Source organism: Kitasatospora sp. NPDC001119 (assembly GCF_053598475.1).
Genome location: NZ_JBSFKI010000036.1, coordinates 1 through 101427 on the forward strand (window position 1 = coordinate 1; position 101427 = coordinate 101427).

Here is a 101427-nt window from a genome sequence, read left to right on the forward strand (position 1 = left end):
CCGCAGCTGGGTGCTCACCGCCGCCTCCTGCTTCTCCGACGACCCGGCGCAGCCGCAGGCCCTGGCGGCCGGCAAGCCGAAGTGGAAGACCACCGCGACCATCGGCCGCACCGACCTGACCACCGGCGCCGGCAAGACCGCCGAGATCGCCGAGCTGGTGCCGCGCGCCGACCGTGACCTGGTGATGGCCCGTCTGGCCACGCCCGTCGACGGCATAGCCCCGCTGCGGGTCGCCACCGCCGCGCCCGCCGCCGGGCAGTCGCTGCGCGTGCCCGGGTACGGGCGCACCAAGGACGAGTGGGCGCCGCTGAAGCTCCACACCGGCGCGTTCACCCTCGACACCGTGAGCGCGACCGGCATCGGCACCACCGGTACCGGCGGTGCGGCGGTCTGCAAGGGCGACACCGGCGCCCCCGTGGTCCGTACGACCAACGGCAAGGCCGAGCTGCTCGCGGTCGCCTCCCGCTCCTGGCAGGGCGGCTGCCTGGGCGTGCCCGCCACCGAGACCCGCACCGGCGCGTTCAGCTCCCGGGTCGACGACATCGCCGGCTGGGTGCAGCAGACCCGCGCCAAGGCCATCGGCTGGAAGACCCAGGCCCTGGTGCGCAGCGACACCAACCTCTACGCCGCGACCCGCCTGTACGACGGTTCGTGGACCCCGTACCAGGACGTCCAGGCCGCGGCCGGGAACATCGGCGGCGTCCGCGCCGTCACCTCGGCCGGCATCGACACCAACACCCACGTCCTGGCCCTGGGCGGCGACGGGCACCTGCACCACGCCATCCGCAGCCTCGACGGCAGCTGGGGCCAGAAGTTCATCGACGTCAACGCCAACGTCGCCGACCTCGGCAACATCACCCAGATCGCCGCCACCCCGGTCGGCGCCGATCTGCACATCGTGGTCGTCGCGAACGGCACCCTGTTCCACACCGCCCGCTACGGCAACGGCCAGTGGAGCGGGTTCAAGGTGGTCACCGACAACACCGGGCCGCTCAACGGCATCACCGCCATCTCCGCCGGCGGAACCGCCTCCGGGGACCTGCACATCGCCGCCGTGTCGGGCGGGAAGGTCTACCACACCCGGCGCAACGTCAGTGGCGACTGGTCCCTCTGGGGATCGGTCTCCGACGTCGCCGGCGCCACCGGGCCGGTGACCTCCGTCGCCGTCACCCGCCAGAACAACGACCTCGACCTCGCCACCGTCGCGAGCGACGGCCAGTACCACACCCTGCGCTACGCCGCCGGCGGCTGGTCGCCGATGACCTCCCTCGTCGACGTCATCGGGAAGGTCACGGGCACCGGCATCAGCGCCGCCACCGTCGACACCGACGCCCAGTTCGCCGTCACCACCAACGACAACAAGGTCATCCTGACCGCCCGCCACCTCGATGGCACCTGGGCCGACCCCGAGTACCTCGACCTCACCTCGATCCCCGGCAACCACACCGGCACCGTGATCACCAGCTCCATCTGATCCACGGCCCGCCGGCGGGCGTCCTGGCGCGGGAGCGGACCACCGTCCCGCACCGGGGCGCCCGCGCGCCGGTGTCCGACGGACCGTCACACCTCGGTCCGCTGAGGGTGGTCGGGCAGTCCGATTTCCGGACAATCCTCCTCGGCCCGTTCACGTGCGGACTTCTTCGAGTACGGTGGCATCCCGGCAGCTCGGCGGCCGAATGCTCCGGCGGCGCCGGCGCGCGGGCGGCGCCGTGACCACTTCCGGGCGCCACCCCGCCGTCGGTGTGCGGCAGTTCGCGTCCGGGACCGGCCGTCTCCGCCGGAGTCCGACAGGGCAGCGCCGCCAGGACGTCGTCCCGGGGCCCGGCGAACCTGCCCAAGGACGGAGCGCGATGACCGACGGACCGGACCTGCCCACGGGTACCCGCCGGGTCCCGTACACCGACCCCGGAACGCCCGACCACCGGAGCCCGCTGCGGTACCTCTGGTGGCTCGTGTCGATGCAGCGCAGGCGGGTGCTGCTCGGCGCGACCTGGGGGAGCCTGTGGATGTGCGCGCTGATGCTGCCGCCGTACCTGATGTCGCGGACGATCGACGACGGGCTGCGCGCGCGGGACACCGGGGCGCTGGTCGGCTGGGTGGCGGTGGTCCTCGCCGTCGGGGCGCTGATCGCGGTCCTCGGCATGCTGCGGCACCGCACGATGACGTTCATCCGGGCCGACGCCGCCTTCCGGACGGTCCAGGCCGTCACCCGCCATGTGAACCGGCTGGGGACGACGCTGCCGCGCCAGGTGTCGGCCGGCGAGCTGACGCACCTGCAGGCCGGTGACACCGGCCGGATCGCCCAGACGCTGACCATCACCGGGCCCGGCGTCGGAGCGGTGCTCGCGTACCTCGCCGCCGCCGTCCTGCTGGTCCGGATCTCCCCCGTCCTGGCCGCGGTGGTCCTGCTCGGCGTCCCGCTGCTGGCCGTGGTCATCGGTCCGCTGATGGGGAGGCTGCACGGCGCCGAGGGCCGCTACCGCGAGGAGCAGGGGGCGCTGACCGCCCTGGCCGGCGACCTGGTGGCCGGGCTCGGGGTGCTGAACGGCATCGGCGGCAAGCCGATGTTCGCCGGGCGCTACCGGCAGCGCTCCCGGGCGCTGGTGCCGCTCGGCTACCGGGTGGCCTCGCTCACCAGCTGGGTGCAGGCGGTGGGCGCCTGCCTGCCCGTCGTCTTCCTGGCCGTGGTGACCTGGCTCGGCGCGCGGATGGCGGCGGCCGGCGACATCACGGTCGGCGAACTGGTCGCCGTCTACGGGTACGTGGCGGCCCTCCTGGCACCCGTCTCGTTCTTCGTCGAGGGCGCCGACGACCTCCCGCGCGGCCTCGTCGCCGCCCGCCGCGTCATCGACATCCTGGCGCTGCGGCCCGAGTCCTCCGGCGAGCGCACCCGCACGGCGCCGCCCGACGGTCCGGCGGAGCTGCACGACCCGGAGTCGGGCCTGCTGCTGCGCCCCGGGCAGGTCACGGCCCTGGTCTCCGCACGGGCCGACGAGGCCCGCGCCGTGGTGGACCGGCTGGCCGGCTACACCCCGTCCGGCGCCACCTGGGGTGGTGTCGAGGTCTCCGCGTGGGAGACGGCCGCGCTGCGCCGGCACGTCCTGGTGTCCGACAACGAGTCCTACGTGTTCGGCGGCACCCTGGGCTCCGCGGTGGCGGTCCACGGCGGGCGCACGGCCGCGGAGATCGGGCGCGCGCTGCACGCGGCGGCGGCCGAGGACCTCGTCGGCCTCCTGCCCGGCGGCCTGGACGCACCGCTCCAGGACCGCGGCCGCAACGTCTCGGGCGGCCAGCTCCAGCGGCTGCGGCTGGCCCGGGCCCTGCTCGCCGACCCCGAGGTGCTGCTGCTCGTCGAGCCCACCTCGGCCCTGGACGCGCTCACCGAGGCCGCCGTCGCCGCCCGGCTCGGCGCCTTCCGCACCGGCCGCACCACCCTGGTCGTCGGCACCTCCCCGCTGGTCCTCGGCCGGGCCGACCGGGTCTGCCACCTCGTGGACGGCAGGGTCCGTGCCACGGGCACCCACGGCGAACTGCTCGCCACCGAGCCCGCCTACGCGGCGCTGGTCCTCCGCGGCGACCCCGACGCCCGCCCGGACCCCGACGCCCGCCCCGACGCCGAAGCCCGCCCCGAGGCCGACGCCACCGCAGAGCCCCGGGAAGGAGCATCCCGATGAGCCACGACCACGACGACCCCCACCGGCTCCCCGTCGCCGACCGGGCGACCGTACGGCGGGCCGTCCGGCGCCTGCTCGTCGACGACGGCCGGGCGATGTGCGGGGTCCTCCTCCTCACCTGCCTCGCCGCCCTGGCCGGGGTCGCCGCGCCGTGGTACCTCGGCCGCATCGTCACCCGGGTCGAGAACGGCGAGCTGACGGTCGGCCAGGTCGACGTGCTGGCGGCGGCAGTGCTCGGCTTCGCCCTCGCCCAGCTGCTGCTGACCCGCTTCGCGCGCTACTTCTCGCACCGGTTCGGGGAGCGCGCCCTGGCCCGGCTGCGGGAGGAGGTCGTCGACCGGACGCTGGCGCTGCCCGGCCGGTACGCGGAGCGGGTGGGCACCGGCGACCTGGTGACCCGCTCCTCCCTCGACGTGGGCACGGTGGCCGCCACCCTGCGCAACGCGGCCCCGGACGTCTTCATCGCCGCGGTCCAGGTGCTGTTCGTCCTCGGCGCCGCGTTCCTGCTCGACCCGCTGATCGGGCTGTGCGCGCTGGTGAGCCTGCCGGTCGTCTGGGCGGTGGGCCGCTGGTACCTGCGCCGGGCCCGGGACGCCTACCTCGCCGAGGGCGCCGCCTACGGCGGTGTCGCCGAAACACTCAACGCGACCGCCCACGGCGCCCGCACCGTCGAGGCGTTCGGGCTCGGCGCCCGCCAGGACCTCGCCGTGGACCGGGCGGTCGACACCGCCTACCGGGCCGGCGTGCGCACCCTGTTCCTGCGCACCGTGCTGTTCCCCGTCACCGAGTTCGCCCACGCGCTGCCCACGGCGCTCGTCCTGCTGGTCGGCGGCCTCGGCTACCTCGACGGCGCGGTGGGCCTGGGCACGGTGGTGGCTGGCAGCCTGTACATGTGGCAGCTGGTCGACCCGCTCGACCGCGCCCTCAACTGGATGGAGCAACTGCAGCGCAGCGGCGCCTCGTTCGCCCGCATCAAGGGCGTCGGCCTGGTGTCGGAGGATCCTCCGGTGCTCGACCGGCGGCCGTCCGACGACCGGATCGAGGTCCGCGGCGTCCGGTACGCCTACCCGGGCTCGCCGGACGTGCTCAAGGGCATCGACCTGGTGGTCCGCCCGGGCGAGCGGCTCGCGGTCGTCGGCCCGTCCGGCGCGGGGAAGTCCACCCTCGGCAGGCTGCTGTCCGGGGTCGACGCCCCGGACGCGGGACACGTCCGGGTCGGCGGCGTGCCGGTCGCCGACCTGGCGGCGGCGGGCGGCCTGGGCGACCGCATCGTCCTCATCACCCAGCAGCACCACGTGTTCATGGGCACCCTCCGGGACAACATGACCATGGCGGCCCCGGACGCCGGTGACGAGGAGATCCTCGCCGCGCTCGCCCTGGTCGAGGCCGGCTGGGTGCACGACCTGCCGGGCCGGCTGGACTGCGCGCTCGGGGCCGGCGGGGTCGAACTCGACGCGGCGCAGGCCCAGCAGCTCACCCTCGCCCGGGTCCACCTGGCCGACCCCCACACCCTGATCCTCGACGAGGCGACCTCCCTGCTGGACCCGACCACGGCGCGGCAGGCCGAGCGGGCGATGGCCGCCGTGCGCTCGGACCGGACGGTCGTCTCCATCGCCCACCGGCTGCAGACCGCCCACGACGCGGACCGCGTCGCCGTCATGGAGTCCGGCCGCATCGTCGAGCTGGGCACCCATGACGAACTGGTCGCCGCCGGCGGGTCCTACGCGGCGCTGTGGCGGTCGTGGAACGGCGAGGGCTGAACTCCCTCCGGCGGTAACAGGAGGACGGTTCACGGGGGTTCCGCCGGACCGGCCCGCGTGGCACCCTGGAGGATCCGGCGGCCGGGCCCGCTGAGCAGCAGCGGGCCCCGCCTCAGGCCCCGCTGAGCAGCCATCAACCGATCGGTTGATGCCGGGCATCCACCGCCGCCCGCCCCAGGTCTGGCCGTCCAGTCGATCCGGCGGACCGGGGCCGACTGCCAGGCTGATGCCATGGCAATCATCGAGGTGGACAGCCTCGTCAAGCGCTACGGCGACAACTCCGTGCTGAACGGGGTCAGCTTCGCCGTCGAGCAGGGCGAGATCTTCGGCATCCTGGGGCCCAACGGGGCCGGCAAGACCACGACCGTCGAGTGCATCGAGGGGCTGCGCACCCCGGACGGCGGCACCATCAGCGTCTGCGGCATCGACCCGCAGCGCGACACCGGCGAGCTGCGGCAGCTGCTCGGCGCGCAGCTGCAGGAGAGCGAGCTGCCCGACAAGCTCAAGGTCGGCGAGGCGCTGGAGCTGTACAGCTCCTTCTACCGCCAGCCGGCCGACTGGCGCGAGCTGGCCGAGATCCTGAACCTCACCGGCAAGCTCGGCACCCAGTTCCGGCGGCTGTCCGGCGGGCAGAAGCAGCGGCTGTCGATCGCGCTCGCGCTGCTCGGCACCCCGAAGGTGGCGGTGCTCGACGAGCTCACCACCGGCCTCGACCCGCAGGCGCGCCGCGACGTGTGGGGCCTGATCGAGCGCATCCGCGACCGGGGCGTGACGATCCTGCTGGTCACGCACTTCATGGAGGAGGCGGAGCGGCTCTGCGACCGGCTCGCCGTGATCGACACCGGGCGGGTCATCGCGATCGACACCCCGGGCGGCCTGGTGTCGCGGGTCGACAAGGGCCAGCGGATCCGGTTCCGGCCGTCCGGGCCGCTGGACGAGACCCGGCTGACCGCCCTGGACGAGGTCACCTCCGTCGAATGGGCCGGCCCGCAGATCGTCGTGACCGGCAGGGGGGACCTGCTGCTCGCGGTGACCACCCTGCTCGCCGGCCAGCGGATCACCGCACTCGACCTGCGGGTCGAGCAGAACTCGCTGGAGGACGCGTTCGTCGCGCTCACCGGCCGCCCCGTCGAATCCTGAGGAGTCCCACCGTGTCCCCCCTGCTCCGGCTCACCGCCACCGAGACCAAGCTGTTCCTCCGCGAGCCGATCGTCGTGTTCTTCGCGCTCGCGTTCGCCCCGATCCTGCTCGTCGTGCTCGGCCTGATCCCCTCGATGCGGGCGAACAGCCCCGAGCTCGGCAACGTGCGGCCGATCACCCTGTACCTGCCGATCGTCGTGTCGATGGGCATCGCCCTGTTCGCGCTCAGCGGCCTGTCCCAACTGTTCGCCTCGTACCGGGAGAAGGGTGTGCTGCGGCGCATGCGGACCACCCCGGTCAAGCCGGGTGTGATGCTCGGCGCGCAGCTGCTGATGGCCACCGTGCTGTCCGTGGTGACGATGCTGGTCATGCTGACCATCGGCAAGCTGGCGTTCGACGTCGACCTGCCCCGCAAGCTCCCCGCCTACCTGCTCAGCTACCTGCTGGTGGCGCTGGCGATGTTCGCGGTCGGCCTGCTCGTCGCCGCGCTCGCGCCGACCGGCCGGAGCGCCAGCGCGATGGGTTCGCTGGTCTTCTTCCCGCTGGTGTTCTTCGCCGGCCTGTGGCTGCCGCGCGCCAAGATGAACGATGTCCTGCTGACCATCAGCGACTTGACTCCGCTCGGCGCCGGCGTGCAATCATTGCAGGACACCACCGCCGGGCACTGGCCGCAGCTGATCCACCTCGCCGCCATGCTGGGGTGGACGATCGTGGCCGGCGGACTGGCCGCGCGATACTTCCGCTGGGAGTAGAGGGTTGAGCATCGAGGCCGAGCTGCGCGCCGAGTTCGATCACTGGGAGCGTACGGAGACCGCGGCCTTCAAGGCGCTCCCGTACGTCCTCCTGGCGATCAGCACCGTGATCACGCTGCTGCAGCTGGTCTGGCGGGTGCCGATGCACTTCACGCTGGTGCTCGGGCTCTCCGCCGCCGCCGCGCTCTGGATGCTCTGCTTCCGCACGCTGCGCCCGGAACGGCGGCAGAACCGCCGGCTGATGGGCGTGTACTACACCGGGCTGATGCTGCTGGCCGCCGCCCTGGTGGGCGTCGCGCCCTGGTACGGGCTCTTCACCTTCGTCGGCTACCCCCAGGCCTTCAAGTACCTGCGGGGTCGCCGGCGGTACGTCGGCGCCGCCGTCACCGCGATGATCTCGGCGGCGGCGTTCATGGGGGGCGTGGCCGGCATCAACGACGCCCACATGTGGTGGGCGTGGCTGGCCGTCGGCCTGATCTCCGCGGTGCTGGCCGGGGCGCTGTTCTACTTCGTCGAGATGGCCGACCACCGCAACGACAAGCAGAAGCAGGCCCTCGTCGAACTGCACGAGGCCAACGCCAAGCTGGAGGCCGCGCTGGCGGAGAACGCCGCCCTCCACGCCCGGCTGATGGTCCAGGCCCGCGAGGCGGGCGTCCTGGACGAACGCCAGCGGATGGCGCGGGAGATCCACGACACCCTGGCCCAGGGGCTGGCCGGCATACTGACCCAGCTCCAGGCCGCCGAGCAGACCCTGGACGAGCCCCCGACGCTGCGCCAGCACCTGGCGAACGCGACGAACCTGGCCCGCGAGAGCCTCGTCGAGGCCCGCCGGACGGTCCACGCGGTGGAGCCGGCGGTGCTCGCCGAGGCCCGGCTCCCGGACGCGATCGGCGACGTGGCCCGGCGCTGGTCGGAGATCAACCACATCGACGCGGTGCTGACCACCACCGGCGACGCCCGGCCGATGCACACCGAGGTCGAGGTGACGCTGCTGCGCACCGCGCAGGAGGCGCTGGCCAACGTGGCCAAGCACGCGCGGGCCGGCCGGGTCGGCCTGACCCTGTCGTACATGGAGGACCTGGTCACCCTCGACGTGCGGGACGACGGCGTGGGCTTCGATCCGAGCGCCAAGCGGGTCAACGGGTCCGCCAGCGGCGGGTTCGGGCTCCTCGGCATGCGCCAGCGGGTGCAGCGGCTCGCCGGGCGGCTGGCCATCGAGTCGGAACCGGGGGGCGGGACGGCGATCTCGGCGGCCGTCCCCGCCATCCCCGCGGGAGGTGCGGAATGATCACCCTGCTGATCGTCGACGATCATCCGGTGGTGCGGGACGGGCTGCGGGGCATGTTCCGGGCCGATCCCCGCTTCGAGGTGCTCGGCGAGGCCGGTGACGGCGCGGAGGCCATCGCCGCCGCGGAGGAGCTGCGGCCCGACGTGGTCCTGATGGACCTGCGGATGCCGAGGACCGACGGGGTCACCGCCATCAAGGAGCTGACCAAGCGCGGCGTGCCCTCGCGGGTGCTGGTGCTCACCACGTACGACACGGACAGCGACGTGGTGCCCGCCATCGAGGCCGGCGCCACCGGCTACCTGCTGAAGGACGCGCCGCGGGAGGAGCTGTTCCGCGCGGTGGAGGCGGCCGCGCAGGGGCAGGCGGTGCTCTCCCCCTCGATCGCGACCCGGCTCATGGGCCAGGTCCGACGGCCGGCGCCCGCGCCGCTGTCGGCGCGCGAGTTGGAGATCCTCGAACTGGTCGCCCAGGGGACGACGAACCGCGAGGCCGCGCGGAAGCTCTTCATCAGCGAGGCGACGGTCAAGACCCACCTCCTGCACATGTACGCCAAGCTCGGGGTCAGCGACCGGGCGGCGGCGGTGGCCGCCGGGTTCTCGCACGGCTACCTGACGCCCTGACGACCTGACCGGCGCTCCCACCGGAGTGCTCCGCGGGTGCCGCCCGGACGGTTCGACCCGTCCGGGCGGCACCCGCGCCCGTGTCACCGTCCGCCGGAGGACGCGCGCGGCGCGTCGACGGCCTCGGCCAGGTGGCCGTCCAGCAGGCCGATGACCCGCGGCATCTCCTCGGTGAGGAAGAAGTGCCCGCCGGGGAAGACCTGGAGGTCGAACCCGCCGGTGGTGTGGGCCCGCCAGTCCTCCGCCTCGGCGACCGAGGTCTTGGGGTCGCGGTCGCCCGTCAGGGAGGTGATCGGGCAGCTGACGACGGCGTCCGCGCCGGCCCGGTAGGTCTCGATGGCGCGGTAGTCGGCGCGCAGCGCCGGCATCGCGGCCGCCATCAGGTCCGGGTCGTCGAGGACGACGGACGAGGACCCGTCCAGGCGGCGGATCTCGTCGGTGATCGCGTCGTCGCCGAGCAGGTGCACCCCCTCGGCCGGGCCCAGCCCGATCGCCGGGCCGCGCCGGCCGGAGACGACCAGGCGGGCGGCGGGCCGGCCGGCGGCCTCGCAGCGGCGGGCCACCTGGAAGGCGACGACGGCGCCCATGCTGTGGCCGAACAGCACCAGGGGCAGCTCGGGCTGCCGGGCCAGCACCTCGTGGATCCGGTCGGCCAGGACGTTCAGGTCGGCGATCGGCTCCTCCCGGCGGCGGTCCTGACGGCCCGGGTACTGGACGGCCAGGACCTCGACGCGGTCGGCGGCGGCCAGCGCGTACGGCACCGGGCGGTAGAACGGGGCGGTGCCCCCCGCGTGCGGGAAGCACACCAGGCGGGCGGCGGGCGCCTCCGTCTTCCGGTAGCAGCGCAGCCAGAGGTCGTCGTCGGCGGTGGGGTCGGGTCGGGCGGACATGGTTCTCCGTTCAGTGATCACGGTCGGGGCCGAGCTCGGCCTCGATGAGGGCGAGGAGTTCGTCGTCGGTGGTGTCGGACAGCGCGTCCGCGCCGGTCCCCCGGCCGGGCCCGGCAGCGGACCCGCCGCCGGTCCGGCCGACCAGCGACTCCAGCCGGGCCAGCGCCCGCGCCCGGGCCGCCGGGTCCTCGGCGGCGGCGAGCAGTGCTTCGAGGGCGTCGAGCGCGGCGGGCAGCGGATCGGGGTTCAGGGCGGTGTGCAGGTGGGACGCCAGGACGGCGGGTGACGGGTGGTCGTACACCAGGCCCGGCGGGAGCGCGAGGCCGGTGGCGGACGCGAGGCGGTTGCGCAGCTCGACGGCCAGGACGGAACCGAGGCCCTGGGACTTGAAGGTGCGGGTCGGGTGCACGCCCCCGGCACCGTCGTGGCCGAGGACGGCCGCGGCGTGGGCGCGGACCAGGTCCAGTACGGCGCGTTCGGTGCCCAGGGCCGCGGGGGTCACGGCGGCCGGGGCCGGAGCGCCGGTGTCCGGGTCGGGACGTGCCGGGGCCTGCTGCCCGGCGGCCAGCCAGTGGCGGGTGCGCTGGAAGGCGTACGTCGGCAGGTCCACGGTGCGGCCGGCCGCCGGCAGCACCGTGTCCCAGTCGACGGGCACCCCCCGGACGTGGGCCTCGGCCAGCGAGGCCAGCAGGCGGTCCGGGCCGCCGTCCTCGCGCCGCAGGGTGCCGACGGCCGCCTCGGCGGCGATGCCGCCGACCAGCAGCGGGTGCGGGGACACCTCGACGAAGGCGCCGTGGCCGGCGGCGGTGAGCACCCCGACGGCCCGGTCGAACTCGACGGTCTCGCGCAGGCTCGCGTACCAGTACTCCGGGCCCGCCTCGGGGCCGGCCAGCCACTCCCCGGTCAGCGCGGAGACCATCGGGACCAGGGCCGGGCCCGGCTCGATCCCCTTCAGGACGGCGAGCACCTCCTCGCGCAGCTCGTCCACGTGGGCGCTGTGCGAGGCGTAGTCGACGGGGATCAGCCGGGTGCGCACCGCCTCACCGTACGCGTCCGCCAACTCCCGCAGGGCGTCGGGCTCACCGGAGACCACCGTCGCCGAGGGGCCGTTGACGGCCGCGACCGACAGCCGCTCCCCGAACGGCGCGATCCGCTCCCGGACGGCGTCCACCGCGTCGGCGACGGAGAGCATCCCGCCGCGCCCGGCCAGCGCCGTCAGCGCCCGGCTGCGCAGGGCCACCACCTGGGCGGCGTCGTCGAGGGAGAGGATTCCCGCGACGGCGGCCGCCGCGATCTCGCCCTGGGAGTGGCCCACCACCGCGTCGGGAGCGACACCGGCCGCCTGCCACACGGCGGCCAGCGAGACCATCACCGCCCAGAGCGCCGGCTGCACGACGTCGGCGGCCTCGAAACCGTGAAGGCCCGCCAGCACATCGTCCAACTGCCAGTCCACGTACGGCGCGAGGGCCTCGGCGCACTCCGCCAGCCGCGCCGCGAACACCGGCGAGGCCTCCGCCAGCTCACGGCCCATCCCCACCCACTGGCCGCCCTGGCCGGGGAAGACGAACACCGTCCGCCCGGGGCCCTCGGGGCCGACCGCTCCGGTGACGACGGCGGCGGAGGGGCGGCCGGCCGCGAGGTCCGCCAGGGCGTCCAGCGGCCGCGGGCCGAGCAGGACGGCGCGGTGGTCGAGCGCCGCCCGCGTCGTGGCGAGGGACCGGGCGACCTCCCCGGCCGACGCCTCCGGCCGGGCCGCCAGGTGCTCCCGCAACCGCTCGGCCTGCGCGGCCAGCGCGGCGGGCGTCCGGGCGGAGAGCAGCCAGACGGGGTCGGCGCCCTCCCTCACGGGCGCCACGGGCGCGGCGGTTGTGGCGGGGGCCGGTTCGGCGGGGGCGGCCTCCAGGACGACATGGGCGTTGGTGCCGCCGATGCCGAAGCCCGACACGCCCGCGCGGGGCGGGTGCGCGGTCTCCGGCCACGGGGTCGGCTCCGTCAGCAGCCGCACCGCGCCGTCCCCCCAGTCGACGGCCGGCGTGGGCTCGGTGATGTGCAGCGACTCGGGGAGCGTGCGGTGCCGCAGGGCGAGGACCGTCTTGATGACACCCGCGACGCCCGCCGCAGCAAGGGTGTGGCCGAGGTTGGACTTCACCGAGCCGACCAGCAGCGGGCGCCCGTGCGCCCGGTCCGCGCCGTAGGCGGCGAGCAGGGCCCCCGCCTCGACCCGGTCGCCCAGCCGGGTGCCGGTGCCGTGCGCCTCGACGGCGTCGATCTCCGCGGGGGCCAGCTCCGCGTCGGCGAGCGCGGCGTGGATGACCGCGCGCTGGGCCTCGCCGTTCGGGGCCGTCAGGCTGTGGCTGGCGCCGTCGGAGTTGACGGCCGAGCCGCGGACCACCGCCAGCACCCGGTGGCCCAGGCGCCGCGCCCGCTCCAGCCGTTCCAGCACGAGCACGCCGGCCCCCTCGGACCAGGCCACGCCGTCCGCGTCCGCGGAGAAGGGCTTGCAGCGGGCGTCCGGGGCCAGACCGCCCAGCGCGCTGAACGCGACGTGGTAGCCGGGCGTCGTCATCACCGTCACCCCGCCGGCCAGCGCGAGTTCGCACTCACCGCCGCGCAGCCCCTCGACGGCGAGGTGCAGCGCCACCAGCGAGCTGGAGGCCGAGGTGTCGACGGTGAGGACGGGGCCGTTGAGGCCGAGGGTGTGGGCCAGCCGCCCGCTGATGACGCTCGGGGCGGTGCCGGTGAACAGCACGCCGGCGAGGTCGGCGGGCGCCTCGTGCAGCGGGGGCCCGTACGGCCGGGCCTCGGCGCCGAGGAACACCCCGGTGCGGGAGCCCCGCAGGGTGGTCGGGTCGATGCGGGCGTGCTCCAGGGCCTCCCAGCCCACCTCCAGGGCGAGCCGCTGCTGCGGGTCCATGGCGTCGGCCTCGCGCGGGGAGAGGTCGAAGAACGCGGCGTCGAAGCGGGTCGCACTGTCGAGGAACCCGCCGCGGTCGGTGGCGCAGCGCCCGTCGCGGCGCAGCGCGTCGAGGTCCCAGCCGCGGTCGGTGGGGAACGGGCCCGCGACGGTGCGGCGGGCGACGAGGGCCTGCCACAGGTCCTCGGGCGAGTCGATGCCGCCGGGGTAGCGGCAGGCCATGCCGATGACGGCCAGGGGCTCGGCGGTCATGCGCCGGCTCCGCCCGTGGAACCCGCGGAACCCGTGGAGGCCACGGGGCCGAGGGCGGGGGCCTCGACGCGCACGGTGGTGGGGGCCGGGCGGCGGTCCGCCACCAGGTGCCGGAACTCGATGCCCGCACGCCCGGAGCCGGCCGCCCCGGCGTCGGCCTCGGCATCGGCATCGGCATCGGCAGAGCGCAGTTCGGCGAGGCAGTCGCACGCCGCGTCGGTGAAGCCGGCGAACCGGTAGGCGATCTCCATCATCCGGTTGCGGTCGGTGCGGCGGAAGTCGGCGGCCAGGTGGACCCCGGCCGCCGCCGCCTCGCCGATCAGCCAGTCCAGCAGGACGGCGCCCGCGCCGAAGGACACCACCCGGCAGGAGGTGGCCAGCAGCTTCAGGTGCCAGACCCGCTCGTGGTAGCCGACGAGCAGCACGCCGACGGCGCCGTGCGGGCCGAAGCGGTCGGTGAGGGAGACGGTGAGGACCTCGTGCTCCGGATCGGCGATCAGGGCCCGCAGGTCGGCGTCGGAGTAGTAGACGCCGGTGGCGTTCATCTGGCTGGTGCGGAGGGTGAGTTCCTCGACCCGGGAGAGGTCGGCGTCGTCGGCCCGCTTGATCTCCATGACCAGGTCCAGCGAGCGGAGGAAGGCCTCGTCGGGGCCGGTGAACTCCTCGCGCTCGGCGGTCCGGCGGAAGCCCGCCTGGTACATGCTGCGGCGGCGGGCGGCGTCGACGGTGACGACGGCCGGGCTGAACTCGGGGAGGCCGGTCAGCTCCGCGGCCAGCGCCGCGTCGAAGCAGCGGACCTCGGGGTGGTGGTGGGCGACCTCGGCGCGCTCGGCCGGCTGGTCGTCGATGAAGGCGACCGTCTTCAGGGCGAAGTTCAGCCCGTCCGCGATCTCCTTGACCGACCGGGACTTGGGGTGCCAGCCGATCCGCGGCAGGACGAAGTACTCGGCGACGCCGAGGGCCTCCAGCTGCTGCCAGGCGTGGTCGTGGTCGTTCTTGCTGGCCACGGCCTGGAGGATGCCCCGGGCGTCGAGTTCGACGATGGTGCGGCGGATCTCCTCGGGCAGCACCACCTCGTGGTCCTCCAGGAGGGTGCCCCGCCACAGGGTGTTGTCCAGGTCCCAGACCAGGCACTTGACGAGGGTGGGTGCGTCGGACACGGGGCGCTCCTTCGATTTCCGTTCGTTGCCGTGTTCGTGGTGCGTGTGGTGCGTGTGGTGCGTGTCGTGCGTGTCGTGCGTGTCGTGCTGACGGTGCGTCGTGCCCGTGCGGGGCGGCGGGCGGCTCAGAGCCGGTCGAGGGCGTGCCGGGCGAGGATCAACTGCGAGATCTCGGTGCTGCCTTCGATCAGTTCCATCGCCTTGGCGTCCCGGTAGGCCCGGGCCACCACGTGGCCGTCGGTGAAGCCCCGCGAGGCGAGCACCTGGACGGCCGTCGCGGCGCCGCGGGTCGCGTGGGTGGCGGCGACCTGCTTGGCCAGCACCGCCGTCACCGCCGCGTCCGGGGCGGTGCGGTCCCACTGCTCGGCGGCGTGCCGGCAGACCTGGGTGGCGATCCGCTCCGAGGTGTAGAGCTCGGCGATGTGCCGGGCCACCAGCTGGTGCTCGCCGATCGGGCCGCCGCCCTGCTCGCGGGTGCGGGCGTCCCCGACGGCGGCCGTGAGGCAGGCGCGCAGGATGCCGACGCAGCCCCAGGCCACCGACATCCGGCCGTAGGACAGGCCGACCGTGAACAGCAGCGCGAGCGGCTGGCGCCCGCCGCCGAGCACGGCGTCGGCCGGGATCCGGACGTCGTCGAGCACGATGCGGCAGTGCGTGGCGGCGCGGCAGCCGAGCGGGGCCGCGACGGGCTCGATGCGGACGCCGGGCGCGTCCGTCGGCACCATCGCGGCGGCGCCGTCCGGACCGTCGCCGTAGCGGCCGACGACCATGACGAGGTCGGCGTAGGCGGCCCCGGTGATCCACATCTTCTCGCCGGAGACGATCAGGTCGCCGCTGCCGTCCTCGGCCGGACGGATGCGGGTGGTCATGCCGCTGAGGTCGGAGCCCGCGCCCGGCTCGCTGAAGCCCACGCAGGCGAGCCGGCCGCTCGTCAGCTGCCCGAGGTAGCGCCGGCGCTGCTCGCGGTCGCCGAAGCGGCGGACGACCGCCGCGGCGATCCCCTGGACCGTCATCACGCTGCGCAGCGAGCTGCACAGGGCGCCGACGTGGGCGGTGAGTTCGCCGTTCTCCTGGCCGGTGCGGCCGGGCCCGCCGAAGCGGGCCGGCACCTCGGCGCACAGCACGCCCATCGCGCCGAGCTCGCGCAGCAGCTCGACGGGGATCCGGCCGGCCGCGTCCCAGGCGGCCGGCCCGTCGCCGACCAGGGCGTCGATCGCGGCGGTGTCGAATCCCGTCCCGCCCGTACCCGTGGCGGCCGTACCCGTCACGCCCGTACCCGTGGCGCCCGCACCGGCCGTACCCGTGGCCCCGCCGCTCATGCGGCCCCGGTCTCGCGCAGGCGCAGCACCATGGCCGCCATGGCGCGGATGCTGCGGAAGTTGTCCCGGTTCAGCTCGGCGCCGACGATCTCGATGTCGTACTCGTCCTCCAGGAACACCACCAGTTCCATGGCGAACATCGAGGAGATCGCGCCGGTGGCGAAGAGGTCCTGCTCGACCTCGGGTTCGGCGCCGGTGTGTCCGACGAGGAAGGCGCTCAGCGCCTGCTCGACGGCGGTCGTCCCGGCAGCGGCGTTCGCGGTGGTCATGTGTCCGTACCTTTCGTTGTTCGGTGCTGGCCGTTCGGGGCCGGCCGTTTCGGGGAGGGCCGGTGCTCAGCCGTACGTGTAGAAGCCCCGGCCGGACTTGCGGCCGTGGTGCCCGTCGCGGACCTTCCGGAGCATCAGCTCGCAGGGGTCGCACTCGGGGTCGCCGGTGCGCTCGTGCAGGACCCGCAGGGAGTCGACGAGGTTGTCGATGCCGATCAGGTCGGCGGTGCGCAGCGGTCCGGTGGTGTGGCCGAGGCAGCCTTCCAGCAGCCCGTCCACCGTCTCGGCGGAGGCGACGCCCTCCTGGACGAGCATCGCCGCCCGGTTGATCAGCGGGTGCAGCAGCCGGTTGACGACGAAGCCCGGTGCGTCGTTGACCACCAGCGCCGTGCGGCCGAGCGCGGTCAGCAGCGAGGTGACGGCGGTCATCGTGGCGTCGCCGGTGGCCCGGCCGCGGATCACCTCGACCATGGTGATCAGGTAGGCGGGGTTCATGAAGTGCACGCCGACGAGTTCGTCGCCGCGCGCCACCCAGCCCGCCATCTCGTCGATGGGGATGCACGAGGTGTTGGAGATCAGCAGGGTGCCGGGGGCGACCAGCCCGGAGACCTCGGTCAGCACCTCGCGCTTGACCTCGGCGACCTCCACGACGGCCTCGACGACGGCGGTCGCGTCCGCGATGTCGGCCGGCGAGGTGGTGGTGGCCAGCGTGCCGTGGGTGCGGCCCGCGGGGAGGGCCTCCAGCAGCTGGGCGTGCTTCAGCTTGCGGCGGATCGCCGTCCGGGCCGTGGCCAGGGTCGGCTCGTCGACGTCGACGAGGGTGACGTCGACGCCGTGGCCGAGGGCGAGGGCGGCGATGTTGGTGCCCATGACGCCGCCGCCGATGACGGCGAGGCGGTGCTGTTCGTGACGGTCAGTCATCGTGTCCCTCCCGGGTGGTGGTGAAGTGCTCGTCGAGCCAGGAGTCGACGGCCCGCGCGGTGGTCCCGGCATGGGTGCCGATCATGGTGAAGTGGTCGCCCGGAACGGTCACCGGGGTGAGGTCGCCGGAGAGGTCCCACGGGAGGCGGACGGCGCCGTCCCCGCCCTCGGGGCCGCCCGGCTCGCCGCCGTGGCGGAGCAGCAGGGTCGGCAGGTCCGCGGTGTACGGGACGTGGCCGCGCCAGTCCTGGACGTAGTAGTGGGCGAGCGCGGTCAGCCAGTCGTCCCCGCCGATGCCGCCCGCGTCGACGCCCCCGGGGTTGCCCAGGAGCACGGCGGCCGGCAGGGTGCCGATGATCTCGTCGGGGGCACCGGCCGACTGCGGGGCGAAGCTGTCCAGCAGCACCAGCGCGGCGGGGCCCCGGCCCAGTTCGGCGAGGCGGGCGGCGAGGGCCTGTGCGACCAGCCCGCCGGAGGAGTAGCCGACGAGGACGAACGGGCCGGCCTCCGGGGCGGTCTCCGGGGCGGCGAGCACCGTCCGGACGCACAGGTCGAGCAGCGCGTCCGGGTCGGCGGCCAGCGGCTCCCCCGCCGTGTAGCCGGGGATCACCGCGGAGAGGACGTGCCGGGGGCGGCGGAGGCCCTGCACCACCCGGACGAACTCCTGGGCGTCGCCCGCGCCGAACGACGGCAGGCAGACGAGCGTCGGCCCGACCGTGTCCGCGGACCGGCGGGTGAGCGGGACCAGGGGCGGGACGCCCGCCAGCTCGTCCGCACCGGCGAAGCGGGGCCGGAACCGGGCCAGCCCGGCGATCATCCGTACGGCGTCGGCCCCCTGGCCGAGGCTGTTCGCCCGCAGGTACAGGGCGGCCAGCGTCTCGGCGGCCGGCGTCCCGGCGGCTCCGGCCCGCTCCGTGCCGTCCGTGGATTCCGGCGCGGCGGCCAGCGCGAAGCGGGGCGCGGCCCGCTGCGGTCCGCCGTCCTGGCGCACCGGTCCGTCGGCGAGCCGCTCCCGCAGGTACGCGGCCGTCAGGGCGGGGGTCGGGTGGTCGAAGACCAGCGGACCGCTCAGCCGCAGACCGGTGGCCCCGGCGAGCCGCTTGCGCAGCTCCAGCGCGCTCAGCGAGGTGAACCCCTGCTCCAGGAACGTGGCGTCCGGGTCGACGGCCGCCGCGTCCGGGTGGCCGAGCGCGGCGGCGGCGTGCTCCCGGACCAGCTCCAGCAGGACCGCCTCCCGCTCCCGCGCCGACCGCGCCCCGCCGAGCCGGGCGGACAGCCGGGCGGCGGCGGACGACCGCAGCGCACCGGCGCCCTCGTCGCCTGTGAACCCGTCCCCTTCCTCGTCCCCCTGCTCCAGGACCCGGAGGGCGTCGGGAAGCGCGGACAGCAGCGGGCTCGGCCGGTGCAGCGTGTACAGCGGCACGAACCGCGCCCAGTCGACGTCGGCGACGACGAGCAGCGTCTCGTCGTCGTCCAGCGCCTGGGCGAGGCCCTCGATGCCGCGCTCGGGAGCCATCGTCCGCAGCCCGTACGCGCTCAGCTGCTCACCCGCCTCCCCCGCGCCCATGCCGCCGCCGCCCCACAGGCCCCAGGCCACCGAGGTGGCCGCCAGCCCGGCCGCGCGCCGCCGCTCGGCCAGGGCGTCCAGCGCCGCGTTGGCGGCGCCGTACCCGGCCAGCAGCCCGCTGCCCCAGGTGGCGGCGCCGGAGGAGAACAGCACGAAGGCGTCCAGCTCCAGTCCGCGCTCGGCCGACAGCTCGTGCAGGTGCAGGGCGCCACCGACCTTCACCTCGGAGACCTCCTGCAGCCCGGCGTCGGTCAGCGCGGCGACCGGCGCCCCGTGGCCGGTGCCCGCCGAGTGCACCACCGCCGACAGCGCGGGGCCGGTGGCGGCGACGCGGTCCAGCAGCGCGCCGACCGCGGGCCGCTCGGCGACGTCACAGGCGACCACCTCGACGGCGCTGCCGAGGGCCGCCAGTCCGGCCGCCAGCTCGGGCACCCCGGGCGCGGCCGGGCCGGAGCGGCCGGCCAGCACCACGCGCGGGGTGCCGCGCTCGGCCAGCAGCCGCGCCGTCCGACCGCCGATCAGGCCCGTACCGCCGGTGACCAGCGCCGTCCCGGCGGTCCGCCACGGCTCGGCGGGTCCAGCTTCCGGGCGCGGGGCGCGCACCAGGCGGCGCGCGAACGCCCCCGTGCCGCGCAACGCGACCTGGTCCTCGCCCTCCGGCCCCGCGGCGAGCAGCCCGGCCAGGCGGTCCCCGACCGAGGCGTCGAACCCGGCCGACGCGTCGGACCCGGCCGGGAGGTCGACCAGGCCGCCCCACTGCTTGGCCTGCTCCAGACCCGCCGTCTGCCCCCACGCCCACACCTGGGCCTGCGCCAGACCGGGCACCTCGCCCGGCAGCGCCGCCACCGCGCCGCGGGTCAGCACCCACAGCGGCACCACCGACCCCGCGTCGAGCAGCGCCTGCAGCAGCGCGCTGGAGGCCGCCAGACCGGCGGGCACCCGGGGCCGACCGGGCAGCGGCGTCTCGTCCAGCGCCAGCAGGGACACCACACCCGCGAACTCGCCGACGCCGCGCAGGACATCACCGAGGGTCCCGCGATCGGCGGCGCCGGTCTCCAGTACCCGGACCTCGACGCCGCCGGCCCGCAGCGCGCCGGCCACCTCGGCGGCCGTCCCGGCCCCGGCCGGGCCGGCGACCACGAGCCACGTGCCGGACGGCACCGAGGCCGCCGGTGCCGCACCCGACGGCCCGTCGAGGGGCTGCCACTCGACGCGGTACCGCCAGCCGGCCACCGCGTCCCGGGCCACCGGCTCCGGGAACACCGGCCAGTAGCGGCGGTACTGGAAGGCGTAGGTCGGCAGGTCGACGGCGCCGCTCCCGGTCCCGGCGGGCAGCAGGGCGGTCCAGTCCACCGGCAGGCCGCGGACGTACGCCTGGGCCAGCGAGAGCAGGAGGCGCCCGGCGCCGCCGTCGTCGCGGCGCAGGGTGTCGGCCACGACCGGGCCGTACGACTCCAGGCTGTCCGCGATGGCCGGGGCCAGCACCGGGTGCGGGGACACCTCGACGAAGGCGCCGTGGCCGGTTCCGGCGAGGGTGTGCACGGCCCGGTCGAACTCGACGGTCTCGCGCAGGCTGGCGTACCAGTAGTCCGGCACCAGTTCCGGCCCGGAGACCGTGGCGCCGGTGCTGGAGGAGACCATCGGAATCCGCCCCTCGCGGGGGGCGATGCCCTGGAGGGCGGCGAGGATCTCCTCGCGCAGCTCGTCCACGTGGGCGCTGTGCGAGGCGTAGTCCACCGGAATCATCCGGGCACGCGGCGAATCCCCGCAGGCGTCGGCCAGTTCGCGCAGCGCGTCCGCGTCACCGGAAACCACCGTCGCCGACGGGCCGTTCACCGCCGCGACGGAAAGGCGGGAACCGTACGGAGCGATCCGCACCCGCACACCCGCCACCGGCTCGGCGATCGACAGCATCCCGCCACGACCGGCAAGGGCCTTCAGGGTCCGGCTGCGCAGAGCGACCACCTTCGCCGCGTCCTCCAGCGAGAGGATCCCGGCCACGGCCGCCGCCGCGATCTCGCCCTGGGAGTGGCCCACCACGGCGTCGGGAACGACACCGGCCGCCTCCCAGACCGCCGCGAGCGAGACCATCACCGCCCACAGCGCCGGCTGCACGACGTCGGCAGCCTCGAAACCGTGCCGACCGGCCAGCACCTCGTCCAACTGCCAGTCCACATACGGCGCGAGAGCCTCGGCACACTCGGCCAGCCGCGCCGCGAACACCGGCGAAACCTCCGCCAGCTCGCGCCCCATCCCGACCCACTGGCTCCCCTGCCCCGGGAAGACGAACACCGTCCGCCCCACCCCGGCCGACGGCACCTCGCCCGTCAGCACCCCGGCCCCGGGCCGGTCCGCGGCCACGGCCTCCAGTTTCGCCGCCAGCTCGGCACGGTCGGTGCCCAGCACCACCGCGCGCCGCTTGAACGCCGTCCGCGTGGTGGCGAGCGACCGGGCCACCTCCGGCAGCGGCAGCTCGGGGCGCGCCAGGAGGTGGTCCCGCAGCCGCCGTGCCTGGTCCGCCAGGGCCTCCTCGGACCGTCCGGAGACGGTGACCGGGAGCACGGCGGGCTCCGCGACCAGCACCGGCGGCGCGGCGGGCGCCGACACCGCGGCCGGCTCCGGCGCGGCCGGCCCTCCGGCGGGCGCCTCCTCCAGGATCACGTGCGCGTTGGTGCCGCTGATCCCGAAGGCCGAGACGCCCGCCCGACGCGGCTGTTCGCCCGCCGGCCACGCCACGCGCTCCTGGAGCAGGCTCACGTGCCCCGCCGACCAGTCGACGTGCGGGGTCGGCTCCGCCGCGTGCAGCGTCGCCGGCAGCTCCTCGTGCCGCAGCGCCAGCACCATCTTGATCACACCGGCGATGCCGGCCGCCTGCTGGGCGTGCCCGATGTTCGACTTCACCGACCCCAGCCAGAGCGGCCGTTCGGCCGGATGCCCCTGCCCGTACGTCGCCAGCAGCGCCTGCGCCTCGATCGGGTCGCCCAGCGTGGTGCCGGTGCCGTGCGCCTCGACGACGTCCACGTCCCCCGTCGCCAGCCGGGCGTTGGCCAGCGCCGCGCGGATCACCCGCTGCTGAGCGGGGCCGTTGGGCGCGGACAGTCCGTTGGAGGCGCCGTCCTGGTTGACGGCGCTCCCCCGGACCACGGCCAGCACCCGGTGCCCGTTGCGCCGGGCGTCCGACAGCCGCTCCAGCACCACCACGCCCGCGCCCTCGGCGAGGCCCATGCCGTCCGCGCCCGCCCCGAAGGCCTTGCAACGGCCGTCCCGGGCAAGGGCGTTCTGCTGCGAGAAGCCCACGAACTCGCCCGGGCTGACGATCACGGTCACCCCGCCGGCCAGCGCCAGCGTGCACTCCCCCGCCCGCAGCGACTGCACGGCGAGGTGCAGCGCGACCAGCGAGGAGGAGCAGGCGGTGTCCACCGACACCGCCGGCCCGGTCAGGCCCAGCGTGTACGACACCCGGCCGGACAGCACGCTCATCGCCGTACCGGTGATCAGGTGCGCCTCCGAGCCCGAGAGGTCGCCGCCGGCGGTCGCGTACCCGGAGGGCGCGGCGCCCGCGAACACGCCGGTGGCCGACTCGCGCAGGCTCGCCGGGTCGATCCCGGCCCGCTCGACCGCCTCCCAGGCCGTCTCCAGCAGCAGCCGCTGCTGCGGGTCCATCGCCAGGGCCTCGCGCGGACTGATCCCGAAGAACCCGCCGTCGAAGTCCGCGGCCCCGGAGACGAACCCGGCCTGGACGGTGCTGCTCGTGCCGTCCGCGCCCGGGGTGGCGTCGAAGAGCGCGCCGAGGTCCCAGCCACGGTCGGTGGGGAACCCGCCGACCGCGTCCCCGCCCGCCACCAGGAGGTCCCACAGGTCCTCGGGGGTGCGCACACCGCCCGGGTAGCGGCAGGCCATCCCGACGATCGCGATCGGCTCCCGCTCCCGCTCGGTCACCTCGCGCAGCCGGGCCCGCGTGGTGCGGAGCTTGGCGGTGGTCTGCTTGAGGAAATCGAGCAGTTTCTCTTCGTTCTGCATGGTGCTGTCGCTCACATTCGACCTCGTTCGGGAGGAGTTGGCGCCGACGGTCCCGGCATGGTCAGTCGAAGTCCGGGTCGTCGAGCTCGTCCTCCAGGAGGGCGAACAGCTCGTCGGCGGTGGCCTCCTGCAGAGCGCGCTCGTCGGCCTCGCCCGTCCCGTCCGCCCCGGTCTCGCGGACGGCGCGGAAGCGCTGGGTCAGCGCCTCCAGGCGGGCGACGATCTCCGCGCGGGTCTCGTCGTCCGACGGGGTGAGCCCGGCGGCCAGCCGCTCGAACTCGTCCAGCACGGCCGTGTGGCCGACCAGTTCCCTCCCGGTCAGCTCGGTGATCAGGAAGTCCGCCACCGCCTCCGGGGTCGGGTGGTCGAAGACCAGCGTGGACGGCACCCGCACCCCGCACGCGCTGTTCAGGCGGTTGCGGAGCTCGACGGCGGTCAGCGAGTCGAAGCCCAGCTCGCGGAAGGCCCGGCTCGCCATGATCTCGTCCGCCGAGTCGTGGCCGAGGACCGCGGCGGCGTGCGTCCGCACCAGCTCCACCACGGTCCGGCGCCGCTCGGCGGCCGACAGGCCCGCCAGGCGGGCGGCGAACTCGTTGCGCTGGTCGTCCTCCGGACGGCCGGAGGAGGTGTCCTCCTGCGCCTCCGGAATGGTGTCCAGCAGCGGGCGCGGGCGGGCGGCCGTGAAGACCGGCGCGAACTTCTCCCACTCGACGTCCGCCAGGGCGATGAACGTCTCGTCGTCGGCCAGGATCTCGCCGAGCGCCGTCAGGGCCCGGTCGGTGTCCAGGAAGTTCATGCCCTGCCGCAGCAGCCGGTGCGGGGTCACCCGGCCGGGCGCCTGGTCCATCGCCGCGTCGACCGCGTTCCAGTCACGGGTGTTCCAGACACCCCAGGCGATCGACGTCCCGGGCAGGCCCCGGCCGCGACGGTCCTCGGCGAGGCCGTCCAGGAAGGAGTTGCCCGCCGCGTAGGCGCCGTGGTCGTTGCTGCCCCAGGTCGCCGAGATCGACGAGAACATCACGAACTCGTCGATGCCCAGGTGCGCCGTCGCCTCGTCCAGGTGGACGGCGCCGGCCGCCTTCGCGCCCAGTGCCGCCGCCAGACCCTCCCGGCTGGTGTCCTCGAGTCGGGCCAGGTACGGCGTGTTCGCCGAGTGCAGGACGGTGGACAGGCCGGGGCCGGAGTCCTCGATCCACGCGACCATGGCCGTGACCTGCGCACGCTCCGTCAGGTCGCACGACACGACCTCGACGGCGGTACCCGCAGCCGCGACAGTGGCGGCCAGCGCCGCCACCCCGGGCGCCGCCGGACCCGAACGGGAGGTCAGAACCACCCTCGGCGTGCCGTGCTCGGCAAGCCACGGGCCGACACAGACACCGATCGAGCCCGTACCGCCGGTCAGCAGGACCGTCCCCTTCGGGCTCCAGGCCCCGGCCTTGGGCCGGTGCTCCTCGGCGCGCACCAGGCGGCGCAGGAACACACCCGACGGACGCAGCGCGACCTGGTCCTCCCGGCCGTGCGCGAGCACGCCGGCCAGCCGGGCCGCCGCCTCGACGTCCACCACCGGCGGCAGGTCGACCAGACCACCCCAGCGGTCCGCGTGCTCCAGGCCCACGGCCCGGCCCAGACCCCAGACCTGGGTCTGGATCGGGCTGGTCGTCACCTCGTCGGCGGCCACCTGCACCGCGCCACGGGTCAGCACCCAGAGAGGAGCGGCGATCCCGGCCCGGCCCAGCCTCTGCACCAGGTCGAGGGTGTCGGCGCTGCCGCGCGGGACCCACCCGAACTCGGCGTCCGGCGTCTCGTCCAGGGCCAGGAGGGACACCACGCCCTGGACATCCGCACCGGCACCGGCGATGGCCGCGTCGAGGCCCGCGAGCGTCGTCCGCACGACCTCGGCGCCACGACCGGCCAGCCCGTCGGCCACCGCACCGGCATCCGGCGCGTCCCCGACCAGCAGCCAGGGCCCGGACAGGACCGCCGAGCCGCTGATGGCGGACGGCTGCCAGGTGATCCGGTAGCGCCAGTCGTCCACCGACAGCTTCGTACGCTCCACCGCCGGGGCCTCGGGCCAGTAGCGGCGCCGCTGGAAGGCGTAGGTCGGCAGTGCGACCGCCGTGCCGGCGCCGAGCACCGCCGCCCAGTCGACGGGGGCGCCCTGGACGTACGCCTCGGCGAGCGAGGTCAGCAGGCGCTCGGCGCCGCCCTCGTCGCGTCGCAGGGTGCCTGCGACCACCGGGGAGCGGTCCTCCAGGCTGTCACCGATCGCCGGGGTCAGCACCGGGTGCGGCGAGACCTCCAGGAACACGCCGTGGCCCGCGTCACCGAGGATCCGTACGGCGCGGTCGAACTCCACCGTCTCGCGGAGCGACGCGTACCAGTAGGCGGGGTCCAGCTCGGGGCCGGACAGCCACGCGCCGGTCAGCGCCGACACCATCGGGATACGAGCCTCGGTCGGCACGATGCCCTGGAGAACCGAGAGGATCTCCTCGCGCAGCTCGTCCACGTGCGCGCTGTGCGAGGCGTAGTCCACCGGGATCATCCGGGCGCGCGGCGAATCCCCGCACGCCTCGGCGAGTTCGCGCAGCGCGTCGGCGTCACCGGAGACGACCGTCGCCGACGGGCCGTTCACCGCCGCGATGGAAAGGCGGGTGCCGTACGGGGCGATCCGCACCCGGACGCCCTCCACCGGCTCGGCGATCGACAGCATCCCACCACGACCAGCAAGGGCCTTCAGGGTCTTGCTCCGCAGAGCGACGACCTTCGCGGCATCGCCGAGGGAGAGAATCCCCGCGACGGCGGCCGCCGCGATCTCGCCCTGCGAGTGACCGACCACCGCGTCCGGAGCGACGCCCGCCGCCTCCCAGACGGCGGCGAGCGAGACCATCACGGCCCACAGCGCCGGCTGCACCACATCGGCGGCCTCGAAACCGTGAAGGCCCGCCAGAACGTCGTCCAACTGCCAGTCCACGTACGGAGCGAGAGCCTCGGCACACTCCGCCAGCTTGGCCGCGAACACCGGGGACGACTCGGCCAGCTCACGCCCCATGCCGACCCACTGGCTCCCCTGGCCGGGGAAGACGAACACCGTCCGCCCCACCCCGCCAGGAGCCACCGACCCGGTCACCACACCGGACGCCGGCTGCTTCGTCGCCACCGCCGCCAGACGCTCAGCGAGCTCGCCCCGCTCGCCGCCGAGCACGACGGCCCGGTGCTCCAGCGCCGCACGCGTCGTCGCCAGCGACCACGCGACGTCGCCGACCGGCAACTCCGGCCGCGCCAGCACGTGTTCACGCAGTCGACCCGCCTGACCCGCAAGCGCCGCAGCGCTCTGGCCGGAGACCGGCCAGGCCGACGTCCCACCCGCGAGCACCGGAAGCACCTCGGCTTCCAGCTCCTCGGCTTCGGCGTCGGGCGCCTCCTCCAGGATGAGGTGGACGTTGGTGCCGCTCACACCGAAGGCCGACACACCCGCCCGGCGCGGCCGCTCGCCCGCCGGCCACTCCACCTGCTCCTGGAGCAGCCGGACGTTGCCCGTCTCCCAGTCCACGTGGGTCGACGGCTGGTCCGCGTGCAGGGTCTTCGGCAGCATGCCGTTTCGCAGCGCCATCACCATCTTGATCACGCCGGTGACGCCGGCGGCGCACTGGGTGTGGCCGATGTTGGACTTCACCGATCCCAGCCACAACGGCCGGTCCTCGTAACGCTCCTGGCCGTACGTCGCCAGCAGCGCGCCCGCCTCGATCGGGTCGCCGAGCGAGGTGCCGGTGCCGTGGGCCTCGACCGCGTCGACGTCGGAGGGCGACAGCTGGGCGTTGGCCAGCGCCGCGCGGATCACCCGCCGCTGCGAGGGGCCGTTGGGCGCCGCCAGGCCGTTGGACGCACCGTCCTGGTTGGCCGCGCTCCCGCGGATCACCGCCAGCACCTGGTGGCCGTTGCGCCGGGCGTCCGAGAGACGCTCCAGCAGCACCATGCCCGCGCCCTCGCCCCAGCCGATGCCGTCGGCCTCGTCCGAGAACGCCTTCGACCGGCCGCTGGAGGCCATGCCGCCCTGGCTGCCGAACTCCATGAACGCGCCGGGCGAGACCATCACCGCGACACCGCCGGCCAGCGCCATCGAGCACTCGCCCGAGCGCAGGGCGAGCATCGCCTGGTGCATCGCCACCAGGGAGGACGAGCAGGCCGTGTCCACCGTGATGGCGGGGCCGGTCAGGCCCAGGCAGTACGAGATCCGGCCCGAGGCGACGGCGGACACCGTGCCGATCAGCCGGTAGCCGTCCAGGCTCCGGTCGTCGGCCGGCAGGCTCGCGTCGTAGCCGGCGTGGCTCGCACCGACGAAGACGCCGGTCGCCGAGCCGTGCAGCGACTTCGGGTCGATCCCCGCGCGCTCGATCGCCTCCCAGGACGTCTCCAGCAGCAGCCGCTGCTGCGGGTCCATCGCCAACGCCTCACGCGGACTGATCCCGAAGAACCCCGCGTCGAAGTCGGCCACGTCGTAGATGAATCCGCCCTGTCGGCGGTACGCCTGCCGCTGGCCGAAGCCCTCCTCGACGGCTTCCCAGCCGCGGTCGGTCGGGAATTCGCTGATCGTGTCGGTCCCCGCGACGAGCAGGTCCCAGAACTGGTCGGGCCCCGTCACACCGCCCGGGTACCGGCACCCCATGCCGACGATCGCGATCGGCTCGCCGATCGCCGCGGCCACGACCTGGACCGCGCCGTCGGCCTGGGCCGTCTGGCCGCCGGTGCCGACGAGTTCGCCCCGCAGGTAGTCCGCGAGGGCGGTGGCGTTCGGGTGGTCGAAGACCATCGTGGAGGCCAGCTTGACACCGACCTCCTTGGAGAGGCGGTTCCGCAGCTCGACGGCTCCGACGGAGTCGAAACCCAGCTCCTTGAAGGCGCGTTGCGGCAGTACGTCGTCCGCCGACTCGTGGCCGAGGACCGCGGCCGCGTGGCCCCGGACCAGGTCGGTCAGGACCTGGCGCTGCTCAGCGGCCGGCATCCCGGCCAACCGGCCCGCCCACGCGCCGACTTCCTCGGTGGTGGACTCGACGGCGGCCTCGGCGGCCAGGACCGCACGGACCTCGGGGAGGTCCGCCAGCAGCCGGCTCGGCCGGTGCAGGGTGTAGGTCGGCACGAACTGCGGCCAGTCGAAGCCGGCCACCACCATCGCGCCCTCACCGGCGTCCAGGACCTGGCCCAGCGCCAGCATGCCCCGACGCCCGTCGATGCCCTCCATGCCGAACTCGCGCAACCGCTCGCCACCCGAACCGGCCGCCATGCCGACGCCGGCCCACAGGCCCCACGCGACCGACGAGGCCACCAGACCACGGGAACGGCGCTCCTCCACCAACGCGTCCAGGTGCGCGTTCGCCGCCGCATAGCCGCCCAGGCCACCGCTTCCCCACACACCCGCGCCCGACGAGAACAGCACGAACGCGTCGAGGTCGCGGCCGGCCGTCAACTCGTCCAGCACCATGGCACCGCCGACCTTCGCCGACAGCAGCCGCGACAGCTCGGCCACCGACAGCTGCTCCACCGGTGTCCGCCCGCCCGTTCCGGCCGAGTGGACCACCGACGACAGCGCCGGACCCGTCGCGTCGATACGGTCCAGGATCTCCGCCACGGAGGCGCGGTCGGCGATGTCACACGTCACCACGTCAACTGCCGCACCGCGAGCTGCGATCGAGGCCGCCAACTCCGCCACACCGGCGGCACCCGGACCCGAACGGGACGTCAGCACGACCCGCGCCGCGCCACGATCCGCCACCCACTGGGCGGTGATCGCACCCACGCCGCTCGTGCCACCCGTCACCAGCACCGAACCACGCGGCGACCACGCCTCGCGGACGGCCGGACGGCCTGCGCGCACCAACCGCCGCGCCACCACACCGCCCGCACGCACCGCGACCTGGTCCTCATCCCCGACCAGGACCGACGCCAGCCGCGCACCGACGCGGGCATCCACGGCAGCCGGAAGGTCGATCAACCCGCCCCAGCGGCCCGCCAACTCCAGCGCCGCGACGGCACCCAGACCCCACAGCTGCGCCTGCACCGGCCGCACCGCATCACCCGCGACGGCCCGCACCGCACCCTGCGTGACCACCCACAGCGGGGCAGACACACCGAGCCGGCCAAGCTCCTGGATCAGCGCGAGTGTGTCAGCGCCACCACGCGACACCCACGGACCCGCCTCCTCCGGCGACTCGTCCAGCGCCAGCAGCGACACCACACCCCGCAGGTCGGAGCACGCGGCCACCGCAGCGGCGACGCCGTCCGGAGCCGAGCGGACCACGGTTGCCCCGTGGTGCTCCAGCGACTCCGCGACGGCAGCGGCATCCGGGGACTCCCCCACCAGCAGCCACGTCCCGGCCAGGACCCCGTTGGACTCGCTCACCGGCGCCCACGACACCCGGTACCGCCAATCGGCAACCGCCGAGCCGGCCCGCTCACGGCGCCGCCAGTCGGTCAGCGCACCCAGCGCGGCATCCGCCGGGTCCACCCCGAGCAGATCGGCGAGCGCGGTGACATCACCACTCTCCACGGCGGTCCAGAAACCCGCCTCCGCACCGGTGGCCTCGCCCGCTTCGGAACGGCGGCCGTCCAAGGCGGGCCAGTAGTGGCGGTGCTGGAACGCGTAAGTCGGCAGCGCGACGGTCGTACCGCCGGCCGTCACCGCCGCCCAGTCGACGGGGGCGCCCTGGACATAGGCCTCGGCGAGCGAGGTCAACAGGCGCTGCGCGCCGCCCTCGTCGCGTCGCAGCGTGCCGACCACGACCGGGGACAGCGCCTCCAGGGCGTCGCCGATCGCCGGGGTCAGCACCGGGTGCGGCGACACCTCCAGGAACACACCGTGACCCGCGTCGCCGAGGATCCGCACGGCGCGGTCGAACTCCACCGTCTCGCGCAGGGACGCGTACCAGTAGGCGGGGTCCAGCTCGGGGCCGGACAGCCACGCGCCGGTCAGCGCCGACACCATGGGGATACGAGCCTCGGTCGGAGCGATGCCCTGGAGAACCGAGAGGATCTCCTCCCGTAGCTCGTCCACATGGGCGCTGTGCGAGGCGTAGTCCACCGGAATCATCCGGGCACGCGGCGACTCCCCACAGGAGTCCGCCAGTTCACGCAGAGCATCCGCGTCACCGGAGACGACCGTCGCCGACGGACCATTCACCGCCGCCACCGACAGGCGAGAGCCGTACGAAGCGATCCGCGCCCGGACACCCGCCACCGGCTCGGCGATCGACAGCATCCCACCGCGACCGGCCAGCGCCTTCAGGGTCTTGCTCCGCAGAGCGACGACCTTCGCCGCGTCCTCCAGCGACAGGATCCCGGCCACCGCAGCGGCAGCGATCTCACCCTGCGAGTGACCCACCACCGCATCGGGAGCGACACCCGCCGCCTCCCAGACCGCGGCGAGCGAGACCATCACCGCCCACAGCGCCGGCTGCACCACGTCGGCGCCCTCGAAGCCGTGCCGGCCCGCCAGAACGTCATCCAACTGCCAGTCCACGTACGGCGCGAGAGCCGCAGCACACTCGGCCAGCCGCGCCGCAAACACCGGCGAAGACTCCGCCAGCTCACGCCCCATCCCGACCCACTGACTGCCCTGGCCGGGGAAGACGAACACCGTCCGCCCCACGCCCGAGGCCGCCACCGACCCGGTCACCACACCCGCCGCCGGCTGCCCCGTGGCCACCGCCGCGAGTCCCGCCGCCAGCTCGCCCCGCTCGCCGCCCAGCACGACCGCACGCTGCTCGAACACCGATCGCGTCGTGGCCAGCGACCACGCGACGTCGCCCACCGGCAGCTCCGGCCGCGCCAGCACGTACTCGCGCAGCCGACCCGCCTGGCCCGCCAGCGCGGTCGCGCCACGACCGGAGACCGGCCAGGCCACGCCTGCCGCCCCGGTGAGTACCGGGTTCTCCTGGCCCGCCGGCTCAGCCGCCGCCTCGACGGCCGCCGGGGCCTCCTCCACGATCAGGTGGACGTTGGTGCCGCTGATGCCGAAGGCGGACACACCCGCCCGGCGCGGCCGCTCGCCCGCCGGCCACTGCACCGCGTCCTGGAGTAGACGGACGTTGCCCGTCTCCCAATCGACGTGCGAGGAGGGCTCATCCGCGTGCAGGGTCTTCGGCAGCACCCCGGCCCGCAGTGCCAGCACCATCTTGATCACACCGGCCACACCGGCAGCCTGCTGCGCGTGCCCGATGTTGGACTTCACCGACCCCAGCCACAACGGCCGGTCCTCGAACCGCTCCTGGCCGTACGTCGCCAGCAGCGCACCGGCCTCGATCGGGTCACCCAGCTCCGTGCCCGTCCCGTGCGCCTCGACCACGTCGACATCCGCGGCCGACAGCTGCGCACTCGCCAACGCCGCCCGGATGACCCGCCGTTGGGCCGGGCCGTTGGGGGCGGACAGGCCGTTGGAGGCGCCGTCCTGGTTGACGGCGCTCCCCCGGAGCACGCCGAGCACCTGGTGCCCGTTGCGGCGGGCGTCCGAGAGTCGCTCCAGCACGAGCATGCCCGCGCCCTCGCCGATGCCCATGCCGTCGGCGCCCTCGCCGAAGGCCTTGCAGCGGCCGTCGGAGGCGAGCGCCCGCAGGCGCGAGAAGCCGACGAACTCGGCCGGGTCGGCGATCACCGTCACGCCGCCCGCCAGCGCCATCGAGCACTCGCCCGACCGCAGGGCCTGGCCCGCCTGGTGCAGCGCGACCAGGGACGACGAGCATGCCGTGTCGACGGTCACCGCGGGCCCGTTCAGGCCCAGCGTGTACGACACCCGGCCGGAGAGCACGCTCAGCGCGTTTCCGGTGATCAGGTGCGCCTCGGCGCCCGGGACGGTGGCGCCCGTCGCGATGTAGCCCGACGACGCCGCGCCGATGAACACGCCGGTCGCGGAGCCGTGCAGCGACTTCGGGTCGATGCCGGCCCGCTCGACGGCCTCCCAGGAGGTCTCCAGCAGGAGGCGCTGCTGCGGGTCCATGGCCATCGCCTCGCGCGGGCTGATCCCGAAGAACCCGGCGTCGAACTCCGCTGCCCCGCTGAGGAATCCGCCCTCCACGACGTAGGTCGAGCCCTCGGCGTCGGGGTCGGGGTCGAACAGCGCCTCGATGTCCCAGCCGCGGTCCGCCGGGAACGCGCCGATCGCGTCCCCGCCCGCGACCAGGAGGTCCCACAGCTCCTCCGGCGTCCGGACGCCGCCCGGGTAACGGCAGGCCATGCCGACGATCGCGATCGGATCGGTCGACACCGCCACCGCCGTCACGGCCTGGCCCTCGTCCGCGTCCGTGCCGAACAGCGCGGCCAGGATCTCGTCCGCCAGCGCCGAGGCACTCGGGTGGTCGAAGATCACCGTGGACGGCAGCCGCAGGCCGCACGCGGTGTTCAGGCGGTTGCGGAGCTCGACGGCGGTCAGCGAGTCGAAGCCCAGCTCCCGGAACGCCCGGCTGGCCACGATCTCGTCCACCGACTCGTGGCCCAGCACCGCGGCCGCGTGCGTCCGCACCAGTTCGGTGACCGTCCGGCGCCGCTCGGCCGCCGACAGGCCGGCCAGCTGGAGCTCGAAGTCACCGCGCCCGTCCTCGTCACGACGGACCGTCGTGTCCTCCTGGGCCTCCGGAATGGTGTCCAGCAGCGGGCGAGGCCGCGCGGCCGTGAAGACCGGTGCGAACTTCTCCCACTCGACGTCCGCGAGGGCGATGAACGTCTCGTCGTCGGCCAGGATCTCGCCGAGCGCGGTCAGCGCCCGCTGGGTGTCGAGGAAGTTCATGCCCTGCCGCAGCAGCCGGTGCGGGGTGACGCGACCGGGCGCCTGGTCCATCGCCGCGTCGACGGCGTCCCAGTCACGGGTGTTCCACACGCCCCACGCGATCGAGGTGCCCGGCAGGCCGCGGGCCCGACGGTCCTCCGCCAGGCCGTCCAGGAAGGAGTTGCCGGCGGCGTAGGCGGCGTGGTCGTTGCTGCCCCAGGTCGCCGAGATCGACGAGAAGAGGACGAACTCGTCGATGCCCAGGTCGGCCGTCGCCTCGTCCAGGTGGACGGCGCCGGCCGCCTTCGCGCCGACCGCGACGGCCAGCTCCTCCCGGCTGGTGTCCTCCACCCGGGCCAGGATCGGCGCGTTGGCGGAGTGCAGGACGGTGGAGAGGCCGGGGCCGGTGTTCTCGATCCACGCCACCATCGCCGTGACCTGCGCACGCTCCGTCAGGTCGCAGCTGACGACCTCGACGGCCGAACCGCCGTGCGCCACGGCGGCGGCCAGCGCCGCCACACCGTGCGCCGACGGGCCGGACCGGGAGGTCAGAACCACCCTCGGCGCGCGGTGCTCAGCAAGCCAGGGGCCGATGCAGACGCCGATCGAGCCGGTGCCACCGGTCAGCAGGACGGTGCCGCGCGGCGACCAGTCCTCCGACTCGACGCGACGGGCCTCCGCCCGCACCAGACGGCGCAGGAACACACCCGACGGCCGCACCGCGACCTGGTCCTCACTGCCGTCCGTGAGGACGCCGACCAGACGAGCCGCGGCCTCGGCGTCCACCACCGGCGGCAGGTCGAGCAGGCCGCCCCAGCGGTCCGCGTGCTCCAGGCCGACCGTACGGCCGAGACCCCAGACCTGCGTCTGCACCGGGCTGGTCGTCACCTCGTCGGCGGCGACCTGCACCGCGCCACGGGTCAGCACCCAGAGCGGAGCGGTGGTCCCGGCCCGGCCCAACCTCTGGACCAGGTCGAGGGTGTCCGCGCTGCCCCGGGACAGCCACGCGAACTCGGCGTCCGGCGACTCGTCGAGCGCCAGGAGCGACACCACACCGCGCACGTCCCCGCCCGCTCCTGCGATGGCCTCGTCGAGGCCCGCGAGCGTCGTCCGCACCGCCTCGGCGCCACGCGCCGTCAGCGTCTCGGCGATCGTGGCCGCGTCGGGGGCGTCGCCGACGACCAGCCAGGTGCCGGACAGGTCCGCCGGGCCGCTCGCGGCAGAGGGCTGCCAGGTGATGCGGTAGCGCCAGTCGTCCACCGACAGCTTCGCGCGCTCCACCGCCGGGGCCTCGGGCCAGTAGCGCCGCCGCTGGAAGGCGTAGGTCGGCAGCGCGACGGCCGTCCCGTCGCCGAGCACCGACGCCCAGTCGACGGGGGCGCCCTGGACGTACGCCTCGGCGAGCGAGGTCAGCAGGCGCTGAGAACCGCCCTCGTCGCGGCGCAGGGTGCCCACGACCACCGGAGAGCGGTCCTCCAGGCTGTCGCCGATCGCCGGGGTCAGCACCGGGTGCGGGGAGACCTCCAGGAACACGCCGTGGCCCGCGTCGCCGAGGATGCGCACGGCGCGGTCGAACTCGACGGTCTCCCGGAGGGACGCGTACCAGTAGGCCGGGTCCAGCTCGGGGCCCGCGAGCCATGCACCGGTCAGCGCGGAGATCATCGGGACCTGCGCCTCACGAGGCCGGATCCCGTCGAGGACGGTCAGGATCTCCTCGCGCAGCTCGTCCACGTGGGCGCTGTGGGACGCGTAGTCCACCGGGATCATCCGGGCACGCGGCGAATCCCCGCACGCCTCGGCGAGTTCACGCAGCGCGTCGGCGTCACCGGAGACGACCGTCGCCGACGGACCGTTCACGGCCGCGACGGAAAGGCGGGTGCCGTACGACGCGATCCGCGCGCGGACACCGTCCACCGGCTCGGCGATCGACAGCATCCCGCCACGACCGGCCAGCACCTTCAGGGTCTTGCTCCGCAGAGCCACCACCTTGGCGGCGTCATCGAGGGAGAGAATCCCCGCGACGGCGGCAGCGGCGATCTCGCCCTGCGAGTGGCCCAGCACCGCGTCCGGAGCGACGCCCGCCGCCTGCCACACGGCCGCGAGCGAGACCATCACGGCCCACAGCGCCGGCTGCACCACATCAGCGGCTTCGAAACCGTGCCGGCCCGCCAGGACATCGTCCAACTGCCAGTCCACGTACGGCGCGAGAGCCTCGGCACACTCCGCCAGCCGGGCCGCGAACACCGGCGAGGCCTCCGCCAGCTCACGCCCCATGCCGACCCACTGGCTGCCCTGACCGGGGAAGACGAACACCGTCCGCCCCACCCCGGCGGCAGCCACCGACCCCGTGACCACACCCGCCGCCGGCTGCCCGGTGGCGACAGCCGTCAGCCCCGCCGCCAGCTCATCCCGGTCCGCGCCGAGCACGACCGCCCGGTGCTCCAGTGCCGCACGCGTCGTCGCGAGCGACCACGCCACATCGCGGACCGACAACTCCGGCCGCTCCGCGACGTGTTCACGCAGCCGACCCGCCTGACCGGCCAGCGCCGCCACGCTGCGACCGGAGACCGGCCAGGCTACACCCGCCGCCCCGGTGAGCACCGGGCTCTCCTGGCCCGCCGGCTCAGCCGCCGCCTCGGTGGCCGCCGGGGCCTCCTCCACGATCAGGTGGACGTTCGTCCCGCTCACGCCGAACGCGGACACACCCGCCCGACGCGGCCGCTCGCCCGCCGGCCATGCCACCGGTTCCTGGAGCAGCCGCACGTTCCCGGACGTCCAGTCCACGTGCGAGGACGGCTCCTCGGCGAACAGCGTCTTCGGCAGCACCTCGTGCCGCAGCGCCATCACCATCTTGATCACACCCGCCACACCGGCCGCGCACTGCGAGTGCCCGATGTTGGACTTCACCGAGCCCAGCCACAACGGCCGGTCCTCGAACCGCTCCTGACCGTACGTCGCCAGCAGCGCGCCGGCCTCGATCGGGTCACCGAGCGTCGTACCCGTGCCGTGGGCCTCCACCGCGTCCACGTCGGAGGGCGACAGCTGGGCGTTGGCCAACGCCGCGCGGATCACCCGCCGCTGCGAGGGGCCGTTCGGCGCGGACAGGCCGTTCGACGCGCCGTCCTGGTTGGCCGCGCTGCCACGGATCACGGCCAGCACCTGGTGCCCGTTGCGCCGGGCGTCCGACAGGCGCTCCAACAGCACCATGCCCGCACCCTCGCCCCAGCCGATCCCGTCGGCCTCCTCCGAGAACGCCTTCGACCGACCGCTCGACGCCATACCGCCCTGACGCCCGAACTCCATGAACGCACCCGGCGACACCATCACCGCGACACCGCCGGCCAGCGCCATCGAGCACTCGCCCGACCGCAGCGCCAGGATCGCCTGGTGCATCGCCACCAGCGAGGACGAGCACGCCGTGTCCACCGTCACCGCCGGACCGGTCAGACCCAGGCAGTACGAGATCCGGCCCGACGCCACGGACGACACCGTACCGATCAGCCGGTAGCCGTCCAGGCTGGCGTCCTCGACGGGCAGGCTGGCCTCGTAACCGGCGTGGCTCGCACCGACGAAGACGCCGGTCGCCGAGCCGTGCAGCGACCGCGGGTCGATCCCCGCGCGCTCGATCGCCTCCCACGAGGTCTCCAGCAGCAGCCGCTGCTGCGGGTCCATCGCCAGCGCCTCACGCGGACTGATCCCGAAGAACCCCGCGTCGAACTCGGCCACGTCGTAGACGAATCCGCCCTGCCGGCGGTATCCGCCCTGGTTGTCGAACGCCTCCCAGCCGCGGTCGGACGGGAACCCGCCCACCGCGTCGACGCCGTCGGCCACCAGGTTCCAGAACTCCTCGGGACCGACCGCCCCGCCCGGGTACCGGCACCCCATGCCCACGATCGCGATCGGCTCGCGGGCGCCGGACTCCAGCTCCTTGACCCGCTCACGGGTTTCGAAGTGCTCGGCGGCCAGCTTCCTCAAAGCGTCGAGCAGCTGCTTCTCATCGGCCATCGTGGGTCCTCCTCGACGTCGTCTTGATCTGAGCACCGGAGATCATCACGACGCCCCCAGTTCCTTGTTGATGAAGTCCAGAACCTCGTCGGCCGAGGCTTCGTTGAGCTGTCCGGCCACGGTCTGCCGGGTGACCGCGGCGCCACCGTCCTCCGCGCCGGCGCCGGGGGCGCCGCGCCGCATCCACCGGGACAGCAGGGTCTGCATGCGCTCGGTGATGTCCTGGCGCGCGTCGGCTCCCCCGTCGACGGAGTCCAGTTCGGCGGCCAGCCGCTCCAGGGTCTCCAGCACCGGGTCGCCGTCGTCCGCTCCGCCGGTGCCGACCAGCTCACCTCGTACGTAGTCCGCGAGGGCGGTGGCGTTCGGGTGGTCGAAGACCATCGTGGAGGCCAGCTTGACACCGACCTCCTTGGAGAGGCGGTTCCGCAGCTCGACGGCTCCGACGGAGTCGAAGCCCAGCTCCTTGAACGCGCGTTGCGGCAGCACGTCGTCCGCCGAGTCATGGCCGAGGACCGCGGCCGCGTGGCCCCGCACCAGGTCGGTCAGGACCTGGCGCTGCTCCGCGACCGGCATCCCGGCCAACCGGCCCGCCCACGCGCCGACTTCCTCGGTCGTCGTGGTGACGGCGGCCTCGGCGGCCAGGACCGCACGGACCTCGGGAAGGTCCGCCAGCAGCCGGCTCGGCCGGTGCAGGGTGTAGGTCGGCACGAACTGCGGCCAGTCGAAGCCGGCCACCACCATCGCACCCTCACCGGCGTCCAGGACCTGGCCCAAGGCCAGCATGCCCCGACGCCCGTCGATGCCCTCCATACCGAACTCGCGCAACCGGTCGCCACCCGAGCCAGCCGCCATGCCGACGCCGGCCCACAGGCCCCACGCGACGGAGGAGGCCACCAGGCCCCGGGAGCGGCGGTCCTCGACCAACGCGTCCAGGTGCGCGTTCGCCGCCGCATAGCCAGCCAGAGCGCCGCTGCCCCAGACACCCGCGCCCGACGAGAAGAGCACGAACGCGTCGAGGTCCCGAGCCGCCGTCAACTCGTCCAGCACCGTGGCGCCGCCGACCTTCGCCGACAGCAGCCGCGACAGCTCGGCCACCGACAGCTGCTCCACCGGTGTCCTCCCGCCCGTCCCGGCCGAGTGGACCACCGACGACAGCGCCGGACCGGTCCCGTCGATCGAGTCGAGCAGGCTTGCCACGGAGGCGCGGTCGGCGACGTCGCATGCCACCACCTGCACCGCCGTCCCGCGAGCCGCGATCGACGCCGCCAGCTCCGCCACACCGGCGGCACCCGGACCCGAACGGGACGTCAGGACGACCCGCGCCGCGCCACGATCCGCCACCCACTGGGCGGTGATCGCACCCACGCCGCTCGTGCCACCCGTCACCAGCACCGAACCGCCCGGCGACCACGCCTCGCGCACGACCGGACGGCCTGCGCGCACCAACCGCCGCGCCACCACACCGCCCGCACGCACCGCCACCTGGTCCTCATCCCCGACCAGGACCGACGCCAGCCGCGCACCGACGCGGGCGTCCACGGCAGCCGGAAGGTCGATCAGCCCGCCCCAGCGGCCCGCCAACTCCAGCCCCGCCACGGCACCCAGACCCCAGACCTGCGCCTGCACCGGCCGCACCACATCACCCGCGACCGCACGCACCGCACCCCGCGTGACCACCCACAGCGGGGCGGACACACCGAGCCGCCCAAGCTCCTGAACCAGCGCGAGCGTGTCAGCACCACCACGCGACACCCACGGGAACGCCGCCTGCGGCGACTCGTCCAGCGCCAGCAGCGACACCACACCCCGCAGATCACCGAGCGCGGACACGGTCTGACCGATCCGGTCAGGACGGTCCGCAGTGACGACATCGGCACCGTGATCCGCCAACGCCTGCGCCACGACGCCCGCGTCGGTGCCGTCCCCGACCAGCAGCCACGTCCCGGTCAGCACCCCGCCGGACTCGCCCACCGGCGCCCACGACACCCGGTACCGCCAGTCCGCGACCGCCGACCCGGCCAGGCCACGGCGCCGGTAGTCGGCCAGCGCCGGCAGCACCTCACCCAGCCGGTCACCGTCGATGTTCAACGCCGCCGCAAGGCCGTCGGCGTCCCCGCCCTCGACCGCCGCCCAGAACTCGGCGTCGACGACGGAGCCCTCGGCAACCTCGGCCACCGCCTCGGGCCAGTAGTGACGGTGCTGGAACGCGTACGTCGGCAGGTCCACCGTCGAACCACCGCCCAGGAGCCCGGCCCAGTCGACGGGGAGCCCCCGCACATAGGCCTCGGCGAGCGAGGTCAGCAGGCGCTGCGCGCCGCCCTCGTCGCGTCGCAGGGTGCCCACCACGACCGGGGAGCGCTCCTCCAGGCTGTCACCGATCGCCGGGGTCAGCACCGGGTGCGGCGAGACCTCCAGGAACACACCGTGTCCCGCGTCGCCGAGGATACGCACGGCGCGGTCGAACTCCACGGTCTCGCGGAGCGACGCGTACCAGTAGGCGGGGTCCAGTTCGGGGCCGGACAGCCACGCGCCGGTCAGCGCCGACACCATGGGGATACGAGCCTCGGTCGGAACGATGCCCTGGAGAACCGAGAGGATCTCCTCCCGCAGCTCGTCCACATGGGCGCTGTGCGAGGCGTAATCGACCGGGATCATCCGGGCACGCGGCGAATCCCCGCACGCCTCGGCGAGTTCACGCAGCGCATCGGCGTCACCGGAGACGACCGTCGCCGACGGGCCGTTCACGGCCGCGACGGAAAGGCGGGTGCCGTACGACGCGATCCGGGTACGGACGCCGTCCACCGGCTCGGCGATCGACAGCATCCCACCGCGACCCGCCAGCGCCTTCAGGGTCTTGCTCCGCAGAGCGACGACCTTGGCGGCATCGTCCAGGGAGAGAATCCCCGCGACGGCAGCCGCCGCGATCTCGCCCTGCGAGTGACCGACCACGGCATCGGGAGCGACACCGGCCGCCTCCCAGACGGCGGCGAGCGAGACCATCACCGCCCACAGCGCCGGCTGCACCACATCGGCAGCCTCGAAACCGTGAAGCCCGGCCAGAACATCGTCCAACTGCCAGTCCACGTACGGCGCCAGGGCCGCAGCACACTCGGCCAGCCGCGCCGCAAACACCGGCGACGACTCCGCCAACTCGCGACCCATGCCGACCCACTGGCTCCCCTGGCCGGGGAAGACGAACACCGTCCGGTCCACCCCCGTGGCAGCCACCGACCCGGTCACCACACCCGCCGCCGGCTGCCCGGTGGCCACCGCCGCGAGACCCGCCGCCAGCTCGACCCGCTCGCCGCCCAGCACGACGGCCCGGTGCTCCAGCGCCGCACGCGTCGTCGCCAACGACCACGCGATGTCGCCCACCGACAACTCCGGCCGCGCCAGCACGTGTTCACGCAGCCGACCCGCCTGACCCGCCAGCGCCGCGGCGCTCTGACCGGAGACCGGCCACGCCTGGGCCCCGCTCTCCACCGCCGGGGCGGGAGCCGGGGCGCTCGCGTCGATCGCGGCCGGGGCCTCTTCGATGATCACGTGCGCGTTGGTGCCGCTGATGCCGAACGCCGAGACACCCGCCCGACGCGGCCGCTCGCCCGCCGGCCACGCCACCGCGTCCTGGAGCAGCCGGACGTTGCCCGTCTCCCAATCGACGTGCGAAGAAGGCTCATCGGCGTGCAGGGTCTTCGGCAGCACACCAGCTTGCAGCGCCAGCACCATCTTGATCACACCGGCCACACCGGCGGCCTGCTGGGCGTGCCCGATGTTGGACTTCACCGACCCCAGCCACAACGGCCGGTCCTCGAACCGCTCCTGGCCGTACGTCGCCAGCAGCGCACCGGCCTCGATCGGGTCGCCCAGCTCCGTACCCGTCCCGTGCGCCTCGACCACGTCGACATCCGCCGCCGAGATCCGGGCGTTGGCCAACGCCGCCCGGATGACCCGCCGTTGAGCAGGACCGTTCGGCGCCGTGAGACCGTTCGACGCACCGTCCTGGTTGATCGCGCAGCCGCGCACCAGGCCCAGGACCCGACGGCCCTTGCGCTGCGCCTCGGAGAGCCGCTCCAGCACGAGCATGCCGGCGCCCTCGCCGATGCCCATGCCGTCCGCGCCCTCGCCGAAGGCCTTGCAGCGGCCGTCGGAGGCGAGCGCCCGCAGGCGCGAGAAGCCGACGAACTCGCCGGGGTCGGCCATCACCGTCACACCGCCGGCGAGGGCGACGTCGCACTCGCCCGACCGCAGCGCCTGCACCGCCTGGTGCAGCGCGACCAGGGACGAGGAGCACGCCGTGTCGACCGTCACCGCCGGGCCCACCAGGCCCAAGGAGTACGAGATCCGGCCGGAGAGCACGCTCAGCGCGTTGCCGGTGATCAGGTGGGCCTGGGCTCCCGCCTCGCCGCTCGCGGCGCCGATGTAGCCGGAGGAAGCCGCGCCGACGAAGACGCCGGTCGCGGAGCCGTGCAGCGACTTCGGGTCGATGCCGGCCCGCTCGACGGCCTCCCAGGAGGTCTCCAGCAGGAGGCGCTGCTGCGGGTCCATGGCGAGGGCCTCGCGCGGGCTGATGCCGAAGAACCCGGCGTCGAACTCCGCGGCCCCGCTGAGGAATCCGCCCTCGACCACGTAGGTCGAGCCCTCGGCGTCCGGGTCCGGGTCGAAGAGCGCGTCGACGTCCCAGCCGCGGTCGGCCGGGAAGGCGCCGATCGCGTCCCCGCCCGCCGCCAGGAGGTCCCACAGCTCCTCCGGAGTCCGGACGCCACCGGGGTAGCGGCAGGCCATACCGACGATCGCGATCGGATCGGTCGACACCGCCGCCGCCGTCACGGTCTGGTCCTCGTCCGCGTCCGTACCGAACAGTGCGGCCAGGATCTCGTCCGCCAGCGCCGAGGCGCTCGGGTGGTCGAAGATCACCGTGGACGGCAGCCGGACGCCCACGGCCGCGTTGAGACGGTTGCGGAGCTCGACGGCGGTCAGCGAGTCGAAGCCCAGCTCCCGGAACGCCCGGCTGGCCACGATCTCGTCCACGGAGTCGTGCCCCAGCACCGCGGCGGCCTGGGCCCGGACCAGTTCCACGACGGTCCGGCGCCGCTCGGCCACCGACAGGCCCGCCAGGCGCGCGGCGAACTCGCCGCGCTGCTCGTCGACCGTACGAGGGGCGGTGTCCTCCTGGGCCTCGGGGATGGTGTCCAGCAGCGGGCGCGGGCGGGCGGCCGTGAACACCGGCGCGAACTTCTCCCACTCGACGTCCGCGACCGCGATGAAGGTCTCGTCGTCCGCGAGGACCTCGGCGAGCGCGGTCAGCGCCCGCTGGGTGTCGAGGAAGTTCATGCCCTGCCGCAGCAGGCGGTGCGGGGTGACGCGGCCGGGAGCCTGGTCCATCGCCGCGTCCACGGCGTCCCAGTCGCGGGTGTTCCAGACACCCCAGGCGATCGAGGTCCCGGGCAGGCCACGGGCCCGACGGTCCTCGGCGAGCCCGTCCAGGAAGGAGTTCCCGGCGGCGTACGCGGCGTGGTCGTTGCTGCCCCACGTCGCCGAGATCGACGAGAACATCACGAACTCGTCGATGTCCAGGTCCGCCGTCGCCTCGTCCAGGTGGACGGCGCCGGCCGCCTTCGCACCGACCGCCAGGGCGAGCCCGTCGCGGTCGGTGTCCTCCAGCCGTGCGAGGAACGGGGTGTTCGCCGAGTGCAGGACGGTCGACAGGCCGGGGCCGGAGGCCTCGATCCACGTCACCATGCCGGTCACCTGCTCGCGCACCGACAGGTCGCACGACACGACCTCGACGGCCGAACCAGCCTGTGCCAGCGTGGCCGCGAGCGCCGCCACCCCGGGCGCCGACGGGCCGGAGCGGGAGGTCAGAACGACCCTCGGCGCACCGTGCTCGGCCAGCCACGGACCGAGGACCACGCCGATCGCACCCGAGCCGCCGGTCAGCAGGACGGTGCCGCGCGGCGACCAGTCCTCCGACTCGACGCGCCGGGCCTCCGCCCGTACCAGCCGGCGCAGGAACACCCCGGACGGCCGCACCGCGACCTGGTCCTCACTGCCGTCGGCGAAGACGCCGACCAGACGAGCGGCCGCATCGGCGTCCACCACCGGCGGCAGGTCGACCAGACCGCCCCAACGGTCCGCGTGCTCCAGACCGACCGTACGGCCGAGACCCCAGACCTGCGTCTGCACCGGGCTCGTCGTCACCTCGTCCGGGCCGACGGCCACCGCGCCACGGGTCAGCACCCACAGCGGAGCCGTGACCCCGGCCCGGCCCAACGCCTGCACCAGCTCGACGGTCTCCGCCAGCCCGCGCTGAACCAACGGGTGCTCGGCGAGCGGCGTCTCGTCCAGGGCCAGCAGCGACACCACACCGGCCACGCCCTCGGCCGGCACCGCGCCAAGCTGCTCCGGGCCAACGGCCGTCACGACCTCGGCACCCTGACCGGCCAACGCCTCGGCGACCGTCGCCGCCTCGGGGCCGTCGCCGACGACCAGCCAGGTGCCGGACAGGTCCGCCGGGCCACGAGCGGTGGAGGGCTGCCAGGTGATGCGGTAGCGCCAGTCGTCCACCGACAGCTTCGCGCGCTCCACCGCCGGGGCCTCGGGCCAGTAGCGGCGCCGCTGGAAGGCGTAGGTCGGCAGCGCGACGGTCGTGCCGTCGCCGAGCACCGCCGCCCAGTCGACGGGGGCGCCCTGGACATAGGCCTCGGCGAGCGAGGTCAGCAGGCGCTGAGCGCCGCCCTCCTCGCGCCGCAGGGTGCCCACGACCACCGGGGAGCGGTCCTCCAGGCTGTCGCCGATCGCCGGGGTCAGCACCGGGTGCGGCGACACCTCCAGGAACACACCGTGGCCCGCGTCGCCGAGGATGCGCACGGCACGGTCGAACTCGACGGTCTCGCGGAGCGACGCGTACCAGTAGGCGGGGTCCAGCTCGGGGCCGGACAGCCACGCGCCGGTCAGCGCGGACACCATGGGGATGCGGGCCTCGGTCGGAGCGATGCCCTGGAGAACCGAGAGGATCTCCTCGCGCAGCTCGTCCACGTGGGCGCTGTGGGACGCGTAGTCCACCGGGATCATCCGGGCACGCGGCGAATCCCCGCACGCGTCGGCGAGTTCACGCAGCGCGTCGGCGTCACCGGAGACGACCGTCGCCGACGGACCGTTCACGGCCGCGACGGAAAGGCGGGTGCCGTACGAGGCGATCCGGGCGCGGACACCGTCCACCGGCTCCGCGATCGACAGCATCCCGCCACGACCGGCCAGCACCTTCAGGGTCTTGCTCCGCAGAGCGACGACCTTCGCGGCATCGCCGAGGGAGAGAATCCCGGCCACAGCGGCGGCAGCGATCTCGCCCTGCGAGTGACCGACCACCGCGTCCGGAGCGACACCGGCCGCCTCCCACACAGCGGCGAGCGAGACCATCACGGCCCACAGCGCCGGCTGCACCACATCAGCGGCCTCGAAACCGTGCCGGCCCGCCAGAACGTCGTCCAACTGCCAGTCCACGTACGGCGCGAGAGCCTCGGCACACTCCGCCAGCCGCGCCGCGAACACCGGCGACGACTCCGCCAGCTCGCGACCCATCCCGACCCACTGGCTCCCCTGCCCCGGGAAGACGAACACCGTCCGCCCCACACCAGCGGCAGCCACCGACCCCGTGACCACACCCGCCGCCGGCTGCCCGGTGGCAACGGCCGTCAGCCCCGCCGCCAGTTCATCCCGGTTCGCGCCGAGCACGACGGCCCGGCGCTCCAGCGCCGCACGCGTCGTCGCCAGCGACCACGCCACATCACCGACCGACAACTCCGGTCGCTCCGCGACGTGTTCACGCAGTCGACCCGCCTGACCGGCCAGCGCCGCAGCGCTCTGACCGGAGACCGGCCAGGCCGACGCCCCACCGGCGAGCACCGGAAGCACCCGGGCCTCCCGCGCCTCGGGTTCGACGGCCGCCGGAGCCTCCTCCACGATCAGGTGGACGTTCGTCCCGCTCACACCGAACGCCGACACACCCGCGCGACGCGGCCGCTCGCCCGCCGGCCACGCCACCGGTTCCTGAAGCAGCCGCACGTTCCCGGACGTCCAGTCCACGTGCGAGGACGGCTCCTCGGCGAACAGCGTCCTCGGCAGCACCTCGTGCCGCAGCGCCATCACCATCTTGATCACCCCGGCCACACCGGCCGCGCACTGCGAGTGCCCGATGTTGGACTTCACCGACCCCAGCCAGAGCGGCCGGTCGGCGGCGCGGTCCTCGGCCTGCCCATAGGTGGCCAGCAGCGCCTGCGCCTCGATCGGGTCACCGAGCGTCGTGCCGGTGCCGTGCGCCTCGACCACGTCCACGTCCGCCGCCGACAGCTGCGCGTTGGCCAGCGCCGCACGGATCACCCGCCGCTGCGAGGGACCGTTCGGCGCCGCCAGACCGTTGGACGCACCGTCCTGGTTCGCCGCACTGCCGCGGATCACCGCCAGCACCTGGTGCCCGTTGCGCCGGGCATCGGACAGGCGCTCCAGCAGCACCATGCCCGCGCCCTCGCCCCAACCGATGCCGTCGGCCTCCTCCGAGAACGCCTTCGACCGGCCGCTCGACGCCATACCGCCCTGACGCCCGAACTCCATGAACGCACCCGGCGACACCATCACCGCCACGCCACCGGCCAACGCCATCGAGCACTCACCCGACCGCAGCGCCAGGATCGCCTGGTGCATCGCCACCAGCGAGGACGAGCACGCCGTGTCCACCGTCACCGCCGGACCGGTCAGACCCAGGCAGTACGAGATCCGGCCCGAGGCGACCGCCGACACCGCGCCGATCAGCCGGTAGCCGTCCAGGCTCTCGTCCTCGACGGGCAGAACCGAGCTGTACCCCGACGTGTTCGCTCCGATGAACACACCGGTCATCGACCCGTGCAGCGACTTCGGGTCGATCCCGCCGTGCTCGATGGCCTCCCAGGAGGTCTCCAGCAGCAGCCGCTGCTGCGGGTCCATGGCCAGCGCCTCGCGCGGGCTGATCCCGAAGAACCCCGCGTCGAACTCGGTCGCGTCGTAGACGAATCCGCCCTGTCGCCGGTACGTCTGCCCTCGGCCGAACGCCTCCTCGAAGGCCTCCCAGCCGCGATCGGCGGGGAAGGCGCCCACCGCGTCGACACCGCCGGCCACCAGGTCCCAGAACTCCTCGGGACCCGTCACACCGCCCGGGAACCGGCAGCCCGCACCCACGATCGCGATCGGCTCGCTCGACGCCGCAAGGAGCGCGCTGTTCTGCTGCCGGAGCCGCTCGGCTTCCTTGAGGGAGGTGCGAAGTGCTTCGACGAGCCTGTCGTTGGTCGTTTCCATGATCATGTGCTCCGAATCAACGAGGGCGTCAGGAGTCTTTGCCATCGAGGGCTATGCGAATGAGGTCTTCGGCGTCCATGCCGTCGATGGACTCCGTATCCGTTCGACTGTCCGCGCCGTTGTCCTGGGCCGGGTCGGCGAGTTGCAGCAGCAGGTCCAGCAGGCCGGCCTGCCGGATGCGGGCCAGCGGGATCGCCGAGATGGCCTCCCTGAGGGCCAGCTCGTCCGCGTCACCCTCCGGAGCGGCCTGCTCCGGCATGAACTCGCGCAGGATCTGCTCCGCGAGGGCGGTGGCGTTCGGGTGGTCGAAGACCATCGTGGAGGCCAGCCGGATACCGAGCGCCTTCGAGAGGCGGTTCCGCAGCTCGACCGCTCCGACGGAGTCGAAGCCCAGCTCCTTGAAGGCGCGTTGCGGCAGCACGTCGTCCGCCGAGTCGTAGCCGAGGACGACGGCCGCGTGACCGCGCACCAGGTCGGTCAGGACCTGGCGCTGTTCAGCGGCCGGCATTCCGGCCAACCGGCCCGCCCACTCGCTGACTTCCTCGGTCGTGGTGGTGCCGGCCTCGGCGGCCAGCACCTCCCGAACCTCGGGGAGGTCCGTCAGCAGACGGCTGGCCCGGTGAAGGGTATAGGTCGGCACGAACTGCGGCCAGTCGAAGCCGGCCACCACCATCGCACCCTCGCCCGCGTCCAGGACCTGGCCCAGCGCCAGCATGCCCCGGCGCCCGTCGATGCCCTCCATGCCGAACTCGCGCAACCGCTCACCACCGGAGCTCGCGGCCATGCCGACGCCGGCCCACAGGCCCCACGCGACCGAGGAGGCCACCAGGCCCCGGGAGCGGCGGTCCTCGACCAACGCGTCCAGGTGCGCGTTCGCCGCCGCGTAACCGCCCAGGCCACCGCTGCCCCACACACCCGCACCCGACGAGAACAGCACGAACGCGTCGAGATCCCGACCCGCCGTCAACTCGTCCAGCACCATGGCACCGCCGACCTTCGCCGACAGCAGCCAGGACAGGTCCGAAGGCTCGACCTCCTCGACCGGCCTACGGTCACCGACACCCGCCGAGTGGACCACCGACGACAACACCGGGCCCGCCGCATCGATACGGTCCAGGACCTCCGCCACAGAAGCGCGGTCGGCGATGTCACACGCCACCACGTCGACTGCTGATCCACGAGCCGCGATCGACGCCGCCAACTCCGCCACACCGGCAGCACCCGGACCCGAACGGGACGTCAGCACGACCCGCGAAGCACCACGATCCGCCACCCACTGGGCGGTGATCGCACCCACGCCACTCGTACCACCCGTCACCAGCACCGAGCCACACGGCGACCACGCCTCACGCACGACCGGACGGCCTGCGCGCACCAACCGCCGCGCCAGCACACCGCCCGCACGCACCGCCACCTGGTCCTCATCCCCGACCAGGACGGACGCCAGCCGCGCACCGACGCGGGCGTCCACGGCAGCCGGCAAGTCGATCAGCCCGCCCCAGCGGCCCGCCAACTCCAGTGCCGCCACGGCTCCCAGGCCCCAGACCTGCGCCTGGACCGGCCGCACCACATCACCCGCGACCGCACCCACCGCACCCCGCGTGACCACCCACAGCGGAGCGGACACACCGAGCCGGCCAAGCTCCTGAACCAGCGCGACCGTCGCGGCCAGACCGCCCGGAACCAGCGGGAACGCCTCCTCCGGCGACTCGTCCAGCGCCAGCAGCGAGACCACACCCCGCAGGTCGGAGTGCGCGGCCGCCGCAGCCGCGACACCGTCCGGAGTCGAGCGGACGACCCGCGCACCCGGAAGGTCCAGCGCCTCCGCGACCGCAGCCGCGTCGGCGCCGTCCCCGACCAGCAGCCAGGTCCCGGTCAACACCCCGCCGGACTCGCCCACCGGCGCCCACGACACCCGGTACCGCCAGTCCGCGACCGCCGAGCCGGCCCGCTCACGGCGCCGCCAGTCGGTCAGCGCACCCAGCGCGGCATCCGCCGGGTCCACCCCGAGCAGACCGGCGAGCGCGGTGACATCACCGCTCTCCACGGCGGTCCAGAAGCCCGCCTCCGCACCGGTGGCCACCGTGACGTCCGCGCGCTTACGGTCCGCCTCCGGCCAGTAGTGGCGGTGCCGGAAGGCGTAGGTGGGCAGGTCCACCGTCGAACCGCGGCCGAGTACGGCGGCCCAGTCGACCGGGAGACCCTGCGCGTACACCTCGGCGAACGAGGTCAGCAGACGCTGCGCGCCGCCTTCCTCCCGTCGCAGCGTGCCCGCGACGACCGGGGACAGCGCCTCCAGGGCGTCACCGATCGCCGGGGTCAGCACCGGATGCGGCGACACCTCCAGGAACACACCGTGCCCGGACTCACCCAGCAGACGAACCGCCCGCTCGAACTCGACGGTCTCCCGGAGCGACGCGTACCAGTAGGCCGGGTCCAGCTCGGAGCCCGACAGCCACTCGCCCGTCAGCGCGGAAACCATGGGGATCCGGGCTTCGGTCGGCGCGATGCCCTGGAGAACCGAGAGGATCTCCTCGCGCAGCTCGTCCACGTGGGCGCTGTGCGACGCGTAGTCCACCGGGATCATCCGAGCGCGCGGCGAATCCCCACAGGAGTCAGCCAGTTCACGCAGCGCGTCCGCGTCGCCGGAGACGACCGTCGCCGACGGGCCGTTCACCGCCGCCACCGACAACCGGGCACCGTACGGGGCGATCCGCGCCCGCACACCCGCCACCGGCTCGGCGATCGACAGCATTCCACCGCGACCAGCAAGGGCCTTCAGGGTCTTGCTCCGCAGAGCCACGACCTTCGCCGCATCCTCCAGCGACAGGATCCCGGCCACCGCAGCCGCAGCGATCTCACCCTGCGAGTGACCCACCACCGCGTCCGGAGCGACACCCGCCGCCTCCCAGACCGCAGCCAGCGAGACCATCACCGCCCACAGCGCCGGCTGCACCACATCAGCGGCCTCGAAACCGTGAAGCCCGGCCAGAACGTCGTCCAACTGCCAGTCCACGTACGGCGCCAGAGCCTCGGCACACTCCGCCAACTTCGCTGCGAACACCGGCGACGAAGCGGCCAGCTCGCGACCCATCCCGACCCACTGGCTGCCCTGCCCCGGGAAGACGAACACCGTCCGCCCCACCCCGGCAGCAGCCACCGAACCGGTCACCACGCCCGCCGCCGGCTGCCCCGTGGCCACCGCCGCCAGACGCTCCGCGAACTCGCTCCGCTCGCCGCCGAGCACGACGGCCCGGTGCTCCAGCGCCGCACGCGTCGTCGCCAGCGACCACGCCACATCGCCGACCGACAACTCCGGCCGCGCCAGCACGTGTTCACGCAGTCGACCGGCCTGACCGGCCAGCGCCTCGGTGTCCCGTCCGGACAGCACCCACGCCGGGACACCGCCCGACAGCACCGGCACCACGCTCCCGCCGTCACTGTCGACGGGCGTCTCCGCCTCGGCCGGCGCCTCTTCGATGATCACGTGGGCGTTGGTGCCGCTGATCCCGAAGGCGGACACGCCCGCCCGGCGCGGCCGCTCGCCCGCCGGCCACGCCACCTCGTCCTGCAACAGACGAACGTTGCCCGTCTCCCAATCGACGTGCGAGGACGGCTCATCGGCGTGCAGCGTCTTCGGCAGCACACCGGCCCGCAGCGCCAGCACCATCTTGATCACACCGGCCACACCCGCGGCCTGCTGGGCGTGCCCGATGTTCGACTTCACCGACCCCAGCCACAACGGCCGGTCCTCGAACCGCTCCTGGCCATAGGTCGCCAGCAGCGCGCCCGCCTCGATCGGGTCACCCAGCTCCGTACCCGTCCCGTGCGCCTCGACCACGTCCACGTCCGCGGCCGACAGCTGCGCACTCGCCAACGCCGCCCGGATGACCCGCCGTTGAGCAGGACCGTTCGGCGCCGTGAGACCGTTCGACGCACCGTCCTGGTTGATCGCGCTGCCGCGTACGACACCGAGCACCCGGTGCCCGTTGCGGCGGGCGTCCGACAGCCGCTCCAGTACCAGCATGCCGACGCCCTCGCCCATGCCCATGCCGTCGGCGCCCTCACCGAAGGCCTTGCAGCGGCCGTCGGCCGACAGCGCGCGCAGCCGCGAGAAGCTCACGAACTCGCCGGGGTCGGCCATCACCGTCACACCGCCGGCCAGCGCCACCGTGCACTCGCCCGACCGCAGCGCCTGCACCGCCTGGTGCATCGCCACCAGCGAGGAGGAGCACGCCGTGTCGACGGTCACCGCGGGCCCGTTCAGGCCCAGCGTGTACGACACCCGGCCGGACAGGACGCTGAGCGCGTTCCCGGTGATCAGGTGCGCCTGGGCCTCCGCTTCGTCGCCCAGCACCCCGATGTAGCCGGAGGCGGCCGCACCGATGAACACGCCGGTCGCGGAGCCGTGCAGCGACTTCGGGTCGATACCGGCCCGCTCGACGGCCTCCCAGGAGGTCTCCAGCAGCAGCCGCTGCTGCGGGTCCATGGCCATCGCCTCGCGCGGGCTGATGCCGAAGAACCCGGCGTCGAACTCCCCGGCGCCGCCGAGGAATCCGCCCTCGATCACATAGGTCGAGCCCTCGGCGTCCGGGTCCGGGTCGAACAGGCCGTCGACGTCCCAGCCGCGGTCGGCCGGGAAACCGCTGATCGCGTCGCCGCCCGCCGCCAGGAGGTCCCACAGCTCCTCGGGAGTCCGGACACCACCGGGGTAGCGGCAGGCCATGCCGACGATCGCGATCGGATCGGTCGAGGCCGGTTGCACCACCACCGGGGCGGTCTCCTCCGAGACGCTCCCGAACAGCGCGGCCAGGATCTCGTCCGCCAGCGCGGACGCGCTCGGGTGGTCGAAGATCACCGTGGACGGCAGCCGGACGCCCACGGCCGCGTTCAGGCGGTTGCGCAGGTCCACGGCGGTCAGCGAGTCGAAGCCCAGCTCCCGGAACGCCCTGCTGGCGACGATCTCGTCCGCCGACTCGTGGCCCAGCACCGCGGCCGCCTGCGTCCGCACCAGCTCCACGACGGTCCGGCGCCGCTCGGCGACCGACAGGCCCGCCAGGCGCGCGGCGAACTCGCTGCGCTGGTCGTCGACCGGACGGCCGGGGGCGGTGTCCTCCTGCGCCTCCGGAATGGTGTCCAGCAGCGGACGGGGACGCGCGGCCGTGAACACCGGCGCGAACTTCTCCCACTCGACGTCCGCGACCGCGATGAAGGTCTCGTCGTCGGCCAGGACCTCACCCAGCGCGGTCAACGCCCGCTGGGTGTCCAGGAAGTTCATGCCCTGCCGCAGCAGCCGGTGCGGGGTCACCCGGCCCGGCGCCTGGTCCATCACCGCGTCCACGGCGTCCCAGTCGCGGGTGTTCCACACACCCCACGCGATCGAGGTCCCCGGCAGGCCCCGACCGCGCCGGTCCTCCGCGAGCCCGTCCAGGAAGGAGTTCCCGGCGGCGTACGCGGCGTGGTCGTTGCTGCCCCAGGTCGCCGAGATCGACGAGAACATCACGAACTCGTCGATGCCCAGGTCGGCCGTGGCCTCGTCCAGATAGGTGGCGCCGGCCGCCTTCGCGCCCAGTGCCGCCGCCAGGCCTTCGTGATCCGTGTGCTCGACCCGCGAGAGGTACGGGGTGTTCGCCGAGTGCAGGACGGTCGACAGGCCGGGACCGGTGTTCTCGATCCACGCCACCATCGCCGCAACCTGCGCACGCTCCGTCAGGTCGCAGCTGACGACCTCGACGGCCGAACCGCCGTTCGCCACGGCGGCGGCCAGCGCCGCCACACCGTGCGCCGACGGGCCGGAGCGGGAGGTCAGAACCACCCTCGGCGCGCGGTGCTCGGCAAGCCAGGGGCCGATGCAGACGCCGATCGAGCCGGTGCCACCGGTCAGCAGGACGGTGCCGCGCGGCGACCAGCCCGCCGACTCGACGCGCCGGGCCTCGGCCCGCACCAGACGGCGCAGGAACACACCCGACGGCCGCACCGCGACCTGGTCCTCACTGCCATCGGCGAACACGCCGACCAGCCGGGCCGCGGCATCGGCGTCCACCACCGGCGGCAGGTCGACCAGACCGCCCCAACGGTCCGCATGCTCCAGGCCGACGGCCCGACCCAGACCCCAGACCTGGGTCTGGATCGGGTTGGTCGTCACCTCGCCGGCCGCGGCCTGCACCGCGCCGCGGGTCAGCACCCACAGCGGAGCGGTGACCCCGGCCCGGCCCAGCGCCTGCACCAGATCGAGGGTGTCGGCGCTGCCGCGCGGGACCCACCCGAACTCGGCGTCCAGCGACTCGTCCAGCGCCAGCAGCGACACCACGCCCTGGACATCCGCACCGGCGACGGCCTCGTCGAGGCCCGCCACCGTCGTCCGCACGACCTCGGCGCCACAACTCGCCAGCGCCTCGGCCATCACACCGGCGTCCGCCGCGTCCCCGACCAGCAGCCAGGTACCGGACAGGACCGCCGGGCCGCTCCCTGTCGCCGGCTGCCAGGTGATCCGGTAACGCCAGTCGTCCACCGACGCCCTGGCCCGCTGCGGGGTGCGCGGCTCCGGCCAGAACCGCTGGCGCTGGAAGGCGTACGTCGGCAGGCCGACGCTCTCACCACTACCGAGCACCCTCGCCCAGTCCACCGGAGCGCCCTGGACGTAGGCCTCGGCGAAGGACGACAGCAGGCGCTCGGCCCCGCCGTCCTCGCGGCGCAGGGTGCCGACCACCACCGAGCCGTCGACGTCCTCGACCACGTCGCCCACCGCGCCGGTCAGCACCGCGTGCGGGGACACCTCCACGAACACCCCGTGCCCGGAGGCGCCCAGGATCCGGACCGCCCGCTCGAACTCGACGGTCTCGCGGAGCGAGGCGTACCAGTACGCCGGGTCCAGCTCCGGGCCCGACAGCCACTCGCCGGTCAGCGCGGAGACCATGGGGATGCGGGCCTCGGTCGGCGTGATGCCCTGGAGAACCGAGAGGATCTCCTCGCGCAGCTCGTCCACGTGCGCGCTGTGCGAGGCGTAGTCCACCGGAATCATCCGGGCACGCGGGGACTCCCCACAGGAGTCGGCGAGTTCGCGCAGCGCGTCCGCGTCACCGGAAACCACCGTCGCCGAAGGACCGTTCACGGCCGCCACCGACAACCGGGAACCGTACGGAGCGATCCGCGCGCGGACACCCGCCACCGGCTCCGCGATCGACAGCATCCCGCCACGACCCGCAAGGGCCTTCAGGGTCTTGCTCCGCAGAGCCACGACCTTCGCGGCATCGTCGAGGGAGAGAATCCCGGCCACAGCGGCGGCGGCAATCTCGCCCTGCGAGTGGCCGACCACGGCGTCAGGAGCGACACCCGCCGCCTCCCAGACGGCGGCGAGCGACACCATCACCGCCCACAGCGCCGGCTGCACCACATCAGCAGCCTCGAAACCGTGAAGGCCCGCCAGCACATCGTCCAACTGCCACTCCACGTACGGAGCGAGAGCCGCAGCGCACTCCGCCAACTTCGCGGCGAAGACCGGCGAGGCCTCCGCCAGCTCGCGCCCCATGCCGACCCACTGGCTGCCCTGACCGGGGAAGACGAACACCGTCCGCCCCACCCCGCCAGGAGCCACCGACCCGGTCACCACACCCGCCGCCGGCTGCCCCGTGGCCACCGCCACGAGACCCGCCGCGAGCTCACTCCGCTCGCCACCGAGCACGACCGCCCGGTGCTCCAGCGCCGCACGCGCCGTCGCCAGCGACCACGCCACATCGCCGACCGACAACTCCGGCCGCGCCAGCACGTGTTCACGCAGCCGACCGGCCTGACCGGCCAGCGCCGCGACGCTCTGGCCCGACACCGTCCACACCGAAGGCGCGGTCCCGAGGACCTCCGGCGCCGGCTGCTCCGCCGGGCGCTCGGCCTCGACCGCCGCGACCGGTGCTTCCTCGACGATCAGGTGGACGTTCGTACCACTCACACCGAACGCCGACACACCCGCCCGACGCGGGCGCCCACCCGCCGGCCACTCCACCGCCTCCTGGAGCAGACGGACGTTGCCCGTCTCCCAGTCCACGTGCGAGGACGGCTCGTCCGCATGCAGCGTCTTCGGCAGCACCTCGTGCCGCAGCGCCATCACCATCTTGATCACACCGGCCACACCGGCGGCGCACTGCGAGTGCCCGATGTTGGACTTCACCGACCCCAGCCAGAGCGGCCGGTCGGCGGCGCGGTCCTCGGCCTGCCCGTAGGTGGCCAGCAGCGCCTGCGCCTCGATCGGGTCACCGAGCGTCGTGCCGGTGCCGTGCGCCTCGACCACGTCCACGTCCGCCGCCGACAGCTGCGCGTTCGCCAGCGCCGCACGGATCACCCGCCGCTGCGACGGACCGTTCGGCGCCGCCAGACCGTTGGACGCACCGTCCTGGTTCGCCGCACTGCCACGGATCACCGCCAGCACCTGGTGCCCGTTGCGCCGGGCGTCCGAGAGACGCTCCAGCAGCACCATGCCCGCGCCCTCGCCCCAGCCGATGCCGTCGGCCTCGTCCGAGAACGCCTTCGACCGGCCGCTGGACGCCATACCACCCTGCTGGGCGAACTCCATGAAGGCGGCCGGGGAGACCATCACCGCCACGCCGCCGGCCAGCGCCATCGAGCACTCGCCGGCCCGCAGCGCCTGCACCGCCTGGTGCATCGCCACCAGCGAGGACGAGCAGGCCGTGTCCACCGTCAGAGCAGGACCGGTCAGGCCCAGGCAGTACGAGATCCGGCCGGAGTGGACAGCGGTCACGTTCCCGATCAGCCGGTAGCCGTCCAGGCTGGTGTCCTCGACGGGCAGGACCGAGCTGTACCCCGAGAAGTTGGCGCCGACGAAGACGCCGGTCGCCGAGCCGTGCAGCGACTTCGGGTCGATCCCGCCGTGCTCGATGGCCTCCCAGGAGGTCTCCAGCAGCAGCCGCTGCTGCGGGTCCATCGACAGGGCCTCGCGCGGGCTGATCCCGAAGAACCCGGCGTCGAACTCGGCCGCGTCATGGACGAATCCGCCCTGTCGCCGGTACTCCTGGCCCTTGCCGAACTCCTCCTCGTAGGCGTCCCACCCACGGTCGGTCGGGAAGCCGCCGATGGTGTCGGTGCCGGAGGCCACCATGCTCCAGAACTGCTCGGGGCCGACCGCCCCGCCCGGGTACCGGCATCCCATGCCGACGATCGCGATCGGCTCGCCGATCGCCGCGGCCACGACCTGGACCGCGCCGTCCCGCTGGACCGTCTGCTCGTCCGCGCCGACGAGTTCGCCGCGTACGTAGTCCGCGACGGCGGCGGCGTTCGGGTGGTCGAAGACCATCGTGGAGACGAGCCGGACGCCGACCTCCTTGGAGAGGCGGTTCCGCAGCTCGACCGCTCCGACGGAGTCGAAACCCAGCTCCTTGAACGCCCGTTGCGGCAGCACGTCGTCCGCCGACTCGTGACCGAGGACTGCGGCCGCGTGGCCCCTGACCAGGTCGGTCAGGACCTGGCGCTGCTCCGCGACCGGCATCCCGGCCAACCGGCCCGCCCACGCGCCGACTTCCTCGGTCGTCGTGGCGACGGCGGCCTCGGCAGCCAGGACCGCACGGACCTCGGGCAGATCCGCCAGCAGGCGGCTCGGCCGGTGCAGGGTGTAGGTCGGCACGAACTGCGGCCAGTCGAAGCCGGCCACCACCATCGCACCCTCACCGGCGTCCAGGACCTGGCCCAACGCCAGCATGCCCCGACGCCCGTCGATGCCCTCCATACCGAACTCGCGCAACCGCTCACCACCGGAGCTCGCGGCCATGCCGACGCCGGCCCACAGGCCCCACGCGACCGAAGAAGCCACCAGACCACGGGAACGACGGTCCTCCACCAACGCGTCCAGGTGCGCGTTCGCCGCCGCGTAACCGCCCAGGCCACCGCTGCCCCACACACCCGCGCCCGACGAGAACAGCACGAACGCGTCCAGATCCCGACCCGCCGTCAACTCGTCCAGCACCATGGCACCGCCGACCTTCGCCGACAGCAGCCAGGACAGGTCCGAAGGCTCGATCTCCTCGACCGGCCTACGGTCACCGACACCCGCCGAGTGGACCACCGACGACAACACCGGACCGGTCGCGTCGATCGAGTCGAGCAGGCCCTTGACGGAGGCGCGGTCGGCGACGTCACACGCCACCACCTCAACTGCCGCGCCGCGAGACGCGATCGAGGCCGCCAGCTCCGCCACACCGGCGGCACCCGGACCCGAACGGGACGTCAGCACGACCCGCGCCGCGCCACGATCCGCCACCCACTGGGCGGTGATCGCACCCACGCCGCTCGTACCACCCGTCACCAGGACCGAACCACGCGGCGACCACACCTCGCGCACGTTCGGACGGCCTGCGCGCACCAACCGCCGCGCCACCACACCGCCCGCACGCACCGCCACCTGGTCCTCATCGCCGACCAGGACGGACGCCAGCCGCGCACCGACGCGGGCATCCACGGCAGCCGGAAGGTCGATCAACCCGCCCCAGCGGCCCGCCAACTCCAGCCCCGCCACGGCGCCCAGACCCCACACCTGCGCCTGGACCGGCCGCACCACATCACCCGCGACCGCACCCTGCGTGACCACCCACAGCGGGGCCACAACCCCGGCACGATCGAGCGTCCGGATCAGCGCGAGCGTGTCAGCACCACCACGCGACACCCACGGGAACGCCTCCTCCGGCGACTCGTCCAGCGCCAGCAGCGACAGCACTCCGCTCAGGTCGGAGCACGCGGCCACCGCCTCACCCACGGCATCCACCGCAGTACGGACCACGGTTGCCCCGTGGGACTCCAGCGCCTCCGCGACCGCAGCGGCATCCGGGGACTCCCCCACCAGCAGCCACGTCCCGGTCAGCACCCCGCCGGACTCGCTCACCGGCGCCCACGACACCCGGTACCGCCAGTCCGCGACCGCCGCATCGGCCTGGCCCCGGCGCCGGTAGTCGGCCAGCGCCGGCAACACCTCGCCCAGCCGGTCGCCGTCGATGTTCAACGCCGCCGCCAGGCCGTCGGCGTCCCCGCCCTCGACCGCCGCCCAGAACTCGGCATCGATGACGGAGCCCTCGGCAACCTCGGCCACCGCCTCGGGCCAGTAGTGACGGTGCTGGAACGCGTACGTCGGCAGGTCCACCGTCGAACCACCGGCGAGGACCGACACCCAGTCCACCGTGGCGCCCTGGACGTAGGCCTCGGCGAACGACGTCAGCAGGCGCTGCGCGCCGCCCTCGTCGCGCCGCAACGTGCCCACCACGACCGGGGACAACGCCTCCAGGGCGTCACCGATCGCCGGGGTCAGCACCGGGTGCGGCGACACCTCCAGGAACACCCCGTGCCCGGACTCACCCAGCAGACGAACCGCCCGCTCGAACTCGACGGTCTCCCGGAGCGACGCGTACCAGTACGCCGGGTCCAGCTCGGAGCCGGCCAGCCACTCGCCCGTCAGCGCGGAGATCATCGGGACCTGCGCCTCACGAGGCCGGATCCCCTCAAGGACGGAGAGGATCTCCTCGCGCAGCTCGTCCACATGGGCGCTGTGCGAGGCGTAGTCCACCGGGATCATCCGGGCGCGCGGCGAATCCCCGCACGCCTCGGCGAGTTCGCGCAGCGCATCGGCGTCACCGGAAACCACCGTCGCCGACGGACCGTTCACCGCCGCCACCGACAACCGGGCACCATACGGGGCGATCCGCGCGCGGACACCCGCCACCGGCTCCGCGATCGACAGCATCCCACCGCGACCGGCCAGAGCCTTCAGGGTCCGGCTGCGAAGAGCAACAACCTTCGCCGCATCCTCCAGCGAAAGAATCCCCGCGACAGCAGCCGCCGCGATCTCACCCTGCGAGTGACCGACCACGGCGTCCGGAGCGACACCGGCCGCCTCCCACACCGCAGCCAGCGAGACCATCACCGCCCACAACGCCGGCTGCACCACATCAGCAGCCTCGAACCCATGAAGCCCGGCCAGCACATCGTCCAACTGCCAGTCCACATAAGGCGCCAGAGCCTCGGCGCACTCCGCCAGCCGCGCCGCGAACACCGGCGAAGACTCCGCCAGCTCACGCCCCATCCCGACCCACTGGCTCCCCTGCCCGGGGAAGACGAACACCGTCCGCCCCACCCCACCGGGAGCGAGTCCGCCGGTCACGACACCGGGCGCGGGCTGCCCCGTGGCCACCGCCGCGAGACCCGCCGCGAGCTCACTCCGCTCGCCGCCCAGCACCACCGCACGCTGCTCGAACACCGATCGCGTCGTCGCGAGCGACCACGCCACATCGCCGACCGACAACTCCGGCCGCGCCAACACGTGTTCACGCAGTCGACCGGCCTGGCCGGCCAGCGCCACCGCACTACGACCGGAGACCCGCCACACCGACGTCCCGCCGGTCAGCACCGGAAGCTCCGGGAGCATCGAAAGCGCCGGGAGCTCCGGCCCAGGCTCGGGCGCCGTCTCGACGGCCGCCGGGGCCTCCTCCACGATCACGTGGACGTTGGTGCCGCTGATCCCGAAGGCGGACACACCCGCCCGGCGCGGCCGCTCGCCCGCCGGCCACTCCACCTGCTCCTGGAGCAGCCGGACGTTGCCCAGGTCCCAGTCCACGTGCGAGGACGGCTGCTCGGCGTGCAGGGTCTTCGGCAGCACGCCGTGCCGCAGCGCCATCACCATCTTGATCACACCGGCCACACCGGCGGCCTGCTGGGCGTGCCCGATGTTGGACTTCACCGACCCCAGCCACAGCGGTCGGTCCCCGGCGCGTCCCTGGCCGTAGGTGGCCAGCAGCGCGCCGGCCTCGATCGGGTCACCGAGCGTGGTGCCGGTGCCGTGCGCCTCGACCGCGTCGACGTCGGACGCCGACAGCTGGGCGTTGGCCAGCGCGGAGAGGATCACGCGCTGCTGCGAGGGGCCGTTGGGCGCGGACAGGCCGTTGGAGGCGCCGTCCTGGTTGACGGCGCTCCCGCGGAGCACGCCGAGCACCTGGTGCCCGTTGCGGCGGGCGTCCGACAGCCGTTCCAGCACCAGCATTCCGACGCCTTCGCCGATGCCCATGCCGTCCGCGCCGTCGCCGAAGGCCTTGCAGCGGCCGTCGGAGGACAGCGCACGCAGCCGCGAGAAGCCGACGAACTCGCCGGGGTCGGCCATCACGGTCACGCCGCCGGCCAGCGCCACCGTGCACTCGCCCGACCGCAGCGCCTGGGTCGCCTGGTGCAGCGCGACCAGCGAGGAGGAGCACGCGGTGTCCACGGTCATCGCCGGGCCGACCAGGCCCAGGGAGTAGGCGATCCGGCCGGAGAGCACGCTCAGCGCGTTCCCGGTGATCAGGTGGGCCTGTACGCCGGCCTCGTCCCCGACCGCGCCGAAGTAGCCGGACGGGGCCGCGCCGATGAAGACGCCGGTCGCCGAGCCGTGCAGCGTCTGCGGGTCGATGCCCGCGCGCTCGACGGCCTCCCAGGACGTCTCCAGCAGGAGGCGCTGCTGCGGGTCCATGGCGAGGGCCTCGCGCGGGCTGATGCCGAAGAACCCGGCGTCGAACTCCCCGGCGCCGCTGAGGAATCCGCCCTCCACGACGTAGGTCGAGCCCTCGGCGTCGGCGTCCGCGTCGAACAGCGCCTCGGCGTCCCAGCCGCGGTCGGCCGGGAAGCCGCTGATCGCGTCCCCGCCGGCGGCGATCAGGTCCCACAGCTCCTCGGGCGAGCGCACGCCGCCCGGGTAGCGGCAGGCCATGCCGACGATCGCGATCGGCTCCGAGGGCGCGGCGGCCACCGCGACCACCTGGCCGGGGCCCTCCGCCCCGAACAGCGCGCTCAGGATCTCCTCGGCCAGCACGGACGCGCTCGGGTGGTCGAAGACGACGGTGGACGGCAGGCGCAGGCCGCAGGCGGTGTTCAGGCGGTTGCGCAGTTCGACGGCGGTCAGCGAGTCGAAGCCCAGCTCCCGGAAGGCCCGCGTCGCGACGATCTCGTCCGCCGACTCGTGGCCGAGGACCGCGGCGGCGTGGGAGCGCACCAGTTCCACGACGCTCCGGCGCCGCTCGGCCGCCGACAGCCCGGCCAGCCGCGAGGCGAACTCGCCGCGCTCGTCGGCGGCCGTCGCGGCGGCCGTCTCGGCCCGGGCCTCGGGGATGGTGTCCAGCAGCGGGCGCGGGCGCGCGGCCGTGAAGACCGGCGCGAACTTCTCCCACTCGACGTCCGCGAGGGCGATGAAGGTCTCGTCGTCGGCGAGCACCTCGCCGAGCGCCGTCAACGCCCGCTGGGTGTCGAGGAAGTTCATGCCCTGCCGCAGCAGGCGCTGGGGCGTCACCCGGCCGGGTGCCTGGTCCATCACCGCGTCGACGGCGTCCCAGTCGCGGGTGTTCCAGACGCCCCACGCGATCGAGGTGCCGGGCAGGCCGCGGGCCCGGCGGTCCTCCGCCAGCGCGTCGAGGAAGGCGTTGCCGGCGGCGTAGGCGCCATGGTCGTTGCTGCCCCAGGTCGCCGAGATCGACGAGAAGAGGACGAACTCGTCGATGCCCAGGCCGGCCGTGGCCTCGTCCAGGTGGACGGCGCCGGCCGCCTTCGCGCCGAGCGCGGCGACCAGGCCTTCGCGGCTGGTGTCCTCCACCCTGGCCAGGTAGGGCGCGTTGGCGGAGTGCAGGACGGTGGACAGGCCGGGGCCGGAGGCCTCGATCCAGGCCACCAGGCCGGTCGCCTGGTCCCGGTCCGCCAGGTCGCAGCTGACGACCTCGACGGCCGAGCCGCCGTTCGCCACGGCGGCGGCCAGTGCCGCCACCCCGGGCGCCGACGGGCCGGACCGGGAGGTCAGAACCACCCTCGGCGCGCCGTGCTCGGCAAGCCAGGGGCCGATGCAGACACCGATCGACCCCGTACCGCCGGTCAGCAGGACGGTGCCGCGCGGCGACCAGTCCTCCGACTCGACGCGCCGGGCCTCGGCCCGCACCAGACGGCGCAGGAACACACCCGACGGCCGCACCGCGACCTGGTCCTCACCGCCGTCCGCGAACACACCGACCAGACGAGCGGCGGCCTCGGCGTCCAGCACCGGCGGCAGGTCGACCAGACCGCCCCACCAGTCCGCGTGCTCCAGGCCCACGGCCCGGCCCAGACCCCAGACCTGGGCCTGCACCGGACTGGTCGTCACCTCGTCGGCGCCGACCGCCACCGCACCACGGGTCAGCACCCACAGCGGGGCCGTGACACCGGTCTCGACCAGCACCCGGACCAGGTCGACCGTCCCGGCCAGACCGCCCGGAACCGACGGGTGCTCCGCCAGCGGCGTCTCGTCCAGGGCCAGCAGCGACACCACACCGGCCACGCCCTCGGCCAGTGCCGCGTCGACGTCCTCCGGTCCCGCGACGGCGACGACGCTCGCACCGCGGGCCGTCAGCGCGTTCGCGACCGCCTCCCGGTCGGGGCCGTCGCCGACCAGCAGCCAGGTACCCGACGGCGTGGCGGCCCGGTTCGCGTCGGCCGCCTGCCAGACGATCCGGTAGCGCCAGTCGTCCACCGAGGTGTCCGGGCCGGCGGCCTGGACGGAGGCCACGGCGCCGAGCCAGTAGCGCCGGCGCTGGAAGGCGTAGGTGGGCAGGTCCACGACCGTGCCGCCGCCCAGGAGCGCGGCCCAGTCGACGGGGAGGCCCCGCACGTAGGCCTCGGCGAGCGAGGTCAGAAGACGCCCGGCGCCGCCCTCCTCGCGCCGCAGGGTGCCGACCACGGCCGAGCCCTCGATGTCCTCGACGACGTCGCCCACCGCGCCGGTCAGCACCGCGTGCGGGGAGGCCTCCACGAACGCCCCGTGCCCGGACTCGGCGAGGATGCGGACCGCCCGCTCGAACTCGACGGTCTCGCGGAGCGAGGCGTACCAGTAGTCGGGGTCCAGCTCCGGACCGGACAGCCACGCGCCGGTCAGCGCGGAGACCATGGGGATGCGGGCCTCGGTCGGCGCGATGCCCTGGAGGACCGAGAGAATCTCCTCGCGCAGCTCGTCCACGTGCGCGCTGTGCGAGGCGTAGTCGACCGGGATCATCCGAGCGCGCGGCGCATCCCCGCAGGAGTCCGCCAGTTCGCGCAGCGCGTCCGCGTCACCGGAGACGACCGTCGCCGACGGGCCGTTCACGGCCGCGACCGACAGACGGGAACCGTACGGGGCGATCCGTGCCCGCACACCCGCCACCGGCTCCGCGATCGACAGCATCCCACCGCGACCAGCAAGGGCCTTCAGGGTCTTGCTCCGCAGAGCCACGACCTTGGCAGCGTCATCGAGGGAGAGAATCCCGGCCACAGCGGCGGCGGCAATCTCGCCCTGCGAGTGACCGACCACGGCATCGGGAGCGACACCGGCCGCCTCCCAGACGGCGGCGAGCGAGACCATCACGGCCCACAGCGCCGGCTGCACCACATCGGCGGCCTCGAAACCGTGCCGGCCCGCCAGAACGTCATCCAACTGCCAGTCCACATAAGGCGCCAGAGCCTCGGCACACTCGGCCAGCCGCGCCGCGAACACCGGCGAAACCTCCGCCAGCTCACGCCCCATCCCGACCCACTGACTCCCCTGCCCCGGGAAGACGAACACCGTCCGCCCCACACCGGCGGCGTCCACGGAGCCCGTGACCACGCCGGGCGCGGGCTGCCCGGCGGCGACGGCCGTCAGCCCCGCGGCGAGTCCGTCCCGGTCCGGGCCGAGCACGACGGCCCGGTGCTCCAGCGCCGACCGCGTCGTGGCCAGCGACCACGCGACGTCGCCGACCGACAACTCCGGCCGCTCCGCCACGTGTTCACGCAGCCGACCCGCCTGACCGGCCAGCGCCGCGGCGCTCTGCCCCGACACCACCCACGCGGGAAGGCCCTCGCCGGACAGGACGCGCGGCGCGGCGCCCGCCACGACCTCCGGACGGCCCGAGCCCGCCGGCGCCTCCTCCAGGATCAGGTGCGCGTTGGTGCCGCTGACGCCGAACGCGGACACGCCCGCGCGGCGCGGCTGCTCGCCCGCCGGCCACGCCACCGCTTCGCTCAGCAGCCGGACGTTGCCCGAGGCCCAGTCCACGTGCGGCGACGGGTTCCCGGCGAAGAGGGTCTTCGGCAGCACGCCCTGCTGCAGCGCCAGCACCATCTTGATCACACCGGCGACGCCGCTCGCGCAGCCGGAGTGGCCGATGTTGGACTTCACCGAGCCCAGCCAGAGCGGCCGGTCGGCGGCGCGGTCCTCGGCCTGCCCGTAGGTGGCGAGCAGCGCCTGCGCCTCGATCGGGTCGCCCAGCGTGGTGCCCGTCCCGTGTGCCTCGACCACGTCCACGTCGGCCGCGGTCAGGCCGGCGTCGGCCAGCGCCGAGTGGATGACGCGGTACTGCGAGGGCCCGTTGGGGGCGGTGATGCCGTTGGAGGCGCCGTCCTGGTTGACGGCGCTGCCGCGGATCACGCCGAGCACCTGGTGGCCGTTGCGGCGGGCGTCGGAGAGGCGCTCCAGCGCGATGATGCCGGCGCCCTCGCCCCAGCCGATGCCGTCGGCCTCGGCGGCGAAGGACTTGCACCGGCCGTCGGCGGCCATGCCGCCCTGCTGGGAGAACTCGATGTACGCGTCGGGCATGACCAGCACCTCGACGCCGCCCGCCAGGGCGAGGGAGCACTCGCCCGAGCGCAGCGAGCGCACCGCGAGGTGGAGTGCCACGAGCGAGGAGGAGCAGGCGGTGTCGATCGTCACGGCGGGGCCGGTCAGGCCCAGCGTGTAGGAGATGCGTCCGGAGACGACGGCGGTCAGGCCGCCGGTCATCTTGTAGCCCTCGGCACCGCTGCCGTTGCCGCCCACGCCCGATCCGTACGCGGTGCCGCTGGCGCCGACGAACACGCCGGTGTCGGAGCCCTTCAGGGACATCGGGTCGATGCCGGCCCGCTCGACCGCCTCCCAGGCGGTCTCCAGCAGGATCCGCTGCTGCGGGTCCATCGCCAGGGCCTCGCGCGGGCTGATCCCGAAGAACCCGGGGTCGAAGTCGGCCACGTCGTAGAGGAATCCGCCGACCCGGGCGTAGTCCTCGCCGGCGCGCGCGTCCGGGTTGCCGTAGGCGCGCTCCCACTCCGCCCAGCCGCGGTCGGTGGGGAAGCCGCCCATGGCGTCCGTCCCGGCGGAGAGCAGGTCCCAGAACCGGTCGGGGCCGGTGATGCCCCCGGCGTAGCGGCAGCCGAGGCCGACGACGGCGATCGGCTCGCGCTCGCCGGCTTCCAGTTCCTTGACGCGCTCGCGGGTCCGATACAGGTCGGCGGCGAGCTTCTTCAGAGTGTCGAGCAGCTGCTTGTCGCCGCCCGCCGCCTGCGCACCACCGGTCATCACGAAAGCCCCAATTCCTTGTTGATGAAGTCCAGGACCTCGCCGGCGTCGGCGTCGTCCAGTCGCCCGGCCAGCGTCTGCTGCTCCTGCTCGTCCTGCCGTGGTTGCTCGGTGTCGCCCAGCCAGCGGGAGAGCACGTTCCTCAGCCGCAGGGTCACGTCGCGCCGGGCGCCGCTGCCGCCGGGCACCGCCGCGAGCGCGGCCTCCAGGCGGTCGAGCCCGTCGAGCACCGGGTCGGCGCCGGGGGCGGCCCGGGTGTCGTCGGCGGGCGCGGCTCGCAGGCCGAGTTCGCCGTGCAGGTACTCGGCGAGTTCGGCGGGGGTCGGGTGGTCGAAGACGAGGGTGGCGGGCAGCCGCCGCCCGGTGGTGTCGGTGATCCGGTTGCGCAGGTCGACGGCCATCACGGAGTCGAAGCCGAGGTGGCGGAACGGCCGGCCCTTGGGCAGTGCTCCGGCGGTGTGGCCGAGGACGGCGGCGGCCTGGTCGCAGACGATCTCCACGAGTCGGCGCAGCTGCTCCGCGTGGGGCAGGCCGGCGAGTCGGTCGGCCAGGCCGGTGCCGTCCGGTGCGCCGCTCCCGGTGCCGGGGCCGGAGTCCGCGGGTTCCGGTCGGGTCCCGGCGTCGGGCAGGTCGGCGAGGAGGCGGCTGGGACGGCGCAGGGTGAACGTCGGGCCGAACACCGACCAGTCGATGTCCGCGACGGTGACGGCGTCCTCTCCCCCGTCCAGGGCCTGGCCGAGGGCGCGGACGGCGAGTTCGGGCGCCATGGCCCGGACGCCGTAGCGGGTCAGCCGGGTGGTCACGCTGCCGCCGCCCATGCCGCCGCCGTCCCACAGGCCCCAGGAGAGCGTGGTGGCGGGGCGGCCGGCGGCGCGGCGTTCGGCGGCGAGGCCGTCGAGGTAGCCGTTGGCGGCGGCGTAGCCGGCCTGGTCGCTGCCGCCCCAGACGGCGGCGCCGGAGGAGAACAGCACGAAGTCGTCGAGGCCGCGGTCGGCGGTCAGCTCGTCGAGCCAGCGGGCGCCGCCCGCCTTGGGGGCGCACACCTCGGCCAGCCCGGCCGCGGTGGTCTCGCCGACGGTGCCGCCCTGGCCGACGCCCGCGGTGTGCAGCACCGTGGACAGGGCCGGGCCGCCGGTGGCGTCGATCCGGGCCAGCAGGGCGGCGACCTCGGCGCGCTCGGCGACGTCGCAGGCGACGACGTCGACGCCGGTGCCGCGGGCGGCGAGTTCGGCGGCGCGGGCGGCGACGCCCTCGGTGGCCGGGCCGCGACGGCCGGTCAGCACGACGCGCCGCGTGCCGCGGTCGGCGAGCCAGCGCGCGACGTGCTCGCCGATGGCGCCGGTCCCGCCGGTGACCAGGACGGTGCCGCGCGGGGTCCACGCGGTGCCGTTCGCCGGGGCCTGCGGCTGCGCGGCGCGCACCAGCCGTCGTCCGTACGCGCCGGACGGGCGCAGCGCCACCTGGTCCTCGCCGTCGCCGCCCGTGAGGACGGCGGCCAGGCGCCGCAGGGCGGGGCCGGTGTCCTCGGGACGCTGCGGCAGGTCGATCAGGCCGCCCCACAGGTCGGGGTGGGCGAGGGCGGCCGTCCGGCCGAGGGCCCAGATCTGGGCGTGGACGGGCGGGCCGGCCGGCTCGCCGTCGGTGGCGGCGGCCGCGCCCCGGGTCAGCACCCACAGCGGGGCGGCGGGCGTGTCGTCCCCGTCCCCGCGCCGGTCGGCGACGGCCTGGGCCAGGGCCAGGGTGGCGGCCAGGCCGCGCGGGACGCCGGGGTGGGCGTCGAGCGGCGCGGCCGCCTCGTCGTCGAGGGCGAGGGCGGAGACGATGCCGGAGAGGTCGGCGACACCGGTGGGCAGCGCGGCGGCGAGCGCCTCGCGGTCGGTGGTGTCGATACCGTCCCCGGGCACCGTGAGGACGCGGGCGCCGGCGGCCGTCAGGGCGTCGGCGACGTCCGGCGCGGAGCCGACGAGCAGCCAGGTGCCGGTCAGCGCGGTGCCGTGCTCGGGCAGGGCCGACCAGGCGATGCGGTAGCGCCAGCCGGCGACGGCCGACTCGGCGCGTTCGCGGTGGCGCCAGCCGGTGAGCGCGCCGAGGGCCGGGTCGGCCGGGTCGACGCCGAGCAGGTTGGCGAGAGCATCGGCGTCACCGCGCTCGACGGCGTTCCAGAAGCCCGCCTCGGCGGGCGTGCCCGCGGTGACCGGTACGGTCGGGGCCTCGGTGGGCTCCGGCCAGAACCGGTCCCGCCGGAAGGCGTAGGTGGGGAGGTCCACAACCGTGCCGCCGCCCAGGAGCGCGGTCCAGGCGACGGGCAGGCCCCGGACGTACGCCTCGGCGAGCGAGGCCAGGAGACGCCCGGCGCCGCCGTCCTCCCGGCGCAGGGTGCCGACCACGGCCGGGGTCCGGTCCGCGAAGGCGTCGCTGATCGCCGGGGTGAGCACCGGGTGCGGGGACACCTCGACGTACGCCCCGTGGCCCGCGTCGGCGAGGATCCGCACGGCGCGGTCGAACTCGACGGTCTCGCGCAGGGACGCGTACCAGTAGGCCGGGTCCATCTCCGGGCCGGACAGCCACGCGCCGGTCATGGCGGAGACCATGGGGATGCGGGGGTCGGTCGGCGCGATGCCCTGGAGGACGGCGAGGATCTCCTCGCGCAGCTCGTCCACGTGGGCGCTGTGCGAGGCGTAGTCCACCGGGATCATCCGGGTGCGCGGGAACTCCCCGCAGGAGTCGGCGAGTTCGCGCAGCGCGTCGGCGTCACCGGAGACGACCGTCGCCGACGGGCCGTTCACGGCCGCGACCGACAGCCGGGAACCGTACGGGGCGATCCGGGCGCGGACACCGTCCACCGGCTCCGCGATCGACAGCATCCCGCCACGACCCGCCAGCGCCTTCAGGGTCTTGCTCCGCAGAGCCACGACCTTCGCGGCGTCGTCCAGGGAGAGAATCCCCGCGACGGCGGCCGCCGCGATCTCGCCCTGCGAGTGACCGACCACGGCATCGGGAGCGACACCGGCCGCCTCCCACACCGCGGCGAGCGAGACCATCACCGCCCACAGCGCCGGCTGCACCACATCGGCGGCCTCGAAGCCGTGCCGGCCCGCCAGCACATCGTCCAACTGCCAGTCCACGTACGGCGCGAGAGCCTCGGCACACTCGGCCAGCCGCGCCGCGAACACCGGCGAGGCCTCCGCCAGCTCGCGGCCCATCCCGACCCACTGGCTGCCCTGACCGGGGAAGACGAACACCGTCCGCCCCACCCCGTCCGGGGCGACCTCGCCGGTGACCACGCCGGGCGCGGGCTGTCCGGTGGCGACGGCCGAAAGCCCCGCCTCCAGTTCGTCCCGGTCCGCTCCCAGCACCACCGCGCGCTGCTCGAAGGCCGACCGCGTCGTGGCCAGCGACCACGCGACGTCACCGACCGGCAGCTCCGGCCGCTCCGCGACGTGCTCGCGCAGCCGGCCCGCCTGACCGGCGAGCGTCTGCCCGTCACGGCCGGACAGCACCCACGCCGGGAGGGGGCGCGACAGGACCGGCGCGAGGCCCTCGGCGGCGTCCTCGGGGACGGTCTCCGCCTCGACCGGGGCCTCTTCGATGATCACGTGCGCGTTGGTGCCGCTGATCCCGAACGCCGACACACCCGCCCGGCGCGGCCGCTCGCCCGCCGGCCACGCCACCTCGTCCTGCAACAGCCGGACGTTGCCCGTCTCCCAATCCACGTGCGAGGACGGCTCGTCGGCGTGCAGGGTCTTCGGCAGCACACCGGCTTGCAGCGCCAGCACCATCTTGATCACACCGGCCACACCGGCGGCCTGCTGGGCGTGCCCGATGTTGGACTTCGCCGACCCCAGCCACAACGGCCGGTCCTCGAAGCGCTCCTGGCCGTACGTCGCCAGCAGCGCACCCGCCTCGATCGGGTCGCCCAGCTCCGTGCCCGTCCCGTGCGCCTCGACCGCGTCCACGTCCGCCGCCGAGATCCGGGCGTTGGCCAGCGCCGCGCGGATGACGCGCTGCTGCGAGGGGCCGTTGGGGGCGGTGAGGCCGTTGGAGGCGCCGTCCTGGTTGATGGCGCTGCCGCGCACCACGCCGAGCACCCGGTGCCCGTTGCGGCGGGCGTCGGAGAGGCGTTCGAGCACCACGATGCCGACGCCCTCGCCCATGCCCATGCCGTCGGCGCCCTCGCCGAAGGCCTGGCAGCGGCCGTTCGGCGACAGGGCCCGCAGCCGCGAGAAGCCGACGAACTCGCCCGGGTCGGCCATCACCGTCACGCCGCCCGCCAGGGCGACCGAGCACTCGCCCGACCGCAGCGACTGCACGGCCTGGTGCAGCGCGACCAGCGAGGAGGAGCAGGCGGTGTCCACCGTCATCGCCGGGCCCACCAGGCCCAGTGCGTAGGCGATCCGGCCGGACAGCACGCTCATCGCCGTGCCGGTCATGCGGTGTCCTTCGGACCCGGCGGTCTCCTCCACCACGCCGAGGTAGGTCGACCGGGCCGCGCCGACGAACACGCCGGTCGCGGAGCCGTGCAGCGACTTCGGGTCGATGCCCGCGCGCTCGACGGCCTCCCAGGAGGTCTCCAGCAGCAGCCGCTGCTGGGGGTCCATCGACAGGGCCTCGCGCGGGCTGATCCCGAAGAAGGCGGCGTCGAACTCGGCGGCCCCGGTCAGGAAGCCGCCCTCGGCGACGTAGGTCTTGCCCTCGGCGTCCGGGTCCGGGTCGAAGAGGCCCTCGGTGTTCCAGCCGCGGTCGGTCGGGAAGCCGCCGATCGCGTCCCCGTGCTCGGCCAGGAGGGCCCAGAGCTCCTCGGGGGTCCGGATCCCGCCGGGGTAGCGGCAGGCCATGCCGACGATCGCGACCGGTTCGGCGGGGGCCGCGACCACGGCGGGCACCGGCCCGGCGCCGGCCGCCGCCTCGGCCCCGAAGAGCCGGGAGAGGATCTCCTCGGCCAGGGCGGCCGGGTTGGGGTGGTCGAACACGACCGTGGCGGGCAGCCGGACGCCCGCGGCGCCGCCCAGCCGGTTGCGCAGTTCGACGGCGGTCAGCGAGTCGAAGCCGAGCTCCCGGAAGGCGCGCGTGGTCGGGACCTCGGCCGCGGAGCCGTGGCCGAGGACGGCGGCGGCGTGCGCGCGGACCAGCTCGACCACCGCGCGGCGGCGCTCGGCGGCGGTCAGGCCGACGAGGGAGCGGAACAGTTCGCCGGTGGCCTCGGCCGGCCGGTCCGACCCGGCGGCGTCCGGGCCCCGGTCCTCCTGCTCCCGGGCCTCGGGGATGGCGTCCAGCAGCGGGCGCGGGCGCGCCGCGCGGAACACCGGCGCGAACTTCTCCCACGTCACGTCGGCGAGCGCGATGAAGGTCTCGTCGTCCGCGAGGGTCTGGTCCAGCGCCGTCAGCGCCCGTTCGGTCTCGAGGAAGTTCATCCCCTGCCGGCGGAGCCGTCGGGGCGTCACCCGGCCGGGGCTGTGGTCCATCAGGTCGTCGACCGCGTCCCAGTCCCGGGAGTCCCAGACGCCCCAGGCGATCGAGGTGCCCGGCAGGCCCCGGGCCCGGCGGTCCTCGGCCAGGCCGTCCAGGAAGGCGTTCCCCGCCGCGTACGGGCCGTGGTCGTTGCTCCCCCAGGTCGCCGAGATCGACGAGAACAGCACGAACTCGTCCACGTCCAGCGCGGCCGTCGCCTCGTCCAGGTAGGTGGCCCCGGCGGCCTTGGCACTGAGGGCCGCCGCCAGGCCCTCCCTGGTGGTGTCCTCGACCCGGGCCAGGTAGCCGGTGTTGGCCGAGTGCAGGACCGTGGACAGGCCCGGTCCGGTGGCCTCGATCCGGGCGACGAGGTCGGTGACGTCCCGGCGGACGCCGGTGTCGCAGCTGACGATGTCGACGGCCGTCCCGGCGGACGCCATCGCGGCCGCGAGTTCCACCGCCCCCTCCGCGGACGGGCCGGAACGGCTCGTCAGCACGACGCGCGGGGTGTCCCGCTCGGCGAGCCAGCGCGCGACACAGGCCCCGATCGAGCCGGTGCCGCCGGTCAGCAGCACGGTGCCGCGCGCCCGCCAGGGGGCGCGGCCGGCCGGCCGCGGCTCGGCCCGCACCAGGCGGCGGGCGAGCGTGCCGGAGGGGCGCAGGGCGACCTGGTCCTCCGTGCGGTCCGCGAGGACCGCGACCAGCCGGGCGCCGGTCCGCGCGTCGAACTCCGGCGGGAGGTCGACCAACCCGCCCCAGCTGTCCGGGAGTTCCATGCCGATGACGCGGCCCATGCCCCACAGCTGGGTCTGCACGGGGGCGGTCGTCACCTCGTCCGGTCCGGTCTGCACCGCGCCCCGGGTCAGCAGCCACAGCGGGGCGTCGACTCCGGTCCGGCGCAGCGCCTGGACGAGGTCGACCGTCGCGGCGGTGCCGCGCGGGATCCACGGGTACGCCGGGTCGTGGCCCTCCTCCAGCGCCAGCAGGGACACCACGCCGGACACGGGGCCGGTGACGGCCTGGTCGAGGGTCTCGACGCCGGTCCGGACGACCTGCGCGCCGTGGTCGGCCAGGGCGCGGGCGCACGCGTCGGCCACGTCCCCCTCGCCGACGAGCAGCCAGGTGCCGGACAGGGCCGGTACGGCGGCCGGGTCCGCGTCCGCGGGCTGCCAGCGGATCCGGTAGCGCCAGTCGTCGACGCCCGCCGCGCCCGCCGGCCGGGCCGGGGCCGCCGGCCAGTACCGCTGGCGCTGGAAGGCGTAGGTCGGCAGCTCGACCGCCGTCCCGCCGCCGAGCACCGCCGCCCAGTCGACAGGGGCGCCGCCCGTGTACGCCTCGGCGAGCGAGGTCAGCAGGCGCTCGGCGCCGCCCTCCTCGCGGCGCAGGGTGCCCACCACGGTCGGGGAGCGGTCCTCCAGGCTGTCGGCGATCGCCGGGGTCAGCACCGGGTGCGGGGAGACCTCCAGGAACACGCCGTGCCCGGCCTCGCCGAGGGTCCGCACGGCACGGTCGAACTCGACCGTCTCGCGCAGGGAGGCGTACCAGTACGCCGGATCCAGCTCCGGGCCGGACAGCCACTCGCCGGTCAGCGCGGAGATCATCGGGACCTGCACCTCGCGGGGGGCGATGCCCTGGAGGACGGCGAGGATCTCCTCGCGCAGCTCGTCCACGTGGGCGCTGTGCGAGGCGTAGTCCACCGGGATCATCCGGGCACGCGGGGACTCCCCACAGGAGTCCGCGAGTTCACGCAGCGCGTCGGCGTCACCGGAGACGACCGTCGCCGACGGACCGTTCACGGCCGCGATGGAAAGGCGGGTGCCGTACGAAGCGATCCTCGCCCGAACACCCTCCACCGGCTCGGCGATCGACAGCATCCCGCCGCGACCAGCCAGCGCCTTCAGGGTCTTGCTCCGCAGAGCGACCACCTTGGCGGCATCGTCGAGGGAGAGAATCCCCGCGACGACTGCCGCCGCGATCTCGCCCTGCGAGTGACCGACCACCGCGTCCGGAGCGACACCAGCCGCCTCCCACACCGCAGCCAGCGACACCATCACGGCCCACAGCGCCGGCTGCACGACGTCAGCAGCCTCGAAACCGTGAAGGCCCGCCAGGACATCGTCCAACTGCCAGTCCACATAAGGCGCCAGAGCCGCAGCACACTCGGCCAGCCGCGCCGCGAACACCGGCGAGGCCTCCGCCAGCTCGCGACCCATCCCGACCCACTGACTCCCCTGCCCCGGGAAGACGAAGACCGTCCGCCCGGCGCCGCCGGAGGCCACCGAACCGGTCACCACACCCGCCGCGGGCTGTCCCGTGGCCACCGCCGCGAGACCCGCCGCGAGCTCACCCCGCTCGCCGCCCAGCACCACCGCACGCCGCTCGAAGGCCGACCGCGTCGTGGCCAGCGACCACGCGACGTCGCCCACCGGCAGCTCCGGCCGCGCCACCACGTGCTCGCGCAGCCGGCCCGCCTGACCGGCCAGCGCGGTCGCGTTGCGGCCCGACACCACCCAGGCCGACGCCGCCGTCGGCAGGACGGGCGCCGGGCGCTCCTCCTCCGGCGTCGGCTCCTCGTTCACCGCCGGCTCCCCGGCCGTCGGCGCGGGCGCCTCCTCCAGGATCACGTGGACGTTCGTCCCGCTCGCGCCGAACGCCGACACACCTGCTCGGCGCACCCGCTCGCCCGCCGGCCACTCCACCGGTTCCTGGAGCAGCCGGACGTTCCCCGAGGCCCAGTCGACGTGCGAGGTCGGCTCCCCGGCGTGCAGGGTCCTGGGCAGGGTGCCGTGCCGCAGGGCGAGCACCATCTTCATCACGCCGCCGACGCCGGCGGCCTGCTGGGCGTGGCCGATGTTGGACTTGAGCGAGCCGAGCCACAGCGGCCGGTCCTCGTCGCGGCCCTGTCCGTAGGTGGCCAGCAGCGCGCCGGCCTCGATCGGGTCGCCCAGCTCCGTGCCCGTCCCGTGCGCCTCGACCGCGTCGACCTCGGCGGCCGTCAGGCGGGCGTCGGCGAGGGCGGCCCGGATGACCCGGCGCTGTGCGGGCGCGCTGGGCGCCGTCAGGCCGTTCGACGCGCCGTCCTGGTTCATCGCGCTGCCGCGGATGACCGCCAGAACGCGGTGGCCGTTGCGGCGGGCGTCCGACAGCCGCTCCAGCAGGACGAGTCCGGCGCCCTCGCCCCAGCCGGTGCCGTCGGCGTTCTCCGAGAACGGCTTGCAGCGTCCGTCGGAGGCGAGGCCCTGCTGGCGGGCGAAGTCGGCGAACATCACCGGGGTGGACATCACCATCACGCCGCCGGCGAGGGCGAGCGAACATTCGCCCGTGCGCAGCGAGCGGGCCGCCAGGTGGACGGCGGCCAGCGAGGAGGAGCAGGCCGTGTCGACGGTCACGGCGGGCCCGTTCAGGCCCAGGGTGTAGGAGACCCGGCCGGAGAGCACGCTGATCGCGCTGCCGGTGACCAGGTGGCCCTCGTCGTGGCCGTGTTCGCGCGCGTACCAGTCGTAGCCGGACGCGCTGGCGCCGACGAACACGCCGGTGTGCGAGCCGCGCAGGGCGCGCGGGTCGAGTCCGGCGTGCTCCAGGGTCTCCCAGGCGACCTCCATCACGAGGCGCTGCTGGGGGTCCATCGCGAGGGCCTCGCGCGGGCTGATGCCGAAGAAGCCGGGGTCGAACTCGGCCGCGTCGGGGAGGAAGCCGCCGCGGGTCTCGTAGCCGTGGGTGGCCGCCTCGCCCGGGTCCCAGCCGCGGTCGGCGGGGAAGTCGCCGACCGCGTCGGTGCCGGTGGCGACCAGGTTCCAGAGCTCGTCCGGCGTGCGCACGCCGCCCGGGTAGCGGCAGCCCATGCCGACGACGGCGATGGGCTCGCCGGTCACGGTCTCCAACTCGCGGACGCGCTCGCGGCTCTCGTGCAGCTCGGCCGTGACGCGCTTCAGGAAGTACCGGAGCTTGTCCTCGCTCACGCGTTCCACCTCGGGGTGCTCGGGCTGTGGGTACTCGGTCTGGGCAGCGCTCGGGCGGCCCGCGGGAGGGTCGGCGGTACGGTCATTCGATGCCGAACTCCTTGCCCAGGAGGTCGAAGACCTCGTCGTCGTCCGCGGCGGCGAGGCGCTCGGAGACGTCCTGGCCGGCGGCGGTGCCGGCGCCGTTGCCGCCGCCGGTGGCGGGGCCGCCGGCGCGGCGCTGGAGTCGTTGCCACTTGGCGCTCAGTGCGGCGAGCTGCGCCGCGACGGCCTCCTCGTCCCCGTCCGTCCCGTCGTCGTCCTCGCCGAGCCGGTCCAGCAGGCCCGACAACGAGGCGTCCAGCCGGTCGAGTTGGGTGCGTACGGAGTCCGGGCCGGCGCCGAGCTCGCGCAGCAGGTGCGCGGCGAGGGCGGCGGACGTCGGGTACTCGAAGACGACGGTGGAGGGCAGGGTGACGCCGGTGGCGGCGGCGAGCCGGTCGCGCAGTTCGATGGCGGTCAGGGAGTCGAAGCCGAGGTCCCGGAAGGCGCGTTCGGCGTCGATGTCGGCGGTGCTCCCGTGCGACAGCACCAGGGCCGCCTGGGCGCGCACCAGGTCCGTCACCGCGGCCGGCCGGCGGGCGGCGGGCAGGGCGAGGACGGTGCGGGCGAACTCGGGTGCCGTGCCGCCGTCGGCCGGGCCGGCCGGTTCGGCCGCCGGGGCGGCCGCTTCCGGCAGGTCGGCGAGGAGCGGGCTCGGGCGGTGCAGGGTGAAGGCGGGCGCGAAGGTCCGCCAGTCCACGTCGGCGATGGTGACGAGCGCGTCGCGTCCGTCCATGGCCTGGCCGAGCGCCCGGACGGCGGTGCCCGGGTCCAGGACGCCCAGGCCGTGCCGGACGGAGGACCGGGCGCCGGCGCCGCCGTCGGCCCAGGGGCCCCAGGCGACCGAGGTGGCGACCTGCCCGCGGGCGCGGCGCTGCTCGGCGAGGGCGTCGACGAAGGCGCTGCCCGTGGCGTAGCCGGGCACCAGGGCGCTGCCCCAGGTCGCGGCGACGGAGGAGAACAGGACGAAGTCGTCCAGGTCGAGGTCGGCGGTCAGTTCGTCGAGCCAGCGGGCGCCGGCCGACCGGGCGCCGGCGACGTCGGCGAGCTCCCGCGCCGTGGTGTCGGCGACGGCGGTGGCCTGTCCGGCGCCGACGGCGTGCACGACGCCGCGCAGGGCGGGGCCGCCGTCGGCGGTGATCTGCCGTAGCAGGCCGCCGAGTTCGGCGCGCCGGGTGGTGTCGCAGGCGGCGATGGACAGGGCGGCGCCGGAGGCGGCGACGTCGGCGGCGAGCCGGGCGACGTCGGCGGTCAGCGGTTCGCCGGCGGCGAGGACGACGCGTTCGGCGCCGCGCCCTGCGAGCCAGCGGCCGACCTCGGCGCCGATGGCGCCGGTGCCGCCGGTGACCAGGACGGTGCCGCGTCCGGGCCGGGGGGTGGCGGCGGCCGCGGCGGCGCGGACCAGGCGGCGGGCCAGGATGCCCTGCGGGCGCAGGGCCGTCTGGTCCTCGGCGACGGCGCCGGACAGCAGGGCAGCGAGCCGGGTGCCGGTGCGGTCGTCCCAGGCGCCGGCGGGCGGCAGGTCGACCAGTCCGCCCCAGTGCCCGGGGTGTTCGAGGCCGGCGACCCGGCCCAGTCCCCAGACCTGGGCCTGGGCGGGACTGCCGCTCTCGCCGGGGCCGGTGGCCACGGCGCCGGAGGTGAGCACCCACAGCGGGGTGCCGGGGGCGCCGGCGCCGAGCTGCTGGATGAGGTCGAGGGTGGCGGCCACGCCCCGGGTCATGGTCGGGTGCCCCTGGTCCGGGGACTCGTCCAGGGCGAGCAGGGAGACCACGCCGGCGGGCGCCGGGTGGGCGGCGAGGGCGGTGCGGTCGGCGTCCGGCAGGGTGCGGACGTCGGTGGCGCCGTGCTCGGCCAGGGCGCGGGCGACCTTCCGGGCGGTCTCCGGGGCGGCGGCCGCGCCGACCAGCAGCCAGCTGCCGGTCAGTTGCGGGGGCGCGGGGTGCTCGGCGGTCCGGGTCCAGGTGATCCGGTAGCGCAGGCCGGTCAGCGCGTCGTCGGGCGCGGGGGCGGCGGGCCGGGCCGGTTCGGGCCAGTAGCGGCTGCGCTGGAAGGCGTAGGTGGGCAGGTCGACGAGGGTGCCGGGGCCGTGCACGGCCGCCCAGTCGACGGGTGCGCCGGCCACGTAGGCGGTGGCGAGCGAGGTGAGCAGGCGGCGGGCGCCGCCGTCCTGGCGCCGCAGCGTGCCGGTGACGACCGCGGCCTCGCCGAGGGTGTCCCGGACGGCGCCGGTCAGCGCGGGGTGCCCGGACACCTCGACGAACACCCGGTGCCCGCTGTCGCCGAGGGTCCGTACGGCCCGTTCGAACTCGACGGTGCCGCGCAGGCTCGCGTACCAGTAGTGGGCGTCCAGCTCCCGGCCGTCCTGCCACTGCCCGGTGTACGCGGAGACCAGCGGGACGTCGGCCGCGCGGGGCTCGATGCCGGTGAGCGCGGCGAGGATCTCCTCGCGCAGCTCCTCCACCTGGGGGCTGTGCGAGGCGTAGGCGATCGGGACGCGGGTGGTGCGGCAGGTGGGCGGGCAGGCGGCGGCGAACTCGTCGAGCGCGTCGGGGTCGCCGGAGACCACGCAGGAGCGGGGGCCGTTGACGGTGGCGAGCGCGAGCCGTCCCTCGAAGCCGGCGAGCCGTTCGCGCACCGTGTCGGCGGGCTCGGCGACGGAGAGCAGGCCGCCGCGTCCGTCCAGGGTGCGCAGGGCCCGGCTGCGCAGGGCGGCGACCTTCGCGCCGTCCTCCAGGGTGAGGGCGCCGGCGACGGTCGCCGCGGCGATCTCGCCCAGGGAGTGGCCGACGACCGCGTCCGGGGAGACCCCGGCGGCCTGCCAGACGGCCGCCAGCGCCACCGAGACCGCCCAGACGGCGGGTTGGAGCACGTCGGCGGCGAGGAAGTCGTGCTCGCCGGCCAGCACGTCCGCGAGGTCCCAGTCGACGTACGGGGCGAGGGCCCGGGCGCACTGGTCCAGCCGGTCGCGGAAGACCGGTGAGACCTCGGCGAGTTCGCGGCCCATGCCGATCCACTGGCTGCCGTGGCCGGGGAAGACGAACACGGTGCGGCCGGTGCCGCCGGGCGCGACGGAGCCGGTGACGGCGTCGGGCGAGGCCTGTCCGGTGGCCACCGCCGCGGCGGCGGGCAGCAGTTCGGCGTGGTCGGCGCCCAGCAGCACGGCGCGGTGGTCGTGCGGCGGGCGGGTGGTGGCGAGCGACCAGGCCACGTCGCCGACCGGCAGGTCGGGGCGGGCCAGCGCGGACTCGCGCAGCCGGCCCGCCTGGGCGGCGAGGGCGCGCGGGTCGCGGGCGCCGACCGGCCAGGCGACCGGTCCGCCGGTCAGCACCGGGGCGGGGCCGGCGTCCGTCGCGTCCGGCGTCGCGGGCGCGGGCCGGGCGGGGGCCTCCTCGATGATGACGTGGGCGTTGGTGCCGCTGACGCCGAAGCTGGAGACGCCGGCCCGGCGGGGCCGCTCGCCGTCCGGCGCCCAGGCGACGGGCCGGTGCAGCAGGGCGACGTGCCCGGCGGTCCAGTCGACGTGCGGGGTCGGGGTGTCGGCGTGCAGGGTGCGCGGCAGCTGTCCGTGCCGCAGGGCCAGGACGATCTTCATGATCCCGGCGACGCCGGCGGCGGCCTGGGTGTGGCCGATGTTGGACTTCACCGAGCCCAGCCACAGCGGCCGGTCGGCGGGCCGGTCCTGGCCGTAGGTGGCGAGCAGGGCCTGGGCCTCGATCGGGTCGCCGAGTTCGGTGCCGGTGCCGTGCGCCTCGACGGCGTCCACGTCGGCGGCGGTGAGGCCGGCGCCGGCCAGCGCGGCGCGGATCACCCGCTGCTGGGAGGGGCCGCTGGGGGCGGTGAGCCCGTTGGAGGCGCCGTCCTGGTTGACGGCGCTGCCGCGGACCACGCCGAGCACCTGGTGGCCGTTGCGGTGGGCGTCGGAGAGCCGTTCGACCGCGAGTACGCCGACGCCCTCGGCCATGCCCATGCCGTCGGCGCCCTCGCCGAAGGCCTTGCACCGGCCGTCGGCGGCCAGGCCGCGCTGCTGGGAGAAGCCGACCAGGTCGCGCGGGGTGGGCATCACGGTGACGCCGCCGACCAGGGCGAGGTCGCACTCGCCGGCCCGCAGCGCCTGGGCGGCGGAGTGCAGGGCGACCAGCGAGGAGGAGCAGGCCGTGTCGACGGTGAACGCCGGGCCCTCCAGGCCGAGGAGGTAGGAGACCCGGCCGGACAGCACACTGGTGGCGGTGCCGATCATGGCCTGGCCCTCCAGGCGGTGGTCGGCGTGGCCGGCGGCGCGGGCGGTGAGGTGGTCGTAGCCGGAGCCGAAGCCGCCGACGAACACGCCGGTACGGCTGCCGCGCAGGCCGGTGGGGTCGATGCCGCCGCGTTCCAGGGTCTCCCAGACGACCTCCAGCAGCAGCCGCTGCTGCGGGTCCATGGTGACCGCCTCGCGCGGGCTGACGCCGAAGAACCCGGCGTCGAACTCGGCGGCCTCGTGCAGGAACCCGCCCTCGCGGGCGTAGAAGGTGCCGGGCCGTTCGGCGGTGGGGTCGTAGAGGGCGGCGAGGTCCCAGCCCCGATCGGTGGGCAGGCCGGTGACGGCGTCCTGTCCGGCGTCGAGCAGCTGCCACAGCTGCTCGGGGGTGTGGATGCCGCCGGGCAGGCGGCAGCCCATGGCGACGATCGCGACCGGGTCGGCGAGCGGGTCCGCGCCGGTGGCGCGCGGTGCGGCCGGGGCGGCGGTGTCCGGTCCGCCGCCGACCAGCCGGGTGCGCAGGTGCGCGGCGAGCACCTGCGGGTCCGGGTAGTCGTACAGCAGGGTGGCGGGCAGCGGCAGGCCGGCGGCGGTGCTGAGCCGGTTGCGCAGTTCGACGGAGGTGAGGGAGTCCAGGCCGAGTTCGCTGAAGGCGCGGCCGGGCTCGACGTCGGCGGCCGAGGCGTACCCCATCACGGTGGCGGCCTCGTCCCGGACCAGGTCGCAGAGCAGCCGGTCCTGCGCCTCGGCGGAGGTCAGCGCCGACAGCCGGACGGCCAGCGGGTGCTCCGGCTCGGCGGCGCGCGGCGCCGGGTCCGCGGCGTCGGCCGCGTCGGCGGCCCGGATCTCGGGCAGGTCGCGCATCAGCGGGGCGCGGCGCAGCTGTTCGGGGCCGCGGGCGGTGGCCATCGCGGCGAAGTCGACGGCCATCAGCGACAGTACGGCCAGCCGGGGGTCGGGGTCCTCGACGGCGGCGGCGAGGGCGCGGACCGCGTCCTCGGGCTCCATCAGGACCTCCCACTTGTTGCGGGCGAGCCGTCGGCGGGCGCCTTCGCTGGCCTGGCCGACGCCGCCGCCCGCCCACGGGCCCCAGGCCAGCGAGGTGGCGGGCAGGCCGCGGGCGCGGCGCTGCTCGGCGAGGGCGTCCAGGTAGGCGTTGGCGGCGGCGTAGTTGCCCTGGCCGCCGTTGCCGAAGGTGGCGGAGATGGAGGAGCAGAGGACGAAGGCGTCGAGGTCCAGGTGGGCGGTCAGCTCGTCGAGGTGGGCGGCGCCGCCGGCCTTGCCGTCGAAGGTGCGGGCCAGGCGGGCGGCGTCCAGGCGGTCCAGGACGCCGTCGTCCAGGGCGCCGGCGGCGTGCAGCACGGTGGACAGGGCCGGTCCGGTGGCGGCGACGCGGTCGAGCACGGCGGCGAGCGCGGGGCGTTCGGCGGTGTCGCAGGCGAGGACGTCCACGGCGGCGCCGGCGGCGGCGAGTTCGGCGGCGAGCGCGGCGGTGCCGGCGGCGGCGGGGCCGGAGCGGCTGGTGAGGACGAGGCGGCGGGCGCCGCGCTCGCGGGCGAGCCAGCGGGCGGCGTGGCCGCCGATGTGGCCGGTGCCGCCGGTGACGAGGACGGTGCCGCGGGGGGCGAGCGGCCGCCGGTCGGCGGGGCGGGGCGGCCTGGGGGCGTGGGCGAGGCGGCGGGGCCGCAGGCCGTCGGCGCGCAGCGCGACCTCGTTCTCGTCGCGGGCGGCGAGGACGGCGGCCAGGCGGGCGGCGGCCCGCTCGTCCCACTGCCCGGGCAGGTCGACCAACCCGCCCCAGCGGTCGGGGTGTTCGGCGGCGACGGTGCGGCCCAGGGCCCAGACGGGGGCCTGCTGCGGGTCGGCGGCGCCGGTGCCGGGGTCGGTGGTGACGGCGCCGGCGGTCAGCAGCCACAGCGGGGCGGGGACGGCGGCGTCGCCGAGGGCCTGGACCAGGGCCAGGGTGGCGGCGAGGCCGCGGGCCACGGCGGGGTGGGCGGTGAGCGGGGCGGTGTCGAGGGCGAGCAGGGAGAGCACGCCGGCGGGCCGGGCGCCGTCCAGTGCGGCGGTGAGCCGGCGCGCGTAGTCGGCGCGGTCGGCCTCGGCGGTGTCCAGCTCGACGGTGACGGTCCGGGCGCCGCGCTCGGCGAGGGCCGCGGCGCAGGGGTGGACGGGGTGTCCGGCGGGGGTGAGCACCAGCCAGGTGCCGGTGAGCAGCGCGGGGGCGGGCTCGGGGGCGTGGGCCCACTCGGCGAGGAAGCGCCAGTCGTCGGTGGGGTCGGCGGCCGGGCCGTGGGCGGCGGGGGCGGCCGCGGCCGGGCGGGCCGGCGGCCAGAAGCGGCGGTGCTGGAAGGCGTAGGTCGGCAGTTCGACGCGCCGCGCGGCGTCCCGGACGTCGGCGGGGGCGGGCAGCACGGCGGTCCAGTCGACGGGCAGGCCGTGGACGTGGGCGGTGCCGATCGAGCGCAGCAGCCGGTCGGCGCCGTCGTCGTCGCGGCGCAGCGTGTCGATCACCAGCGGGTCGGGCAGGTCGGTGCGGGCGGCCAGCGTCTCCTGGACGGCGGGCAGCAGCACCGGGTGGGCGGAGACCTCGACGAAGGTGCGGTGGCCGGTGGCGGCGAGGGCTTCGACGGCCTCGGCGAAGCGGACGGTCTGCCGGACGTTGGCGTACCAGTACCGCGGCCCCAGCTCCTCGCCGTCCACCAGCCGTCCGTGGACGGTGGAGAACAGCGGGACGGCGGCGGGGCGCGGCCGGATGTCGGCCAGCAGCCGCGGCAGGGTCTCCGCCAGCGGCTCGCACAGCCGGGAGTGCGCCACGAAGTCGGTGACGGGCACGCGCCAGCGCATCGCCTTGCGCTTGCGCAGCACGCGCTCGAACTCGACGAGCGCGTCGGGTTCGCCGGAGACGACGGTCGTGGCGGGGGCGTTGACGGCCGCGACGGCGAGCCGGTCGCCGAAGGGTTCCAGGAGTTCGCGCACCAGCTCGACGGGCAGCACCACGGAGAGCATGCCGCCCTCGACGCCGAGGCCGGTCAGCGCGGCGGCGCGGACGGCGACGATCCGGGCGGCGTCCTCCAGGGTGAGCGCGCCGGCGACGGTGGCGGCGGCGATCTCGCCCTGGGAGTGGCCCACCACCGCGTCGGGGACGACGCCGGCCGCCTCCCAGACGGCGGCGAGCGAGACCATCACGGCCCACAGCAGCGGCTGCATGACGGCGGCGCCGTCGGGTGCGGGGGCGTCGGGCTCGCCCGCGAGCACGGCGTGCGGGTCCCAGTCGACGTACGGGCGCAGGGCCCGCGCGCACGCGGCGAACCGGGCGGCGAACACCGGCGACTGCGCGGACAGCCGTCGGCCCATGCCCTCCCACTGGCTGCCCTGGCCGGGGAAGACGAACACCGTCCGGTCCTCGCGGGCGGCGCTCTCGCCGGTGAGGGCGTGCTCGGTGTCCTGGCCGGTCATCAGGGCGGCCAGGCCCCGGCCGAGTCCGGCGGGGTCGGCGCCGACGACGACGGCGCGGTGCTCGAAGGGGCTGCGGGTGGTGGCGAGCGCCCGGGCCACGGCGGCGGGCGGCGGGGTGTCGGCGGCGAGGGCGTACGCGTGCAGGCGGCCGGCCTGCGCGGCCAGGGCGTCCCGGCCGCGGGCGCTGACCGGCCAGGCGGTGACGTCCGTACCGGCGGCGAGCAGCGGCGGTCCGGCCGGGGCGGCCGGGTCGTCCTGCGGCGGGTCGGCGGGGGCGGGGAGGTGTTCGGGGGCCTGTTCGATGAGGACGTGCACGTTGGTGCCGCTCATGCCGAACGCGGAGACGCCGGCGCGGCGCGGCGCGTCCTGCGGGGTCGTCCAGGGCCGCTGCTCGGTCAGCAGCCGTACGGCGCCGGACTCCCAGTCGATCTCTCGGGACGGCTCGTCCGCGTGCAGGGTGCGCGGCAGCGTGCCGTGCCGCATGCCGAGGACCATCTTGACGAGGCCCGCGAGGCCGGCGGCGGTCTGGGTGTGGCCGATGTTGGACTTGGCGGAGCCGAGCCACAGCGGCCGGTCGGCGGGGCGGTCCCGGCCGTAGGTGGCCAGCAGGGCGTGGGCCTCGACGGGGTCGCCGAGGGGGGTGCCGGTGCCGTGCGCCTCGACCGCGTCGATCTGGTCGGGGGTCAGGCCCGAGGCGTCCAGGGCGGCGCGGATCACGCGCTGCTGGGAGAGTCCGCTGGGGGCGGTGAGGCCGTTGGAGGCGCCGTCCTGGTTGATGGCGGTGCCCCGTACGACGGCCAGCACGGGGTGGCCGAGGCGCCGCGCGTCGGAGAGCCGTTCGACGGCGATGGTCGCGGCGCCCTCGGACAGGCCCATGCCGTCGGCTCCGGCGGCGAAGGGCTTGCAGCGGCCGTCGGGGGCGAGGCCGCGCTGCCGGGAGAAGCCGACCAGCTGGCTGGGGGTGGACATCACCATCACGCCGCCGACCAGGGCGAGTTCGCACTCGCCCGCGCGCAGCGCCCGGCCGGCCAGGTGCAGGGCGACCAGGCCGGAGGAGCAGGCGGTGTCGATGGTGAGGGCGGGGCCCTCCAGGCCGAGGGCGTAGGCGACGCGGCCGGAGATGATGCTGCTGGAGTGGCCGGTGACGAGGTACCCCTCGGCGGCCGGGTCGCCGTCGGCCAGGCCGTCGCCGTAGCCGGTCAGGGTGGCGCCGGCGAAGACGCCGACGGGGGTGCCGCGCAGCGATTCGGGGGCGATGCCGGCGCGTTCGAGGGCTTCCCAGGAGGTCTCCAGCAGCAGGCGCTGCTGGGGGTCCATGGCGAGGGCCTCGCGCGGGTTGATGCCGAAGAAGGCGGCGTCGAAGTCGGGGGCGTCGTGCAGGAAGCCGCCGCGGTGGGTGACGGACTTGCCCTGGCGGGCGGGGTCGGGGTCGTAGAGGTCCGGGTCCCAGCCGCGGTCGGTGGGCAGGCCGCCGATCACGTCGGCGCCGGAGGCCAGCAGGTCCCAGTACTGGTCGGGGGTGGTGACGCCGCCGGGGAACCGGCAGCCGATGCCGACGATGGCGAGCGGCTCGTCGGGGTCGGCGGCGGCGCCGTCCCGGGCGGGCGCGGCGGCGTCGGTGCCGGCGCCGGTGCCGAGGGCCGTCGCGGCGAGGTGGGCGCCGAGCGAGGCCGGGGTGGGGTGGTCGAAGACGATCGTGGACGGCAGCCGCAGGCCGGTGGCCGTGGCCAGCCGCTTGCGCAGTTCGACGGCGGTCAGCGAGTCGAAGCCCAGGTCGCGGAAGGCGCGCTGGCCGGCGATGTCGCCCGCGTCGCGGTGGCCGAGGACGGCCGCCGCGTGGGAGCGGACCAGGTCGGTGGCCAGGCGCTCCTGCTCGGGGGTGCCGGCGGCGCCGGCCAGGGCGCGGGCGAAGTCGTTCCCGGTGGTGTCCGCGCCGTCGGCGGCGGCCGTGGGCGCACCGGTGGCGGCCGCGCCGCCGTCGAGGGCCCGGCGGGCGGCGGGGATGCGGTCCAGCAGGGCGCTGCGGCGGGCCGCGGTGAACACCGGCGCGAAGTCGTCCCAGGCCATGTCGGCGAGGGCGAGGTAGGGGCCGGTGGCGCCGGCTCCGTCGGCGAGGACGCGGCCGAGCACGTCCAGCGCGCGGTCCGGGTCCAGGAACCGGGTGCCCTGGCGGCGCAGCACGTCGCCGGTGATGGTGGCGGGCCCGTGCGGGCCGAAGGCGTCCGGCGCGGTCCAGTCGCGGGTGTCCCACACGCCCCAGCCGAGCGAGAGCGCGCCGGCGCCGCGTGCCGCGCGCCGTTCGGCGAGCGCGTCGAGGTGGGCGTTGGCGGCGGCGTAGGCGCCGTGCTCGGCGCTGCCCCAGGCGGCGGCGATCGACGAGAAGAGGACGAACTCGTCGGCGTCGGCGACCAGTTCGTCGAGGTGGTCGGCGCCGGCCGCCTTGCCGGCCAGGGAGGCGGCCAGGCCCTCGGGGTCGGTGTCGTCGAGGCGGGTGAGGTGGAAGGCGTTGGCCGCGTGCAGCACGGTGGACAGCCGCGGGCCGGTGGCGGCGACGCGGTCGAGCAGGGCGGCGAGCGCGGAGCGGTCGGCGAGGTCGCAGGCGAGCACGTCGACGGCGGTGCCGGCCGCGGCGAGGGCGGCGGCGTGGGCCGCGAGCCGCGGGCCCGGCCCGGAGCGGGTGGGCAGCACGAGGCGCGCGGCGCCGCGGCCGGCCAGCCAGGCGGTCAGGTGCGGGCCGATGGAGCCGGTGGCGCCGGTGACGAGCACCGTGCCGCGCGGGGACCAGCCGCCGTCCGGCCCGGCCGGGCCGGGGGCGGTGCGGGGCGCGTGGACCAGCCGCCGGGCGAAGGCCCCGGCGCGGCGCAGCGCCACCTGGTCCTCGGCGCCGTCGGCGAGCACGGCGGCCAGCCGGGCGGCGGCCCGCTCGTCCCACTGCTCGGGCAGGTCGACCAGTCCGCCCCAGCGGTCGGGGTGCTCCAGCGCGGCGACCCGGCCGAGCCCCCAGACCTGGGCCTGGACGGGGGCGGGCGGGGCGTCGTCGGCGGCGGCCCGGACGGCGCCGCGGGTGAGCGCCCAGAGCGGGGCGTCGATCCCGGCGTCGCCGAGGGCCTGCACCAGGGCCAGGGTGGCGGCGGTGCCGTGCGGGACGGCGGCGGTTGCGGGCGGGACGGCGGGTGCGCCGGGCAGCGGCCTGGGGTCCAGCGCGAGCAGCGACAGCACGCCGGCCGGCTTCGCGGGCGCCCCGGGGAGGGCGGCGAGCGCGGCCGTGAGCTCGGCGGCGAGCGCCTCGCGCAGCACCGCGTCGGTGCGCAGTACGACGGCCTCGGCGCCGTGCGCGGTCAGGGCCTCGACGTGCCGGGCCGGGTCGCCGTCCTCGCGGGCGACGACCAGCCAGGTCCCGGCCAGGGCGGGGGCGGTGGGGCCGAGCGGCTCCCAGGCCGTGCGGTAGCGCCAGCCGTCCTCGGCGGCGGTGACCGCCGCCTGCGGCGCGGCCTCGACCCGGCGGGGCCAGTAGCGGCCGCGCTGGAAGGCGTAGGTGGGCAGGTCGGCCCGCTCGGCGCGGGGCAGGACGGCGGTCCAGTCCACGGGCGCGCCGTGGGCGTACGCCTCGCCGAGGGAGGCGAGCAGCCGCGCGGCGCCGCCGTCGTCGCGGCGCAGCGTGCCGACGACCACGGGGTCGCGGTCCGCCAGTTCCTCGCCGACGGCCATGGCCAGCACGGGGTGCGGGGACACCTCGACGAAGGTGTCGTAGCCGTCGTCGCCGAGCGTGCGCACGGCGCGGGCGAACTCGACGGTCTCGCGCAGGCTGGCGTACCAGTAGGCGGGGTCGAGCTCCGGCCCGGCGAGCCGGCGGCCGTCCATCGCGGAGACCATCGGGATCCGGGCCGTGCGGGGCTCGATCCCTTCCAGCGCGGCGGTGACGTCCTCGCGCAGTTCCTCGACGTGGGCGCTGTGCGAGGCGTAGTCCACCGGCAGGACGCGGGTGCGCACGTCGGGGTGGAGCGCGGCCAGCTCGTGCAGCGCGTCCGGGTCGCCGGCGACCACCGTGGCGGACGGGCCGTTGACGGCCGCGACCGACAGGCGCTCCCCGAACGGCTCCAGCCAGCCGCGGACGGTGTCGGCCGCGCCGTCGACGGCCATCATCCCGCCGCGCCCGGCGAGGGCGGTCAGGGTCCGGCTGCGCAGGGCGACGACCTTGGCGGCGTCCGCCAGGGACAGGCTCCCGGCGACGACGGCGGCGGCGATCTCGCCCTGGGAGTGGCCCACCACCGCGTCGGGGACGACGCCGGCCGCCTCCCAGACCGCGGCGAGCGAGACCATCACGGCCCACAGCGCGGGCTGCACGACGTCGGCGGCCTCGAAGCCGTGAAGGCCCGCCAGCACATCGTCCAACTGCCAGTCCACGTACGGCGCGAGGGCCTCGGCGCACTCGGCCAGCCGGGCCGCGAACACCGGCGAGGCCTCGGCCAGCTCGCGGCCCATGCCGACCCACTGGCTGCCCTGGCCCGGCAGGACGAAGACCGTCCGGCCGGTGCCCTCGGCGCGGGTCTGCCCGGTCACGACGTCCGCGGCGGGCTCCCCGGCGGCGAGCGCGGCCAGGCCCCCGGCCGACTCCGGGTCCAGCAGCACGGCGCGGTGCTCGAAGGCGGTCCGGGTGGTGGCGAGCGACCAGGCCACCTCGGCGGCCCGCGCCCCGGGGCGGGTGGCGAGGTGGGCGGAGAGCTTGCGGGCCTGCGCGGCCAGCGCCTGCGGGGTGCGCCCGGACAGCACCCAGGCGCTCGACCCGGGCAGGACGGCCGGGGCGGCGGCCCGCGCCGGCTCCGCGGCCGGGGCCTGTGGCTCGGGCGCGTCCTCCAGCACCAGGTGGGCGTTGGTGCCGCTGATGCCGAACGCCGAGACGGCCGCGCGCCGGGGGGTGTCGTCCGCGGGCCGGGGCCAGTCCACCGGCCGCTGCAGCAGCCGCATCCGGCCGGCCGTCCAGTCGACGTACTCCGAGGGCCGCTCGGAGTGCAGGGTGCGGGGCAGCACGCCGTGCCGCAGCGCCATCACCATCTTGATCACACCGGCGACACCGGCCGCGGCCTGGGTGTGGCCGATGTTGGACTTCACCGAGCCCAGCCACAGCGGCCGGTCGTCGGCGCGGCCCGCCGCCTGCCCGTAGGTTTCCAGCAGGGCCTGGGCCTCGATCGGGTCGCCGAGCCGGGTGCCCGTCCCGTGCGCCTCCACGGCGTCCACGTCGGCCGCCGTCAGCTGGGCGTTGTCCAGGGCGGCCCGGATGACGACGCGCTGCGAGCTGCCGTTGGGCGCGGTCAGCCCGTTGGAGGCGCCGTCCTGGTTGACCGCGCTGCCGCTGATCACCGCCAGGACGGGGTGCCCGTTGCGGCGCGCGTCCGACAGCCGCTCCAGGACGACCATGCCGGCGCCCTCGCCCCAGCCCGTGCCGTCGGCGTCCGCCGAGAAGGGCTTGCAGCGGCCGTCGGCGGCCAGGCCCTGCTGGCGGGAGAACTCGCGGAACAGCACCGGGGAGGACATCACGGTCGCGCCGCCCGCCAGGGCCAGGTCGCACTCCTCGGCGCGCAGCGCCTGCACCGCCAGGTGCAGGGCGACCAGGGAGGAGGAGCAGGCGGTGTCCACCGTCACGGCGGGGCCGACCAGGCCGAGGGTGAAGGAGATCCGGCCGGAGAGCACGCTGTTGGCGGTGCCGGTCAGCAGGTGGCCGGTGGCCTCCGCGAAGTCCAGTCCGGCGTCGCTCCCGTAGGCCGCGGCGGAGGAGTAGACGCCCGTGAACACTCCGGTGCGGGAGCCGTGCAGGGTGGCCGGATCGATGCCGGCGCGCTCGACGGCCTCCCAGGAGGTCTCCAGCAGCAGCCGCTGCTGCGGGTCCATGGCGAGCGCCTCGCGCGGGCTGATCCCGAAGAAGGCGGCGTCGAACTCGGCCGCCTCGTACAGGAAGGCGCCCTCACGGGTGGTGGAGCCCGGCAGGTCGGGCGAGTCGTAGAGCCCCGCGGTGTCCCAGCCCCGGTCGGCGGGGAAGCCGGCGACGGCGTCGGCGCCGTCCGCGACCAGCCGCCACAGCGCCTCGGGGCTGTCGACGCCGCCGGCGTAGCGGCAGCCCATGCCGACGACGGCGATGGGCTCGTGCCTGAGCCGGTCCAGTTCCGTCCGGGTGCTGCGCAGTTTGGCCGTCACGACCTTGAGGTAGTCGCGAAGCTGCTGTTCGTCGGCCATGGCGGCCCTGCTCCCCCCGTAGTGAACTGCGAGTCGACGTGCTGACCGCGCGCGTGCACGACGAGCGCGGCCCTGCCACTGGAGTACGTGTTCTTCACGGTGCTGCCACCGCACCGCTCCCGCCGGGCGGGCGGGCACGCGGAAGACCGCGGCCGACCGCTCCTCGCGGTGGCCGCGCTCCTCCCCCGGTGCCCGGCGGTGCTGCGGCGCGGATCCCGCTCGCTTGCCGCGGGACCACTGTCCGGCGCCCGCGCGGTTGCCGCGGGAACGGCGCCCGGCTCCCGCGCGGTTGCCGCTCGGCCTCCGCGCAGGAGTCGGCCTCAGTCCCCGCGGGGCGGGGACGTGCGTGCCGTCAGGAGACGGCCTCGGCCGCCTCGTTGACGGCCTCCTCGCCGCCCTCGGCCGCGGCCGGCTGGGCGGGCACGCTCAGGCCCGGGACGGACAGGTCCGGGACGGCCTTGACGGCCTCGAAGCCGGCCTCGATGGCCTCGGCGAGCGTGGCCGTGACCCCGTCCTCGAATTCGATCCGGGTGACCGGGACGTCGGCGTTCGTCGGGAGGGTGTCGTCGACGAACGCGATATCGGCGCGGCTCGCCTCCTTCAGGGTGACCTTCTCCTGATCGTTCACTTCTCGGTTCAGGACAAGCGAGAATCGGTGCGTCATGATTGGCCGCTCCTCTGGTGGATGCGAGATTATATTTCAGGCAAGGCGCAGGAATACTGCAGGCCGACTTCGACTTTATCGGCGGTCCGACAAAGGCACAAGATCCGACCGGAATTACGGCGGGGATTAGAAATCGATTAACGCCGACGGGAAATCAGCCGGTCCGGCCGAAACCCCCCGCGAAGCCATTCCCCCCGGCCGGCGCGGCACCCTTCGGGGAAACCCCCGGCGCAATGGCGGCCCGCTTCACCGGGACGGGCTCCTCACCGCGCTCCAGCCGCCGCCGCACATCGAGCGCCGTCGCGGGCGACACCCCGGCCGTCCTGGCCAACTGGCGCAGCGAGGCCTTCGGGTTCTCCCCGAGGAGCTCCGCCACGCGCAGCCGCCCGGCCGCGCCGTTCAACGGGCGGGACTTGCCGTCCCGGCCGATCCGGAATCCGGATTCCGCCACGGATTCCGACAGGCGCCGCAGCTCGGCAACGGTTCGCGCGCCAAGGCCGGTCGACTCCGCGACCGCCCGGTCGGACAGCGAGGGATGGGCCTGGAGGATCCGCAACGCCGCCTCGGCGCGCGCGGCCCGCTCCGCCGGCCGGCCGCCCCCGGAGGCCGTTTCGGATGCTCCGACCGGACCTCCCGGACCCCGGCCGCCATCCGCACCGACCGGAGTCGGAGCGGTGCGCAGGCGCTCCCCCATGCTGAACTCCCCCTTCAGAACACGCCGACCCAAGTCCCCATCGCGCCGGTACGACACCACCCGCGGAATCACCGGCAAATTGATTACTTCATTCGCGGAACCCGGCAGCGGGATTCAGAGCCCAATCCTTCCGCCCCTACCCACGCCCACCCCTCCGCGGCCGACCGGTGTTCAACTGCGACGCGACATCAGTTGAACACCCGACTGGCCCCCGCCGTCCAAACACCCCCCCGGGGTTCGATCAATATCGAAGCTTTCCGTTGATCATAGGCGCGGCTGTCACGGAAACGCAACACTTTCCTGACCCACCAATTCACGCCATTCCCTGCACCCACATCCATCACAACAGTCACGTCAGTCACATGAGTCACAGAAGCGGAATGCAACATGTCGGATTCCGTTTTCGCACGGTTCGGCCGGATGGTGCCGCCGGGCGCTTATCCGCAGCTGGGGAGGCGTGGGACGGGCGCCGCGGGCCCGGGGGCCTGGAAACGCGCGCTGCCTCCCGCGCACGACGGGAGGCAGGCGGAAGGCGACGGGGCGGCAGGCGAGGGCAGGCAGGCGGTGACGGGGTGTGACGGGCAGGGCCGCCGGGGAAGGGCGGCCATAGGCAAAGGCACTACCCGACGGCGGCCGGGCAACGGCCGACCGGCACACATGGGGAGAGCGCCCGCTCGGCGGCGGGCCCGGTCGGGGGCGCGCAGGCCGGACCGGGCCGCGGGGGAAGGGCGGCCGGAGCTTCCACGGCCGCCCCTCCGGCGGGGTGGCCGTGGGCGGGGGCTCTGCTCGACGGCGGCCGTGCGGCGGCCGACCGGTCAGGCCGCGAGCGGAGGCCGGTCGGCGGCGCGGCCCGGCCGGGGCCGGGCGCGGCGCTCGCCGCGGCCCGCCGGGTTCAGGAGACCGGCGGCAGCAGGCGGTCGGTGACGATGCGGACGATCTCGCCCTGGTGGTGGGCCAGGTAGAAGTGGCCGCCGGGGAAGACGTGCAGGGCGGAGCCGCCGGTGGTGTGGTCGCGCCAGGACCCGGCCTCGTCGACGGTCGCCTTCTCGTCGCTGTCGCCGACCAGGGCGTCGACCGGGCAGGAGAGCGGCGGCCCCGGCCGGTAGCGGTAGGTCTCGACGGCCTTGTAGTCAGCGCGGACCGCGGGGAGGATCATCCGCAGCAGCTCCGGGTCCTGCAGGGCCCGCGGGTCGGTGCCGTCCAGCTTGCGGAGTTCCGCGACGATGCCGTCGACGCCCCGGAGGTGGACGTCCTCGTCCCGGTGCCGGGAGGGTGCGCGGCGGCCGGAGGCGAACAGGGCGACCGGCGGGGTGCCGAGGTCCTCCAGGCGCCGGGCGACCTCGAAGCCGACGACCGCGCCCATGCTGTGGCCGAACAGGGCGAGCGGCAGGTCGCGGTGGGGCAGCAGCGCCTCGGTGACCTGCTCGGCCAGCGCCTCGACGGTCTCGACGCAGGGTTCGTGGCGCCGGTCCTGCCGCCCCGGGTACTGGACCGCGAGGACCTCGATCCCGGCCGCCGTGGCGGCGGACATCGGGTACCAGTAGCTCGCCGACCCTCCCGCGTGGGGCAGGCAGACCAGGCGGACTCGGGCGTCCGGGGCCGGGTGGAAGCGGCGGATCCAGCTGTCGGCCGCGCCGTCGGTGAGCGTCATGGTGTTCCGGTGGTCCCTTCTGGACGGGGTCCTCGCCCCGCCGGCGGGTCCTCCCCACTCCGAGCCTGGTGCAGGCCGGACGGCCGGACAACCCCTCACCACCACCCCCCTTCTCCCGCGGCGGAGCCGGCCGGGACAAGGGCCCGTAGGGGAACCGTAGGGGTGCGGCCCCCGCGGACGGCTGGACGAGACTGCCACGGGATACCGAATGATGCGTCACCCCTCTCTGTTCTCCGGGAGCCCCCAGCCTCCCGTGCTGTTTCCGCGTGCCCAAGGAGCCGTTGACATGCCGCGTACCGAGCTGATCAGGCCGCTGCCCGAACTGCTGCGCTCCCAGGCCGCGTCGCTGCGCGACAAGCCGGCCTTCCGGGACGGCCGCCGGTCCGTGGGCTACGCCGAGCTGGCGCTCCGGACCGGACGGCTGGCCGGCCACCTGGCGGCCCTGGGCCTGGGCCGCGGCGGGCGGGTGGCGATCCACCTGGACGCCGGTGTCGAGGTGGTGGAGGCCTACCTGGCCGCCGTCCGGGCCGCCGGTGTCGCCGTCCCGGTCAACCCGCACTCCAGCGACGAGGAGCTGGCCCACATCCTGGACGACAGCGGCGCCGCCGTGGTCGTCACCGACACCCGCCACCTGGACCAGGTGCTGCGGCTGCGGGCCGACCGGCCCGGGCTGCTGGTGGTCGTCTCCGGTCCGACGGCGCAGGCGCCGCAGGGGCCGCAGGGGCCGCAGGCGGCGCGGGACCTGCCGTCGTTCGAGGCGCTGGCCACCGTCGAGCCCCCCGTGCCGCCGCGCGACGACCTCGGCCTGGACGAGACCGCCTTCATGCTCTACACCTCGGGCTCCACCGGCGCTCCCAAGGGCGTGCTGTCGACCCAGCGCAGCTGCCTGTGGTCGGTGGCGTCCTGCTACGCGCCGCTGCTCGGGCTCTCCCGCGACGACCTGGTGCTCTGGCCGCTGCCGCTGTTCCACAGCCTGGCGCACATCGTCTGCGTGGTCGGCGTCACCGCGACCGGCGCGACCGCGCGCATCATGCCGGGCTTCTCCGCGGACGAGGTGCTGGCCGAGCTGCGCGGCGACGCGTACACCTTCCTCGCCGGGGTGCCCGCCCTCTACCACCACCTGCTGCGGGAGGCCGACGCCGGCCGGCTGGACATGCCGCGGCTGCGGGTCTGCCTGTCGACCGGCGCGGTGACCTCGGCCTCGCTGGCCCGGGACTTCGAGGACGCGTTCGGCGTCCCGCTGCTCAACAGCTACGGCTCCACCGAGACCTGCGGCGCGATCGCGACCGAGGCGCCGGGCGCCGAGCGGGTCTCCGGCTCGTGCGGCCTGCCGGTCCCCGGCCTGGAGGTGCGGGTGGTCGACCCGGAGACCGGGATCGACACCGCCCCCGGGACGGAGGGCGAGGTGTGGGTGCGCGGGCCGAGCCTGATGCAGGGCTACCACAACCGGCCGGAGGCCACCGCCGAGGCGCTGCGGGACGGTTGGTACCGGACCGGCGACCTGGCGGTCCGGGCGGCCGGCGGCCAGCTGACGATCAGCGGGCGGCGCAAGGAGCTGATCATCCGGGGCGGGGAGAACATCCACCCGGGCGAGATCGAGGACGTCGTCCGCACGGTGCCCGGCGTGCTGGACGTCGCCGTGGCGGGCCGGCCGGACGAGGTGCTCGGCGAGGTGCCGGTCGCGTTCGTGGTCGCCGCGCCGGAGGGCGTCGACGCCGAGCTGGTCTTCGCCGCCTGCGCCGAGCAGCTGTCCTGGTTCAAGGTGCCGCAGGAGGTCCGGGCGATCGCCGCCGTGCCGCGCACCGCCTCGGGCAAGGTCACCCGGCACCGGCTGTTCGACCAGCCCGGCACCCTGCTCGGCGCCCGGGGCGTCCGGCAGGAGTCGCTGTACCGGATGGACTGGGTGCCGCTGCCCGCCGGGTCCGTGGAGCCGGTGCGCGCCGCGCTGCTGGCGAGCCCGTCGGACGGAGCCGCCCGGCTGAACGGACTTGACGGACTTGACGGCCTGGGCGGACCGGACGGATCGGACGGATCGGGCGGCCTGGCGGTCGACCGCTACGCCGACCTGGCGGAGCTCACCGCGGCCGGTGCGCCCGAGGTCGTCTACCTGCCCTGGCCCGCCGCCGGCGCGGAGCCGGTCGCGGACGCGGCCCGGCGGACCGCCCGCGAGGCCGCCGAGCTGCTGACCCGCTGGCTCGCCGACGACCGGCTGCGGGAGACCCGCCTGGTGGTGCTGACCCGGGGCGCGCTGGCCGTGCACCCGGGCGAGGAGGTCCCGGGGCTGGCGCAGGCTCCGCTCTGGGGGCTGCTGCGCGCCGCGCAGACCGCGCACCCCGGCCGCTTCACCGTGGCCGACCTGGACGGCGAGGCCGCCTCCGCGGCAGCCCTGCCGGCCGGTCTGGCCACCGGCGAGCCGCAGTTCGCCGTCCGCGGCGGGGTGCTGCGGGCGCCCCGCCTGGTGCCGGTCACCGCCGCCGCGTCCGGCCGCCGCCTCGACGGCACCGTGCTGGTCACCGGCGCCGGCGGGACGGCCGCGGCCGCGATCGCCCGGCGGCTGGTCGCCGAGCACGGCGTCCGGCACCTGGTGCTGGCCTCCACCACCCCCGACTCGGCCGCGCTGGCCGTGGAGTTGAGCGAGTCCGGCGCGGAGGTCACCCTGGCCGCCTGCGACGCCGCCGACCGCGCGTCCGTCGCCGAGCTGCTCGCGGGCGTCCCGGCCGAGCAGCCGCTCACCGCGGTGGTGCACGCGGCCGGCTCCCCCGGGCCGGCCGCCGGCGGGCAGGCCGACCGCTGGGTGCGGACCGGCGTCGACGGCGCGGTGGCCCTGCACGAGCTCACCGCCGGGCTCGACCTGACGGCCTTCCTGCTGGTCTCCTCCACCGGTGCCCTGCGGGGCGCGGACGACGGCGACCACGGCGGCTGCGCCGCGTTCCTGGACGCGCTGGCCCAGCACCGCCGCGCCACCGGCCGGCACGCCGTGTCGCTGGCCTGGGATACCACCGACCCGGGCGCCGTGTCCGACGCCGAGCTGGGCGCGCTGCTGGACTCCGCGCTGGGCGGCGCCGACACCCCCGTGGTCGCCACCCGGGACACCACCGGCGTCCTCTTCCGCGACCCGGCCGCCGCCGACGGCGCGGCGGACACCGTGTTCGCCGCCCGGCTGCGCGCGCTGCCCCGGGCGGAGGCCCGGCAGACGCTGCTCGGCCTGGTGCGGGCCGAGGCGGCCGGCGTGCTCGGCCGGGGCCTGCCGCGGACGATCGCGCCCGAGCGGGCCTTCAAGGACCTCGGGGTGGACTCCGCCTCGGCCGTCCGGCTGCGCAACCGGCTGCGGACCGCGCTCGGCCTGCGCCTCCCGGCGACCGTGGTCTTCGACCACCCCACCCCGGCCCGGCTGGCCGGCTTCCTGCTCGCCGAGCTCCTCGACGAGGCACCGGCCCCGGCCGCCCCGGCCCGTCCGGCGGTGGCGGACGAGGACCCGATCGCGATCGTCGCGATGAGCTGCCGCTACCCGGGCGGAGCCATCACTCCCGAGGCCCTGTGGCAGCTGGTCGCCGAGGGCCGGGACGCCGTCTCGGAGTTCCCGACGGACCGCGGCTGGGACACCGACGCCCTGTTCGGCGGCGCCCCCGGATCGGTCGGCAGCTCCTCGGTCCGGGAGGGCGGATTCCTCTACGACAGCGCCGACTTCGACCCCGACTTCTTCGGCATCAGCCCGCGCGAGGCCCTCGCCATGGACCCGCAGCAGCGGCTGCTGCTGGAGACCTCCTGGGAGGCCATGGAACGGGCCGGGATCGACCCGGAGGCCCTGCGCGGCAGCCGGACCGGCGTGTTCACCGGCGTGATGTTCCACGACTACGCCAGCCGGCTGCCCCGGGTGCCCGAGGAGGTGGAGGGGTACCTCGGCACCGGCACCGCGGGCAGCGTCGCCTCCGGCCGGGTGTCGTACACCTTCGGCTTCGAGGGCCCGGCGATCACCGTGGACACCGCCTGCTCCTCCTCCCTGGTGGCCCTGCACCTGGCGGTCGCGGCCCTGCGGCGCGGGGAGTGCGACCTCGCCCTGGCGGGCGGCGTGGCGCTGATGGCGACGCCCGAGGTGTTCGTCGAGTTCAGCCGGCAGCGCGGCCTCGCCGAGGACGGGCGCTGCAAGTCCTTCGCCGCCTCCGCCGACGGCACCGGCTGGGCCGAGGGTGCGGGTGTGCTGCTGGTCGAGCGGCTGTCGGACGCCCGCCGCAACGGGCACCCGGTGCTGGCCCTGGTCCGCGGCACGGCGGTGAACCAGGACGGCGCGTCCAACGGGCTGACCGCCCCGAGCGGCCCGGCGCAGGAGCGGGTGATCCGCGAGGCGCTGGCCGCCGCGGGCCTGGCCCCGGCCGAGGTCGACGCGGTGGAGGCGCACGGCACGGGCACGAAGCTGGGCGACCCGATCGAGGCCAACGCCCTCCTCGCCACCTACGGCCAGGGCCGTGAACTTCCGCTGCTGCTCAGCTCGTTGAAGTCGAACATCGGGCACGCCCAGGCGGCCGCCGGGGTCGGCGGCATCATCAAGATGGTGCTGGCGATGCGGCACGGGGTGCTGCCGCGGACCCTGCACGTGGACGCGCCGACGCCGCACGTGGACTGGTCGGCGGGCGCGGTGGAGCTGCTGACCGAGGACCGGGAGTGGCCGGAGACCGGCCGTCCGCGCCGGGCCGGCGTCTCCTCCTTCGGCGTCAGCGGCACCAACGCCCACGTCATCATCGAACAGCCCGTCGTGGAGGAAGGCCCCACCGGCGAGCCCGCCGCGCACGGCGTGCTGCCGCTGCTGCTGTCCGCGAAGTCGGCGGACGCCCTGCGCGCCCAGGCCGCGCTGCTCCAGGAGTCCGAGGCCGCCCCGCTCGACCTCGCCCACTCGCTGGCGACGACCCGCTCGCTGTTCAACCACCGTGCGGTGGTGCTGGGTTCGGACCGTACCGAGCTGACCGAAGGCCTCCGGGCGCTCTCCGAGGGCACCGAGAGCGCCGCCGTGGTCGAGGGCACCGCCTCCACCACCGGACGCACGGTGTTCGTGTTCCCCGGGCAGGGCTCGCAGTGGGCCGGGATGGCCGTCGAACTCCTCGACAGCGAGCCGGTGTTCGCCGCACGGATCGCCGAATGCGCCGACGCCCTGGCCGAGTTCACCGACTGGAAGCTCGTCGACGTCCTGCGCGGCGCCGAGGGCGCCCCCGGCTACGACCGGGTGGACGTCGTCCAGCCCGCCCTGTGGGCCGTCATGGTCTCCCTCGCCGCGCTCTGGCAGGCCCACGGCGTCCAGCCCGACGCCGTCATCGGCCACTCCCAGGGCGAGATCGCCGCCGCCACCGTCGCCGGCGCGCTCTCCCTCCAGGACGGCGCCCGGGTCGTGGCCCTGCGCTCCCAGGCCATCACCGCCATCGCCGGAAACGGCGGCATGGTGTCGCTCTCCCAGTCCGCCGAGGACGCGCTCGCCACCATCGCGCCGTGGGCCGACCGCGTCTCCGTCGCGGCCGTCAACGGCCCCTCCTCCGCCGTCGTCGCCGGGGACGCCGACGCCCTGGACGAGCTGCTGCGGCGGTGCGCCGACGACGGCACCCAGGCCCGCCGGATCAACGTCGACTACGCCTCGCACTCGGCCCATGTCGAGGCCCTGCAAGCCGAGTTGCTCGACCTGCTCGCCCCCGTCACCCCGCGCGGCGCCGACATCCCGTTCTGGTCCACCGTCGACAGCCGCTGGCTGGACACCACGACGATGGACGCCGCCTACTGGTACCGCAACCTCCGCCAGACCGTCCGACTCGCCGACGCCACCCGCCAGTTGGCCGAACAGGGCCACGACCTCTTCATCGAGGTCAGCCCCCACCCCGTCCTCACCGGCGCCATCCAGGACACCCTCCACCACACCACCGCCCACACCCTCGGCACCCTGCGCCGCGACCACGGCGGCACCCGCCGCTTCCTCACCTCTCTCGCCGAAGCCCACGTCCACGGCGCCCCCGCCGACTTCACCCCGCTCCTCACCGCCGGCCACCGCACCGACCTCCCCACCTACCCCTTCCAGCGCAACCGCTACTGGCTGGAGGCGGCCCCCGGCGCCTCGGACGTGACCGCCGTCGGCCTGGCCGCGGCCGACCACCCGATGCTCGGCGCGGCCGTCCCGCTCGCCGACGGGCACGGCCACCTGCTGACCGGCCTGATCTCGCGCACCACCCACCCGTGGCTGGCCGACCACACCGTCATGGGCACCACCCTGCTGCCCGGGACCGCCATGGTGGACCTGGCCGTCCGGGCCGGTGACGAGGTCGGCTGCGGCCGCCTCGACGAACTCACCCTGGAAGCCCCGCTGGTGCTGCCCGAGCAGGGCGCCGTCCAGGTCCAGGTGGTGGTCGGCGAGGCCGACGCCACCGGCGCCCGGCCGGTCGGCCTGCACTCGCGGCCGCAGGACGCCGCGGCCTCCCGGCCGTGGACCCGGCACGCCGCGGGCACCCTCTCCCCCGCCGCTCCCGCCGCCCCCGCGGACCTCACCCAGTGGCCGCCGGCCGGCGCCGAACCGCTGCCGGTCGAGGACCTGTACGAGCGGCTGCCCGCCGGGTACGGACCGGCGTTCCAGGGGGTCCGCGCGGCCTGGCGGCGCGGCGAGGAGGTGTTCAGCGAGGTCGTGCTGAGCGAAGAGGTCGCCGACCGGTCGGCCCGCTACGGGCTGCACCCCGCGCTGCTGGACGCCGCCCTGCACGCCATGGACCTCGGCGCCGTCCGGCACCGCGAGGAGTCCGCCGAGGGCCATCTGGCGTTCGCCTGGAGCGGGGTCTCGCTGCACGCCGCCGGCGCGACCGCCCTGCGGGTCCGGCTCTCCCCGGCCGGTCTGGACTCGGTCGCCCTGGAGGCCTCCGACGAGCACGGCGTGCCGGTGGTCTCGGTGGAGGGCCTGGCCGTCCGGCCGGTCTCCTCCGACCAGCTGCGCGCGGTCCACACCGGGCCCGACGGCGACTCGCTGTTCCGCGTCGACTGGACGGACCTGCCCGGGGCCGCCCCGGTCACCGGCCGCTACGCCCTGGTCGGCGAGGACGCCCTCGGCCTGGCCGCCGGGCTCACCGCGGCGGGCAGCACGGTGGACGCGTACCCCGACCTGGCCGCCCTCGCCGCCGCCGACGGCGCCGCCCCCGACACCGTCCTGCTGCCCCTCGCACCTTGCGCCGCACCGGAGTTGGTCCCCGCCGTGCAGGCGGCCACCCACGCGCTGCTGGGCCTGCTCCGGCAGTGGCTCGCCGAGGAGCGGTTCGCCGAGAGCCGGCTGGTGGTGCTGACCCGGGGCGCGGTGGCCGGGGACGCCCCGGAAGACGGCTTGGCGGACGGCCCGGGCGACGGCCTGCCGGACCTGGTGACCGCCCCGCTGTGGGGCCTGGTCCGCTCGGCGCAGTCCGAGCACCCGGACCGCATCGTCCTGGTCGACCTGGACGGGCAGGACGCCTCCTACCGCGCCCTGCCCGCCGCCCTGGCCGGCGACGAGCCGCAACTGCTGCTGCACGGCGGCGCGGTCCGGGCCGCGCGGCTCACCCGGGTACGGCCCGCCGAGGAGGGCGCCCCGGCGCTCGACCCGAACGGGACGGCCCTGGTCACCGGGGCCACCGGCGGCCTCGGCGTGCTCGCCGCCCGCCACCTGGTCGCCGCCCACGGCGTCCGGCACCTGCTGCTGACCAGCCGCCGCGGCGAGGCCGCCGAGGGCGCCGCCGAACTCCTCGCCGAGCTGCGCGCGACGGGCGCCGAGGTCACCCTGGCCGCCTGCGACGTCGCCGACCGCTCCGCCCTCGCCGAGCTGCTCGCCGGCATCCCCGCCGAGCACCCGCTCACCGCCGTGGTGCACACCGCCGGCATCGTCGACGACGGCGTGATCGAGACGCTCACCGACGGGCAGTTCGACCGGGTGCTCGCGCCCAAGCTCTCCGGCGCGCTCAACCTGGCCGAGCTCACCCGCGACGCGGACCTGGCCGCCTTCGTGCTCTACTCCTCCGCCGCCGCCGTGTTCGGCGCCGGCGGGCAGGCCAACTACGCCGCCGCCAACGCCTTCCTCGACGCCTACGCCCGGCACCTGCGAGCCGAGGGCCGGCCGGCCGTCTCGCTGGCCTGGGGCCTGTGGGCGGAGCGCAACGGCATGGGCGGCCGGCTCACCGGCACCGACCTGCGCCGGATGGCCGGCGTCGGCACCGCGGCGCTCTCCGCCGAGGAGGGCCTCGCCCTGCTGGACGCCGCCCGCGCGGCCGGCGAAGCGGCGCTGATGCCGATCCGGCTCGACCTGGCCGCCGTGCGCGCCCAGTCCGACGCCGTCCACCCGCTGCTGCGCGGCCTGGTCCGCACCCGCTCGGGCCGTCGGCGGCCGACCGACCGGGCCGGCGGCTCGGCCCTCGCCCAGCGGCTGGCCGGGCTGACCGGGCCCGAGTGCGACCGGGAGCTGCTGGACCTCGTCCGCGCCACCGCCGGAACCGTGCTCGGGTACCCGGCCGGCACGGCGGTGGACCCCGAACGGACCTTCAAGGAGCTGGGCTTCGACTCCCTCACCGCGGTCGAGCTCCGCAACCGCCTGCACGGCTCGACGGGCCTGCGCCTGCCCGCCACGCTGATCTTCAACTACCCGACCCCGAAGGCCCTGGCTGGCCACCTGCGCGAGCAGGTGCTCGGCGACCGGCTCCCGACCGCCGCACCGGCCGCGGCCACCACCGCGGCGGCCCGGGACGACGACCCGATCGCGATCGTCGGCATGGGCTGCCGCTTCCCGGGCGGGGTGCGCACCCCGGAGGACCTGTGGGAGCTGGTCCTCGCCGGGCGCGACGCGGTCGGCGCCCTGCCGACCGACCGCGGCTGGGACCTCGACGGGCTCTACGACCCCGACCCCGACCGGGTCGGCACCTCGTACACCCGCGAGGGCGGATTCCTGTACGACGTCGCCGAGTTCGACGCGGCGTTCTTCGGGATCAGCCCGCGCGAGGCGCACGCCATGGACCCGCAGCAGCGGCTGCTGCTGGAGACCTCCTGGGAGGCCTTCGAGCGGGCCGGCGTCGACCCGGTGTCCGTCCGGGGCGGGCAGGTCGGCGTGTTCGTCGGCACCCACGGCCAGGACTACGGCACCCTGCTGGCCGCCGCCCCGCCCGGCAACGAGGGCTACCTGGTCACCGGCAACGCGGCCAGCGTGGTCTCCGGCCGGATCTCCTACGCGCTCGGCCTGGAAGGGCCGGCCGTGACCATCGACACCGCCTGCTCCTCCTCGCTGGTGGCGCTCCACCTCGCCGTCCAGGCGCTGCGCGCCGGCGAGTGCTCGATGGCGCTCGCGGCCGGTGCCGCCGTGATGGCCACCCCCGAGGGGCTGGTGGCGTTCAGCCGCCAGCGCGGCCTCGCCGAGGACGGGCGCTGCAAGGCCTTCGCGGCGGCCGCCGACGGCTTCGGCATGGCCGAGGGCGTGGGCGTGCTGCTGGTCGAGCGGCTGTCGGACGCCCGCCGCAACGGCCACCCGGTCCTCGCGGTCGTCCGGGCCACCGCGATCAACCAGGACGGCGCCTCCAACGGGCTCACCGCGCCCAACGGACCCGCCCAGGAACGCGTCATCCGCCAGGCCCTGGCCACCGCCGGTCTCACCGCCGCCGACGTGGACGCCGTCGAGGCGCACGGCACCGGCACCCGGCTCGGCGACCCGATCGAGGCCAACGCCCTGCTCGCCACCTACGGCCAGGACCGCGAACTGCCGCTCCAGCTCGGCTCGGTGAAGTCCAACCTCGGCCACACCCAGAGCGCGGCGGGCGCGGCGGGCATCATCAAGATGGTGCTGGCGATGCGCCACGGGGTGCTGCCCCGGACCCTGCACGTGGACGAGCCGACGCCGCACGTGGACTGGTCGGCGGGCGCGGTGGAGTTGCTGACCGAGGAGCGGGAGTGGCCGGAGACCGGCCGTCCGCGCCGGGCCGGTGTCTCCTCCTTCGGCGTCAGCGGAACCAACGCCCACGTCATCCTCGAACAGCCCTCCCCGGAGGCCCCGGCGGGCGAACCGACGGCGCACGGCGTGCTGCCGCTGCTGCTGTCCGCGAAGTCGGCGGACGCCCTGCGCGCCCAGGCCGCGCTGCTCCAGGAGTCCGAGGCCGCCCCGCTCGACCTCGCCCACTCGCTCGCGACGACCCGCTCGCTGTTCAACCACCGTGCGGTGGTGCTCGGTTCGGACCGCACCGAGCTGACCGAAGGCCTCCGGGCGCTCTCCGAGGGCACCGAGAGCGCCGCCGTGGTCGAGGGCACCGCCTCCACCACCGGACGCACGGTGTTCGTGTTCCCCGGCCAGGGCTCGCAGTGGGCCGGGATGGCCATCGAACTCCTCGACAGCGAGCCGGTGTTCGCCGCACGGATCGCCGAATGCGCCGACGCCCTGGCCGAGTTCACCGACTGGAAGCTCGTCGACGTCCTGCGCGGCGCCGAGGGCGCCCCCGGCTACGACCGGGTGGACGTCGTCCAGCCCGCCCTCTGGGCCGTCATGGTCTCCCTCGCCGCGCTCTGGCAGGCGTACGGCATCCAGCCCGACGCCGTCATCGGCCACTCCCAGGGCGAGATCGCCGCCGCCACCGTCGCCGGCGCCCTCACCCTCCAGGACGGCGCCCGGGTCGTGGCCCTGCGCTCCCAGGCCATCACCGCCATCGCCGGAGCCGGCGGCATGGTCTCCATCGCCCTCCCGGCCGAGGACATCGACCTCACCCCTTGGCAGGACCGCATCTCCGTCGCCGCCGTCAACGGCCCCTCCTCGGCGGTCGTCGCCGGAGACGCCGACGCCCTCGACGAACTCGTCGAGCGCTTCACGGCGGACGGCATCCGCGCCCGCCGGGTCACCGTGGACTACGCCTCGCACTCGGCCCATGTCGAGGCCCTGCAGACCGAGTTGCTCGACCTGCTCGCCCCCGTCACCCCGCGCGACGCCGACATCCCGTTCTGGTCCACCGTCGACAGCCGCTGGCTCGACACCACGACGATGGACGCCGCCTACTGGTACCGCAACCTCCGCCAGACCGTCCGACTCGCCGACGCCACCCGCCAGTTGGCCGAACAGGGCCA

General features: G+C 75.2%; 23 protein-coding genes. 8 read left to right on the forward strand and 15 right to left on the reverse strand.

Annotated elements, in window-relative coordinates; translation table 11 throughout:
- The 7 genes from ACWDD9_RS33965 to ACWDD9_RS33995 all read left to right on the forward strand — a co-directional run.
- On the forward strand, window positions 1–1474 hold a 1474-nt coding region (locus ACWDD9_RS33965), incomplete at its 5' end, for a trypsin-like serine protease (RefSeq protein ID WP_449813738.1).
- 376 nt (window positions 1475–1850) lie between these two features.
- Window positions 1851–3674: an ABC transporter transmembrane domain-containing protein gene (locus ACWDD9_RS33970; RefSeq protein ID WP_449813739.1), complete on the forward strand. Its 1824-nt coding sequence runs from the start codon at window positions 1851–1853 to the stop codon at window positions 3672–3674.
- On the forward strand, window positions 3671–5434 hold the full coding sequence (locus ACWDD9_RS33975; RefSeq protein WP_449813741.1) for an ABC transporter ATP-binding protein: 1764 nt from the start codon (window positions 3671–3673) through the stop codon (window positions 5432–5434). The genes ACWDD9_RS33970 and ACWDD9_RS33975 overlap by 4 nt, the downstream gene beginning before the upstream one ends.
- Window positions 5435–5665: 231 nt before the next feature.
- Window positions 5666–6574, forward strand: a complete 909-nt coding sequence (locus ACWDD9_RS33980) for an ABC transporter ATP-binding protein (protein ID WP_049652929.1) — start codon at window positions 5666–5668, stop codon at window positions 6572–6574.
- An 11-nt stretch (window positions 6575–6585) separates the two neighbouring features.
- Window positions 6586–7326 (forward strand): ABC transporter permease, encoded by a 741-nt coding sequence (locus ACWDD9_RS33985; RefSeq protein ID WP_049652927.1) that lies wholly within the window; start codon window positions 6586–6588, stop codon window positions 7324–7326.
- Window positions 7327–7330: 4 nt separating this feature from the next.
- Window positions 7331–8614, forward strand: coding sequence for a sensor histidine kinase (locus ACWDD9_RS33990; RefSeq protein ID WP_117490458.1), 1284 nt, complete (start codon window positions 7331–7333; stop codon window positions 8612–8614).
- A complete protein-coding gene (locus ACWDD9_RS33995; RefSeq protein WP_049652923.1) occupies window positions 8611–9234 on the forward strand; it encodes a response regulator in 624 nt (207 codons plus the stop codon). The genes ACWDD9_RS33990 and ACWDD9_RS33995 overlap by 4 nt, the downstream gene beginning before the upstream one ends.
- 83 nt (window positions 9235–9317) lie before the next feature.
- On the opposite strand, the gene ACWDD9_RS34000 is transcribed toward ACWDD9_RS33995, so the two are convergent.
- The 15 genes from ACWDD9_RS34000 to ACWDD9_RS34070 form a co-directional block, all read right to left on the reverse strand.
- The gene (locus ACWDD9_RS34000; RefSeq protein ID WP_449813742.1) at window positions 9318–10124 is read right to left on the reverse strand and encodes a thioesterase II family protein; all 807 of its coding nucleotides are present in this window, start codon (window positions 10122–10124) and stop codon (window positions 9318–9320) included.
- A gap of 10 nt (window positions 10125–10134) precedes the next feature.
- A complete protein-coding gene (locus ACWDD9_RS34005; protein ID WP_449813751.1) occupies window positions 10135–13275 on the reverse strand; it encodes a type I polyketide synthase in 3141 nt (1046 codons plus the stop codon).
- An 11-nt stretch (window positions 13276–13286) separates the two neighbouring features.
- On the reverse strand, window positions 13287–14450 hold the full coding sequence (locus ACWDD9_RS34010; protein WP_449813743.1) for an HAD-IIIC family phosphatase: 1164 nt from the start codon (window positions 14448–14450) through the stop codon (window positions 13287–13289).
- 125 nt (window positions 14451–14575) lie between these two features.
- Window positions 14576–15769 carry an acyl-CoA dehydrogenase family protein gene (locus ACWDD9_RS34015; protein WP_449813744.1) on the reverse strand — a complete coding sequence of 398 codons (1194 nt, stop codon included), beginning with the start codon at window positions 15767–15769 and terminating at the stop codon, window positions 14576–14578.
- Window positions 15766–16038: an acyl carrier protein gene (locus tag ACWDD9_RS34020; protein ID WP_387966993.1), complete on the reverse strand. Its 273-nt coding sequence runs from the start codon at window positions 16036–16038 to the stop codon at window positions 15766–15768. The genes ACWDD9_RS34015 and ACWDD9_RS34020 overlap by 4 nt, the downstream gene beginning before the upstream one ends.
- Window positions 16039–16104: 66 nt before the next feature.
- A complete protein-coding gene (locus ACWDD9_RS34025) occupies window positions 16105–16959 on the reverse strand; it encodes a 3-hydroxyacyl-CoA dehydrogenase family protein (RefSeq protein ID WP_449813745.1) in 855 nt (284 codons plus the stop codon).
- The gene (locus ACWDD9_RS34030; RefSeq protein ID WP_449813752.1) at window positions 16952–22546 is read right to left on the reverse strand and encodes an SDR family NAD(P)-dependent oxidoreductase; all 5595 of its coding nucleotides are present in this window, start codon (window positions 22544–22546) and stop codon (window positions 16952–16954) included. Before ACWDD9_RS34030 ends, ACWDD9_RS34025 begins: the two co-directional genes overlap by 8 nt.
- 61 nt (window positions 22547–22607) lie before the next feature.
- Complete coding sequence (locus tag ACWDD9_RS34035; RefSeq protein ID WP_449813746.1) at window positions 22608–36335, reverse strand: type I polyketide synthase; 13728 nt, start codon at window positions 36333–36335, stop codon at window positions 22608–22610.
- Between the two features lie 9 nt (window positions 36336–36344).
- A complete protein-coding gene (locus tag ACWDD9_RS34040) occupies window positions 36345–45623 on the reverse strand; it encodes a type I polyketide synthase (protein ID WP_449813747.1) in 9279 nt (3092 codons plus the stop codon).
- Between the two features lie 28 nt (window positions 45624–45651).
- Complete coding sequence (locus tag ACWDD9_RS34045) at window positions 45652–63936, reverse strand: type I polyketide synthase (protein WP_449813753.1); 18285 nt, start codon at window positions 63934–63936, stop codon at window positions 45652–45654.
- On the reverse strand, window positions 63936–73343 hold the full coding sequence (locus ACWDD9_RS34050) for a type I polyketide synthase (protein WP_449813748.1): 9408 nt from the start codon (window positions 73341–73343) through the stop codon (window positions 63936–63938). The genes ACWDD9_RS34045 and ACWDD9_RS34050 overlap by 1 nt, the downstream gene beginning before the upstream one ends.
- Before the next feature lie 82 nt (window positions 73344–73425).
- Window positions 73426–87351: an SDR family NAD(P)-dependent oxidoreductase gene (locus ACWDD9_RS34055; RefSeq protein WP_449813749.1), complete on the reverse strand. Its 13926-nt coding sequence runs from the start codon at window positions 87349–87351 to the stop codon at window positions 73426–73428.
- 352 nt (window positions 87352–87703) lie between these two features.
- Window positions 87704–87979 (reverse strand): hypothetical protein, encoded by a 276-nt coding sequence (locus tag ACWDD9_RS34060; protein ID WP_198959456.1) that lies wholly within the window; start codon window positions 87977–87979, stop codon window positions 87704–87706.
- A gap of 190 nt (window positions 87980–88169) precedes the next feature.
- Window positions 88170–88709 (reverse strand): hypothetical protein, encoded by a 540-nt coding sequence (locus ACWDD9_RS34065; protein ID WP_143204652.1) that lies wholly within the window; start codon window positions 88707–88709, stop codon window positions 88170–88172.
- Between the two features lie 892 nt (window positions 88710–89601).
- Window positions 89602–90360 carry a thioesterase II family protein gene (locus ACWDD9_RS34070; protein ID WP_049660158.1) on the reverse strand — a complete coding sequence of 253 codons (759 nt, stop codon included), beginning with the start codon at window positions 90358–90360 and terminating at the stop codon, window positions 89602–89604.
- 286 nt (window positions 90361–90646) lie between these two features.
- Between ACWDD9_RS34070 and ACWDD9_RS34075 the strand changes: the two genes are divergently transcribed.
- A partial coding sequence (locus ACWDD9_RS34075; protein ID WP_449813750.1) for an SDR family NAD(P)-dependent oxidoreductase occupies window positions 90647–101427 on the forward strand: 10781 nt, incomplete at its 3' end.

Coding starts and splice junctions, on each gene's coding strand:
- ACWDD9_RS33995 (WP_049652923.1), top strand. CDS start 8,611: ATGATCACCCTGCTGATCGTCGACGATCATCCGGTGGTGCGGGACGGG.
- ACWDD9_RS33970 (WP_449813739.1), top strand. CDS start 1,851: ATGACCGACGGACCGGACCTGCCCACGGGTACCCGCCGGGTCCCGTAC.
- ACWDD9_RS34025 (WP_449813745.1), bottom strand. CDS start 16,959: ATGACTGACCGTCACGAACAGCACCGCCTCGCCGTCATCGGCGGCGGC.
- ACWDD9_RS33975 (WP_449813741.1), top strand. CDS start 3,671: ATGAGCCACGACCACGACGACCCCCACCGGCTCCCCGTCGCCGACCGG.
- ACWDD9_RS33980 (WP_049652929.1), top strand. CDS start 5,666: ATGGCAATCATCGAGGTGGACAGCCTCGTCAAGCGCTACGGCGACAAC.
- ACWDD9_RS34065 (WP_143204652.1), bottom strand. CDS start 88,709: ATGGGGGAGCGCCTGCGCACCGCTCCGACTCCGGTCGGTGCGGATGGC.
- ACWDD9_RS34015 (WP_449813744.1), bottom strand. CDS start 15,769: ATGAGCGGCGGGGCCACGGGTACGGCCGGTGCGGGCGCCACGGGTACG.
- ACWDD9_RS34000 (WP_449813742.1), bottom strand. CDS start 10,124: ATGTCCGCCCGACCCGACCCCACCGCCGACGACGACCTCTGGCTGCGC.
- ACWDD9_RS34055 (WP_449813749.1), bottom strand. CDS start 87,351: ATGGCCGACGAACAGCAGCTTCGCGACTACCTCAAGGTCGTGACGGCC.
- ACWDD9_RS34020 (WP_387966993.1), bottom strand. CDS start 16,038: ATGACCACCGCGAACGCCGCTGCCGGGACGACCGCCGTCGAGCAGGCG.
- ACWDD9_RS34070 (WP_049660158.1), bottom strand. CDS start 90,360: ATGACGCTCACCGACGGCGCGGCCGACAGCTGGATCCGCCGCTTCCAC.
- ACWDD9_RS34040 (WP_449813747.1), bottom strand. CDS start 45,623: ATGGAAACGACCAACGACAGGCTCGTCGAAGCACTTCGCACCTCCCTC.
- ACWDD9_RS34030 (WP_449813752.1), bottom strand. CDS start 22,546: ATGCAGAACGAAGAGAAACTGCTCGATTTCCTCAAGCAGACCACCGCC.
- ACWDD9_RS34045 (WP_449813753.1), bottom strand. CDS start 63,936: ATGACCGGTGGTGCGCAGGCGGCGGGCGGCGACAAGCAGCTGCTCGAC.